This is a genomic window from Mycoplasma collis ATCC 35278, assembly GCF_000701825.1.
In the GTDB taxonomy this organism is placed as follows: Bacteria; Bacillota_I; Bacilli_A; order Mycoplasmatales; family Metamycoplasmataceae; genus Mesomycoplasma_A; species Mesomycoplasma_A collis.
Map to the genome: position 1 here is coordinate 1 of NZ_JNJY01000002.1, position 92,006 is coordinate 92,006.

Annotated in this window: 77 protein-coding genes, 5 tRNA genes and 1 pseudogene; 24 read left to right on the forward strand and 59 right to left on the reverse strand. The window is 22.2% G+C overall.

Annotated features, from left to right (window positions below; genetic code table 4):
- Positions 1–210: 210 nt before the first annotated feature.
- The 3 genes from T403_RS0100615 to T403_RS0100625 all read right to left on the reverse strand — a co-directional run bounded on the left by T403_RS0100615 (position 211) and on the right by T403_RS0100625 (position 4,706).
- Positions 211–903: an Mbov_0400 family ICE element protein gene (locus T403_RS0100615; RefSeq protein WP_033160892.1), complete on the reverse strand. Its 693-nt coding sequence runs from the start codon at positions 901–903 to the stop codon at positions 211–213.
- A gap of 93 nt (positions 904–996) precedes the next feature.
- A complete protein-coding gene (locus T403_RS0100620; protein ID WP_033160893.1) occupies positions 997–1,755 on the reverse strand; it encodes an Mbov_0400 family ICE element protein in 759 nt (252 codons plus the stop codon).
- 290 nt (positions 1,756–2,045) lie between these two features.
- Positions 2,046–4,706 carry an Eco57I restriction-modification methylase domain-containing protein gene (locus T403_RS0100625; RefSeq protein WP_051619017.1) on the reverse strand — a complete coding sequence of 887 codons (2,661 nt, stop codon included), beginning with the start codon at positions 4,704–4,706 and terminating at the stop codon, positions 2,046–2,048.
- A gap of 56 nt (positions 4,707–4,762) precedes the next feature.
- On the opposite strand from T403_RS0100625, the gene T403_RS0100630 reads away from it, so the two are divergent.
- Positions 4,763–5,230 (forward strand): hypothetical protein, encoded by a 468-nt coding sequence (locus T403_RS0100630; protein ID WP_033160894.1) that lies wholly within the window; start codon positions 4,763–4,765, stop codon positions 5,228–5,230.
- A 9-nt stretch (positions 5,231–5,239) separates the two neighbouring features.
- A complete protein-coding gene (locus T403_RS0100635) occupies positions 5,240–6,580 on the forward strand; it encodes a DEAD/DEAH box helicase family protein (protein WP_051619018.1) in 1,341 nt (446 codons plus the stop codon).
- On the opposite strand, the gene T403_RS0100640 is transcribed toward T403_RS0100635, so the two are convergent.
- The gene (locus T403_RS0100640; RefSeq protein ID WP_051619019.1) at positions 6,525–6,998 is read right to left on the reverse strand and encodes a hypothetical protein; all 474 of its coding nucleotides are present in this window, start codon (positions 6,996–6,998) and stop codon (positions 6,525–6,527) included. The two genes, T403_RS0100635 and T403_RS0100640, sit on opposite strands and share 56 nt — an antisense overlap.
- 79 nt (positions 6,999–7,077) lie before the next feature.
- On the opposite strand from T403_RS0100640, the gene T403_RS0100645 reads away from it, so the two are divergent.
- Both T403_RS0100645 and pyk read left to right on the forward strand, forming a co-directional pair.
- Positions 7,078–7,168, forward strand: a tRNA-Ser gene (locus tag T403_RS0100645).
- 105 nt (positions 7,169–7,273) lie between these two features.
- Positions 7,274–8,698, forward strand: a complete 1,425-nt coding sequence (gene pyk / locus T403_RS0100650) for a pyruvate kinase (RefSeq protein WP_033160895.1) — start codon at positions 7,274–7,276, stop codon at positions 8,696–8,698.
- Positions 8,699–8,752: 54 nt separating this feature from the next.
- Here pyk and T403_RS0100655 read toward each other — a convergent pair whose 3' ends face one another.
- Positions 8,753–9,937, reverse strand: a complete 1,185-nt coding sequence (locus tag T403_RS0100655) for a glycosyltransferase family 4 protein (protein ID WP_033160896.1) — start codon at positions 9,935–9,937, stop codon at positions 8,753–8,755.
- A gap of 212 nt (positions 9,938–10,149) precedes the next feature.
- On the opposite strand from T403_RS0100655, the gene T403_RS04590 reads away from it, so the two are divergent.
- On the forward strand, positions 10,150–11,847 hold the full coding sequence (locus T403_RS04590) for a sodium:solute symporter family transporter (RefSeq protein WP_033160897.1): 1,698 nt from the start codon (positions 10,150–10,152) through the stop codon (positions 11,845–11,847).
- Between the two features lie 84 nt (positions 11,848–11,931).
- Here the strand turns inward: T403_RS04590 and T403_RS04120 are convergent, their stop codons facing one another.
- The 8 genes from T403_RS04120 to rpsP form a co-directional block, all read right to left on the reverse strand.
- Positions 11,932–13,884 (reverse strand): DEAD/DEAH box helicase, encoded by a 1,953-nt coding sequence (locus tag T403_RS04120; protein ID WP_051619020.1) that lies wholly within the window; start codon positions 13,882–13,884, stop codon positions 11,932–11,934.
- A complete protein-coding gene (locus T403_RS04205; protein ID WP_051619021.1) occupies positions 13,872–14,297 on the reverse strand; it encodes a DEAD/DEAH box helicase family protein in 426 nt (141 codons plus the stop codon). Before T403_RS04205 ends, T403_RS04120 begins: the two co-directional genes overlap by 13 nt.
- Before the next feature lies 1 nt (position 14,298).
- Complete coding sequence (locus T403_RS04125) at positions 14,299–15,534, reverse strand: DNA methyltransferase (protein WP_051619022.1); 1,236 nt, start codon at positions 15,532–15,534, stop codon at positions 14,299–14,301.
- A gap of 121 nt (positions 15,535–15,655) precedes the next feature.
- Positions 15,656–16,033 (reverse strand): hypothetical protein, encoded by a 378-nt coding sequence (locus T403_RS0100675; RefSeq protein ID WP_033160898.1) that lies wholly within the window; start codon positions 16,031–16,033, stop codon positions 15,656–15,658.
- A gap of 216 nt (positions 16,034–16,249) precedes the next feature.
- The gene (locus tag T403_RS0100680) at positions 16,250–17,332 is read right to left on the reverse strand and encodes a M42 family metallopeptidase (protein WP_033160899.1); all 1,083 of its coding nucleotides are present in this window, start codon (positions 17,330–17,332) and stop codon (positions 16,250–16,252) included.
- Between the two features lie 50 nt (positions 17,333–17,382).
- On the reverse strand, positions 17,383–17,739 hold the full coding sequence (gene rplS / locus T403_RS0100685; RefSeq protein WP_033160900.1) for a 50S ribosomal protein L19: 357 nt from the start codon (positions 17,737–17,739) through the stop codon (positions 17,383–17,385).
- Complete coding sequence (gene trmD / locus T403_RS0100690) at positions 17,729–18,403, reverse strand: tRNA (guanosine(37)-N1)-methyltransferase TrmD (protein WP_033160901.1); 675 nt, start codon at positions 18,401–18,403, stop codon at positions 17,729–17,731. Before trmD ends, rplS begins: the two co-directional genes overlap by 11 nt.
- A gap of 36 nt (positions 18,404–18,439) precedes the next feature.
- Complete coding sequence (gene rpsP, locus T403_RS0100695) at positions 18,440–18,694, reverse strand: 30S ribosomal protein S16 (protein ID WP_033160902.1); 255 nt, start codon at positions 18,692–18,694, stop codon at positions 18,440–18,442.
- 196 nt (positions 18,695–18,890) lie between these two features.
- Between rpsP and T403_RS0100700 the strand changes: the two genes are divergently transcribed.
- Positions 18,891–18,965, forward strand: a tRNA-Trp gene (locus T403_RS0100700).
- A 9-nt stretch (positions 18,966–18,974) separates the two neighbouring features.
- Here T403_RS0100700 and T403_RS0100705 read toward each other — a convergent pair.
- Genes T403_RS0100705 through T403_RS0100735 form a run of 7 tightly spaced genes read right to left on the reverse strand, consistent with a single transcriptional unit; the run spans position 18,975 to position 23,643 of the window.
- Positions 18,975–19,724, reverse strand: a complete 750-nt coding sequence (locus T403_RS0100705; RefSeq protein ID WP_033160903.1) for a MurR/RpiR family transcriptional regulator — start codon at positions 19,722–19,724, stop codon at positions 18,975–18,977.
- Positions 19,714–20,160, reverse strand: a complete 447-nt coding sequence (locus T403_RS0100710; protein WP_033160904.1) for an iron-sulfur cluster assembly scaffold protein — start codon at positions 20,158–20,160, stop codon at positions 19,714–19,716. Before T403_RS0100710 ends, T403_RS0100705 begins: the two co-directional genes overlap by 11 nt.
- On the reverse strand, positions 20,147–21,307 hold the full coding sequence (locus tag T403_RS0100715; RefSeq protein WP_033160905.1) for an aminotransferase class V-fold PLP-dependent enzyme: 1,161 nt from the start codon (positions 21,305–21,307) through the stop codon (positions 20,147–20,149). The genes T403_RS0100710 and T403_RS0100715 overlap by 14 nt, the downstream gene beginning before the upstream one ends.
- Positions 21,300–22,031 (reverse strand): TlyA family RNA methyltransferase, encoded by a 732-nt coding sequence (locus T403_RS0100720; protein ID WP_033160906.1) that lies wholly within the window; start codon positions 22,029–22,031, stop codon positions 21,300–21,302. Before T403_RS0100720 ends, T403_RS0100715 begins: the two co-directional genes overlap by 8 nt.
- On the reverse strand, positions 22,028–22,399 hold the full coding sequence (locus T403_RS0100725) for a hypothetical protein (RefSeq protein ID WP_033160907.1): 372 nt from the start codon (positions 22,397–22,399) through the stop codon (positions 22,028–22,030). The genes T403_RS0100720 and T403_RS0100725 overlap by 4 nt, the downstream gene beginning before the upstream one ends.
- Before the next feature lie 49 nt (positions 22,400–22,448).
- A complete protein-coding gene (locus T403_RS0100730) occupies positions 22,449–22,892 on the reverse strand; it encodes a transcription antitermination factor NusB (protein WP_051619023.1) in 444 nt (147 codons plus the stop codon).
- Between the two features lie 10 nt (positions 22,893–22,902).
- Positions 22,903–23,643 (reverse strand): YebC/PmpR family DNA-binding transcriptional regulator, encoded by a 741-nt coding sequence (locus tag T403_RS0100735; protein ID WP_033160908.1) that lies wholly within the window; start codon positions 23,641–23,643, stop codon positions 22,903–22,905.
- A gap of 202 nt (positions 23,644–23,845) precedes the next feature.
- On the opposite strand from T403_RS0100735, the gene T403_RS0100740 reads away from it, so the two are divergent.
- Both T403_RS0100740 and T403_RS0100745 read left to right on the forward strand, forming a co-directional pair.
- Entirely contained in the window at positions 23,846–24,061 is a 216-nt protein-coding gene (locus tag T403_RS0100740; protein WP_033160909.1) for an MAG6790 family protein, read from the forward strand.
- Positions 24,062–24,124: 63 nt separating this feature from the next.
- Positions 24,125–24,979 (forward strand): deoxyribonuclease IV, encoded by an 855-nt coding sequence (locus T403_RS0100745; protein WP_033160910.1) that lies wholly within the window; start codon positions 24,125–24,127, stop codon positions 24,977–24,979.
- A 685-nt stretch (positions 24,980–25,664) separates the two neighbouring features.
- Here T403_RS0100745 and T403_RS0100750 read toward each other — a convergent pair.
- The 13 genes from T403_RS0100750 to T403_RS0100815 all read right to left on the reverse strand — a co-directional run bounded on the left by T403_RS0100750 (position 25,665) and on the right by T403_RS0100815 (position 43,308).
- A complete protein-coding gene (locus T403_RS0100750; RefSeq protein ID WP_033160911.1) occupies positions 25,665–26,171 on the reverse strand; it encodes a hypothetical protein in 507 nt (168 codons plus the stop codon).
- Between the two features lie 248 nt (positions 26,172–26,419).
- A complete protein-coding gene (locus T403_RS0100760) occupies positions 26,420–26,698 on the reverse strand; it encodes a hypothetical protein (protein WP_033160913.1) in 279 nt (92 codons plus the stop codon).
- Positions 26,699–27,340: 642 nt separating this feature from the next.
- Positions 27,341–28,729 carry an MSC_0618 family F1-like ATPase beta subunit gene (locus tag T403_RS0100765; RefSeq protein ID WP_033160914.1) on the reverse strand — a complete coding sequence of 463 codons (1,389 nt, stop codon included), beginning with the start codon at positions 28,727–28,729 and terminating at the stop codon, positions 27,341–27,343.
- Entirely contained in the window at positions 28,729–30,261 is a 1,533-nt protein-coding gene (locus T403_RS0100770) for an MSC_0619 family F1-like ATPase alpha subunit (protein WP_033160915.1), read from the reverse strand. Before T403_RS0100770 ends, T403_RS0100765 begins: the two co-directional genes overlap by 1 nt.
- Before the next feature lies 1 nt (position 30,262).
- Positions 30,263–32,431 (reverse strand): MSC_0620 family F1-like ATPase-associated subunit, encoded by a 2,169-nt coding sequence (locus T403_RS0100775; protein WP_033160916.1) that lies wholly within the window; start codon positions 32,429–32,431, stop codon positions 30,263–30,265.
- A gap of 2 nt (positions 32,432–32,433) precedes the next feature.
- Entirely contained in the window at positions 32,434–32,895 is a 462-nt protein-coding gene (locus tag T403_RS0100780; RefSeq protein WP_033160917.1) for an MSC_0621 family F1-like ATPase epsilon subunit, read from the reverse strand.
- The gene (locus T403_RS0100785; protein WP_033160918.1) at positions 32,888–33,796 is read right to left on the reverse strand and encodes an MSC_0622 family F1-like ATPase gamma subunit; all 909 of its coding nucleotides are present in this window, start codon (positions 33,794–33,796) and stop codon (positions 32,888–32,890) included. Before T403_RS0100785 ends, T403_RS0100780 begins: the two co-directional genes overlap by 8 nt.
- Entirely contained in the window at positions 33,796–34,311 is a 516-nt protein-coding gene (locus T403_RS0100790) for an MSC_0623 family F1-like ATPase-associated protein (protein ID WP_033160919.1), read from the reverse strand. The genes T403_RS0100785 and T403_RS0100790 overlap by 1 nt, the downstream gene beginning before the upstream one ends.
- Positions 34,312–34,314: 3 nt before the next feature.
- A complete protein-coding gene (locus T403_RS0100795) occupies positions 34,315–35,808 on the reverse strand; it encodes an MSC_0624 family F1-like ATPase-associated membrane protein (protein ID WP_033160920.1) in 1,494 nt (497 codons plus the stop codon).
- A 2-nt stretch (positions 35,809–35,810) separates the two neighbouring features.
- On the reverse strand, positions 35,811–38,240 hold the full coding sequence (gene mip, locus T403_RS04130; protein WP_036429421.1) for an Ig-specific serine endopeptidase MIP: 2,430 nt from the start codon (positions 38,238–38,240) through the stop codon (positions 35,811–35,813).
- 8 nt (positions 38,241–38,248) lie between these two features.
- Positions 38,249–40,597, reverse strand: a complete 2,349-nt coding sequence (locus T403_RS0100805) for a putative immunoglobulin-blocking virulence protein (protein ID WP_051619024.1) — start codon at positions 40,595–40,597, stop codon at positions 38,249–38,251.
- A gap of 259 nt (positions 40,598–40,856) precedes the next feature.
- The gene (locus T403_RS0100810) at positions 40,857–42,371 is read right to left on the reverse strand and encodes an amidohydrolase (protein WP_033160963.1); all 1,515 of its coding nucleotides are present in this window, start codon (positions 42,369–42,371) and stop codon (positions 40,857–40,859) included.
- Between the two features lie 130 nt (positions 42,372–42,501).
- On the reverse strand, positions 42,502–43,308 hold the full coding sequence (locus T403_RS0100815) for an MAG0110 family membrane protein (protein WP_033160921.1): 807 nt from the start codon (positions 43,306–43,308) through the stop codon (positions 42,502–42,504).
- A gap of 170 nt (positions 43,309–43,478) precedes the next feature.
- On the opposite strand from T403_RS0100815, the gene T403_RS0100820 reads away from it, so the two are divergent.
- From T403_RS0100820 to T403_RS0100835, 4 genes are all read left to right on the forward strand, one after another.
- The gene (locus T403_RS0100820) at positions 43,479–44,420 is read left to right on the forward strand and encodes an L-lactate dehydrogenase (RefSeq protein ID WP_033160922.1); all 942 of its coding nucleotides are present in this window, start codon (positions 43,479–43,481) and stop codon (positions 44,418–44,420) included.
- A gap of 73 nt (positions 44,421–44,493) precedes the next feature.
- The gene (locus T403_RS0100825; RefSeq protein WP_033160923.1) at positions 44,494–44,952 is read left to right on the forward strand and encodes a NanQ anomerase/TabA/YiaL family protein; all 459 of its coding nucleotides are present in this window, start codon (positions 44,494–44,496) and stop codon (positions 44,950–44,952) included.
- Between the two features lie 190 nt (positions 44,953–45,142).
- Positions 45,143–47,161, forward strand: coding sequence for an Mbov_0121 family peptidase domain-containing ABC transporter (locus T403_RS0100830; RefSeq protein WP_033160924.1), 2,019 nt, complete (start codon positions 45,143–45,145; stop codon positions 47,159–47,161).
- Entirely contained in the window at positions 47,145–47,540 is a 396-nt protein-coding gene (locus tag T403_RS0100835) for an MAG1140 family protein (RefSeq protein WP_033160925.1), read from the forward strand. Before T403_RS0100830 ends, T403_RS0100835 begins: the two co-directional genes overlap by 17 nt.
- On the opposite strand, the gene metG is transcribed toward T403_RS0100835, so the two are convergent.
- From metG to T403_RS0100850, 3 genes are read right to left on the reverse strand one after another with little or no spacing between them, the layout of a single operon-like run.
- Complete coding sequence (metG, locus tag T403_RS0100840; RefSeq protein WP_033160926.1) at positions 47,533–49,083, reverse strand: methionine--tRNA ligase; 1,551 nt, start codon at positions 49,081–49,083, stop codon at positions 47,533–47,535. The genes T403_RS0100835 and metG overlap by 8 nt on opposite strands.
- A 2-nt stretch (positions 49,084–49,085) precedes the next feature.
- The gene (locus T403_RS0100845; protein WP_033160927.1) at positions 49,086–49,862 is read right to left on the reverse strand and encodes a tRNA1(Val) (adenine(37)-N6)-methyltransferase; all 777 of its coding nucleotides are present in this window, start codon (positions 49,860–49,862) and stop codon (positions 49,086–49,088) included.
- Entirely contained in the window at positions 49,855–50,862 is a 1,008-nt protein-coding gene (locus T403_RS0100850; RefSeq protein WP_033160928.1) for a nicotinate phosphoribosyltransferase, read from the reverse strand. Before T403_RS0100850 ends, T403_RS0100845 begins: the two co-directional genes overlap by 8 nt.
- Before the next feature lie 135 nt (positions 50,863–50,997).
- Between T403_RS0100850 and asnA the strand changes: the two genes are divergently transcribed.
- The 3 genes from asnA to rnr all read left to right on the forward strand — a co-directional run bounded on the left by asnA (position 50,998) and on the right by rnr (position 54,391).
- Positions 50,998–51,981, forward strand: a complete 984-nt coding sequence (gene asnA, locus T403_RS0100855; protein ID WP_033160929.1) for an aspartate--ammonia ligase — start codon at positions 50,998–51,000, stop codon at positions 51,979–51,981.
- A gap of 106 nt (positions 51,982–52,087) precedes the next feature.
- Positions 52,088–52,318 carry a preprotein translocase subunit SecG gene (gene secG / locus T403_RS0100860; RefSeq protein ID WP_033160930.1) on the forward strand — a complete coding sequence of 77 codons (231 nt, stop codon included), beginning with the start codon at positions 52,088–52,090 and terminating at the stop codon, positions 52,316–52,318.
- A 3-nt stretch (positions 52,319–52,321) separates the two neighbouring features.
- Positions 52,322–54,391, forward strand: a complete 2,070-nt coding sequence (gene rnr, locus T403_RS0100865; protein WP_051619026.1) for a ribonuclease R — start codon at positions 52,322–52,324, stop codon at positions 54,389–54,391.
- Between the two features lie 60 nt (positions 54,392–54,451).
- Here rnr and T403_RS0100870 read toward each other — a convergent pair.
- The 14 genes from T403_RS0100870 to T403_RS0100935 all read right to left on the reverse strand — a co-directional run bounded on the left by T403_RS0100870 (position 54,452) and on the right by T403_RS0100935 (position 69,166).
- Positions 54,452–54,538 (reverse strand) — tRNA-Leu (locus T403_RS0100870).
- 52 nt (positions 54,539–54,590) lie between these two features.
- The gene (locus T403_RS0100875; RefSeq protein ID WP_033160931.1) at positions 54,591–55,250 is read right to left on the reverse strand and encodes a LemA family protein; all 660 of its coding nucleotides are present in this window, start codon (positions 55,248–55,250) and stop codon (positions 54,591–54,593) included.
- A 23-nt stretch (positions 55,251–55,273) separates the two neighbouring features.
- A complete protein-coding gene (locus T403_RS0100880; RefSeq protein ID WP_033160932.1) occupies positions 55,274–57,028 on the reverse strand; it encodes an MAG1210 family protein in 1,755 nt (584 codons plus the stop codon).
- Between the two features lie 197 nt (positions 57,029–57,225).
- Positions 57,226–59,349, reverse strand: coding sequence for an ATP-dependent Clp protease ATP-binding subunit (locus T403_RS0100885; RefSeq protein WP_051619027.1), 2,124 nt, complete (start codon positions 59,347–59,349; stop codon positions 57,226–57,228).
- Positions 59,350–59,484: 135 nt separating this feature from the next.
- A tRNA-Gln gene (locus tag T403_RS0100890) sits at positions 59,485–59,559 on the reverse strand.
- 3 nt (positions 59,560–59,562) lie between these two features.
- Positions 59,563–59,646, reverse strand: a tRNA-Tyr gene (locus tag T403_RS0100895).
- A 69-nt stretch (positions 59,647–59,715) separates the two neighbouring features.
- Positions 59,716–61,710 carry an NAD-dependent DNA ligase LigA gene (ligA, locus tag T403_RS0100900; RefSeq protein WP_033160933.1) on the reverse strand — a complete coding sequence of 665 codons (1,995 nt, stop codon included), beginning with the start codon at positions 61,708–61,710 and terminating at the stop codon, positions 59,716–59,718.
- A 2-nt stretch (positions 61,711–61,712) separates the two neighbouring features.
- Positions 61,713–62,654 (reverse strand): energy-coupling factor transporter transmembrane component T family protein, encoded by a 942-nt coding sequence (locus tag T403_RS0100905; protein ID WP_033160934.1) that lies wholly within the window; start codon positions 62,652–62,654, stop codon positions 61,713–61,715.
- Positions 62,654–63,559, reverse strand: a complete 906-nt coding sequence (locus T403_RS0100910; RefSeq protein ID WP_033160935.1) for an ATP-binding cassette domain-containing protein — start codon at positions 63,557–63,559, stop codon at positions 62,654–62,656. The genes T403_RS0100905 and T403_RS0100910 overlap by 1 nt, the downstream gene beginning before the upstream one ends.
- Positions 63,550–64,353: an energy-coupling factor transporter ATPase gene (locus tag T403_RS0100915; RefSeq protein ID WP_033160936.1), complete on the reverse strand. Its 804-nt coding sequence runs from the start codon at positions 64,351–64,353 to the stop codon at positions 63,550–63,552. The genes T403_RS0100910 and T403_RS0100915 overlap by 10 nt, the downstream gene beginning before the upstream one ends.
- 49 nt (positions 64,354–64,402) lie before the next feature.
- Positions 64,403–64,744, reverse strand: a complete 342-nt coding sequence (locus T403_RS0100920; RefSeq protein ID WP_051619028.1) for a YigZ family protein — start codon at positions 64,742–64,744, stop codon at positions 64,403–64,405.
- A 14-nt stretch (positions 64,745–64,758) separates the two neighbouring features.
- On the reverse strand, positions 64,759–65,190 hold the full coding sequence (gene smpB / locus T403_RS0100925; RefSeq protein WP_033160938.1) for an SsrA-binding protein: 432 nt from the start codon (positions 65,188–65,190) through the stop codon (positions 64,759–64,761).
- A gap of 1 nt (position 65,191) precedes the next feature.
- On the reverse strand, positions 65,192–66,187 hold the full coding sequence (locus tag T403_RS0100930) for an NAD(P)H-dependent glycerol-3-phosphate dehydrogenase (protein WP_033160939.1): 996 nt from the start codon (positions 66,185–66,187) through the stop codon (positions 65,192–65,194).
- Between the two features lie 81 nt (positions 66,188–66,268).
- Positions 66,269–69,166 (reverse strand): GH32 C-terminal domain-containing protein, encoded by a 2,898-nt coding sequence (locus tag T403_RS0100935; protein ID WP_033160940.1) that lies wholly within the window; start codon positions 69,164–69,166, stop codon positions 66,269–66,271.
- Between the two features lie 189 nt (positions 69,167–69,355).
- On the opposite strand from T403_RS0100935, the gene pepF reads away from it, so the two are divergent.
- Complete coding sequence (gene pepF, locus T403_RS0100940; protein WP_033160941.1) at positions 69,356–71,188, forward strand: oligoendopeptidase F; 1,833 nt, start codon at positions 69,356–69,358, stop codon at positions 71,186–71,188.
- Between the two features lie 44 nt (positions 71,189–71,232).
- Here the strand turns inward: pepF and T403_RS0100945 are convergent, their stop codons facing one another.
- Entirely contained in the window at positions 71,233–73,086 is a 1,854-nt protein-coding gene (locus T403_RS0100945; RefSeq protein WP_033160942.1) for a hypothetical protein, read from the reverse strand.
- 283 nt (positions 73,087–73,369) lie between these two features.
- Between T403_RS0100945 and T403_RS0100950 the strand changes: the two genes are divergently transcribed.
- The gene (locus tag T403_RS0100950; RefSeq protein WP_033160943.1) at positions 73,370–74,590 is read left to right on the forward strand and encodes a phosphoglycerate kinase; all 1,221 of its coding nucleotides are present in this window, start codon (positions 73,370–73,372) and stop codon (positions 74,588–74,590) included.
- Between the two features lie 61 nt (positions 74,591–74,651).
- Here the strand turns inward: T403_RS0100950 and T403_RS0100955 are convergent, their stop codons facing one another.
- The gene (locus T403_RS0100955; RefSeq protein ID WP_033160944.1) at positions 74,652–74,921 is read right to left on the reverse strand and encodes an HPr family phosphocarrier protein; all 270 of its coding nucleotides are present in this window, start codon (positions 74,919–74,921) and stop codon (positions 74,652–74,654) included.
- A gap of 96 nt (positions 74,922–75,017) precedes the next feature.
- Positions 75,018–76,535 (reverse strand): phospholipase D-like domain-containing protein, encoded by a 1,518-nt coding sequence (locus tag T403_RS0100960; RefSeq protein WP_033160945.1) that lies wholly within the window; start codon positions 76,533–76,535, stop codon positions 75,018–75,020.
- Between the two features lie 43 nt (positions 76,536–76,578).
- On the opposite strand from T403_RS0100960, the gene pheS reads away from it, so the two are divergent.
- The 5 genes from pheS to T403_RS0100985 all read left to right on the forward strand — a co-directional run bounded on the left by pheS (position 76,579) and on the right by T403_RS0100985 (position 84,426).
- Positions 76,579–77,526: a phenylalanine--tRNA ligase subunit alpha gene (gene pheS / locus T403_RS0100965; protein ID WP_033160946.1), complete on the forward strand. Its 948-nt coding sequence runs from the start codon at positions 76,579–76,581 to the stop codon at positions 77,524–77,526.
- Positions 77,526–79,682, forward strand: a complete 2,157-nt coding sequence (locus T403_RS0100970) for a phenylalanine--tRNA ligase subunit beta (protein ID WP_033160947.1) — start codon at positions 77,526–77,528, stop codon at positions 79,680–79,682. The genes pheS and T403_RS0100970 overlap by 1 nt, the downstream gene beginning before the upstream one ends.
- 57 nt (positions 79,683–79,739) lie before the next feature.
- Entirely contained in the window at positions 79,740–82,166 is a 2,427-nt protein-coding gene (locus T403_RS0100975) for a hypothetical protein (protein ID WP_033160948.1), read from the forward strand.
- Positions 82,167–82,351: 185 nt separating this feature from the next.
- The gene (locus T403_RS0100980) at positions 82,352–84,037 is read left to right on the forward strand and encodes a hypothetical protein (protein ID WP_033160949.1); all 1,686 of its coding nucleotides are present in this window, start codon (positions 82,352–82,354) and stop codon (positions 84,035–84,037) included.
- 71 nt (positions 84,038–84,108) lie between these two features.
- A complete protein-coding gene (locus T403_RS0100985) occupies positions 84,109–84,426 on the forward strand; it encodes a thioredoxin family protein (protein ID WP_033160950.1) in 318 nt (105 codons plus the stop codon).
- An 86-nt stretch (positions 84,427–84,512) separates the two neighbouring features.
- On the opposite strand, the gene fusA is transcribed toward T403_RS0100985, so the two are convergent.
- The 5 genes from fusA to T403_RS0101010 form a co-directional block, all read right to left on the reverse strand.
- Positions 84,513–86,600, reverse strand: coding sequence for an elongation factor G (fusA, locus tag T403_RS0100990; protein WP_033160951.1), 2,088 nt, complete (start codon positions 86,598–86,600; stop codon positions 84,513–84,515).
- Between the two features lie 2 nt (positions 86,601–86,602).
- A complete protein-coding gene (gene rpsG / locus T403_RS0100995) occupies positions 86,603–87,073 on the reverse strand; it encodes a 30S ribosomal protein S7 (RefSeq protein ID WP_033160952.1) in 471 nt (156 codons plus the stop codon).
- A 45-nt stretch (positions 87,074–87,118) separates the two neighbouring features.
- Positions 87,119–87,532 carry a 30S ribosomal protein S12 gene (gene rpsL, locus T403_RS0101000; protein WP_033160953.1) on the reverse strand — a complete coding sequence of 138 codons (414 nt, stop codon included), beginning with the start codon at positions 87,530–87,532 and terminating at the stop codon, positions 87,119–87,121.
- A 195-nt stretch (positions 87,533–87,727) separates the two neighbouring features.
- A complete protein-coding gene (locus tag T403_RS0101005; RefSeq protein ID WP_033160954.1) occupies positions 87,728–88,489 on the reverse strand; it encodes a phosphotransferase family protein in 762 nt (253 codons plus the stop codon).
- Complete coding sequence (locus tag T403_RS0101010) at positions 88,473–89,159, reverse strand: potassium channel family protein (RefSeq protein WP_033160955.1); 687 nt, start codon at positions 89,157–89,159, stop codon at positions 88,473–88,475. The genes T403_RS0101005 and T403_RS0101010 overlap by 17 nt, the downstream gene beginning before the upstream one ends.
- A 105-nt stretch (positions 89,160–89,264) precedes the next feature.
- Here T403_RS0101010 and T403_RS0101015 point away from each other — a divergent pair, with 105 nt between their 5' ends.
- Positions 89,265–90,869, forward strand: a complete 1,605-nt coding sequence (locus T403_RS0101015) for a TrkH family potassium uptake protein (RefSeq protein WP_084273827.1) — start codon at positions 89,265–89,267, stop codon at positions 90,867–90,869.
- Positions 90,870–90,875: 6 nt separating this feature from the next.
- On the forward strand, positions 90,876–91,565 hold the full coding sequence (gene plsY, locus T403_RS0101020) for a glycerol-3-phosphate 1-O-acyltransferase PlsY (RefSeq protein ID WP_033160956.1): 690 nt from the start codon (positions 90,876–90,878) through the stop codon (positions 91,563–91,565).
- Positions 91,566–91,818: 253 nt separating this feature from the next.
- On the opposite strand, the pseudogene T403_RS04465 reads toward plsY, so the two are convergent.
- Positions 91,819–92,006, reverse strand: a pseudogene (locus T403_RS04465) (IS30 family transposase); the annotation flags it as partial.

The window sequence follows — 92,006 nt, forward strand, 5'->3', positions numbered from 1 at the left end:
TTATAATATTTTCTTTTAATTCTTGCAAGTATTTTTTATCATTAAACTTTTCTCAATTAGCAGCTTTGTACATATCTTTCTCTATATAAAAAAATAACTTTTTTATCAATAATTTATTTAAATATATTTTAAATTAAAATCAATATGAAATATTTTATTAACTGAAAAAGTGCAAATAAATAATAAAAAAGCGGGTTTAATTCCGCTTTTTTACATCTCCATTTCATCTTCGTCTTTTTGTTGCTGTTCAAGCCTTTTATTTTCATAATATTGGTCTTTTTCACTGTATAGTAACTCTGTTTTTGCAGAAAGACGAATATTTTTTAATTCAATAAAAACTTCTTCTTCTTGATTTTGTATATTTAAAATTCACTTTTTAAAATTTAATTTATCTATTCTTTTAGTTCTATTAAATTCTGTTTCCATAAATTCAGGATGTGAATATAAAGTTTTTGCTTCAAAATCATTTTTAACTGGATTAAATTTTGTTCTAACTAAAGAAACGTATGGGGGAATTTGTCCCAAATTATGCATTAAATTTTCATAAATTTCATCAATTTGATTTCTTGTGAAATTTTCTGTATCCAAATATAAAACATCATTTGTATTAACTATTTTCTCTAATTCTTTTTCAGGAATTGAAAAAATTTGAGTAGTATCAACATAACTATCTCTACTTAATAAACCTTTTGCTGCTTTATTTATAAAAATTTCTCCATCATATTTATTTCTTAGTTTTCCACCTGCATTATATGCACTTCTAATTTTTAAATAATAATATCTTTGAAAGCGAACATCATAAAGAATAACTAATGGATGGTGTTCAATAGGCTCTTCATAACGATTAAATACAGTTGTATATTTTTGTTTTGTAAAAAATGGTTTCATCTTTTCTAATGGCATATTCTCTCCTCTAAAATTAATAATTAAATTATACCGTAATTAAAAATTAGAAATAAAAAATCAAAGCACATAAGCTTTGGTTTATTTTATTTTTTACATCTCCATTTCATCTTCTTCTTCTCGTTTTATTTGTTTGATTATTTCATTTTCATAATCTTCATCATCATAATATTCTTCAACATAATCATCTTCGATTATTTCATTTTCTTCATTTTTTCAAGTATGTTCATAATCATCTAATTCCGTTTTCACTTCAGCTCCTAGACTTTTTAAATCTGTTATAGTCGTTTCATTTTGGTTTAATTTTTCTAAAATATAATATTCTATTTTTAATTTCTTTTCGTTATCTGTAACGTGTTTTGTAACTTCATTAATATATTTTTTATGGCAATATTTTAAAGTGGGAGTTGGTTTGCTGTTTTGATCTAACTTAACTTCAATTCAAGAAACTAAAGGTTCGTTTTTTCTTAAATTACGCATTAACGATAATGAAATTTCTCTTATCTGATTTTTTGTAAAATGATTTGTAGTTAAAAAAATATTTGAATTTTTATTAACAATTTTTTCTAAATCGTTTTTTTTAATTGAATAAATTTGTGTAGTATCTACATAAGTATCAGTATTTAATAAACCTTTATTAGCTGCTGGAATAAAAATTTCACCTTCGTATTTATTCTTTTTATTTCCATTTTTATCATATGAACTTCTAGTTTTTATATAATGATATTCATTATAATAATCATCATAAAAAATAATAATAGATCTGTGTGATAATTGTTCTAAACTTCTATTAAAAACAACTGATCTATTTTTTGTATAAATTTGTTTGTATTTTGGTAAATTATCGCTCATATTTTCTCCATTAGAAAGTAATAATTAAATTATACTGCATTTAAAAATCGAAATAAAAAATCAAAAAAATTAGTCTTTGATTTATTTTATTTTTTTAGCTTAACTATATCTATTATTATAGATATAAAATAATACCTATTATTGAAATTATAGACACAATTACAAACGGAATTAATCAATATAATCTTTTTTTATTATTTATGTTTTTAATTTAATAAATTTATAAATATTATTTATTGTTTTTTTTAAATGTGATACAAAATAAAATAGAGAATAAAGAATAATATATTTTATTTTTCAAAAATAAAATTATCAATATTAGTTTCATTTTTTGGTTGAATATTTTTATAAATAAATTCCCTTATATTTTCTGGAATATTATATTTTTTCATTAAATGTTCATCAATTTCATTTATTGTTTTATCTCATCATGTCTCCTCAAAATTTTGATATGGAATAGCTTCTCAAGCAGTTCTTGTATGATGGGAATGTTTATTTTTAAATAATAAGGCTCTAAGAAATCTAGTCATTAAATATTTAGCATATTTTTTAGCTTTATCTAAATTATCAAAATCAAAATGCTCTAAAAAAGTTTTTGTTGCTATTTCTTTAGGTTTTGCAATTATTATATTGCTATAAGCCCCACCCAAATATTTTTCAGAAAAATTGCCTCAAGCCTCTGGAACAAAAACTTTGTATTTATTAAAAAAAGTGTTATCAATTTTAAAATTAATTTTATTTGTATATTTAATTTTTTTTGTTCTTTTATAAATTCCATAAACTTTAATATTATTTTGAATTGATGCATTATCAGAAAATTTATTTGTATTATTTAATTCATCAATTTCAAAAGCATTAGTTAAAATATTGTAATTATTTTGATTTTTTATTTTATTTTGAATAGATATAAAACCGACTGAATTTATAACAATAGACGATAATTCTTCAATTTCTTTTTGTTTTAGTATATCGCTTTTTTTAATTGGAAGTAATTTAATTTCTTTTTTATCTTTAGAAAAAATAATTAATTGTTTACCTTTTAAATTATTATCATAATTTTTTATTCACAAAATAAAATTAACTCATTGAGCACCTTTAATTCCTTTAAAAACATTTTCTTTATTATTGATAAAAACTATTTGCTTGTCTTTCTTAATTCTATCATTATTCATTTTTTCTAAATTATTACTGTTTTTAGGTTCTTGTCAACCAGTAGGAAAAATCAATGAAACAATTTTACCTATTTTTATAGACAATAAATAAAAATCAGTATATATTTGTTGCCTTGAGATACTTTGGTAAGGAGGATTACCTACAACAGCATCAAAAATAAAATTTTCATTTATATTTTCTTTTAAGTTAAAATTAGATTTTATTTCATTAAATAATTCCTTATAGTTGTTTTTATACTGATTTTTCATTTCTTCAACAATGTTTTCCTTTACTAAAATATTTGCTTTAACATTTTTATCAAAACCAATTAATGTTCTATTCACAATAGATGCTGTCATTTTTGTTCTACAAATAACAAAAATATTATTTTGGATTATTCTATTTCATAATTTTTTTTCATTTAAATTTGGATTTGCTTTTTTTTGAATATAAAAAATATTAAAAGCTACTCATAAAAGATATAAACCAGATTTTGCATTTATATCCAAAATTTTTGAATCAAGATTAAAAATTTTTTCATTTAAAAACATTTCATCTTTATAACCTTTTTCAAAATAAAAATTTAACTGTTTAGTAAATTCGATTAAATTTTCTTGATTATTTTCTTCATAGAAAACATAACCACCTAGTATTTTCCCTAAATGTTGATTAATTACTAATCATGGTGTTAAAACTGTTTCTTTGTCTGGGTTTTTAAATGTAGAAAATATTTTAATTAATTCGAAAATTCTTTTTATTACATCTAATTTATCTATTTCAACAAGTTTGTTATAAATTTTTTTTGCTGACAACTGAAAAATATCATTTTTAAAATATTCAATAAATTGATTAAACACTTTTTTTGTAACTTTTGGAGGCATAAATTCTTTTCAAGATTCATCATCGCATAACTGAGTAAAATTATCTATTGAAATATTATCTATTTTTTCAAAATCAAATGAATAAATAAAAAGCGGAATTCTTATTGCAATATTTCTCAAAATATCAATAGCATCTTTTTTTTCTTTATTTTTATTTCTTATTTCATTGTTTTTATTGTTATTTTCTTTTTTTTCTAAAAAATTATTCAATACATTAGTTCCATCAGATATTTTTTGATCGTTAATTTCAATATTATTTTTGTTCAAATTTTGATTTGATTTTATAATTTTTTTTAAATATTTAAATTTTTCAAGCTCTTCATCATTAAATGAAAAAGAGTTTTTGTCAAAAAGTTCCATACTATAAAAACCATTTTTTACAACTCTTTCAACGATAATATTTTTTACTTCTTTTATTAAATTTTCAGAATTATATTTAATCATTTTTGAGCCGTTATAATTTATAACTGGACAAAAGTTTAAAAATTCTTGTATTTTTAAATTTTTATTATAAGTATTATTTCTATCAGAACTAAATGCTTCATGTATTACATTCAAAACTCTTGTTGGTGCAAAATCAAAAACATAACATTTTTCTTTAGTTTTACCGCTAATAATAGTTGGATTTTGAACTCTAAAAATAGTTTGTAAATAACTTATTGCGGATGTGTTTGAAGAACCATATAACATTAAAACAGCCGTTCAAGCAGGAATGGTTACCCCAGTTGTTAATTTTCCACATGTTAATGTAATTGTTTTAGTTTGTTCTGGTTTTTTTCCTATTCCTTTTTGGACAAGATCTAATGCATTTTTATTTTCTTCTTCATCATCACCATTGCCCGCTATATTTATAATTTTATATTCTTGAAAATTAGGATGTAATTTTAATAAATTTGATAAAGCTTTCGCCTCTTTCACGCCGGGCAATGCTCATAATGTATGTCTAAAATTTTCTTTATATTTGGAATTCGTAAATGGAAATTAAAAATAGAATTGGGATTTTAGATAGAAAAATGCGGGTAATTTATGAAAATTGTGATGAAAAAAATTGATTTATTTGAACACAAAAGGCTTATCAATCAATTTATGGTTTTGAATTTCAAGGAGATAATTTATTTATTGCAAGAGTAAATTTATTTTTATCATTTAACGATTATTATTTTCAAAAATTTAAAAAATTTCCATCTTTAGGAAAACAGAAAAAAATAGCAAATATAATTTCATGGAATTTTTGACAAATGGATGGTTTGAAATACATAATTCCATTTTCTTGTGATAAAAAAAACAGTCAAATTAGCTTATTTAATGATAAAGATGAATACGAAAAATGTAATGCTTGTGTGAAAAAAAATAATAACAAACATATAGGAATTTATTCAAAAATAAAAAATTGAAATAGCAAAAAAAAATGCGTTTTTGAATTTGTTAAATTAATAAAATAGGAGAAAAAAATGAATAAAAATTTTGATAAAATTAATTTAGATACAACAGCCACTAATATTATTTATGTTATGAGATTTCCGGATTCTGAAAAACATGCAAAACTATTAAAAATTGGAAAAACATCAGCTTATAACATAGCCTTAGATACAAAAAATAATGATGAAATATTAAATAAATTAGCTAAAAAAAGAATAGATGAATATACAAAAACATCTGGTATAAAATATGAAATTTTACATACTGAAATTGCAATAAATTATAAAGATGATAAAGAAATTCATAAGATTTTACAAAATTCCGGAATTAAACAAATAAGATTGGAAAATTCTAGAGAATGATTTGAATGTTCATTTGATCAAGCATTAGAAGCAATAAATGCAGCTAAAAAAGGATATAAAAGTTTTAACAATACAAATTCAATTGAACATAAAAAAATTACTTTAAGATCTGAGCAAAAAGACGCTATAAATAGAGCTAAAAATTATTTTCTAAACAAAAATAAAACAAATTCATATTTTCTTTGAAATGCCAAAATGCGTTTTGGAAAAACAATTTGTACACTTCAATTAATTAAAGAAATAGAAATTTTTAAAAAAGTTTTAATTATTACACATAGACCAGTTTTAAATGAATCATGAGAAAATGAATTTAATCTTGTTTTTGAAAATAAAAATAAGTATGGATTTTTTAATAAAAAAACTTTTTCTAATAAAGCTTGAGAGGAAAAAAATACAAAAATTTATTTTGCTTCTATCCAAGATTTAAGAGGATCTAAATCAGTTGAGGGAAAGCATCAAAAAAATAAGTTTATTTTTGAAGAAAAATGAGATTTTTTAGTTGTAGATGAAGCGCATGAAGGCACTTTAACTGATAAAGGTAAAAAATTAATTAATACATTCCAAGAAAAATCACCTAGCTTAAAAATATTATATTTATCAGGAACGCCTTTTAATTTATTGGAAGTAAATAATTTTAATGATGATCAAATTTTTGCTTGAGATTATGTTTCAGAACAAAAAATGAAAAAAGAATGATATAAAAAGAATTTTGGAGATCATAATCCTTATGAGGAACTTCCATCTATGCAAATATTAACAATCGATCTGTCGGAAGCTTTAAAATTAGAGAATAAGTTTCAAGAAAAAAACGATATTACTTTTAATTTTAAAGAATTTTTTAGAACTTGAACTGGAAACATTGAAAAAGATGGTAATGAAAAAATAAATGAAAATAAAATTGGAACTTTTGTACACGAAAAAGAAATAATAAAATTTTTATATCATATATCTTCGCCTAATGATGTTCATAAATTTCCATTAATGAACCATCTAAAACATTATATCTACTAACGATATATGGAGCTTCTCCGCATGTTATTTCTAATTTTTTAGTTAAAATATAATCAGTTCAAGATTTATTTTGAAAATTAATTTTTTTTGTTGTTGGGACTCAACTTTCTCCTTTTACTCGATTAAAAACGTTTTTGTATCCGAATCATTTTTCATCAAGTTGATTGTTTTGTTCATTACAAACTCAAGGAGGGGTAAAAACTTCAGCTTTAAATTTTTTTCTAAAATTTTTATTTTCAAAATTTTTTAAATATCCTTTTTTTATAAAATTTATATTTTCTTTTTTAAATAAAGATATTTTAATTTCTTCTTTTTCTTTTTTTATTCCATTAGCCCAAATAATATTTGTTTGTTTTGTTTGATCGAGTAATAAAATTTTAATAATATCAATGTCAATATTTTCATCATTTTTTTTCATTTTCAAATTATATTATATTATTTTTTATTTCATTTTACATTTTCACTTTTTATAAAAATTAGTTATAATATTAAAATATGGAATAGTACCCAAGAGGCTGAAGGGGATACGTTGGAAACGTATTAGGAGTAGCAATATTCGCGCAGGTTCAAATCCTGTCTATTCCGCCATTTGATTTTTATCACCATAATCTTTGAAAAAAATTCAAGGATTTTTTTTTATTTTTAATTTAAAAATGTATAATTAAAAATAAAAAAATAAAGAGGTATTTTTAAATGAGTTTAATTGATAAAAGAACTAAAATTGTTGCGACAATTGGACCTTCGACCCAAGATTATAATTTATTAAAAAAAATTATAATAAATGGAGTTAGCGTAATAAGAGCAAATTTTTCACATGGAACATATGAAGAACAAAAAATGAAATTTGATAATGCTAAAAGAGCATCAGAAGAATTAAATGTTCCTATTTCTATAATGCTCGATACAAAAGGACCAGAAATTAGAATTGGTAAAATGGAAAATGGTTCAAGTTTGATCGAAAGTAATACAATTTTAAAAATTTTAACTGATCAAGAATCATATTTAAATTTTCATGGAAATTCACAAGTTGTAACTGTTTCATACGAAATGGAAAAAGACTTAAAAATTGGCGATAAAGTTTTATTTGATGATGGAAAATTATCATCAATAGTTGTTGAAATTGAACCTGGCGCTGTTTATGTTAAAACTGTTAACGCACATATATTAAAATCAAATAAAAGAATTAATTTACCAGGAGTAGAATTTACGCTTCCATTTTTATCAGAAAAAGATGTAAATGATGTTTTATTCGGGATTGAAAATAACGTTAATTACATTGCGGCTTCATTTGTTAATTCAGCTGATAATGTTAATCAATTAAGAGAATTATTAGCGATGAATAATGCATCACATATTCAAATAATTTCAAAAATAGAATCAAATGTAGCAATTAATAAAATTGATGAAATAATCGAAGCATCAGATGGAATAATGATTGCGAGAGGTGATTTAGGATTAGAAATTCCTTATCAAGATGTTCCTTATTATGAAAAACTTATAATAAGAAAATGTAGATTAGTAGGAAAACCAGTTATAGTAGCTACTCAAATGTTAGATTCGATGGAAAATTCTCCACATCCTACAAGAGCAGAAGTTACAGATGTTTATCTAGCTGTTGAATTAGGTTCTGACTCTACTATGCTTTCTGGAGAATCAGCACAAGGGAAATTTCCACTAGAATCTGTTCAAGTTATGTCTACAATTGCTGAAAGAGCAGAAAAAGAATTTCACAATAAATTATTTTACTCTGTACAATTAGCTAATATCGCTAAAATAAATCAAGGAAAAAGAGCAAGAATTGCACATAAAATTGCCCACTTAACAATGAATGATAATTATCGTTTTACTATTGTTTTATCAAGAACTGGAAAATTATTAAAAAAAGTTGCTATGTTTAGGCCTGATACTGCAATTATTGGAATTTTAAATGATGAAAAATTAATAGGTGCATTTGGAATAACTTCTTCTGTTTTTGTTTCAAAAAATTCAATTGAATTATTTTCAAAAATAAAAAGCAATCCACATTTTTCAAAACAAGCACTTGTACCTTTCGGGGCTAAGCCAGGTGATAAATTTTTAATTGTTGAAAATGAAAAAATAATTAAAGGTGTTTATTAAAATTTAAATAAAAAAATCATTTTAGAGCTAAAAAGCTTATAAAATGATTTTTTTTTATTTTTTATTTTTTAAAACTGTATCAATTGCATTTTCTCATTTGTTTATAAATGTTTCAACTGAAAAATGTTTTTTAGCAAATTCATATGCATTTTTACACATTTCTAAATATTTTTCATCATCCATTTTTAAAAAATTATTTATTAATTCAGTAGCTTGTTCAATAGTAGCATCTTTAGGAATTAAAAGTCCATTTTTACCATTATCTACATAAAATTTTGCTGCTAAATAAGTGTCTCTAGTTATTATCGGAACTCCATTAGCTAAACTTTCTATAGCGACAAAACAAGCCCCTTCTTCATTAGAAGTTATAAAGTTAAATTTATAATTATTAATAATTTTTGGTAAATTTTCTATTTTATATGAAGGCATTAATTTTATATTTTTTATATTTGAAATCAAATTCGAAGCAGGGCCATTACCATAAACAAAAATATCATCATTTATATATGAGCTAATTTCTTTTAATCATTTGATTCCTTTTTGAGGATCGATAATTCTACCACGTCAAATAATATTTTTTCTTTTTAAAATTTCATTTTCACTCGAAAAATTAAAATTTTGAAAATAAGGCAAAAAAATCTGGAATTCGTTTTTATTTTTTAAATTAAATTCTTTAGCATCTTCTTTAGAGTAAAAAACAAAATTTTTATAATAACTAATTTTTTCTATTTTGAATAATTTTGCAAAAAAATAAATTAACTTATTAATTATTTTTATTCTTGTTAATTCCGTTTTATAACCATATGGTGAAGAATGTTGAACAAAAAATGTTTTATTTCTTTCTTTTGTTAATCTATAAAATACAGTATTATCAATTATGATGTCAAAATTATATTTTTTATCATAAAATTTTGTTGATTTTTTACATTTAAAAAAAATTTGAAGACCTATTAAAATAGATTTGAAAAAGTTTTTTCCATTGAAGATACATTGACTATTACAAATGAAATCTTGATTGCGTTTATTTTGTATTGGTAATAAAATGCTATTACCTTCTTCTTTTCTTACAATTAATTTAGAATCCTTATTCTTTTTTTCATCTTCTAGTTCATGAAATATTTCGTAAATTTCATATTTATCTTTTGGTAAATATTTTGTTAATAAATATTGATAAGTTTCAATTCCACCAATATATTTTTGATTATGATATGAAACAATTAAAATTCTAATTTTTTGCATTAAATAATTATATAGCAAATAAAAAAATAAAAATTATGTTTTTTAATTAAATTTTTAAAAATTAAATAATGAAATTTTTTTTAAACTTTGAAACAAAAAAAAAAAAAAAAGGAAATAATTTTTAATTGAAAAATAACAACCATTTAATCTTTTTAAAATTTTTTTAGAAGATTAACTTCTAAATTATTTTTAAAAAAATTTTAAGGAGAAAAATGGAAAATTTAAGTGCAAAAAATGCATTTACATGGTTGGACTGAGTAGTTATGATTTTCTATATGTTAGGTGTTTTAGCTGTTCCTGCTTTTTTCTTTTGACAAAGTAGGAAAGATAAAAAATTTAACTCTTCAAAATATTTAACAGCAAAAAATATGAAAGTTCCGGCTATTGTAGTTGCTTTAAGTATTTGAGCAACTGCTTTAAGTAGTTTAACATTTTTAGGAACACCTGGACTTGCTTTTAAAACAGGATGAATGTGAGTTGCTGGGCAACTTACAATTTTAGCTATAACCCCTTATTTAGTTAAAATTATTGTTCCTTTTTATCGTAGAATAAAAGGTAGTACATCATATTTTTATTTACAACAAAGATTTAATTATTCTTTAAGAATAATCGGATCATTATCATTTATATTATTTCATATTTTTAGAATCGGGATTGTTATTTACATTCCGACATTAACTATTTCACTTTTTGTAGATATAAATATTTATCTATTATTATTTATAATTTCCTTTATTGTAATAGTTGGAACATTTTTAGGTGGTTTTAAAGGAGTATTATATACTGATGCTATTCAAGGTTTTGTTTTAATGTTAGGAATAATATTAATTATAATTTTTGGATTAGCTAAAACAGATTTTAATTCATCTACATTTAAATATCACACTTTATTTACTAAAGATCAATGAAAAATATCTGCTGCACAAGGTGGTATATTCTTTATTTTTGTATCTGGTTATATATCAACTATGTTTTCATATACAGCTTCCCAAGATATTGTACAAAGATATAAAACAGGAAAAACAATTGCAACAACATATAAATCTATTTATATTAATATTATTTTAGTTGCCATAACAATTTTACTTTTCTATGGAGCTGGAAGTGTTTTATACTCTTACTATTCATCACAAGGAGTAGATGTTGATCGTAAAGACGCTATTGATACAATTGTAGGTGTTGAAAAAGCTGCTAATAATTTATTGTTATCAAATTATATTATTAAAGTTTTACCAATGGGTATATCAGGGCTAGTTGTAGCAGCTATATTTGCAGCTAGTCAATCAACTGTTTCATCTTCGCTAAATTCTTTAGTTACAACATTTATTGATGACATTTTAGTTGTTTTTATAAAAATTAAAGAAAAAACTAAATTAATGCTCTCTTATATTCTTACAACAGCATTCGGAGTTTTAGGATTTCTAGTTACAATTTTAATCGCTGCTACAAAGCAACAAAATTTAATTGAATACTTTTTAGGAATAGTAGGACTTTTAGGAGCTCCTTTAGCTGGTATTTTCTTTTTAGCAATTATTACTAAAAGAACAAATTGAATCGGAGCTTTAACTGGTGTTATAACATCATTTATTGTAACATTACCAATTTGAATACTTGCTACTATAACTAAAACTTTTGAATTTCAAACTGGAGTTTATTTAACTATTATTAGTTTTACAATTGTTATTTTAATAAGTTATTTAGTATCAATAATTACTAATCATTTTTTCAAAATTAAACAAAATAATTTAACAAATTTAACTATTTGAACAAAAAGTGCAGAATTTAAAAAATTAATTAAATTAGAAAAAAAATTACTAAAAATTTCTAAGATAAATCAAGATGAAATTGATTATCAAAATATTTTAAATGAAATTGAAAAATTAGAAAAAATTGTTGAAGCTCAAAATTAATTTTGATAAAAAAAATAAAACCGGGTAATTGTTTACCTGGTTTTTTAATTTATTTTTTGAATGATAATTTAATTTTAAATTCTACTATAATTTGTTTAAAATTTCAAAAATATCATAAAGTTCATTGTTACCACTTATTAATTTTTCATCGATTTTAGGATTGCTACTTGCGCCTTCTACTTTTATCTTTTCTTTTTTAGACTCAATTTTACAAATAATTAATGAGATATCAGATTCATTTTTTAATAATGATTTTGATGAATTATTATTATAATTTTCAATATATTTTTTATATGCTTTTAAAATATTTTCTGTTTTTTTAGGATTTATATCTTTTTTGCCTTTTACCTCAAAATAAAGATAATGCTTTTTTTTATATAAAATTATAAAATCAGGATAAGAATTAAAGATTTTTCCTTCTAATAAGTATTCAAAACTTAAACCTTTATGGGGTAAATTTTTACTTCAGATAAAAAAATCTTTTTTTTCCAATGGAAAATTTTCTAATTCTGAAATAAAAATATTTTCATTTTCAGAAGTATAACTTAATTCTATTTTATTGTAAGTCTTAACAGCATCTATCATTGCTTTATAAGCATAATCATTAGCATAAACTTTTTGAGTTTTTTCTTTTAATAATACCTCTTCATAATTTTCGGGTAAAAAATTTGTTTTTTCTATTTCATATAATTCAGTTTTATTTTCAATATTTTTTAAAAAGGCATTATAAATATCTTCGAAGTTGGAAATATATTCTTTAAATATTGTATAAAGAAATAAATTAAAATTTTTAAATTCATTATTTTGTTTAAAAAATCAATTTTTAATATTCTCTACAATAAAAGAAGAAAAAATATTTTTATGTTTATTTAAAAACTTGATAACAAATAATTTTAAATCAATTTCATTATAAATTTTTGAAATAATATATTTAACAAATTCATTATTTTCTGATTTAATCATTTTATATTCATTAATTAAATATTTGTTATTATCATTTAAATTTTGATTAATTTTTTTATCTTTATTAAATTCGAGATTTTTATTTAAATTATTATCATTATCATTATTTGAATTTTGATAAAGATTGAAAAATTTTTTAATTTTTTGAAATATTTCAATCGCATTATCATTTAAAAAAATTTCAAATTTTTCTCATAATTTAAAATAATTAATAACTATTTTTTCTTTTTTATTTTTTATTAGCATTTCGCCACTAAAAAATTTTTCTTTTCTTAATTCTTTTTTAAGATTAAAAATAGTTTTATCTTTTATGTCTAATTTATTATCTGAATAAACAAAATATTTTAATCCTATAGAATTTTTTGAATAATTAGCTGTTGGATTTGGGTTTCTTTTTATCCTTCCCAAAGTTTGAATATTTAAAGTTTCAGAACAAACATTTCTCAATCTAATAAGCATACAAGCTCTTGGAATATTTCACCCAACACCTGGACCTACTTTGAAAATTATTGCATTAATATCTGAATTATTTTTGGATATTTCTTCAAGATTTAAATTTATTCTTGAATTAGAATCTATTTTTTGATCTGAAAAATATTTTGCTCATGTCAAATTATTTTGTTCTAAAATTTTTATTATTTTTTCAATATTTTCATCAAATTCTTCGCTATTATTTTTTGTTTTATCAGAAACTTGAATAAGCATTGCAGGTTGGATATTTTTTAATTCTTTTTCTAAAAAATATTGTTTTTTTACTTCATTAAATTCTTTACACGCAATGTTCAATAATTGAAATGAATCAATTTCACTTTTATTTGAAATTTTGATGTTTTTATTAAAAACTTCTTCATTTTTAATTAATTTTATATTATCGTTTTGTAAATCTTGTTCAGTGATTTTAATTAATTTTTCATTGCCTTTTGGAGTTGCTGTCATTTTTATAATAAAATCAGCATTTTCCAACATTAAATTTTCAAATGTTTTTTCATATGAATCTAATTTTATTGTGCCTCCATAGTGAGCTTCATCTCTAATATAAACTAATTTTAAATCTTCATTTTTTAATTGAAACACAAAATCTTCAATAATTTGTCTTTCTGTAAAAATTCTATCCTTTCCAAAAGAAGATTTACCAAAAATATAAACTTGATTTTTTTTGCATAAAATGAAAAATCTTTATCTTTGGGTAATTTATCCTTAGATTTAGTAGGCGATTCTTTAAGTATTATTTCAAATTTATTATTTAAATATTTTAAATAATCATCTAAATTATTTTTCATCTGTTTAGGCAAATCAGCAGATGATAATGTAGCAATAATAAAAACTAAATTATCATTATAATTTTCTGATATTAATTTATCTATAAAATTAGCCATCATAAAGGTTTTTCCGCTACCTGTTGGAGCTTGAAATTGGATTATTTTTTCTTCTTGATAATTTTTTACAATTTTTTCTACAGCTTGTAATTGTATATTTGATAATTGCATTTTATTTTCTAAGTGCCATTAATTTTTTCAAAGTTAATAAAATTTCAGTTTCGTTATAAAGCTGTAAATTTTTAATGCCGAAATTTTCAAGCATTAATTTAAATTTTTTAATAATATTTTCAATTGTGTCTTCATTTTCATTAATTGAAATATTAAAATATTCAATATTATAGACATCTAAATAAGTATTCAAAAAAGGTTTATTTTTTTCTATTCATTGAAAATTAGTTTTTTGATCAGTGCCTACACCTTTAATTATTTTATATAATCTTTCATATGTGATATCATAAGCTATATTATTTTCATTATTAGTTACTAAGGTAAATGTTCTATTTCCGCCATCTTCTCTATTTAGTTCTAAAATCGCATGTCCAGTTGTCCCAGAACCAACAAAAAAGTCTAAAATTTTTGCATTTTTATTAGGATGTAAATTTATTAAATATTTTATTAGTGTTGTATTTTTTGAGTATGGAAAAATTAAATTTAATTTTTTTAAATCTTTCGATCCTTTTGATGATGAAATATTCAATATATCATTTTCAAAATTTAAATTATTAATTTGATTAAAAATTAAATTATTAATATCTTCGCTTATAATGGATTTATAAGTGTTTAATTTTTCATTTTTTTCTTTTCTTTCGTAAACTTTATATAAATTTTTGATAAATTTTACACTTAATAAATTTATCTTTTTTTCCATAGTTTCTTTACTAAGTCTTCATCTCCCTAATTTACCATTAAACAAACTAGGTCTTATTATTTGATAATTTTTTTTCAGTAATTCATGATTATCTTTATAAATTTCCATACCTGAAAATTCATTAACTTGTTTCGGATCATAATCTAATAAAATTTTTATATCGTTAGTTTCAGGATTGAAATATATTGATTGACCCATATTTTTTCTTTTATACAAATAGCCATCAATACCTTTTTGTTCTAATGATTGATTTGAAATAGAATTAATGTTATAAAAAGTTTTGTTAATTTTAAATTTTTGAATATTTTTTGCATAAGTTAAAATATATTCATGATTTGATTCAAAAAATTTAGCATCATTTTGTGCATTTAATTTATTTCATATAATGTTTGCAATAAAATTTTCTTCACCAAAAATTTCATCCATTAAAATTCTTAAATAAGCTTGTTCATTATCATCAATTGAAATAAAAATAATTCCATCTTCAGTTAAAAGATCTCTAGCTATGAAAGTCTTTCATTCATCATATTTAGTCAACCATTTCTTGAAAAACGATCACGATATGAAAATGTACTTGCTGATATATTTTCTTTATCATTAGCAAGTGAATTGCCTTCTTCTTTAGTTTTTTCAGTATTATATGGAGGATCTATATAAATTATATTATATTTTGCATCCTCTCTCTCTCTCTCTCTCTCTCTTGGAGCACTAAAAGATTTTTTAATGCATCATAATTTTCACCAATTATTAATTGATTTTTATTATTAGTTAAAAAATTATCATTGATTGATAATTTTTCATCTTTCACTAAAAGTGAAATAATACTATTTTCACTTTCTGGCGCAGCATCAAATCTAAAACCTAATTTAATTCTTTGAATTAAAAGCTTATAAATTTGTTCTAATAAAAATTCATCACCTTCAAATTTTTTCAAAATGTTTTTTATAAGCGCCTCTTGATCATCATTTATATATTTGATACCGTTTTTATTTTTTAATTCTTCTAATTTTTCAAAGTAATTTTTTAAATTTTTCATATTTCCTCCATCTTAAAATATAATAATTAAATAATACTACAACCTGAATATTTAAATAAGTAATTAATTAAATTAAGTTATTTTTTGTTAGATAAAAAAAATAATTAAGTTTTAAAAACTGAATTTCAATATTTTTTACAGTATTTAATTTAATTTTTAATAAAAAAAATACCACTTTTAAATAAAAGTGATACTTCAAATAATTTTGTTTTTTAATTATTTTTTTCTAATGCTTTCTAGCATTTTAGCATCAAATACTTTATAAAATTCACTAATCAATTTTATACAATTTTTAATATCATTTAATGATGCTACACCAATTGGTGAATGTAAATATCTTTGAGGAATAGAAATAGAAATAGTAGGAACACCTCTTTTACCATATTGCAATTCAGCAGCATCAGTTCCACCACCTTGCGCAACATATTTATAGATAGGAACATCATGCTTTTTAGCTAAATCAAAAAATATTTTAACTAATTCAGTGTTGATAATTGTTTCAAAATCCATCATTGTTATTGCTACACCTTTACCAACAGCAGGAATTCCTTTCATTGCGTTAAGTGTATCATGTGATGCACCTGTATCAATTACAATAGCTACATCAGCATTAATTCAATTAGCTATAACTTTCGCTCCTCTTGTCCCCACTTCTTCTTGTGTTGTTCCAACAAAGTAAGGAATATTTGGTAATTGTTCATTTTTTAATGAATTTACCACAAAATCCAAAACAGTAACTCCTGCTCTATTATCCATAGCTTTTCCCGCGACTAAATCAGGATTAAATAATCTCATAGTTTCACCATGAACATAAATTCTATCCCCAGGTTCGATCCCTTGGCTTTGAGCTTGTTTTTTGTTTTTAAAACCAAAATCAACATACATATCTTTAATTGTTGGAGCTTTTAGTCTTTTTTCAGCTTCTAAAATATGAATAGAAGTATGGCCAAAAATTCCATAAAATTCTTTATTAGTTGAAGAAATTAATTTAGCTTTTGTTCCGATAAATACAAGAGGTCAAACTCCTCCAACTGCAGATACTAAAATTTGCCCATTATCATTAATATCTAAAACTCTAAAACCTACTTCATCAACATGAGCAGCTAATAAAATTTTAGGTCCTTTATTATGATTTTTTTTAGTTATGATTAGTGAATTTAGCCCATCTCTAGCAAATTCTACATTAGCATCTTTAGTATTTTTTTTAATAGCTTGAATTACATCTTCTTCAAAACCTGAAATACCATGGATTTCCATATATTCTTTAAGTCTTTTAAAAATTGCATTTTTATTTACCATTTTTTCTCCTTAATTTTAAATTTAATAAAAAAAATAAAACTTAAAAAGCTTTATTTTTTGTTTCTTATTTCTTTTAATCTAGCAGATTTACCTTTTCTATCTCTCATGTAGTATAATCTCGCTCTTCTTATTTTGTTTGAACGAACAACTTCAATTTTGTCAATTAATGGAGAGTGAAGAGGAAATGTTCTTTCAACACCAACATTATAAGAAATCTTTCTAACAGTAAACATCTCTCTTAATCCTGTACTGTTTTTAACAATAACAAGACCTTCAAAAACTTGAATTCTTTCTTTATTATTTTCTTTAATTTTAACGTGAACTCTAACATTATCACCTACTCTAAAGTTAGGTAAATTAGTTTTTAGTTGTTTTTCTTCAACAAGAGAAATTAATTTATTTTGCATTTTCTATCCTTTCTAATAGATCAGGTCTATTTTTTTTAGTTTTTTCTAATTGTTTTTCTTTTTTTCAGTTTTCAATATTTTTATGATTACCACTAAATAAAACTTCTGGAACTAATCAATTGTTATAGTTTCTCGGTCTTGTATATTGAGGAAAATCTAACAAATTTTGTTCAAATGATTCATTTTCATGTGATTCTTTTTTTATTACACCATCAATTAACCTAATAATTGAATCAGCAATTACCATAGATGGTAATTCACCTCCAGTTAAAACAAAATCACCTATTGATATTTCTTCATCAACTAAATAATCAATAATTCTCTCGTCAAAACCTTCATATCTTCCAGCAATAAAAGTAATTTCTTTCTCTTTTGAAAATTTTTTAGCCATATTTTGATTAAAAACTTTACCTTGAGGACTTAAAGCAATTTTTACTCCACCAACTGTTTTTAAAGCTAAATGAATTGGTTCTACTTGCAAAAGCATTCCATGACCGCCACCAAATATTTCATCATCTACTTTTTTATGCTTACTTTGTGAAAAATCTCTAATATCAATAATATTAATTTCTATTATTTTTTTTTCAATTGCTTTTGCGATAATTGATTCAGATTTAAAAGCTTCGAAATATTTAGGGAAAAGTGTTAAAAAATTTATTTTCATAAAAATATTTTTTCTTAGTTTTTTAGATAAATATTATTATTTTTGTTCAGCGAATGTTTTAAAAATTGCTTCTTTTTTAAGTAAATTTCTTACTACTTGAGTTGGAACAGCGCCTTGATTTAATCATTTTAAAACTAAATCTTTTTGAATTTTTAATTCTTTTGAATGTGGATTATAATGTCCTAAAATTTCAATAAATCTTCCATCTCTAGGAGCTCTAGCATCAGCAGCAACTATTTTATAAAAAGCGTTAAATTTATTTCCTAAACGTTTTAATCTTAGTTTTACCATATTTTTACCTTTCTTTTGATTTTATTTAATTTATAAATTTAAATTAAAAAAATAATAATAAAAATATTTTACATTAAAATAAAAAAAAATCAAGCATTTTTGCTTTACTAAATTAAAAAACAAAAAACTTGATTTTCAGATAATAAATTTTGAAAAATTAATAATATATTGTATAATAGAAAAGAATTACTTGTGTAGAGGTGTAGTTCAATGGTAGAACAACGGGCTTCAACCCCGTGTGTTATGGGTTCGAGTCCTGTCACCTCTGCCATTTTTTTTATTACTTTTCGAAAATAGTTATTAATAAATCTAAAATAAAAATGCAAGTAATTTTAAAATTATTTTGAAAAAAATCTATATCTTTAAAATTATTCTCATTTATATTGAAAAAGTTAATTATTTCAGAATTAGTATTAGTTTGAAAACCATTTTTACTTAAAATAATGCTTTTAATTTTTAAATGTTCTAATGAATTTAAAAATTCATTGTGAGAATTTTCAGGATCAATATCTATAAAAAGTAATAATTCATCATTATATTCATAATTATTTAACAAAAAATCATAACTATCAAAATAAACGATTTTTTTATTTCTTTTTTCAAAATATGTTTCAAAATCTTTAAATGAAAAATTAAAGTTTTTAGCTTTATAAATATAAATTTTAGAAGTCATTTTTAAAAATTTATAACTTTTTTCTAAAAAATTATTAGAAATATTTTTAAATATTTCATCTATGATCAAATTATATCTAGAATGTAAATAAAATGTAGGATTAAAAAAAGCGTCATTAATTTTTTTAGGCTCATTTTTTATTTGATTTAAAACATAATTTTTTAATTCTTTTAAATTAGCATAACCAATTTTTTTGGCATATTTGGATACTATTGATGATGAAGCTAAAATTGAATGATTTAATATTTCTTTTGCAGTTAATTTTACAAATAATTCAGGATTTTCTTCGATTCATTCTTCTAAAATTTGTTCGCTATGTGTTAATTTTGCATATAAATTTAAATGTTTAATTTTCATATTCCTCATTTTCAAGTTTTTTAGTAATTATTTTACTTATCATATTAGCGCATTCTAATCTATTTAAATGTGTTTTTACATTTTCAAAAATAAGAAGTTTATCTAAGATAATTTTATTTATTTCTACATTCTTTTTTTGGATTAAATTTTCATAATTGATTATTATATTTTTTATTTCATCAATATTTTTATCTTTTATTAAATCTAAAAATATATCGCTAGAAGCTAAAAATACAGCACATCCTATTGCTTCAAATTCTGCTTTTTCAACTTTTTTATTATTTGGGTTTATTTCTAAATTTAATCATATTTCATCAACGCAATTATTACTATGTAGATAAAGACTATTTTGTTTATCAATATTATTAATTTTATTACGTGGATTTAAATAATGATCCATAATGATTTTTCTTTTGTCGTCATTAGAGAAATTCAAAAAAATTACCTCCTTCTTTTAATGCTTTTATTAGAGTATCTATATCTTTTTTATTGTTATAAAAAGCAATAGATACTCTTACATAATTTTGTTCATTTTTTATAAATGGGATAAGCTTAGAACAAAAAGTCCCACTTCTTACATAAATATCTTTATGTCCTAAATAAGAAGCAATATCTTGAGCGGAACTATTTTTCATCGTAAATAATGTAATTAAATCACCTCTATTAGAATGAATTATCAAATCATCAATTTTCAGTAACTTATCATATAAATATTCAGCAACTTTTGTTGCTTTTTCTTTTATTTTTTTTAATGTTATTTCCTTTAATAAATCAAGTGAATATTCAAATTGTCAAATAGCTGCTAAATTTAATGTACCTGGTTCATATTGTTCAATACTATTTTTTTTATTTCATAAATTATTATTAAGATCAACAATTTTTTCAACCGAACCACCACCAAAAATATTAGGTTTTAATTTTTTTAAAAGATTTTTTTTAATAATTAAAAACCCTAAACCTGTTGGCCCGTACATTTTATTAGCGCTAAAAGCTATAACATCACATAATTTTAAAGATACTTTTTCACTAGAAATAGCTTGAGCAGCATCATTTACTAAAATAGCATTAAATTGTTTTGCTTTTTTATATAAAAATTTTAAATCAATTTTTTTATTAAAATTATTTGTTACTTGACTATAACAAATAATTTTTGTTTTTTCATTAATATCTTCAATTATTGTTTCTGAATAAATTATTTTAGCTTTTTTCTTTTTTGCAATTTCAATTCAAGGAATAATATTGGAGCTATGATTATAGTATGAAATAATAATTTCATCATTTTCTTCAATAAAAGGTTCGATCATTTGTGAAAAATTATTTAATGCTTGTGTAGTTCCTGAATTGAATATAACTTCATCGCTAGAACTATCGACTAGATCTGCAATTTTTTGTCTTACATCGTTAATTTTTTTTGCAATTCTAAGCCCTAATCTAGAATCGATAGTTCTATTGCTAATTGAAAAGTTTTCGTAAAATTCAACCCCCGCTTTTATAACTGAAGAAGGTTTTTGCATTAAAGCGGCATTATCTAAATAAGTTATTTTTTTTAACATTGGAAATAAATTTCGATAATTTTTATCCATTTTCAAACCTTTCAAATAATGATAAATATTCTTGATTTTTTGATTTATTGCCTAAAATTGGAGATTTTGTTAAGTTCATTAATTTAAAATTATAGTTTAAAGCAAAATTTTTAATTTTGTCAATTAAAAATGAATGATATTTTTCATCAACAAACCCACCCTTATCAACATATTTTGAAGAAGCTTCAAATTGTGGTTTAATCAATAAAAATATTTTTGTTTTTAAATTAGTTATATTACCAAGAACTTTAAATACTTCTTTTAAACTAATAAATGATACATCACAAACAACTATATCCATTATTTCATTAAACATTTCAAAGGTAATATTTTTTAAATTTGTTTTCTCCATTACAACAATTTTGTTGTTTATTCTTAGGGAATAATCTAACTGATTCGTTCCAGAATCTAAGGCATAAATTTTTTTAGCACCATATTCAAGAGCAACTTGACTAAAACCACCTGTTGAAGAACCTATATCTAAAACTATTTTATTTTCAAAATTTAAACCAAATTTTTTTATTGCTTCTAAAAGTTTAAAAGCACCTCGTGAAACTCACTTTTTTTTATCATAATTTACACTTATAACGCTATTGATATTTACTTTAGAATGAGGAAGTACATTAACTTCATTATCTACTTTCACTTTCCCTATTCTAATCAGTATTTCAGCGTTTTCATAACCTTTTTCAACAACTAAATCTAGTAATTTTTTTTCATTTAATAAAAAATTCCTAATATTTTTTGAATAAAAAAATTAAAATTTGAAGTTTGCTCAATTAAAACAATTGATAATTTATTAAAATGTTCTCTTGCTTTTTGTTCATATAAAAAATATTTACTTTTTGTTGAAGCGCTAAATGATTTTATTTTAAAAAAAATAAAATTTGATAATTCTATTTTAAGAATTTCGATCGCTTTTTTTTGAATTGATAATTCTTTTGAAAAAATTAACTCGCCTATAAACTCAAAAGTTTCTTCATTTAATTTAAAACAAAGAGAATGTTCAATTTTTTTTATATTATCTAAGGTTAAATTTAAATTAAATAAATTTTTAAATTTAAGACTAATAAAATGAACTTTTTTATTCACTAAAATAAATTTATATTTAATTCATGAATTTTGTTTTTTTAAATAATTTTTAATTTGTATCGTACTCTTGATTCCCTTTGAATAATTGACTAATTTTATCCAAAACAGCGTTAACAAATTTATAATCATTTTCTTTTTCTTCTAAAGTATAAAGTTTAGTTAATTCTACAAATTCATTTATTACGATTTTTTTATCTAAATATAAAAGTTCAAAAACTCCAAAAATTAATATTGACCTAATTATTGGTTTTGTATTTATTCAAGTTGCTTCTTTTCGTGCTAAAAATTTAATAATAAAACTTTTTAAAAAATTGTACCTTTTGCTAATAAAATTTATTGTTTTATATTCTTGTTTAGATAAATTAAATTTATTATTTACATCTTTTAAATTTACAATTAAATTTTGTAATTCATATTGATACAAAATGGAAATAATAAATCTTCTATATTCAGTTCTTGTTTTATTTTTAATTTTATTTTTTTTAACTTCCATAAATTAAAAATTATTCCTCTAAAACACCTAAATCAACATTATGAAATACTTCTTGAATATCATCATCTGATTCAAATTTTTCAACATGTTCTAAAATTTTTTCAGTTTTTTCTTTTTCTAAGTGAATATATTGATTAGGAATATAAGTAACTTCAGCTGTTTTATATTCTAAGTTAAATTCATTATCTAATGCTTTTTTAAGTTTTAAAAAATTGCTAGGCTCACAATAAATTTCATAAACCTCGTCATTAGCTTCGAAATTAGAAGCTCCATTTTCAAGAGCGAATAACATTAAACTTTCTTCATCAATTAATTTTTTATCAATTTCTAATAATCCTAATTGATCAAAAACATAAGGAATAGTTCCTTGCTTTCCTAATGTACCATTCGCCTTTTTAAATAATGATTGAATGTTTGAAGTTGTTCTATTAATATTATCAGTTAGCCCTATAACTAAAAAAGTTACTCCTCCTGTGATTGTTCCAGAGTAAATTAATTCTTTAAATGATGAACCTTCTTTAGAATTTCCTGTAGCTTTTGAAATTGCTTTATCAATGTTAGCTTTTGGCATAGATTTGGCTTTCGCTTTTGCTATTGCAAGTCTTAAAGTTGAATTAGACTCAGGATCTGGCCCTCCTTTTGCAGCTGCAACCATTATTTCCTTGGAGAATTTTGCAAAAATTTTACCCCTTATTGCATCTTGCGCCCCTTTTCTATGCTTTATATTCGCTCATTTAGAATGTCCTGCCATTTTAACCCCTTTATAATAAAATATTGTTAAAAATTATACTAAAAAATGCAAAATTTTATGTTTAAATAACTAATTTATGATAGAAAAAATAATAAAAACGATAAAAAAAATTTTTTAATTATTTTTAGAACAATTTTAAATAAAAAATATCATAATTTAATTATAATAAAAAAAAATAAATAAAATTTATTTAGGAGACTATATGTATCAATATAAAGCAATTTTAAAATCTTCAAAAAAAGTTATTGCTGAAGGACATAACTTAGAAGATGTAGAAAAAGAAATAATTAGATTTATTCGTGAACAAAAAAAAGGTCTTCACACTGAAGGAAATATTCCAATTGAAATTTATCACATTGAAAGAGATAAGAAAAAAGGAAATTATCATTCAAAAGAAAAATTAATTAAAGTTTATTAAATTATTATTTAAGCTATGTATAATACATAGCTATTTTTTTAAAATAAATGTATAATTTTTATTATGATTAAATTAGGTTCACATGTTTCATTTAAAAAACCCAAATATCTTTATGGAGCTATTGAAGAATCATTAAAAAATAATGCAAATTGTGCAATGATTTATTTAGGAGCGCCCCAAACAACTAAAAGAGCTAATGTTGATCAATTTATGTTGTTTGAATATTTAAGGGATTTTAAAGATAAAATAAAGCAAAAAGATATAGTTGTTCACGCTCCATATATAGTTAATCCTGCTAATCCTGAAAAAGCTGATTTTGCTAAAAAGTTTTTAATTGAAGAAATAGAAAGGATGAATTATTTAGGTTTAAAGTATTTAGTGCTTCACCCAGGCGCTTTTACAAGTTTTGAAAGAAAAATAGCAGTTGATCAATTAATTAGTTCGATAAATGAAATTTTAGAAAAAACTGAAAATGTTGAAATTATTATTGAAACAATGTCTGGAAAAGGAACAGAAATTGGCACTAATTTTGACGAATTAATTTACATTATGGAAAATATTAAAAGTGACAGAAAAGGTATTTGTCTTGATACTTGCCATATTTGAGATGCTGGTTATGATTTACACAAATATGATGAATTTGTCGAATTACTAAAAAATAAAGAAATTTTAAAATATTTAAAAGTTATTCATTTGAATGATTCCAAAAATGATTTAGCTTCTCATAAGGATCGTCACGCAAACATTGGCGAAGGTTTTATAAAAAAAGAAATTTTAAAAAAAATAGTGCATGATCCTATATTTGAAAATATTCCTATTATTTTAGAAACTCCTTGAAAAGATAATAAACCAATTTATGATGAAGAAATAGCTTATTTGTTAGATAAAAAAAATAAAAATAATAAAAAAAATTCTTAATTCCATTTATAAGTGCAACACATTTAAAATTTTTAAAAATTAATAAAATTTTAAATGAGGATAGCACTTTTTTTATACAAAAAAACCTCTCAAAAAAGGAGGGTATAATTAATAATAATTACACTAATATCTAGTTATATTAAAAAAATACAATATTTTAAAAAGTAAAAAAATAATAATTGAATAGATGTTACAAAAGTAAACAATAAGGTAAATTGCGAAAATTTTAGAGGTTAATGTTTCAATTGTTAACAGAGGTGTCAAAAAAATCCACATAATATATATAGTTATCTAGCCAATTATGCTAATTTCAAAACTAAAAAAGGAAATATAACAAATATTTTTTTAAATTAAACCTACTTTTAATTGAATTAAAATAATACTAATGTTAAAATACATAGTTTTCAAGCGTTTTTAAACTAAATAAAAAAACTAAATAATTAATAAAAAAATAAAAAATTAAATTAAATATATAGAAAAATGTTTTTTTAAATAATAAACAAATTTAAAAATTAGAAGACAATATCAATTAATATACCTAAAAAAATATTTTCATTATTTAAAAAAATGCAAAATAAAAACGCAAGCACAGATATGTTGCACTTGAGATTTTATTTTCAAAATTCGGTTATAATTAGTACAATTAAAAGTTTTTTTATTATAAAGTTATGTTAAAATTCGGATTTTATTCATTGCTATAGTCTTTTTGCATTTTTTCTAAAAATTCAACTTTTTGTTCAAGAGTTAAATTACTTAAATTGCTTGCATCAACATTGATTTTATATTTTTTATCGTATGCAAAAAATATTATATCTGATAGTGGTATCATATCCGGTTGAACTCTCACCATAAAATCAAAATCAAATAATTGAATATTCATTTTATTATTGTTTTCATTTATCGTTCTATAAAAACGAATTGTTTTTATTTTGGGACCCAATTTTTGTCCTCATTCATCATAAAAAATTAAAATGTTAAATTTTTCGAAAAATTTATCAATATCTAAATTTTTGAATTTTTCTTTTGAATAATGATTTTCATCAAAATATTTTATAAATTCATTTTTATCTTTAACAGTGAAAAAATTATTATTTCAAATTTTATCTAAAAATTCTTGCTTAAATTTATAGTTTTCATTATCACGGAGTTTTTTATTTCCAAAAGTAAATGTGTCTCAAATGAATAAATCCAATTGTCTTTTTTATAATAATTCTTAAATAAAGAATCTAGATTTTTTGTTGCTTTTTCATATCTTTTAGTATTTTTATGAAATCATTTTTCATCTTCATTCAATTCATTAAAATCCACACTCTTCCCTTTTTTTCAACTTCAATATTTTTTTTCTTTATTTTTATTTTCATTGGTTTTTTGATAACTACATGAAATAAATGATAATAATGGTATTGAAGTTAAAACTAAACACATAGTTTTTAATATTTTTTAATTTTTAACATAAGTCACCTCTAAAATATCATCAATTAAATTTGTTGTATTATTACCATATTTTTTAACACTTATTCTATATTTTTCAGATTCGTTAACATTAAAATCAATAACTTCAACATTACTATTAATTACAGTTATATTTTTAACAACTTTTCACTCATTTCTATTTCATTTTTCTAAAGCCAAATCATAATCAGTGAAAAATTTATTATTTTGCCTTTCATTATTAACTTTAATATTTAATTTTTCTCATTTAAATGAAATGCTTATCATTTTTTAATTTTTTCTTTTAAATCTTTATCATTTTCTTTTGAAAATCAATTAGATGGATTTATTCATTATCAAGAATTCTATTAGAATAATTAGCAATTTTAAAATTGAATTTGTTTTTTTAAAAAAAATTTGGTTTTCAATTTTTTTTCGCTAAATTCATCATCCAATGTCTCAACTACAATAGAATTAAATGATAATTTTTAGTTAGTTTTTTTAATATGAAAAATTAAATCACTTTTTTAATGTATTTTTATTTTCTACTTAATAATTAAGCAAAAGCTTAATTTGATAAGTATTATTTATTTTTTCTATAATTGAATTTTTATAATTTGATTCATTAACTAAAATTTCTTTTTTTCTAACAATTATTTTAGATAAATTTTCATCTTTTTTTGTATCTTTTTTTTATATAGTTTGTATTATTTTGAAGAAATGATAGTGTGTAACACTCAAACCGAACGATAAACAAAAAGTTTAGTAAATTTATTTTTGAATTTTGATTTCATATTTAAATTTTACTAGATTTAAAAAAACAATTAATATAAATTAATGATGAAAAATTGAAAAAATGTAAAAAAAGCACAAACAAAAATGTGTTGTACTTAAATCTTTATTTTAAAAAATATTAAAAATAATTTATTTTTATTTTAAATTTAATTCTTTATCAGTTTTTATTTTTAATCCTGAGCCGACGTAAGAAAAAATTTCAGGACTTTGGTTAATATATTCCCCATTAATAATTTTAATAACAGATTCAACTGTTTCATTTAATGGTACATAAACTCCAGGTGATTTAGTAAACTCTTGAGTTGTAAAGAAATTCTGACTAAAAAAGTTTTCAAGTTGTAAAGCTTTTTTAACAATAATTTTATTTTCTTCATCCAGTTCATTAAATCCTAAAATTAAAATAACATCTTCTAAATCTTTATAAGTTTTTAAAATCTTTTTAGCTTCTAGAATAGCGTTAAAATGTTTTTGGCCTATTATATTTACATCAACAGAATTAGAAAAACTTTCAAGCGGATCAAATGCAGGGAAAATATTTTTAGCACTTTGTTCACGAGAGAGCACTAATTTAGAATCTAAATAGTTAAAAATTCCAACTGCTGAAGGATCTGAAAGATCGTCCATTGGTAAAAAAACAGTTTGAAATGAAGTTATAGAACCATTTTTATTTTTAAATAATCTCTCTTGAATATTAGCGATATCACTATCTAGAGTAGCTTGATAACCACCGATTGAAGGTTTAATCCCTAATGATGCACTTACTTCATTTTTAGCTTGAATAAATCTATAAATATTATCTATAAATAATAAAACATTTTTTTTCTCATAATCTCTTAAATATTCAGCTGCTGTTATACCAATTGGGACAATTGACATTCTAGAACCTGCTGATTCATTCATCCTTGAAATATACATCACTGAATTTTTCATTAAGTTTGAATTTTCTAATTCATTAAAAAGCTCTATAGCTTCACGTGATCTTTCTCCTGATCCTATAAAAACATTATAGCTTTGATTTTGTGTATATTTTTTATTAATATTAAAAATAATTTCTTTCATTAAAACAGTTTTACCAACTCCAGCTCCTCCAAAAATTCCTAGTTTATAGCCAGAAATAATAGGAATGAAAAAGTCAATTGCTTTAATTCCAGTTTCAATTATTTGGGGTTTTTCATCAACAATTCTTTCTTTGTTAATTGTTGAATTCATTTCTACATATTTTAAATTACTATTACGATTAGGAAGTAATGGTTTACCAGAAAAATTGTAAATATTATTTGCAGAACTAGAGCCAACAGGCACTAAAAATGCTTTTTTAGTATTTGTTACTACATCTGACATTTGAATATTTTTAATTTGACTAATTATAGTTGCTTTAACAATATTTTTATTAATTATTCTTTCAACTGTTAAAAAAGTTTGATTTTCATGCATTGTTAAAACTGAATTAATTTTTGGTAATTCATTTTCAGAAAAATAAACTTCTACAACATCATTTTCAAATCTAATTATTTTTCCACTCATTAGCGATCTCCTGTGAGTTTTAATATTTTATTTCATTCATCATTGGTAAAGTTAACAAATTGATTATTTAGTTCAATTTCTCAGTTTAAATTAAGTTGATCACTATATTGCTTTAATGCATAAGCAAAAAAATCACGAGTTAGTTTTTCATCATAATTTTGACCTTCAATAATTTTTTTAAAACTACTTTTAGCCATTTCATTATGATCAATTAAAACATTAATAAATTTCATTGCTCTTTCATGATCTTTAACATTTTTAAATGTTTGTCATAAAACTAATTTTAAACTTAATAAAATAAGTCGATTAGAATATAATGAAAAACCTCTTTGATTGAAAATTTTTTCAATCATTCTTCCTTTAGCCAATAGATCTGATGTTTCTTTATTTAATTCATAGTCTAATGTTGCTAATTTTAAATTCTTTTTATAGGAATAATATATTTTTCCAATTTCACCTGCTATTTTTTTAATAACATAATTTTGAACACTACCTCCAGTTCTTGAAACTGAATATTCAATATCAATAGCTGGTAAATTATTAGAATTAAATAAATCACTGTTTGTAACAATTTGTCCATCTGTAATCGAAATAACATTTGAAGCTATTAAAGAAGTAATATCGCCATCTACAGTTTTTAAAATTGGAAGCGCTGTTATGGATTTACGATTTAAAAATAATCCAGCTCTTTCTAATAAAGAAGAATGAGAGAAAAATACATCACTAGGCATTGCTTCTTTTCCAACAGGTTTATCTGTTAATAATGCTATTTCTCTTATAATATTAGCGTGCTTAGTTAAATCATCAAATACAATTAATACATCATGAAAATGAGAGAGATTTTCTGCATGAGCCATACCAACATAAATTGATAAATATTGTTCATAAGCACTAATGGCTGGAGCATCTAAAATTATAGTATTAGCAAGAGCATTATTATCTTGTAAAATATGATAAATTCTTGATAAATCTTCTTTTTTTTGTCCAATAGCTACATAAATACACTTAGTTCCATTTTTAGCAGAATTAATTATTGCATTAAGTGCAATATGTGTTTTTCCAGTTTGTCTATCTCCAATAATTAATTCTCTTTGTCCTTTACCAATTGGTATTAATAAATCAATAGCAATAATCCCTGTATACAATTGTTCTTTTAAAATTTGTGTTTGCATTAAAGGAGAATTTTGCACAAAAATTTTGCTTTTTTGATTATAAAAATTTTCACTAATATTTTGATTTTTTGGAAAAACTTCTTGGTTGAAAATATTTATAATTTTTCCAAAAAAATCTTTAGATGTCATTATATAATCATTGCTATTAATTTCGATTAATTCATCACCGATTTCAATGTTTTGTAAATATTTTTTATCAGCTAATAAATAAGCTTTATTACGATTTGCACTAATAAGCATCATTTTAATATTTGTTTTATTAGAAATTGTAAAATTTTGTCTTTGCTTAAAATTGTAATTTCCAGTTACTTCAACAATATAATCAAAAATAGCACTTACAACTAATTTTTTTGCTTCCATCTTAAAAAATTCCTCCTATAAATTTTAAAATTATTAAAATTATTCCTAATATTGTTATGGATATTGAAGAAAAGATAAAAATAATATTTTGTTTATTTATTATTTTTTTACTATTATATTTTATTAATGATATTGCACTTAAAAAAAGTCCTATAATTGTAAAAAGAATTCCAAAAATAAAAATAAAATATTTTTCATTAGTTTTATCAATTTTTGTACTTTCTAAAGCATTAGTATAAAGTTCTAAAAATTCATTATTTAAATTTTTCAAATCTTCTTCATTAAGTTTTGAAGTTTCAATATTTGAAAGGTTTAATAATTTAGAAACTATTTTAAAATCTTTATTTATTTTCTCTAAATTATTCATATATTTTTCATATCATTTATTAGTATTAAAGGAATTAGAAATAACATGCTTTTTTTGTATCGCAATATTTTTATTTAAATTATTGAAAAGCTTATTTATTAAATTAACATCAAATTTTTGGTTAATTTCAAATAATTTTTCTAATTTTTCATTTAATTTATTTTCATTTTCTTTTTCAAGTAATTTTTTATAAAACATTACATCATTTTCAAAACCAAAAGTTAAAAGGTTAAAGAAATTAAGTCCATTTTCTTTTTCAAATTTAAACGCTTTAAGACTATTTATATAAAATTCTTTTCAGTCACTTTCAAATTTCCTTATTTCATTTTCAGAAATAATGTTTTGCTTTAAAAATTGTTTTTCATAATTAGCAAAAAAGAGTTTTTTAACTTCGGCAAATCTTTCAGTTGATGTTTCATTTTTATCATTTTCATAATAAAAATTATTAGCTGAATTTATAATCAAATTAAACAATTGATTTTTTAATGAGCCAGAAAAAATTTTTGAAAAATCCATTTCTTTTCCAATTTCTAACTTATCATAAATGTCTAAATAAATATTTTCTATAACATCAATGCTTTTTTTGAAAATAGTCTGATAATTAGTTGAAACATTAGTTTTATTAATTTTCCCTTTATATTTTCTATTTTTTAATGGATCACTAATATCTTTAATTTCAATTGTTAAATCTAGCAAATTACCATCACTAGATATTTCGTTTATTTCTGTAACTTCATATTTATACTTAGTTAGAATAGGATTATCAAAAAAGAAAAAATTTTCCGATTTATTTTCACCATTATATGAATTAAAACTATTTTTTAATTCTACAAATGATTTAGATAAATGTTCAGGATTAACAAAAGGAGTTAAAATTCTTAAACGTTCAACGTTTGTTAATATTTCTGTATCAATCACATCAGCTTTTAAACTAGGGTTGGTTTGTAAAATTTCTTCAAATTCTGGTGCAAGTTCACCTTTGTCTTCCGTTTCTTCTTTTTTCTCTTCTTCTTTTTCTTGTTCTTCATTTTCATCAATGAAATTTTGCTTTATATCAAATTCAATAAATCTTCTTTGATATTTGCTAGCGATATATTCGTTAAAATTATTTATTTCTGATTCTTGAAAAAAATTCGGAACAACAGTTGAAATTTCTTTACCATCATCCTGTTTTAATGTTTGGAACTTTAAGATTTCTTCTTCTTTTATAATTAAAATATCATCTTTATTGAAAACAATTTCAAAAAATTCTTGTATTAATTTATTACCATATCTTGTTAAAATAGTTTTAAATTCTTCATTTTTAATATTATTTTTTTTATCTACTTCAACATTAGTTTGTGAATCATTATTTTTGAAAAAGGGATTATAATCATAATTTTTATCATTATTTGATAATGAAATAACTTTTTTATATTCATTATCATTAAATTTAATATCTGAAAAATTATAATTATCTTTTTCAAAAATATTGTTGAAAAAAATTGTATTAAAACCATATTCAGACGGATTAGAAGCAATATTTTCTTTATTAGCTTTTAAAAAAAGTAAAAGATTTTCATAATAAAAAAGATTTGAAAAACGAACATTAAAATCAATTTTTTCTGTGTTATTTGTTTCTTCTAATTTTAATTTTTCAATTCTTTCAATAGCCCCATCAATTGCTTTTAAAAACATTTGTTTAATTTCATTTTTATAATCAAGTTCACCAACATCAACACTCAAACTTATAAATGGAATAATAGCAGGAATAACAGAAAGTGATGCAAATTTTACTAGATTTTTTTTAATCTTTTTAAACATATTTATTTCATCCTTTCTATTTTTAAATAGTTAGAAACTTCATATAAATAAATTTGTGACTTAATATTTTCCATTTTTATTAAATTATCAATTGAATTTTCTAATTTATTTAATAATAATAAATAATTTAATTCTTTTTTAAGGGTTTTAATTAAATCTTTTTTATTTGTATAATTGTTTACTTCACTATAGTTGTTTTTGATACTTGAATTAAAAATAATAACTTCATTGTTTTCATTTATTAAATCACATTTTTCTAAAAAAATGTAATTTTTCTTATTCAATTTGCTATCAACTATATTTATGAAAATATAATCAAAACTAGCAAGAGATGTATTATTTAAATTAAATCATTTTAATTCTTCATTGTTATACAAAAATAATTCTGAATTTCAAAAAACTTTTTTTTCATTATTTGCAAAATAAATAATTATTTTAGATAAAATATTTTTTTTGTTATTCATAATCGTTTTTTCCTTTTTCATAAAGGCTTAATTTATTATTGTTTTTGGTAATCATTAAAATTTCTTCTAATTCTTTTTCTCTTTTAATTTTGATAATTTGCCTTTTAATTAAAAAAAGTTTTTGTTCTAATTCTTTAATAATTTTATTGTATTTAACTAAGTTGTTTTTTGCATCATAAAATTTTGATTCAATAATAAGTGAATTAATAGAATTCTTTATATAAGTGTCGATTGAGTTCTTTATAAAAGTATTAACATTAGGATAAATACTATAGTCACTTATTTTTTTATTTATCGTTCTTATATCTTCGATTTTAAATTGTGTTATGTCAAAATCTTCTAAAGGTAAAATTGTAAAATAACCAGAATGATTTTTATTTGAATTTAAAATAAAATTAACTTTTGAATAATTATTTTTTAAATATAAATATTTAATAGTAGTTGTTAAAAAAACAGATAAATTTTTATCAGATGTTTCGAAAATTTTAAGTATATTTAAATTATTTTTTTCTAAAAATAATTTTGCTTCATTGTTTAAAGCGATAAAATCAATATTTTTTGTTTTTATATTTTCTAGAATAATTTTTTCATATCTAGAATATGAATCAACATTATATTTTTGCTTTTCTTTCAAATATATTCAAAGTTCACGTTGTTTATTCATTTTTTTATTTCAAAAAAACAAATTATTTTTTCTTCTTTTAACAAATTCATTGTCAATATTGTATAAGTCAGAAATTTTTTGAATTGATTCTTTATTAAAAAAAGCATTTCTCGCAAAAAAACTTAATTGATTATTTAATTTTAATATTGTAATAAGTAAAATATTTTTTTCGCTATTAGCTTTTTTAAAAATTTTTTCTAAATTTTCTTGCTTTTTAATAATTTTTTTTATGTGCATTATAGGCTTGCCTTATTTATTAATTTATAATTAAAAATTAATTTAAAAGTATTTGAAAATGGAGAAAAAATCAAAATCATATTAGGAAAAATTTCTATTTTAAATTTTTGATTTATTAAAATAATTATTTCTTTATTTAAATTGCTATAAAAAATTGAATTTGTTGTTAGTTGCTGAGGAGTTTTAAAATTTATAAAATCTTTCGTTGCATTAGGAACTGAACTTATAGCAGGAACTAATAATTCATTTGTTAGTTTATCTAATGTAAATATGATATTAAATTTATCAAATGAAATACTAAATTTTTTTTCAATTGCCATTTCATATTGGGATTTAAATTTTTTATAAACTTCACTTTCAAAACCAATATCAGATTTGAATAAAACAGTAGAAATAAAACGATTATAAGAAATAAAATCAGAATCTTTTTTTGCCTCTTCAAAATCTTTATTTAATGAATAAGTATTAAGTTCAATTTCATTCTTTTTTTTAGAATTAAAAAATTTTATTTTCATTTTTTACACCATTTTTTTACTTTCTGTTTTTATATTTTTTTTATTTTTAAAAATTTTTATTTTAATGATTAAAAGTTCAATTGAAATTGCAATTAAATAAATAATTCATAATAAAATAATACTAATAATCATGATTTCGCTAAAGCTAAAATATTCGCTTATCGTTTCTAAAATAAAGTTATTGCTTTCATTAATAATAATGAAATTTAAATTCTCAATAGCAATAATCAATAAAATATTTATCAAAAAAATATTAGTAATAAATATCGGGATATTAGAATTAAATTTATCTTTTCAAAAATAAATGAAAATTAATATTAATGAAAAAAAACTACTTAATAAATAAATAAAATTAAACCTATTTATCTCGCTATTATTTAAAATCAATATTATAAAAGTTATAGTTCATAATGTTATTTGAAATACAATGTATAAGATTGTTTTACTTAAAAAAGTATTTATGATTTTTTTAAAATAAATTTTTATAAAGATAAATAAAAAAATTAATAATAAAGCTAAAAATAGATAAATAAAAATATTTAAAAAATTAAAATTATCATTTGCTTCATAAATTGAATTATTATTTTTTGTTTTTATTAAATTAATAATAAAGTTAAAAAAGAAAGCAAAAATTATTGTGGTTAAAACTATTGTTATATTTTTAAAATATTTTTTAGGTAATTGTTTAGTAATAGTTAAATATATTTTATCTATATTGATAAATATAGAAATCATTGTTAAAAGAAGAGAAAAAACAAAAATTAAAAAGTTATTAAAAAAATTGTTTGTATAAAAAAGTCGACTAATAAAAACATAAATTTTATTATTAACAAATATTTCCTTTGCTATATTTTCTGAATTTAAATCGTTATTTTTAATAAAAATAAAAATTAAAATAAAGTAAAATAAAAATAAAATTAATTCACTTGCAACACTAATTATAACCATTCATTTTTTTACAGCTGATAAAGGATTTATTTTTAAATTTAAATATCAAGAATAAAATTTAAAAATTGAATTGTATAAAATATATAGAAATAAAAGGATATTAGTATAAAGTGTTTTGTTTAAAGAATTAATAGTAATTTCAGATTTTTCAAAATCTTTTGGATTATATAAAACAAAAATTAAAATAAAACTTGTAAAAGTAAAAAATATATAGCCCAAAAACCAAATTTTATATTTTTTTATTGTTTCTTTATAATTGTTTAAATTAAGAAAATTTTTAATAAAGGAAGAATAAAAAATAAATAATAAAACCGTTGTTTTTAATAAAATAATTAAGTTAATTAACTGATTTTTATAAATACTAAAATCAAATAATACATTTTTAAATTCTAAATTAATAAAAATAGCTTTATCAGAAAAAGAAAAAATAAAGAAAGTACCTAAAAATAAAAATATTATTAATAAATATTTAAAAAATAAATAATAAAAATTTTTATTATTTATTAATTTAAAAAATAAATTATTTTGTTTAAAATGTATATTCGACATTTTTATTGTTTATCTTTCTTTTCATTGTTAAATTTAAATTTATCATCAATTTTATCTAAACCGTTAGGGAATAAATTTGTTTTAAAATCAGAGTTTTTATAAAGTTCTTTCAAAGCTTCACGATAAGAGGATTTTTGGTCTTTTCCTCCTCCATAAATAAGATCATATTGAGGAAGATTATATGTTCCAAATAAACCATCATAATTATAACCGTTTGATCTAAAAGCTGTAGCTAATCCTGTTTTCGCTGTTTGATTTGCACTTGTATGATAAATTCCCACTAATTCATTATTTTGATTTCTAACAGATGATCCTGATGCTCCTCCAAATGGCGAATATTGTCTAATCACATAATTAAGTCCAGATGCTAAATAAGAATTACCATCATTGTGTTCATATAAAAAATTCCTATTTTTAGGAACAGAAATAAATAAATCGCTAATTCCTGGTTTATCGATAAAAGATCTATAACCAATATTATATGATAAATTATTGTTAGAATTTTTCTTTTTATTTTCAGCATCTTTACTTAAACTATTTTCATCTTCTTGACTTTGCTCATATAATCTATAATCCGCATTAGTTCATAATGAATAGCTTGCTTTTTCTTTTTCTAATTGTGCTGAATCTTTATACTGATCTAAAAAGTAATCTTCATCAGCTCTTGGATATCCAACTACAAATAAATTATCATGATTTTCATTATAATTTTGATTTTGCTCATTTGTATAAATTTTATCTTGAATTTGACTATAATCTTCTAAATAAGTTTTTGCTAAAAATTTAATGTGTTTATCTTTATTATTATAATAATCATTAGTAACTAATTTGGCTAATTCATAAAAATCTTTAGCGAATTTTCCTTCTCCTACTTCATTAGTATTTAATTTACTAAAATCGATTTCGATAACAGCAAATTCAGCTGATTCTTGAATTTCACTCTGCACTGTAATATTATCAGTATTTACATCAATAGAACTACTAAAATTATTAATTTTCATTTTTAATTCATCAATATCGTTTGTAATATTTGCAATATTTCAATTTTTTAATGAATTATCAATATTTTCTATTTTTTCTCTTATTAATTTTTGTTTTTTATCTTCATTATTTTCTATATTTTGAGAAGATAAATAATTATTTAAATTAGATATAATCAAATTTAAAACTTTTTTATATTTTAAAATATTTAAAATTTTAGTTTTTTGTTCAGTTTCTAAATATTCACCATAATTAGCATTTAAATAATCTTTTGCTTCATAAACAACTTTTACTGCTTTTTCATTTGTTGTGCTATTTTTAATTTCAAATCCTTTACGATAAAACGAATCATCTTGCTCGACAATTTTATATTTAGTAAATAAATTAGCCCTTTCTGGTTTAAGTCATCTTAAAAAAATTGAAGATGTACTTTCATTGAATTTTTTAGCTACGTGTAAATTAGTTGCAAAATATCATTTAGTAGGGTATTTTGAACTATCTTTAGGAATTTCATAATCTAAAATTCACATTGTTCCAGTTTCTTGAGATGAAGTATTTGGATCATTTGTATCTTTATTTGAAATAGTAATACTTAAAGTTTGAAGTGCTGCTGTTTTATATTCTTCTGAAACAAGCATTCTTGCTAGTCCTGAAAGTTTATGATTATCCCTATTTCTTGCATCTACTCAGGAAGGACCTACAACTATTCCGCTTCCCTCTTTAATTTTTAATCCTTTAAAATTCCCTGCATCATCATAATTAGGAACGCTAAAACCTTTTAGATATAAATCATCTCAGTTATCAATATTTAATTTATCTGCTTTTTGATTAAATTCTTCTTTTTTAGCATCAGTAATTGTTGTATTTTTCCTAATCTCTTTAAGATCAACTTGGCCATTAGCTGTTAATTGATTTTTTAAAACGTTTAAATATTTAGGTGAACTTAATTTATATCTATCTTTTAAAGAAGCATCTTTTCATTTTTTTAATTCTTCTGAATTTAAACTTACAGAATCGGTTATATTTGATTGGATAACCCCACTACTTCCCGCATTTATAAAATTCTTTTTAAAGTCGCTAACTTCTAATTGTTTGTTTACATTAGAATTTTTATCTCTATAAACAATTGTTAATTTTCCAGTTAAATTGGAAATAGAATTACCATTTGCATCTTGATCATAAATAATATTAACTATTTGTATTGATTCTGAACTAGCTTTAACATTAGCGACTTTTATATCTCCTGCATATAATTCAGCTTTATCTACAACTTGTCCAAAATCATTTGTAAATGAAAAATTTATTTTTTCAGTAATTGGATTTGGATTAATGTTTATTGGATTAGGGTTAGGCAAACTTGGTTCAGGATTAGTTTGATTATTTGAACATGCAATAATGCTAAAAGGCGTTATTGTTAATAAATTTGTAAGTAAAAGTAATTTTTTTTTCATTTTATCACCTATGTAGTTTCTAATTCTTTATCTTCAACAGTAACGCTAAAGCCATTTAAACTATTTTTAACATTTATATCATCAACAACAATTTTTTTCTGAATACTTTCTGCATATTCTAGAAAAACATTTAAATTACTTATTCCTTCTGAAGTTAAAGTTACATTTTCGCTATTAGTAATTTTAAGTTTATTTGTTATATTACCATTGCTAAATAAAATTTTTGTTTTTGGCATTTGAGGTTGTTCTGTTACTAAAACAGAAGCAAAATTAGATTGATTTAATTCTGCAATTGATATTTCAAATGCTGAATTATCATTATATAAAACTAATCTTCTTAATTTCCTTGATTTAGCATTCGATGTTTTTTGTTCATCATGGAATTTTAATCCTTTTAATGATTTAAGTTTTTTCACTCTTGATAAATCTAAACCTTGTGGGTAACTATTATTTTGTTCATCATGATCAGGTTTAAGTCCTGGACCAAAACCTCCTTGAAAAACTTTTTCATTATTTCTAACTCAATAAGCTAATCTTAAACCGTCATTAATTCTTTTATAAGGATCAGATTCATTTTCTTTATAATCATCATTTTCGAAAGCTAATGAATCAAAAACAATTCTTGAAGCGATGTTTGGATTATTTCCAAATGAAGAAGAAGCATTATAATCAATTGTGTTAACTCAAGCTACATTTCTTAAAGCTAATGGATTAATACTATAATCATCATCTAATGCTTTTCCCGGGGTTCCAACTGTAAATATTCCAAGTTCATCAATTTCTTTATTTTCTAACGCTATTAATGAAGAAGTATTTGTGGTGATAAAAAATAATTCTAATTGTGGCAATTTATCAGGAAGAGCCTCTAAAATTTCTTTAAATTTTTGATTAGCATCATTTTTACCCATATTTTTAATTTGATATGAAGTAATTTCTTTATTATCGGCTTTTAATTCTTGAATTAGTTTTAATGTTTTTTGATAACCACTTGGATTAGAAGCATCAATTATTACTCTTATTCCTTCATTTCTAAATTGATCTGATTTTTTATCTCTTGTTAATTTTTGAATTTGAATTCCATCACTATTTGAAACATTATATTTTTGATATTCTGCAGATTGGGTAACATCAGTATCAGTTCATCCAGGGATTTTACCGCTAGAAATAGAATCGGGAGATCTTCCATAATAATCTGAATAACCAAAAGCTCTTTTTTCACTATTATCACGTGCGTAAGTTGTTTGTGTTGCATTTATAATCGGTGTTTTAGTGAAAGAATCTAATGCACCATTTTCATCAATATAAACATTAGAATTATCTTGATCAATGACATAACCTTCACGTAATTCTTTTTCTGTTTTTTCAGTTAATTTATTAAATTTACTTTGATCTAATTTAACAATAACTCTTAAATAAAAAGCTTCCTTAGCTCCTTTAACATTTCCTTCGTAGCAGCCAGGTCCATAATAACAAGCGCCTGGATTATTTTTTTTATGTTCTTCAAGTTTTTTTAGTTTTTCATCTCTTTTTTGTCTTAATTTTTCAACATCAGCCATCGTAAAGCCATCAACAAGAAAGTGTTGTAAATTAGGTCCATCAATTAATCTTTTATATTTTTCTACAATAGAAGTATAAAAATTTGTAGCATTTCCACCTACTGCATCTTCTAATGAATAAGTCGGAGTATCTTCTGTTTGAATACTTTCTAGAATTGATGGGACTAAATTGGTTTTTAAATCTTTTACAGCGTTAGTAATATTTTTTTGTCTAATTTCTTCAGTAACTTCAATACTAATTAAATCAGGTGTAGTTATTGCAATATATTCAATCCTATTATTTAATTTATTTGTTTTATCATATTCTGAAATTTTTCTTTCAGGTTGTGGTTTAACAATTGCATTTATATTTAAGCCTTCAAATTCCAATTGTTGTTTTACTTCTCCAGGTTTAAGTTCTATATCGTTAAAATCAATATCTACTGGCGGTGTTTTAGGCTCTTCTTTTTTAATAGGAGGTAATTCTGGCTTTTCTTTTTCAATAGGTGTTATTTCCTCAATTTTTTGTTTTTCTAATTCAACATTAATTATTTCTTTTTGTCTATCATCTGGTAAATTTTTTAAATTAATATCTGTAATACTATCTTTTATTTTTTGATTAGCATCATTAAAATCTTTATTAATTTTTAAATCAATAGGTTTAAAATTTCGAAAATTATCTTGTTTTAAATCTAAAAAAAGATTTTTTGAATTAATAGATGTAAATGAATAATATGTAAAAGATGATAAAGTAACTACAGTTGCTATTGTAGTTACAATAATAAGAGCATTTCTATTTTTTTTAACTTTTAATATTTTCATTTTTAACCTCTATATAAATATATAAAATAATAAATATTTGATAATTATTAACCATAAAAATTATTAATGAATATATTATTATTTTTATATATTATTTATTAATATTTTAAAAGTTTAACACAAAAAAAAAAAAAAGATATTTATTTGAAATTTATTTTTTTAATCGTATATTTTTGCTAAAAAATGACTTTTTAAAATTATTATGATATAATTATAGGTTAATGATAAAAATCTTTAATTATAGTTATAGTTTTTATTTTTAAACTTTTTTTCCTCTAAAAAATGTTGCAATAACTTTTGCATCACTTATATCTTTTTTATTAATTTTAAAAATATTTTTTTCTAAAATAATGAAATTAGCATAATAATTTTTTTCTATCTTTCCAACTTTATTATCAATTTTCATATATTTTGCAGTGCCTAGTGTGTATGCTTCTAGAGCTTGATATAATTTTATTCTATGTTCCTTTATTGGATGATTTATTGCTCAAAAAATGTTTTTTCATGGATTTAGATCACAAACTTTTCAATCAGTTCCAAATGATATATTTAATTTATTTTTAAACATTTTTTTATATGGAGAAATTTCTAAGTTATTTTCTAAATTCATATCTTTATTTAAAAAACAAGGTTGTAGTGATAAATAAATATTATTTTTTTTAATTAAATTTATAAGCTCATCATTCATAACATCACTATGAATTAGCCCATTTCTATTGATATTATTTTTATCAGATTTTGCATAATTTTTTACTACAATTTCACTTGTTAAATCCCCAATAGAATGAGAAACAACACTTAAATTATGTGAATTAATTTTTTTTACAAAATTACTAAAGTTATCTTTATCAATAAACAAGTGATCAATTTTATTTTCATTTTTTAAGTTAATTGTATTATTTGTAAAAACACCATCAGCAAAAACCTTTATTGCTCTTAATTTATGATTATTTTTCTTGAGTTTAACTGAAGGTAATTTTACTAAAAAATCATCTAATCATTTATCTTCAGTTAATCATAACTGATGAGCAACTTCAAGTGATAATTTATTTTTATTATTAATCTCTTCAAAAGTTTTTAAATCTTTTTTTCAATTATCATTTCTTAAATCGCAAGTAAAAATACCTGTTATTCCCAAATTATTAGCTAATTTTATTGACTTTAAAAAATCTTTTTTATATTGAATATTTCTTTCTTCTGAAATTAAATCATCAACTTTGTAACAAATTTTTTCTTTTAAAAAACCTGTTGGCATTTTATTATCATCTAATTCAATATAGCTTTTTTCATATTTGGCATTTTTATAATAAATACCTAATCTTTTTAATGCATGAGTATTAGCAAATGCTGAATGATATGATTTTCTTCATAAAAATATTGAAATATTTGGAAAATGTTCATCAAGTAAATCTTTAGAAAAAATGGTTTTCTCTTCAAATTGAGTTTCATGTCAATCATACCCAATCAAAACATCATCCTCTTTAAAATTATGTTTTTTTTGAAATTTTAAAATTTGTTCAATTAATTCTTTATGATTTTTAACTTGTGATAAATCTAAATATGAATCATATTTAGCTGCAAAATAAAAATGCACATGACTATCCATCAAACCAGGTAAAACTAATTTTTTATTTAAATCAATTATTGTTTTAAGTTTATAACTTAAAACTTCTTCATTTGTACCTACAAAAAATATTTTTTGCCCTTTAACAATAAAAGCTTGTTTAAAATTATTTTTTTCAATTCAAATTTTTCCATTAATATATGCTTTCATAATTAAATTATAAACTTTACAAATAAATTTAATTGTTATTTTTATTTTCAAAATACAAACTTTACTAAGTTTACAATTTATATATTATTAAAAAAATAAAATAAAAAAACTTGCATATTAGCAAGTTATTTTAATTTTTTTGTGTTAATCTTAGCATATTAATAAATATTTTAATAAACATCATTAAAATTCACAACCCTCAATAAATAGAGTGTTTAAGCATTTGTCTTTTTTTCTCTTCGATCGACATATCTTGTTGAAGAATGAAATTAGCTTGATTTGATATTTGTTGAAACCCAAATCCTATATATATTCAAGCAATTAAAATACTTATTACAGAAATTATTGTAAAAATAGTATTATAAGAAATAAAATAACTAATTAGTGCCATAATTATAATTACTATTGAACCCAAAATTGCAAAAGGCATTAATTTAGAAAAATCAATAACATTAAAATATCCTAAAAATCCAAAAATAGCAATAGAAATAGTAGGAACTAATAAAGCAATAAATAATCTAGTTACAAAATTTAAACCATTTTCTGATATAAGTGAATAATGATAAGAAAAAATTATAAACATTGGAATTAGAAAAGTATGTACTAATATAAAAGCAAAATAAGCTAATATTATATTTATAAGTTTTTTACGAATTCTAACCCTTGATATATATGTCAATAAAGCTATTTCAAATACAAAAGTTATAATGAGAAAGAAAATAGTTGTAATACTACTTGAAAATAATCTTCCAATTAATGATGTATAAGCATTGAAAATAGGACTAGTTGCTAAAATGATAAAGTTAAATAAAAATGTAATTGTTAAACCTAATGAAAATCATCCAAGTGAATAAGCTAACATTCTGTTTTTCAAAAGTTTTTCTTCTTTTGAAAAAGTTTGTTTAAATGATTTTGCTCAAAAATTTACTGAATTCATATTTGCATTATATCACTTTATAAAATTTAAACTTCAAAAAAATAAAAAAAAGAAAAAATAAATTTAATTTTTTAAATTTAAAAGAACTAAATAATTTATTAATTTGAAAACTTTTAATAAAAGTGAAATAATTTTTTTGATTTTTAATAAAAAAATTGAAAGGAATTATTATGAAATCAACAAAAATTATTTTAATAGGAACAGGCGCTGTTGGAACAGCTTTTGTATACTCTAGCATTAATCAAGGATTAGCTGCAGAATATGGACTAATTGACCAATTTGAAGGCCCAAGAGATGGGAATGTTTTAGACTTTGAAGATGTTATTTTTCCATCTGTTAGACCATACAAAGTTTATGCAGCTGATTACAAAGATGTAAAAGATGCTGATTTTATTGTTATAACTGCAGGTAGACCACAAAAACCAGGTGAAACTAGATTGGAAATGGTTAAAGATAACGCTGAAGTTATGAGAAATATAGCAAGACAAGTTAAAGCAAATGGGTTTAAAGGAATTACTATTATTGCTTCAAATCCAGTTGATATTATTACTTGAGTTTATATTAAAGAAACAGGATTCGATCCTAAAAAAGTTATTGGTTCTGGAACAATTCTAGATACTTCAAGATTAAGATTTTTATTATCACAAAGAACTGGAGTTTCCACAGATAGTGTTGAGGCATATGTTTTAGGAGAACACGGAGATTCTTCATTAGTAAACTTTTCAGGGTTTAGAATTGCAGGATTGCCATTTTCAAAATTTGAAAACGTTGCAAAAATAAATGCTGAAAACTACGAGCAAGAAGTGGAATATCCAGTTTCTAGAAAAGCTTATAAAATTATTGAAAGAAAAAGAGCTACATTTTGAGGAATTGGAGCTTGTTTAGCTAAAATAGTTAGATCAATTCAAGCAGATGCAAAAATAGTTTTACCAGTTGGTGTATTACTAAAAGGTGAATATGGTTATAACGACGTTGTTGCAGGTGTACCAGCTATTTTAGGTGCTGAAGGAATTGAAAGAGTTCTTGAAATTGATTTAAATTCTAAAGAAAAAGCTAAATTTGACAATTCTATTGATGTAATTAAAAAATCAATTGATATTGTTAAATGATAAAATAATATTAAGTAAAAATACCGTTTTTGGTATTTTTCTTTTATGATTAATTGTTAATTTATAAAGGAGTTATATGATTTTAGATAAATTAAGTAATTTAGAACGTTATAAAAACATCCATCCTAATTTAGATAAAGCAATTAACTGAATTAAAAATAATTCACTTGAAACAATTAAAGAAGGAAAAACTTTAATTGATGGTGATGAATTATTCGTAGTAAAAGCTCCTCTTGAAGGATATTCTTTAGAAAATGGTTTATATGAAATACATCATAAATATGCTGATTTACATATAGTGGTTGATCCAAAAGAAACTATTTATTATGCTCAAAAAGAAGAACTAAATTCTGTTTATAAAGAATATGATCCTAATATCGAAATGAAGTTATTTCATTTAACAACCCAAAGAATATCAATGAAATTAAACAGTAATGAATTTGTATTCTTTTTTCCTCTAGAAGCTCATGGACCAAAAATAGTAGAAGCTAATAGAAATGTTTCTAAACTTATTTTTAAGATAAAAATGAACTAATTTTAAAATAAATTTATTTTTAGTACTCTTACATTTTAAAATTAAAATGTGGGAGTATTTTTATATATAGTTTTTTTAAAAAATACATATTTTAATTTTGTTTTTTTATATTAAAAAATTTTTTTAAAATTTATTTTTCTTATATTATTTTTTTTATTGATCTTTTTTTAAAAAAAATCTATTAAATAATATGAAGATCAAAAAACAAAATGATGTAAAGGATTGTGGCTTAGTTGTTTTTCAATCACTTTTTTATCATTACAATAAAAAATGAATTCCAATTTCAGAATTAAAAAAAACAGCTTTTTTTGATAATGATGGAATAGTTATCAAAAATTTACAACATTTAGCAATTAAATGAGGCATAGAACTTGAAGCTTATAATATAGATTTTGAAACTTTAAAAAATGAAAAATTAGAACAACCAGTAATTTTACTAATTAACGAAAAAGATGTTAATCATTATATAATTTTAAAAAGCAAAGATAAAAATTTTTTTTATATAGCAGATCCGTTGATTGGAAATAGAAAAATTAAAATAGATGATTTTGAAAAAATGTTTATTAACATAATAATTTTTCCAAATAAAATATTCAATCCAAATGTTAAATTTCAAAAAAATTGAATTTTTAATTTTATAAATGAAAAAGAGCATTATTTTTTATTTTTTTCAATTTTTATTGTTTCAATTTTGCATTTTGCAAGTGCTTTTTTTTTAAAAAATGTAGTCGAAAAAATTTTGCCTTTTAATGATAAAAACCTTTTAATAAAAATTACAATACTTTTTAGCTGGATTTTTATTTTTAAATTTATTCAAAATTTAATAAAAAATATTTACATTAAAAAATTACAAGATAGTATTGAAAATAAAATTTTAGAAAATTTTTTGTTTTCATTAAAAAACTCACAAAATTCTCAATTAATAAAATTAGAAATATCTGATTATATAAAAAGATTTTCATTGATTTCTAATTTTTCATCTTATTGTTCAAAATTTTTATATATATTTTTCGGAGACTTAATTAGTTTTATTTTTTCTACAATAATTTTATTTTATATTAATAAATATCTTTTTTTATTAACCTTTTCTGTTGGAATAATTTTTATTTTAGCAAGTTATTTTTATAAGAAATTTATAAACTCAAAATATAATGATTTGAGTAAAAAAAGTAGTGAATTAAATTCAAGTTTGTTTGATATTGTAAAAAATATAGGGAAACTAAAAAATAATGATGTATATAAATTATTAAATTTTAACTTAAAAAATAAAATTGAAAATTTTAAGAAACAAGAGAATTTTGTTTGAAAAGTAAGTTATTTTTTCCAAAATTTTAAAAATTTAATTACCGAATTTTTACCAATAATTAGTATTTTTATTTCTAGTTTGTTTGTTTTAAATAAACAAATAGAAATTGGCACAATGCTTTTATTTATAACATTTATTTCCAATTTTTTAAATCCATTAAATAATTTAACTGATTTAATTCTTTCTTATCCTATTTTTATTAATGATTATGAAATGTTAAAATTTATTTTATTTTTACCTAAAGAAAACAATGGTGAAAATAATTTAGAAAAAATCAACTTTTTAAAATTAGAAAATATTGATTATAAATACAACAATATAAAAACAAGTCTAAAAATAAATAAATTAGAAATACATGATAATTGTGTTGTTATAGGAAATAACGGAAGTGGAAAAAGTACTTTATTGAAAATTTTAAATTTAGATTTAGAAATAGAAAAAGGTTTAAAATTTAATAATTTAGATTTAGAATTTTTAGATAAAAATGAATTAAGGAAAAAAATTTTATATATTTCTAATTCAATTCCTTCAATTAATGTTTCTGTTATTGATTTTATAACAGAAAAAAATCCAAATAAATATAAAACATTTTTTCAAAACATTCAGTATTATAAAATGGCTGAATTATTAGAAAAGTGAAATATTAACTTAAATCAAATGATTAAAGATGATTGAAGTAATTTTTCACTAGGACAAAAACAAATAATTTTTTTACTTAAACTATTTAATCAAAAATATGATTTGATTTTATTAGATGAAGCTTTTGAAAATATTTCAAATGAAAATTTTGAAATATTAAAATTTTTAATAAACGATTTTCAAAATGATGCAATTTTTATCGAAGTATCCCATTCCAAAAAACTATTGAAAGATTCAAGAATTATAAATGTCAAAAAATTATAACTTTAAAATTTTAATTTTTTTCATTTTTCTTACAACAATCGTTTTTATTTTAGTTTTATTTTTTTTGTATAAATTGGAACATAAAAAAATTGTTTTTGTCGAAATTAAAATAAACGAAAAAAAAGAATTAAATTTTGAAATTAATTCAGAAATTTATTATAAAATCAACAGAAACACTCCTATTATTATTGATAAAAAATTTTCAAAAAATAATGAGGATATTTTTTTAAAAATTAGAGAAATAAAAAATATTGAAAGTGATATTTTTAATGTTTCACTGTTAAAATTTAAAAATTTAAAAATCCAGCCTAATACAAAAATAACAGGCGGGATTTTAATAGAAAAAACAAGTAATATTTTCGAATTTATTTTTAAATAATTCTTTCAAATAAAACATTTCCTTTTTTAATTTTTATTTTGTCAAATATATTTCAATTTCCAATGTTTTTTAAAGTAATTTCATCAATTTGTAGCTGTGATTTTATTTCTTTTATTTTATTAGTGAAAATAATACTTAAAAATACACTTAAAGCATAAATTCCATTTAATAAAGTATTTAAAATAACTTCCAATCTTTCTAAATTATTTTTTAATGTTCATGGCATTGTTAAATCAATATAACCGTTTAATTGTTTAGAAAGTTCAAAAACCTCTTTAAAAGCTTTTGAAATTAAAAATTCATCCATTTCATTAATAAATTTATTTTTTGTATTTAAAATACTTTCGAATATTGTATTTTCAGCTTGTGTTAATAAATTTTCTTTAAATTTTACATTTCTTTCGCTAAATGACTGTTCGATCATAGCCAATGTTCTAGAAAATAAATTACCATAATTATTTGAAAGTTGTGAATTGTATACACTTTTTAAATGTTCTTCATCAAATTTAGAATCAGATGTTATTGATAATTGTGTACTTAAATAAAATTTAACAACTTCAGGTCCATATTTTTTTAATAAATCAATTGGATCTATAACATTATTTAAGCTTTTAGACATTTTTCTTCCTTGTGCATCATTTATCAAACCATGCACAATTATTTTGCTAGGTTGTGGAATGTCTAAAGCTTTTAAGAATATTGGTCAATATATACAATGAAACCTTGAGATTTCTTTACCAAGTAAGTGAACTTTTTCATCACCATTTTCCCAAAATTTTAAATAATCATCATTGTTTGTTAAGCCATAATTTAGTGCACTAATATAATTAAATAAAGCGTCTAATCAAACATAAATTACGTGTTTTTTATCAGATGGAACCTTAATTCCTCAATCAAATGAAATTCTAGTTACAGATAAATCTTCTAATTTTTTTTCAATAAAATTATTTAACAATTCTGTAATTATTTGTTTTGGAAAAATTAAATCATTTTTTTCTTTTCAATAATCAATTAACCATTTTTCAAATTTTGACATTTTGAAAAAATATGTCTCTTCTTCTATTTCTACTAATTCATCTTGACTTGTAGGATGAAAATATTTACCATTTTTTTCTAATGCTTGATTAGTTGTTAAAAATTCTTCTGAACTTATAGAATATAAACCTTTATATTTAGATTTAAAAATAACTTTTTGTTCCAATAATTTTTCAAAAATATTTGCGACTATTTTTTTGTGTTTTTCATTGGTTGTACGAGAAAAATAATCATAATCAATTTCAGCTAAATTTCATAAATCAACAAATTTTTGTACTTGTTGATCTACATATTTTTTCGTTTCCATATTAGCTTCTAAAGCTTTTTTTTGTATTTTTTGACCATGTTCATCAGAACCTGTTAAAAATCTAGCTTCATAGCCATTTAAGGTTTTGTAATTTCTAATAACTCATGCTAAAGTATTAGTGTATAAATGACCTATATGAAGGTTGCCTGAAGTATAAAAAATTGGGCTTGTAATAAAAAAAGTCTTTTTTTTAATTTGCATAACTATTCCTTAATTTTTATTGGTTTATATAATTTTTTCACTTTTTTAGTATAAGTGTGTAAATTTTTATTTAAAGGGTGTAAATAAATATTTGGTTCGTAATGAGTTCCTCAACCTGAAAAAAATCTAGATTCAATTAAAAACAAAATCGCTTTTTCATTAACTCGTGGATGAATCATTTGAATTCTTTTAGGTTCAAATTTATATTTTTTTAATAAATAAATACAATCTACTAATCTTTCTACAGGTAAAACTAATGATAAATAGCCTTTTTGCTCAATTATTTTAGCACTTCCTGAAATTATTTGTTCAAGATTTAATTTTATTTCGTGGGTTGCTATCAACATCTCTTGTGAAACATTATTTTTTTTTAAATTTGTTTCTATTTTATAAAAAGGAGGATTACAAATTATTGAATCATATTTTTTTAATTGATTTTTAGCATGATTTTTATAAAAATCATTAAAATCTTCATTAATTAAAAAAATATTATTTTTTTTATTTAATTCAATATTTTTTTTAGCTAATTTAATTGCTTTTGTTTGAATTTCAACTGCATCTATTTTTAAATTAGGATTTCTTTCAGAAACAAAAATAGCTAATGCACCATTATTAGTACCTATTTCTAACATATTTTTTATTTTGCGATTTAAGCTAACAAAATTACCTAGTAAAATTGTATCTACTGAATAATTAAACATGCTTTTATTTTGATATATATATAAATCACTATCATAGCCTAAACTATTTTTTATAATTTTATCTTTAGTTTTATTCATTTTTTAATTCAATTAATTTAGGGTTATAAGAATATTTTCTACCTACTTTTGCAAATTCTTTACCATTTACTTTAGTAGCATCAGCGCTAAAAGTATTATTAATTTTTAACATATACTCACCAACCCCGTATGAATCAACTGGGGCATTTGCTTTTTCAAATTCAGCTATTTTATCAGGATTAAATCCAGAAGAGACAATAATTTTTACATGTTTACCATCATTTTCATCCAGTGCTTTTCTTAATCTTTTAATTTGATTTATAGTAACTCCATATTCATTTTCAGATTCTTTGAACATTTTATCTTTGACAGCTTTAGAAGTATCAACTCTTACTCCATATAAAATTTTTCCAAAATGTTTTAAAACTTTTAATGATTCAACAATAACATCATTAGAAAAATCAACTAAAGCAATTAAGGGATCTTCAGGAAATAAATCATAATAATATTGCATTACTTTTACTAAATCACCTTCAAAGTTTTGAATTAATGCATGTGGAATGCTTCCAAAAACTCTCGCACTATCTCCTCTTGCACCTGCGTCAGTTGAATGAGAATCAATTCCCGCTAATTCAACAGCTATTCCATCATTTTCTTGGTTTAAATAATGATCAAAACGATCGCCCATGAAAATAATTTCTTTACCTTTAGCCGCATCAATACATCTTTTAGCATTTGTTGCAATCGAAGTATTTCTTGCTAAAATTCCATCAATAACCCCTTCATAAACACCAAAATATTTATATTTTCCTTCAAGTTCTAAAACAACTTCTTTTTCATTTATAATAGTTCCTTCTGGTAAATATTTAATAGTATATTTATCAGTTTCTGTATTTTCTTTTAAAAGTTTTAAAACTTCATTCATTCCACCTAAAATTGAATCATTATGTCTTTGAAAAAATTGTAAAGTCATAACTGAATCTTTATTAAATTTTTCAATTATTTTTTTAGTTTTAAAAAAATAATTAGCTGCATAATAGCTTAATTTTTTTTTAGTCATATTACTCCCAATATAATTATTTTTGTTTATATAATTTTACTAAAATTCAATTAAAAAAATAAGCTTAAAAATATTTTGTGTTAAAATTTTTATATTTAAATTTTATATAAATTATGTTAAGTCAAAGAAGGAAAAATGTACAAATCAAAATTAAATATCAAACAAACTCAAAAAGCTATTCAAAATTTAAAAAAGATTTTCCAAGAAAATATAATGGAAAAATTAAATTTAACAAGAGTAACGGCACCACTTTTTTTAGCTAAAGAAACTGGGTTAAATGACGGGCTAAATGGTGAAAAAGCAGTAAGTTTTTATTCTAAAAACTCTGATGTTGAGCTTGAAATAGTTCACTCATTAGCAAAATGAAAAAGAAACGCTTTAAAAGAATATTATTTTAAAGAGTATGAAGGAATTTATGCTGATATGAACGCTGTAAGAAGAGAAGAAGAATTTGATGAAATTCATTCTTTATATGTTGATCAATGAGATTGAGAAAAAATTATTAATAAAAATGATCGTAACTTAGTTTTTTTAAAAAACACTGTTAATAAAATTTATGAAGCCCTGAAAAATACTAAAAAAGAAATAGTTAAACAATATCCTCAACTTACTGATGATTTGGCAGATAAAGTTTTTTTCATTTCTGCACAAGAATTAGAAAATATGTATCCTGATTTAAATATAAATGAAAGAGAAAGTGCTATTGCTAAAGATAAAAAAGCTGTTTTTATTTATCAAATTGGACACAAATTAAAATCAGGTTTAATTCATTCTTTAAGAGCTTTTGATTATGATGATTGAAATTTAAATGGTGATCTAATTGTTTATTCAAATGTTTTAAATAAAGCAATTGAATTATCTTCAATGGGAATTAGAGTGGATGAAAATTCAATTTTAAGTCAAAGTAAATTTAATTCAAAAGAAGAATTAGCAAATTTTTCACCTTATCATAAAAATATTTTAGAAAAAAAACTTCCTTATACAATTGGTGGTGGAATAGGTCAATCAAGAGTTTCTATGTTTATTTTAGAGAAAAAACATATTGGTGAAGTGCAATCAAGTTTTTGACCAAAAGATTACAAAGAAAAAATGAAAAAAGAAGGAATTGAAATTTTATAATTTAATAACTAACAACAAATTTTTTTTATTAATAAATCAATTTGTTGTTTTTTATATTAATTTATTTATAATTAATTAATATATTTAATTATTTAAAGGGAGAAAAATGAGTGTTTTTTTAATTGTCATTTTAGTTTTAGTATCAGTTGTAATAATTATTGTTTCCCTTTTAATGTCACCTGATTCTAAAGGTTTTTCAGGTGCTTTAGTAGGTTCATCTGACTTGGAATTATTTAAAATTTCTAAAGAAAAAGGGTTTAAAAAAATAATAAAATGAGTTATGTTTTTTTTCGGATTTTTATTATTGGTTTTAACTCTAATTAGCAGGTTGTTTTAAAATATGCAATCATTTGATTTAAAAATTATTAAAAATAAATTATCAAATAAAAAATATAAATATTTTGATTTAGTAAGGGAACTAAAAATTCCAAAAAATAAAAATCTTGAATTTTCTAGGTTTTTAAGAAAAGCTTTAAGTAATAATGAAATTTTTATTTCTAGAGATGATGAATATTTTATTTTAGAAAAAGTTAAAGATTTTAACGGAAAAATTAGAGTTAATTTTAAAGGTTATGGCTTTGTTGAAAAAGATGAAGAATCTTATTTTATTCCTAAAAAATATTTAAATCACGCTTTAAATAATGATGAAGTTTCAGCTAGTATATTTATAGAAAATGCAATTGAAAAAAAATACATTGCGGTTGTTAATAAAATAATTACTAGGGCTAATGAATATTTTTATGGCTACATTGAAAAAAATGACATTTATTTTGATTTTGTTTCTTTAGACAAAAAAATAAATGGTAAATTTAAATGGAATAAAAAATACTTATTTGAAGAAAATGATGTTGTTAAAATTAAAGTAATAGAAACAATAAATAATTTTTATAAAATTGCTTTAGTAGAAAAATTAGGAAAACTTAATGAAAAATTTGTTGATATGGAAATTGCTATTGATTCATCAAATTTATCAAATAGTTTTTCAAAAGAAATAGAAACATATGCAAAAACTCTTCCTAGCGAAGTTAATTTAAATGATTTAAAAAATCGAATTGATTTAAGAAATGAAACCATTGTTACAATTGACGGTGAAAAAACAAAAGATTTTGATGATGCTATAAGTATTAAAAAAACTGAGAATAATACTTTTATTTTAGGCGTTCATATAGCTGATGTAAGTCATTATGTAAAAGATGGTGATCAAATTGATTTAGAAGCTAAAAAAAGAGGTGTATCTGTTTATTTACCACACAAAGTTATTCCCATGCTTCCTTTTGAACTTTCTAATGGTATTTGTTCATTAAATCCTAATGTTGATAGATTAACTATTACTATGGAGTGTGAAATCGATCAAAATGGAAATAATTTATGAGTTAAAATTTATCCTTCAATTATTAATTCTAAAGCTAGATTAACTTATGAAAAAGTTAATCAATATTATTCCAAAAATTACAATTTTAATTTTGAAATTGATGAATTATTGAATAATGCTGATGAATTATCACAAATTATTAGATATAAAAAAAATCATGAAGGATATATTGATTTTGCAGTTCAAGAGCCAGAATTAATTTTAGATGATCGAGGTAAAACAGCCGATATTTTAATTAAAAATTCTGGTAAAAGCGAGGCTATGATTGAAGATTTTATGGTTAGAGCTAATGAGAATGTTGCAGAATTTTTATTTAATAAAAATATTCCAAATATTTATAGAATTCACGAAGCTCCTTCAGATGAAAAAATTAATCAATTAAATAATGTTTTACAAGTTTTAGATATTAATGTAAAAGTTGATTCATCAGATGATCCAGTTGATTTTGCAAATAGCATTAATAAAATTAAAAATTATAAATTTGATAATTTTATCAAAATTAATTTTTTAAGAACAATGCATAAAGCAATTTATTCAGAAAAAAATATTGGTCATTTTGGACTTGCATCTAAATTTTACAGTCATTTTACAAGCCCTATAAGAAGATATCCTGATCTTATTTTGCATCGAATTATTAGAGAAATAATTTTTGATAAAAACAAAGATAAAAGTAATTATTTTAAAGAAATTTTACCTTCAGTAGCAGCGGCTAATTCTGTTAGCGAGCAAAAAGCAATTGAACTTGAGAGAAATGTTTTTGCTATGAAATCTGCTGAATTTTATGACAATAAAAAAGAAGAAATTTTTAAGGCACAAATTGTGAGTATTAAAAAGTTTGGTTTTTTTGTAGAATTAGAAACTTCTTCAAGTGCCCTTGTTCATATTTCTACATTACCTGGTGAAAATTACCAAGTTGATGAAAATGAACTTATATTAAAAAATGAAATAAATTTATTTAAAGTTGGTCAATATGTTTTTATAAAAATCGAATCAATCGATAAATATAATGGAAAAATTAATGCTATTTTAGCGCTATAAAAAAAATAAACCCCCTTTACCCGGAGGGGTTTATTTTTTTGGAGTTCCTATGAAAAACAATGGTGCTCAGAACGGGACTTGAACCCGTATGCTATCTCTAGCACTAGAACCTCAATCTAGCGTGTCTACCTATTTCACCATCTGAGCTTATTAAATAAAATATAACTATCTACTTAAATTATATTTTATTTTTTAATTTTTAAAAGAAATGAACTTTTTCTTTAACTTCTTTTGAAGCGATAAAAGGTATTCTAGTGGTATACCCTCTTTTAAATGCAACTATTCTTTTTGCATATCATTCATTAATATCGCTGTTTCATTTAAATACAGTATCATTGTAAAGTTCACGAGCTGCTGTAATTTCTTTTTGAAGGTAATTGTTTTGCTCTAAAGCGTCTGAAATCACATATTGTGATTTTAATTCTGGATATGCTTCAAATGTTAGTCTCATTTGATTAGCTAAACCATCTAAGTTTGTTGAAACAACATTACGATCACTGCTTTGTGCTCCAGTTCTTAATTTAGCAATGTTTAACATTACTTCTTTATCTAGATTAACAGATTTTTCCACAAGCCTTGCTGCATTTTCTAAAATATGAAATCTTTGTTCTTGGTAATTATCAATTTGTGATGCATTATATTGAATTTTTTGTTGTAACTGCTTTAAATGAGCTTCGGCTTTCATTTTTTTAAATAAAAAAACTAAACCTGGAATAATAAATAAAACTCATAAAACAATATCAAAAAATATTAATGTTCTTTTAGAAACTTCAACAGGTAATTGTTTATTAACAACATGAACACTTCTTCCTTCATTGTTAATAGTAGTTTGATCTAATTCGTTTAATTCGTTTGCCATGTTTCTCCTTAATATTAAATTTACTATTTATTATTTATAATTTTAACAATAAAATTATTTAAAGCAAAAACTTTTTTTACTAAATTTTTATTATTCATTTCATTTTTTAAGCTTTCTAATCTTAATTTATATTTTTCTTTATTTTCTTGACTGTGTCTTGTTCCATTTAACTCGATTGATGCATTATCTTTAGTAGGAATATAATCATATCATTTAACAGGAACACTATGAATATCACCTTCACTATCCATTACTGGAACATATTCTATTTTTTCAATCGCTTTAAAACCATGCGATGTAACATTTATTTGATCACTATATTCATCATTACTTTGTATAAAATTAGTTTTTAAAATTAAAGGGGTATTTGATTTAGTGTTTTTAAATATTGATCTTTGAATTTTATTAGCAATACTTTCATGCTCATATTCACTATAAAAATTATTAAATTTAGTATTGTAAATATAATCTTTTGTTTTAATTTGTTGATATAAAGGAATTGTGAAAAGTGGTGCAAAACTAAAATATAAAGCTCTAAAATATTCGTTATTATAATTATAAAATCTTGTTTTAATTTTATTTACATTATAATCATGGAAAAAATCCGGATCTAAATGAAAATCAATTTTATCCAAGTGCTCAGCTTGAATTATATTTCATTTTTCTATTTTATGAAAATTAAAATCATCTCCATATCCTACATTATCATCTAATAATAATTTAGTCATTTTTTGTTGAGCTAAAGGAGTGAATAATAATCTATATTGAGTTTCATTATCTCTATCTCATGCTTGAAAAATTGATTCAAATTCCTCATTACCTATCATAGTAAATGAAGGGTTGTTTTCAATATGTTTTTTTAAAGATTTTTTTGCTTTTTTAAAAAATGATTTTGGATTTTCAGCAATATCTAAATGTGCAAATTTAGCTTTTTTTGTAAAAGATAAATCAGGAGCTGCGTTAGATGCAAACATAATATATTTATTTCTAGAATAAAATGGAGCAGGTCTAACTAAAGTGGCTGTTAAATGTTCAACTACAGTTCTATTTTTTTTACGAACACTAACTGATATTCATCCTTCATATACTTTATCACGAATTGTTTGTTCTAATTCTTCAACAACTAAAAATGGATTACCGTGTATTTCTCCTGTGTAGGTTCCTAATACTGTTCTATTATCCTGTGAAAAATCATCAAATCGAAAATCAAATTTTTCTTTTATATAACCTAATTTTTCAGCAGAGAAATAATCATCAAATTTTAAAAAATTAAATGATTTTTTAAATAGATCAAAAGGTATATCAACATTTAATAAACTATTTAAATAATTTGTTTGATTAATTAAGTAGTTTTCTAATTCTTTTATCTCTAAAGATAATTTAGCATCAAGTGTTTTACTTTTATTCAAAAGTATAAAAAATCAAATTTCTAATCCTATAAATAAAATTAAAGCTAAAATAGATAAAACTAATGAAAGTGTAGAAACTATTATATTAGATGCGTAAAACATAATAAAAATAATCGGAACTACAATTAAAATTAAAAAAACCATCATAGTTTTTTTTAAGATATTAATTTTAGAGTTTGTTTTTTCAAATTGAATTCTTTTTTTATCTAAAATATTATTTTTTTTAATGTTATCTTCAACATCAATTTTAGATTCTTTTATAATTTCGTTAAATTTATTTTCAACATTTTTATAATGCAAATTTTCATATTTATTTTTAAATTCATCTACTCAATCATGAATTGCGTTATTTTTAATTTTATTTTCCATTTTTCTCCTTTTTTATTTGTTTTAAAATTATAATATTTTATTAAAAAAAAATAATAAATTTAACTAATAAAATAGTAAAAATTATTTAGAAAAAATGAAAAATATTTAAGTAAATAAAAATTTATAATTAATAAAATAAAAAAAAATAATTTTAAATTGATTTATAGATTAAAAAATTTATAAAAAAAATACGAGATTTAATTCTCGTATAAAAAATCTATTTTTTTGTTTTTAATAACTAATTTAATCTTATCATTGTTTTTAATTAAATCTTTAATTATTTTATCAGCTATAAATGTTTCAATTTCTTTTTTTATAAAATTTTTAAAAGGCCTTGCTCCAAAATTTTTATAATCATTGCTTTTTAAAACAAAAGTAATAATTTCTTTTTCTCAATTTAAAATTATATTTTTTTGAATTTTAATTCTATTTGCTAATTTTACTAATTCTAACTCAATAATTTCTTTTAATGCATCATCATTTAAAGAATTAAATTTAATAATTTCATCCACTCTATTTAAAAATTCAGGTCTAAACTCTTTTAACAATTCATTTCTTAAATCATTTTGATTTAAATTAGGTTTATTTAAAATTTTATCTGATGCAACATTAGTTGTTAAAATGATAATTGTATTTCTAAAATTAACTTTTTTAGCTTTAGAATCTGTTAAAAATCCATTATCTAATATTTGTAATAAAATATTTAAAACATCCTTATGAGCTTTTTCAATTTCATCAAATAAAATAATTGAATACGGTTTTTGTCTAATTTTTTCAGTTAATTGTCCACCTTGTTCATAACCTATATAACCTGGAGGAGAGCCGATTAGCTTAGAAACTGAATGTTTTTCCATATATTCTGACATATCAAGTCTAATAAGATCGTTTTCAGAATCAAAAAGATAATAAGCAAGTGTCTTAGCGAGTTCTGTTTTTCCAACCCCAGTTGGTCCAGCGAATATAAATGATGCAATTGGTTTGTTAGGATCGTTTATATTTGCTTTAGATCTTAAAATTGCATCATAAATTAATTTTATAGCTTGATCTTGTCCTTTAATTTTATTTTCTAAGTTTTGTTTTAAATTTAATATTTTATTTTTTTCTTGTTCTATTAATTTAGTTACGGGAATTTTAGTTCATTTTGCAACAACTTTAGCTATTTGTTCACTATCAATTTTTTGATTTAAAAAATTTTTATTTGTAGCTAAAATTTTTTCTAAATTTAAACTTTCTTTTTCCAATTTAGGAATTTTGTCATATAAAATTTCTGATGCTTTTTTATAATCTCCTGCATCTAAATTTTGCTTATAAAGATTTTTAAAATTATCTATTTCTCTTTTTATTGAAACTAATTTTTCATTAGCATTTTTATTTGTATTAAATAATTGTTCATTTTTTAAAATTTCATCTTTTAAATTTGTGATCTTTGAACTAATTTTTTCAATTTTATTTTTATTTTCTATTATATTTTCACTTGAAAGCGATATTCTTTCCATTTCTAGTTTTGCTAATTGTTGTTGTAATTTTTCTAAAATTTCAGGCTTATAATTCATTTCAACTTTAATATTTGAACAAGCTTCATCAATTAAATCAATTGCTTTATCAGGTAAAAATCTTTCATTAATATATCTTGAAGATAAATTTGCAGCCGCTACTATTGCTTCATCTAAAATTTTTACACCATGAAAATTTTCAATTCTTTCTTTTAATCCTCTTAAAATAGTTATAGTATCATCAATACTTGGTTCATTAACACTAATTTTTTGCATTCTTCTTTCAAGTGCTGAATCTTTTTCAATATATTTTTTATATTCATCATGTGTGGTTGCGCCTATTAATTTTATTTCCCCTCTTGCCATAAGCGGCTTTAAAATATTTGCAATATCCATTGAGCTATCATTTGTTTTTCCTGAACCTATAACTAAATGAATTTCATCAATAAAAATTAAAATATCGCCATTCGATTCTTTTACTTGTTTCAATAATTTTTTTAATCTTTCTTCAAATTGTCCAAAATATGAAGCTCCCGCAATTATCGAAGAAAGATTAATTTCTCATATTTGTTTATTTTTTAAATTTTCTGGTACTTGTTTTTGGATAATTTTTTGCGCAAGTCCTTCAACAATTGCAGTTTTTCCTACTCCTGGTTCTCCTACTAAAATTGGATTGTTTTTATTTTTTCTAGATAAAATTGTAATTATTCTTCTTATTTCCTCATCCCGATTAATTACAGGATCTAATTTATTTTCCGCCGCTAATTTTGTTAAATTTTTCCCAAATTGTTCTAATGGATTTTTTTCTTCGTTAAATTGAATATTCATTTTTCCCCTCGCTATTTTTATCTATTGCATTTTAATTATAACATATTTTTAGCACTTAAACATATAGAGTGCCAAAAATTAAAAAATAAAAAAAGCAGAAATAATTCTGTCTTTTTGTTACATATAAAAATGATATGGCTGCCCCAGTTAGATTCGAACTAACGCATCGCGGCACCAAAAACCGCTGCCTTACCGCTTGGCCATGGGGCAAAATGGTGGGGGGGGAGGGATTCGAACCCCCGAACCGTTAGGAAGTGGGTTACAGCCACCCGCGTTTGGCCGCTTCGCTACCCCCCCAGTAATAAATGCTTTTATATTATACATTATTTTTTAAAAACAAAAAATTTTTTTGTATAAATATAAATTCTAATTTAATTTTTTATTAAATTCTTCTTCATTTATTATTTTTATATTTAATTTTTTTGCTTTTTCTAATTTGGAACCAGGATTTTCACCTGTTAGAAGGATTGTAGTACTAGCATTTACACTTGAGCTAACTTGACCACCATTTGCTTCTATTATACTTTTATAATAATTTCTTGGATTTGTCAAAATTCCAGTTATAACGAAAATTTCATTTTTAAAAATTTCACTAACTAATAAATTAGCTGATGAAAAATTAAAATCAATTGTTTTCATTTGATTTAAAAATTCAATGTTATTTTGAATAGATAAAAAATTCTTTATTTCTTCAACAATTATAGGACCAATATTTTTAACATTAATTAATTTATCATAATCATAATTTATAAATTCATCAATTGTTTTTACTTTTTCAACTAAAAGTTTGGTATTTCTTAAACCGATATTTTTTATTCCTAAAGCATAAATAAATTTCTCAAAAGTTGTGTTTTTACAATTTTCAATACTTTTTAAAAGTTTTTGACTTGATTTATTTCTAAATCCTATATCATTCAGTTCTTTTAATTTATCTTTTAAGAAAAAAATGTCATAAATAGAAGTAATAATTTTATTTTTATATAAATTTTCTATCGTTTTTAAACTTAAAGTATCAATATTAATCGCTTCTTTAGAGAAAAAATGTAATGTTTTTCTTAAAATAATAGCTTGACAATCTGAGTTTAAACAAAACTGTTCTTTTTCTGTGTTTTTTAAAGGTTGATTACAAAATGGACAATTTTCTAAAATTTTAATATTTGATTTATCAAAATGTTTAACTGATTCAATAATTTGAGGAATAATTTCACCAGCTTTTTTTATTTTAACTTCTTCATTTAAATTTATTTTCAAATTAAGGATGTTTTGATAGTTATGTAAATAAGTTTTTGATACTTTAGTTCCATTTAATAATACTGGTTTTAACTTAGCAACGTACGCTAATTTACCTGTTCTTCCGATTTGATATTCAATATCTAATAATTTAGTGACTGCTATTTCATCGTAAAACTTATAGGCAATAGCTCCTTTTGGAAACTTAGAAGTTTGACCACTTAAATTAAATAAATTAAAATCATTAATTTTAATTACGCAACCGTCAATTTGAAAATTAAGATTATTTTTAACTTGTTCTATATATTCAATTTGTTTAAAAATATCATTTAAATTATCAATTTTTTTACCTAATTCAATAGTAGGAATATTTAAATTTTTTAAAAATTTAATTCCTTGTTCGTAAGTTTTTAAATTATGTTTTTCAGGATCGATTATTTGATAAAAAAAGGAACTTAAAAAACTAATATTATTATTTAAATCTTTTTTTCTTCTTAAAATTCCTGATGCTGCATTTCTAGGATTTGAAAAATTGTTTTCTTGGTTGTTATCTAAAGAATTTAATTTTTTAAAATCTTTTTTAAATAAAAAAATTTCACCTCTAATTTCTAAAGGTAAAGTATAATCAATAGTTTGTTTAATGAAATTTGAAGACATTTTCAAAACATTTTCAGTAACATCTTCACCTTCAATTCCATTACCTCTTGTAAGCGCTTTAACTAATTTACCATCATTATAATAAATAGCAATAGATAAACCATCAATTTTAGGTTCTAAGTAGAATTCTACATTTTGATTATTATTAATTAAAATAGCATCATTTATAAATTTTTGCAATTCTTCAAATGAATATGCTTTATTAAGAGATAGCATTTTTTTACTATGTTTATATTTTTGAAACACACTGAAATTTAATGGAGCTACTTTTTGAGTTGGCGAATTTTCATTTTCTTCTTGAGTGAATAAATAAAAGTAATTATGTTCTAATTTTTCCAATAATTTAAGTTTTTTATCATATTCAAAATCAGAAATATCAGATTGACTTTTTTCAAAATATAAACTATTGTAATGATTAATTTCTGTTCTTAATTTATTTATTTGTTCATAAATCTTTTTTTCTTTTTCATTCATAATTAAACTATCCTTTGTGAAGATAATAATCATCAATCAGGAAGTGATATAACATTATAGTCTATTAAGAAAAATAAAACAATTAAACCGATAAAAGAAAGTAGGAAAATTATATCGTATCATTTTAGTTTTAAATTACGATATCTTGTTCTTTTTGCATATGGAATATAACCTCTAACTTCCATTGCATTAGCTAAATCTTCAGCTCTAGAAAAAGATAAAACAAAAAGCGGAATGGTTAATGATACCATTGATTTAATTTTATCTTTTATTTTGCCATTTTTAAAATCTACTCCTCTAGATGCTTGAGCTTTTAAAATTCTGTTAGTTTCTAATAAAAGAGTAGGAATAAATCTAATAGCAATAGAAATAATCATTGCAATAACTGAAGTATTAACTTTTAATAATTTTAAAGGCGAAATCAAATCTTCAATTGCTTTAGTTAATAAAATTGGTTTAGTTGTATAAATTAATAATGTTGTAATAATAAGCATTGTATAAATTCTAAAAGCTAGTGAAAATGCTTTAATAAATTCACCGATTCTATAATTAAAATTAATTTTATCAAATTGAATTATTTTAGTTGAAAGTCAATTTGCAATTGTTATTTTATCTAAATTATTAAATCCTTGAGATGATGGATTTAAATTATTTATATAATCTTCTCCTAAATAATCAATTGAATAATTTATAAAACTATAAAAAATCGACATAAAAATAAAAATAAATAAAGGGATTTTCATTAATTTTAATAAACTAATAGGTTTTTTTGTTACTAATAAATAAATAATTATTATTGGAAGAACTAATAAACTTAATGTAAATAAGTGGCTAACAATAAAGAAAAATGCAACAAAAAAAATGTTAAATAACAATTTAACTCTTGCATCTAATTTATGTAAAAATGTATTTTTATTAACATATTTTCCAACAGATATAGTCATTATTTCTCTTTTCTATAATTATTAATTCAATTCGCTAATTCTTTTTGCTTAGTAACTTTTGGAACTTTTAAACCTTTTTCTTTTAATTTTTCAACAAAGGATAAGAGTTTTGTAGGTTCCATTCTATTTTCTTTTAAAAACTGATTATCACTTAAAACATTATAAGTTTCATCATCTTTAATAATTTTACCTTTTTTAAAAACTAATGTTCTTTTTGTTCAACTAAGAGCATTATCAAGATCATGTGTTGCTATTACAATTGTTTTACCTTGTTTGTGTAAATTATCAAAAATTTCAAGCGTCTCATCAATTCCAGCAGGATCAAGTCCAGCAGTTGGCTCGTCAAAAAAAATGATATCAGGATCCATGGCTAAAATCCCTGCTATAGCTATTCTTCTTTTTTGGCCTCCAGATAAATCAAAAGGTGATTGTTCTAAAAAACTTTCATCCAATCCTACTTGTTTAATTACTTTTTTAGCTCTTTCTTTTGCTTCAGCTTTTGGAACACCCATTGATAGTGCGCCGAAAATTATATCTTTTTCAATAGTTTGTTCAAAAAGTTGATATTCAGCAAATTGAAATACAACACCAACTCTTTTTCTTATTTCTTTTATTTTTTTAATTTTTCTTTGAAAAAATAATTTTTTTTTTATTTTTAAATAATTTTCAACATTTTTATTAAGTTTTTTATTAAAACTTGAGTAAACAAATTCAATATGGCCAAAATCAGGAATAATTAAACCATTCATATGCTCAATAAAAGTAGTTTTACCACTACCAGTTTGACCAATTATTGAAATAAATTCCCCTTGCGAAATAACAGTTGAAACATTATCTAACGCGTTAAATTTACTTGGTAAATCTCTATCATATATTTTAACTAAATCATATACTTTTATTTGCATATAGCATCAATTAACTCCTGTTCATTATATGTAGGTTCAATTCCTTCAATCATTGATGATAATTTATAAATAAAAGGTGAATCTATTTTTGCAATTTTAATAATTTCTTTGTTTTTTAAAATTTCTTTTGGTGAGCCCTGAGCTAAAACTTTTCCTTTAGCCATTACAATAAGCTCATCAGCTAAAATAGCTTCATCCATATTATGGGTAATTGAAATCAAAGTTTTTTCCCTTGTTTGTTTTATTTCATTGATAATTTTCAAAACATCGCTTTTACCTTTAGGATCTAACATAGAAGTTACTTCATCAAAAATAATAATTTTAGGATCTAAAGCAAGAATAGAAGCAATGGCAACTCTTTGCTTCATACCTCCTGAAAGATTTTGAGGTTCACGCTCTAAATGTTCAAACATATCAATTTTTTTTGCTAATTTATGAATAATTTCTTTCATTTTAGCAGGTTCAACCGATCTATTTTCTAATCCAAAAGCAATATCATCTTCAACGGTCGCTCCTACAAATTGATTATCTGGGTTTTGAAAAATTATTCCAATATATTTTCTAATTTCAGAAAGTGTTTTTTTAGTAATTAAAATTCCAGCAATATAAACTTCACCTTTTAATGGTTTATATATCCCTGTTAAAATTTTAGATAAAGTTGATTTTCCAGAGCCATTGTGGCCTAAAATAGCAATATATTTACCTTCAGGAAAGTTTAAATTTATATTATCTAGTGCTAATTTTCCATCTGGAGAACTGCTATAAGAAAATGAAACATTTTGAAGTTTAATCATAATTTAAAAATTATACATTATTTTATTTTTTTAATTAGCTAATAATTAACTAATTTAAAATTAAATTAGCTGCTTTAACATATGATCTAAGTAATTTACCTGCTCCTAACTTTATTCCACCAAAATATCTTACAACTACAATTAAACCATTAGTTATTTTTTTCATTTCTAATAATTTTAATAAAGGCATTCCAGCTGTCCCTTTAGGTTCTTTATCATCAAAAAAACCTTTATTTTTTTCATCAATAATATATGCATAACAAATATGTTTTGCTTTTTTATGAACGGTTTTTAATTCTATTAAATTTTTAGTTAATTCATCTTTTGATTTAATATTAAAAAAATAAGGTAAAAACTTTGATTTATTAATTGTAAAAATAATTGTTTCCATTTTATTTAAGTTAATTAAATATATTTTTTAATTTCTTTTTTTACTTGATTTTTTTTCTCAGTTTCCCTTTTATCAACTTTAGTTTTAGTTTTTGCAAGTGCTAGTGTTAATTTTATTTTATTTTTATTATTGAAATAAACATCTAAAGGAATTAAAACATAATTTTGTAATTTTTGTTTTTGCATTATTCTTAATAATTGATTTTTATGCATTAACAATTTACGAGTTCTAGTTTCTTCACCTTTAACACTCATATATAAAGAAATATGGCAATTATTTAAAAATAATTCGTTTTTTTTAAAACTTGCAAATGAATTTTTTAAATTTATTTTTCTAGCTCTAATTGATTTAACTTCTCAGCCTAATAAAACAATTCCAACTTCATGTTTTTCATAAACTTCATATTGAAAATTAGCTATTTTATTTTTAGCGATTATTAATGACATTTTATTCTTCCTTAAGAAATCTATTTCAGATTTTTTCTATCATTTTGGAAATCGGATGATTATTATAAATAATTTCATATAATCCAAAAACAATCGGAAGACTTAAATTATGTTTTTCAGCTAATGATTTAATAGCTAAAATTCCCTCTAAGCCTTCTACAGTCATTTTATTATCTTTTAATTGTAAATTTTCACTTACAAATTTATAACCAAATGTATAGTTACGTGATAAATCACTTAGAGCTGTAACAATTAAATCACCCATCCCAGTAAGTCCTAATAATGTTTGATTGTCACCACCTAAAAAAGTATTTACAATTTTAGCCTCACTAAAACCTCTAGTTAAAAGTGCTGCTATTGTATTAATTCCATAACCTAAAGCATTCATCATTCCTGATGCAATAGCTAAAATATTTTTATAAACACTTCCAATTTCTGCACCTATTTCATCTTTTTGTAAATAAGTTTTAAAATATTTATTATTAAAAAAAGGTTGAATTTTTTTACTTTGCTCTAAATCATCGCTAACCAAAGCAACTACAGTTAATTGTTCATTAACTATTTCTTCTGCATGTGAAGGACCTAATAAAGAAACTACAGAAATAATATTATCATTGTTTTTTGCCGCTAATTTTAAACCTTTTTGTAAAGAATAATGCGAATTTGGATAAAAACCTTTTGAACAATTAATAATTATTACTTTTGAATTTAATTTATCTAAAATGGTTTTATGAACTTTATCAACTATTTTAGAAGGTAGTGCAATAACGATGTAATCACTTTGATCTAGTGCTAATTCTAAATCTGTTGTAGTTTTAAAATTTGGAAATTTTATATTTTCAGGAAAATATTTTAAGTTTTTTCCTTGTGATAAATCTGATAATTCATTTTGATCAATTCCATAGATAATTATATTTTCAAAACCAGAATCATAAATAACTTTCGCCATAGCACTAGCCATAGCTCCTGAACCTATAATTGTAAATTTGTTATTCATTATTCTCCTTTAATAATTTTTTAATAAATAAAAAATAATTCTTTTTATATGTAAAAATATAAAAAAAGAATTATTTTTTTCTTAATTATTATCTTGTTTTTCACAATCGCAATCAATATTGTGATTTTCTAAATCTTCTAAATTAACATAAAAATGACAATCTTCATGTTCTTCATGTATTTCATCAATGATAGAGGCCATTTCTGGCTCTTCATTTTCAAATGTATCATAAACAATTAATTGTTCATTATTATCAACATTTTCATTGGCTACAATATCGTTATTTTCAATATCAAAATAATCTTCAACTTCTTCAGCGAGATCTTCTTGTATTAGTTCATTTATTGGTTCATTATTATCAAAATAAATTTCTTGTTCTTCATTTTCATGTTCAACAAATAAAGGTTCTTGTTCAATTACTTCAACATTATCTTCAACAACACTATCTACAATAATTTCTTCTTCAATAATATCATCAACAATAACTGGTTCTTCAACAATTAGTTCTTGTAACATTGGTTCTTGTTCAATAACTTCTTTTGTTTCAAAAACATCATATTCTTCTTTTGTTAATAAAAGATTTTCATGTTCATGTTTAAAATATTCTAATTCTTTATTTTTGTTAATAAATTTTACACAATGCGCTACATAAACAAAAGATTCATTAATTCATTTTCATAAACCAACTCTGTTCATTTGTTCTTTTTTAGCTCTCATAATTTTATGAACAAGCAATCCTGTAGAACGATCTATTAATCTTTCTCTTGTAAATGAATCTAAAGGATATTCAAATTCTTTTTTGTTATAAAAATTATTTTCTGTTAATAAATAAACTTTATTTTCTGTTACAACAACAGTATTTTTAGCGATAGGATTGTCTAATGTTTTTTGAATAGCATCTTTTAATTCATTTGTTTCTGTTAAAGTTAATAATTCGCTTTCATCTAAAATAGTAACTCAACTTTTATCCATCACTTCTTTTACATTCGGATATAAAACTGACTCTTTAGTGCTATTTACTAAATTTCTTAAAACATATGAATTTAAATTTGGTCTATAAATAAATGGTTTATTTCTTAATTTAGCTAATTCAATTAATTCTAAATATTTTGCTTGTGATTCGCTACTTAATAATGATTCTGAAGAAGCTAAAACAAAAGCATCAAAATTAATATTTTCCATATATTCTAAATTAACAACTGTTTTATCACTATCTAAAACAAAATCATATCATGAGTGTCTTTTATCATCATTAGTTGATAAGTAAAATGGACTAACATTTAAATCATTTAATTTATTTAAAATAGTTTCTGATTTTTCATTTTTTCCAATTGTAGTTAATAATTTAACATTATTATTTTTAACAGTTGCTAATCTTTCAACAACATTATATGTGCTTCCAATAGCTTTTAGCTCATCATTTACAATAATTTCACCAGAAACTAAAGCAGTTTTATTTTTTCTTCATTTTACATTAATAGGATTTAATTCAAATGCTGCTCCACCTTTAAGGTTTGTAAATCTTGCTTTTAATAATCCTGAAATATAATATTTAGAAGTAAAAGTATATTCACCGTGATTTACGAAAATTTCAATAATAGAATTATCTAGAAAAATTTCTAAAAAGTGAATTCTTGATATTTTTTTAGTTCATTTAGTTCCAAATTCATTTCCAATATTAAATGAAGATTTTGATTTATCAAGAATAAATTCACCTTTTTCCCATTTAATTATAAATTTATCACCTTGATCATTGTAAAATTCTAATTCAAAATCTTTTTCTTCATATTTTTCATTAAAGTTATTGATTATAATGTTTTGAAGTCTATTTTCAAAAACCATTTCATTTTCAATTGGATTATAAATCTTTCTTAATGAATAAATATTTGGATGTACTTTTTGTAAAATAGTATTATCTTTAAAACTTAAAACTCTTGGTAATGATAAATTATTCATTCATCCATTTTCAATAGCTACATTATCGCTTGCATTAGTGTTTGAAATTAATGAAAGCATAATAAGTTCAGAATTATTTTCAAAAATTCTGCTTCCATAAAAATCAAAGCCATCATCAACTTTTTGAATTTTTTCAACATTAAATCTAAGTTTTTGGAGGTTAAATTCACCAATTACAAAATATGATGAATTAAGATTTGCGTTTTTATTATCTTTAGAATTATTTTCTGCAACAGTTGATAATAAAAATACATCTTTATCTTCTAATTTAAAATAAATTGGAGATACAAAGAAATAAGATTCTCAAAATAAAAGGCTGTCACCAAAATCAATTTCACCAATATATTCAAAATCACGATCTGGGTAAGTTGATTTATAAACAGCTAATCCTGCTTGAGAATTGTAATTTTGAACTCCTAAAATAATGTAAAATTCTCCATTTATGTAATAACATTTTGGATTCCTTGAAACTGGAGTTTGTTTATAACGATCCATTTTAAATAAAACTTTTTTAGTTTCTTTTTTAATTTCAGAAGTATTAGGATCGAATTCAGCGACAATTGTATAAGTCATTGTATTTTCAGGATCGAATTCAACATCACTAGCAACAAAACCAGTATAATATCTATAAAACTTATCATTATAAAATAAATCGCTACCAGCTAGAATTGAATCTTTTTCTTCGTAAAGAGTAGAATCATTAGTAATACCAATATCTTTATAATTTAAAAAATCTTTTGTGATAAATGAAGAAATTTCATTTATTTTAGTTGTTCCATAATATTTATTTGATTCATATGAAATATTAAAATTATCATCATTTTTAATTAGGTTGCTTGGAAGACTCATTATTCCTGAGAATGCTGAAAGATGTAATTTATTGTTAAAAAAATTACTTTCTTTTCTATCGTGTCATTGTTTTAAATTCGCAACATTATCTTCAGTTTGATTAATTGTGTTTTCTTCTAGAAGCTCTTTAATCTCTATGTCTTTTTTGTGTTTTTTTCTAAATTTAAATAGCATAAATTATCGTCCTTTAAGATTATTTTTTAATGTAGTAAAAATATAATGTTTAAATTATACTTTATTTTAAAAAAAAAGTAATTTTTTTAACAAATTTAAGATTATTTTTAAAATATATTTTCATTTTATTTTTTTTATTAATTAATAAATTATAATAAATAGAAAATTATTATAAAAAAGAAAGGAAAAATGAAAAAATTTAATAGTTATAATCAAATTCCGAAAAAATATCGTTTTGATTTAGAATCATTATTAGAAAATCAAACTATTGAAAAGTTAATAAATGACTTTGAAAAATATACAAATTTTTTAATTGAAAATAAAGATCAACAATTCGATTCAGTCGACAAGTATATTGAATATAAAAATAAATATCGTGAATTTGGTATTTACTTTAATAAAGTTTATAATTATTTATCAAATAAAAAATCAGTGAATATTATTGATGATATAAATAATAAACATTATGCAATTTTTATGAATAAAGTAAATGATTTTGAGCAAAAAATGGGTTCAGAAATTAATTTATTTTTCAAAAATATTGATAAAATTTTAAGTTGAAAAGAAGATTCGAAAGTTGCAATTTACAAAAAACACATCGATGATTTAATTGAAAGACATAAATATAAACTTAGTGATGAAATTGAAAAATTTATTGTTAATTCAAAACAAGGAAAAATTGCTTTGGATGAAACTTTTTCTATTTTATACAATAGTGAAACTAAATTTAAAGATATAGTTGATTCAAAAGGTAAAAAATACAAATTAAACCCAAGTAACTATAGACAATATTTATTAAATAAAGATGAAAATATTCGAAAACAAGCTTATAAAAATTATTTAAATGCCTATTTAGAACACAAATCATCTTTTGCTTCATTATTAATTCAACATTTAAAATTTGATTCAAATCAAGCTAAAAATCGAAATTTCAATTCTTTAGTAGAATCAAAATTATTTGAAGATCGTATTAGTATTGAAATGTTAGAAAATTTATATTCAACAACTAAAAAAAATATTAATGTTTATAGAAAATATTTTAAATTAAATACTAAGTTTTTTAAATTAAAATATAAAAAAGAATTTAAACCTTGAAATACTAGATTACCTTTAGTAAAAGTGCAACAAAACTATGAAGTAGAACAAGCACAAGAGCTATTTTTAGAATCAATAAAACCTTTAGGTGAAACTTATTATAATAAGGTTAAAAAAGCATTAACTGAAAGATGGGTAGATTATTATCACGTTCCTAACAAAAGAGGAGGCGCATATTCAATTGGCTCTAGTTATGGCCTGGATAAAAAATTTATATTAATGAATTTTGATAATACTTATGGAGCTGTATCAACATTAGCTCATGAATTCGGTCACTCAATGCATTCATGATACAGTGATGAAAATCAACCTTATGAATTATCTAGTTATCCAATAATATTAGCTGAAATTGCTTCTATTTTTAATGAATTAATGCTTTTAGATCATATTTCTAAACAAAGTGATAATGATTATTTAAAATTTGATTTAATTAAAAAATCAATTGATGATTTTTATAACACTGTTATTAAACAAACTTTTTGATCTAATTATGAATTTGAAGTTTATAAAGCATTAGATCAAAATTTACCAATCAATTCATATCAAGCCCTTGAAGAAATTTATGTAAAAGTTTATAAAGAATATGCAAGCGACCCTAAAAAAGTTAAAATTGGCAATCTTGAAAATGTTTTAGGTGTAACTGTTCCGCATTTTTACTATGATTTTTATGTTTATAAATATGCTTTTGGTTATATAGTAGCTAATATTTTCTTTAAGAAATATAAAGAAAATGGAAAAGGTGAGTTAGCTAATTATATCAATAAATTTTTATCTGCTGGCGGAAGTAAATGGCCACTTGAGATTTTAAAAGATGCAGGAATTGATTTAGAAAAAAAATCTGTTTTCCAATTAGCATTCGATCTTTTTGCTGAAAAAATAAAAGAATTTGAAATTTTAGGTAATAAAATTTTTAAAATTAAAAAATAAAAAAATATTAAAAAAAAACACCGTTTGGTGTTTTTATTTTTTCATTAAACAAATAATAAGATAATAAATATTATGAATAATAAGATTAATACAGCTACAAATCCTCATAGAACAAATCATAATACTAAATTGGTTCTAGTTCAAATTGTTTCAATTAAGTTTCTTTTGGTTTCTATAATTTCATCATAAACAACATTTTCATCATCTAAACCAGAAGCATTTGTTCCTGGAACAACTTCAACACAATCTCTATTGATAATGTTAATTTGATCCGCCATTTGAACATGTAAATTATCTCTAGCATTTAAGTCACTTAAATCAATAACTTCTACAGGAATATATTCATTTGTAACTCTGTTTCAAAGCATTAAATTACCATCATCAATAATTCTTTCTTTTTGATTGTAAGCTAATACTTTTCCTGAAACAACTAATTCATCTTTAGAAGAATCGACAACTAATTCTTTTTCATCTAGTATATCATCTTTGTATACATCGATAATTGATGGATCTTTATCAATATCTCAATCAGTTGGACATAAATCACATAATTTCTCTTCAATTAATAATACAGGTGATTCATCCATTACTCTTTGTTTTCTAGAATTGTATTCTCATAATGCTATATCAGCATCAATAATTTTACATTCTTTACATCACAATTCATGTTCATCTCATTCAACATGATTAATATGTTCTTCTGCAATAGGCTGTGAGTCTTTTTGACACTCTTCACATAAATTATTATGATCATGAACTTCAATTGCACTAATTTCTTTATTTAAGTTAGCGATTTCATCATCCATATTTAAACAATTATTTAGATCGTGACAAGTCATTTGTTGACCTAAAGCATCTTGTCAATTATTATTTTCTGAATCTGTTAAATAATTTTCACTATATTCTCAATCATATAATCCTTGTGTATCAAGGGGTACTTCATCATTAGTTCATAATTCATTACATCTTTGACAATCTTCCATTTCATGAATTGGTTCATATTCAGGTAATTTTCCGGAAATAATATCATCAGCAATATCGTAAACATCTTCAACTTCTTGTTCTGGTTCAACATATAATATTTCTTCATCTTCAGGAAGATCTTCAGCTATAATACATCCCTCACAAGGAATAACATTGTCAATTAAACTATTTTGATAATCAATTAATTTACAATCTTGACATTCTTCAAGAGGCTCTTCAATTGGTTCTTCTATTTCGATATAATCATCTTTTACAACTTCATCATAAATATATGTTGGCTCTTCAATAATTTCTTCTACAACTTCATCAATTGCTTCATCATTATCGAGAATGTTGTATTTGTGCATATGAGTATCAGTTAAATGATAAACAGAGGTATCACCTATACACAATTCACATGTATCATCTAAATTTTTATGATGAATATCTATTTCATCAAGATCGGCAACATAACCTTCTTCAATAACAAACTCTCTTGTTGCTCTTCTTGCGATAATTTCTTCTTTAATAGCTTGAACATCATCAATATTAAATGTAGAAGTTTTTAAAGCAAATTCGCTAGTTTTATCTTCATTATCATCAGGAGTTAAATTAGGAAACTTTGGAAGAGTTTCGATTATGTCTAAAACTGGTTCTTCAACAGCCTCAGAACTAACCTCTTCATTTTTATTATGGTATTCGATTTTTTCTTCAACCATCCCTAATTCATTAACTCTTGTTTTAACTGTACCAATATAACGTTTTTTATCTCTCAATCACATTGTTGCATCTATTCTTAAAGATTTTAAATGCTCAATTGCTTCATTTCAAGAATTAAAAAATAAAACAGCTTCTTCTTTTTCTCTTTTAAAGCTATATTTGGTTTCACCAGTGATTTTATCTACTTTTTTTATACAATAAAACTTTGTTATCATATTTACTCCTATTTTGCTCCTATTTTTTATAGCTCAGAAAATAAAAAAATTTTACAAAAAATAAAAAAATTTTTCTTTTTTGCTTAATATTTTTGAATTGCAAAAGCAATAATTTAATTTTACACTATTTTTTTAAATAAATAATACTTTTTATTATACATTTTTTTTGTAAAAATAAAGAACTTTTTAAATAAAAATTAATTAATTTAAAATTATGTTATAAAATTAAATATAATTTATTTTAAATTAAAATTGAATTTAATAAAATTAACGAAAGGAAAAAATGGAATTAAATCAGTTAAATAAAAAATTTAAAATCGATGATTTACAACTTGAAGGTAAAAAAGTTTTGATTAGAGTTGATTTTAATGTGCCAATTATAGAAGGTAAAATAACTTCTACAAAAAGAATAGAAGCTTCATTAAAAACTATTAAAAAAGTTATCGATTCTAATGGTAAAGCAATTATTTTTTCACACTTAGGAAGAGTAAAAAGTGAAAAAGATAAATTAACTAAAACATTAGCGCCTGTTTCTGAAGAATTAAGCAAGTTATTAAATCAAAATGTTATTTTTGTAAATCAAACAAGAGGACAAGAATTAGAAGAAAAAATTGCACAAATGAACAATGGTGATGTTTTATTAGTTGAAAATACAAGATTTGAAGATTTAAATGATAAAGCTGAATCAAAAAATAATGAAGAATTAGCAAGATATTGAGCTTCACTTGGAGATGTTTTCATTAACGATGCTTTTGGTACAGCTCATAGATCACATGCATCTAATGTTGGTATTTCTAATAATATTTCAATTGCAGCTATGGGTTATTTAATGGAAAAAGAAATTAAGGCATTAAGTAAAGTTTTATTTAATCCTCAAAGACCTTTTGTAGCAATAATAGGTGGTGCAAAAATTTCAGATAAAATTAATATCATTTCAAGCTTATTAGAAAAAGCTGATAAGGTTTTAGTTGGTGGAGGGATGGCATTTACCTTTAGACATGCTTTAGGTTTTGATGTTGGTGATTCATTATTAGATTTATCCAAAGTAGATTTAGCAAAAGAACTATTAAATAAATATGGTAAAAAATTAATTTTACCAGTTGATAATGCAGTTGGTGTTGGATTTAAAAATCAGCCAAGAGTTGAAAATGGAAGCAATAGACCTTTTGATATTAAAATTCATGAAATGGGAATGGATATTGGTAAATATACAATCGCATTATTTAAAGAAGAATTAAAAAGAGCGAAAACTATTTTATGAAATGGACCATTAGGAATTACTGAATTAGATAATTTTAAACATGGAACAGAAGAAATTGCTAAAGCAATTTCAAATATAAGAGGTGGATATAAATTAGTTGGTGGTGGCGATTCTATTGCTGCTGTTGAAAAATTAGGTTATGAAAATGCATTTAACCACATTTCTACAGGTGGTGGTGCTTCTATTGAATTTTTAGAAGGAAAAATTTTACCTGGAATTAATGCTATTCATGATAAAAGTTAATTAAAAAGAAATTAAAAAAAATGTAACAATCTGTTACATTTTTTATTTTATTTTTTTTGATTTAAATTAGATTATTTTCAATCATCGAAGCTTTTATAGCATCAAGCGCTTGTTGTTCATCATCACCAGAAATTTCAATAGTAATTTGACTACCAGTTTTTACACCTAATGACATAATATTCATAATTGATTTAGCATTAGCTGTTCCTGGTTTTGTTAAATTAATAATTTTAATATCAGATGAAAATTTAGATGAAATTTGTGCAATTTTAGATGCTGGTCTAGCATGTAAACCTAATGGATCTATAATTGTTACAGTAAATGAAAGCATTTTTCTCCTTTTGTTTATTTTCTTTCTATAACCTAAATTATAATAAAAATATTATAAAGTATTTTACCATATTTAACAAAATACTTAGTTTTTTAACTAAAGTAGAGGTTTGAATATTCAAACAAAAATTTTGTTTAATTTTCGTTTTTTTTGTCCTCTTTGCTTGAAAAAAGGTACTACAACATTAATTTCTTTTAAATAATTAATGTGTTTTAAATATTTTTCAATCACTTTCCCAGTGATTAAAACATTAATTTCATATTGTGAATATAAACTTCTTATATCGAGATTCATAGTTCCAATATAACCAATCATTTCATCAATTATTAATGTTTTACTATGGGCAAATGAATTTTTATAAATATAAATTTCAGCGCCTAATTTTTGTAATTCTAAACAATAGTGAAGTGTAAAAGGTTTAACATAATTTTTATCAAATTTACCTGGAACATAAATTTGCACTTTTTTATTAGAAATTAATACTTCTTTAAGGGCGATAAAAATTCTTTCTGTCGGAATAAAATAAGGGCTAAAAATTTTAATTTCTTTTTTAGCGCTATAAATAAGTTGAATTAAATGTGATTCTAATAATGAGATATCAATATTAGGTCCACCTTGGAATAATGCCCCTAAATTGTCATAACTATGTTTAGTAACTTGAAGTTTATTTTTTTTTATTTTTTCTTGAGGATTTTTATTTCATAAGTTTCAATCATCTATAAATGCGTTAGTTATATCTTCAACAAGCGGTCCAGTTAATCTTAAATTGGTATCAAATCAGATCCCATAATATGCACTAAAGTTAGAGTATTCATCAGCTATATTATTTCCGCCAATATAAGCAATTTCCGAATCGATGATGAAGATTTTTTTATGAATACGATAAAAACTTCTAGCTGAAATAAATGGAAATTTTAATTTATTATAAGTAATAATTTTTATATTTGAATTTAGTAATAATTTTTTATCTTTTTTTAAAACTCCATACGATCCTAAACCATCTAAAATAAGATTAACATCAATTCCTTCAGAAGCTTTTTTTATTAATAAATCTTTCAATCTTTGTCAAATAAAGCTTTTTTTAACAATAAATATTTCTATATAAATACTTTTTTTAGCTTTTTCAATATCATCAAACATTTTTTCGTAAAAATCAAAGCCATTAAAAAAGAAATCAAAATCAAAGTTTTTTGGGCTATTTCCAAAAATAGAATCGACTTGATCAAAAAATAATTTTCTATCTAAAAATTTTTTATTTTCATTTTCATATTTATAATTAGTAAAGTTTTTTTTCTGTTGTCAATATTGAATTTGAGAAATTCGTTTTTTATATTTTCTTCCAAAAATAACATACAAACTTTGACCTAAAAAAGGGAAAAAAATAATAAAAAGAATTCAAGATATTTTAGCATCAATATGTCTTTCTTGATTTAAAAGATAAATTATTGATAAAATATTTAAAATATAAAAAATAATAAAAGTTATTATAATTTCTATGTTTGCAGAGTTTTTAATTACTCTATAACATAAATAACCCATAACAGAAAAAATAGATGCTAAAAATAGCAAAAAAAAAGCATTAAAAATTTTATAAAAATATTTATTTTTAATCATTTGGTAAAATTATAGCAAAAAAGTTAAAAAATAAGGAGTTAAAATGGAATTTGATAAAATCAAAACATTTGAAGATTTAAAATTAGCTAAAAACAAATTTTATGGAAAAGATGGGGAAATTTTCAAACTTACTCAGCAACTAAAATTAGCTAAAAATGATGAAAAAGCTAAAATTGGAAAAAAAATTAAAGATCTTAAAGAATTTGCAGAAAAGCAATTTCAAGAAATAACAAAAAATATTGAAATCGAAAATATTAAAAGAAAAATGGATAGCGAATGAATAGATGTAAATGAACCATTGTTTAATAATTCTTCACTTCATCCTATAACATTGATAATTCAAAAAATTAGAGAATGATTTGTTCAAAATGGTTATTTCGAAGTTAAGGACATTGAATTTGTTTCTGATGAATATAATTTTGAAAGATTAAACATTCCTAAAGATCACCCAGCTAGAGAAATGCAAGATTCACTTTATTTTAATGAAAAAATTTTATTAAGAACACATAACACTGGAATAAGTGCTAAAGTTTTAGAGATGAATAAAAATAAAAGTTTTAGTCAATTCTCAATTGGAAAAGTTTATCGAAATGATGAAGATGATCAAACTCATTCACATCAATTTACTCAACTAGATTTTGTTAGCGTGGGTTATGTTAATTTTCCAAATTTAATTTGAACTCTTAAGTCTTTTTTATCATATGTTCTAGAACAAGAAGTTGAAATTCGACTCAGACCTTCTTATTTTCCTTTCACCGAACCTTCTGTTGAGGTTGATGTATTTTATCAAAATAATTGAATAGAAATTCTTGGCGCTGGTATTTTACACCAAAATGTAATGAAAATGGCAGGTTATACTAATGATATGAGTGCGTTTGCTGCAGGAGTTGGAATTGAAAGATTAGCAATGATTAAATATAAAATTAATGATATAAGAGAATTATATAAAAACGATTTAAGATTTTTAAATCAATTTAGAAAGGATAAATAATGATTTTTTCTTTTAAAAGATTAATGAAAATGACTAATCTAGCTAATAATATTAAAATTGATGATGTCGTTAAAGCTATAAATAGTATTGGTTTTGAAGTTGAAAATTATTGAAAATTTAATCATATCGAAAATATGAAATTCGGTCATATAATAAAAACATACAAAAATCCAAATGCTGATAAATTAACTGTTTGTGAAATTGAATTTAATGATAAAAATAGGATCATTCAAACAAATGCAACAAATGTAAAAGTTGATGATTATGTAATGGCTTTTGTTCCTGGAAGCAAAAATAATGAAATAGTTTTTGGTGAAAAAAAACTTAAAGGTATTATTTCTGAAGGGATGCTTGTTTCATTAAATGAATTAGGTTTTGATCCTAATTTAGTTTGAGATGAATTTAAAGATGGGATTTTTACTTTTAAAAAAGTTGATCTTACTTTAGATCCATTAGAATTTTTTGAACTTAATGATTATTTAATTGATGTAACTATTTTATCAAATAGATCTGATGCTAATTCATATTACATCATGGCTAAAGAGCTTTGTGCTTTTTTTAATAATGAATTTCAAGAAATTCCATTTAAAAAACCGCATTTTAAATCTGATTTTATAATTGAAAATAATTTAGGTTATTTATCTGGGATGGAATCCAAAGTAGATTCAAATTTCAACCTTTCTATTCAAGATAGTTTTTTAATTTTAAAATCTAATATAAAATTAATTTCTTCTTATGTTGATTTAAGTAATTTAATTTATCTTTTATCAGGAATGCCAAATCATGGCTATGATAAAGAAAAAATTAAAGCACCAATAAAAGCAAAAATATTTTCAAAAAATATAAAAGTTTTAGGAGATAAAAATATTGACTTTAATGATGCAATCGGAATTATAGATGGTAATAATAATGTTGTATCTATAGCAGGTATTATAGGATCAGAAGGTTATGGAATTAATGAAAATAGCAAAAATATAATTTTTGAAGTTGGTAAATTTCCTATTGGTGAAATTAGAAAAACACAAAGACAATTAAAACTAGATACTAATGCTTATAAACAATCATCAAAAAATATTTCTATTGGAACAATGGAATTAGCTTTTAAATTTTTAAGTAATTATTTACCTAATTTTTCAGAAGTTATAAATTTCCCTAAAGTTGAAAAAAAAGTCATTGATTTTGATAGAAATAAAATCAAACAAATTGTAGGTTTTGATATTTTTAGTGATTCAAAATTTGATAAAGTAAAAAATTCCTTAGAAATATTAGATTTTGTTTTTGATAAAGGTAAAATTTTAATTCCAAATTATAGAAATGATATCGAAAATATAAATGATATAATTGAAGAAATCTTAAGATTTTATGGTTATTCTAGCATAAAAGCAGAGCAACCTATAATTCAAAGTTCTATAGTAAATGAAATTAATTTTTTAGAAAATGAAATAATGGCAAATGGCTTTCAAGAGGTTAGAACTTATACTTTAACATCAAAAGAAAAAAATATTTTTAACCCATTTAAATTTACTAAAAATTTTACATTAAAAACTTTCATTTCAAAAGAAAGAGAACAAGTTAGAAATTCATTAGCAATATCACTAGCAGAAATAATTAATTATAATAATAAAAGAAAAATTAATGATATTTCAATTTTTGAAATTGGAATGATTAGTGATCTTAAAAATATTTTAGCATTCGCTTCAACTAATAAAACATTTAATGAATTAAAGCAGATAGTTTTAAATTTATTTGGTAATCATTTAATTTTCAAAAGAACTAATGAGATTATTTTTAATAATAATGTAAGTGCTTACATATATTTTGAAAATGAAATTATTGGTTGAATTGGAAAAATTTCCCCATTTGTTATTAATGTTGATGCATTTTTTGTTGAAATAAATTTAGATAAAATTTCTTATGAAAAAAATTTAGAATATAAAAGTTACGATTCAAACCCGCTTAAAACAAGAGATATAACTTTTTCATTAAAAGAAAAAGAATCGATTAATGAAAAAATAGATTATTTATATGCTAATTTTGAAAATATTTATAAAGTAAAAATTATTGATATATTTATTAAAAATAATGAAAGAAAAATTACAATAAATGTAGTTTGTGATGAAGATACCTCAAAAAAAATTGATGATTTTTATAATTAATCATTATAATATTTAAGTTAATTCATTTTAATGATAATTTAAAGTAGGAGCTAAAAAATGAAAAATATTAAAAAGAAAAAGAAAAAAATATTTTTATGAGCAGGGCCATTAATGCCATTAACTGCTATTATTCCAGCTAGTTTGTTTTTTGCATTTTATAATAAAGATAACGTAAATTCTAATAAATCTGTTAATTTACTTTTAAATAAAAAGGAAAACACTATTAACAAAGCTAAAAGCAATGTAAATAATGACAATTTAACAAAAAATGAAGATAAACTAAATAAAACAAATACTTTAAATAAAGACAAAAATAAAGATAAAACAAACGGAATTGAAGCTTATAAAGTTGAAAATATAAATGAAATTAAAGATAATGAAATATTAATTGATGAAGAATTAAATAATTTAAAAAACATCGAACAAATTAATAAAATTGAAAATATTATTAACAATTTAAAACAAAAAATAACATTAGATGATTTAGAACAATTAAAAGAAAAATTAAAAAATTTAATTTCATTAGAGCTAAATGAACATGAAATTAATAAGATAAATAATAAAATTGAAAAAACTCAATTAAATATTAATGAAGATATATTGGATAAAGTTTTAACAATAACTGAAAAAATTGAAGAAATAAACAAAAATATAATTGATGAAAATATTAAAACTATTTTTAATGATATTTCTAGCAAAATTAAAGAAATTGAAAATTTTTCAATTTATGAATTATTGCTAAAAATTGAAAATTTAAACGAAATTGATCAAGAAGAATTAAAAAATATAAAGCAAAAATATAAAATAGAAAAAGAAATATTAGATAGAAAAACAGAATTTAATAACTTTAAAGAATATTTAAAGAATAATGAAGAAAAATTAGATCAATTAATAACAAAATATAAAGAAATATCAGAAAAAAAAGAACAAATTAGTGAATATGAATTATTCAATTCACTTTTAAAAGAATTAAATAATTTTAATTTTTCATTTAATAATCAAAATATTGATATCGAAGATAGTGTTAATAAATTAAATAATTTTAATAATAATTTAAAAAATGCTATAAATGATAAAGAAGAATTAACAGAACTTTCTAGTTTAATTGTTAAAAAAATAACGCAAAGTATTGATGAAATTAGCGAAATCTATAATGCAGAAGAAATTCTACCTAATTTTAAAAATGAAATTGAAGATATTTATTACAACTTAAAAACTGATTCATTTGAAATTAAAAATACAAAACCCAATTCATTAAAATATGAAATTTTAGAGTTTGATAAAGATAATGATAATCAATATGTTTTTAAAATAAAAATTTCAAATAAAAAAGCTTTATCTAAAATAAATAAAATATATAAAAAACAATTTAATAATTTTGTTACTAAACAATTAGTTGAAGAAAAATTAACAGAAAAATTAAACAATATCTCTATTAATATTAAAAACAATGATGAAATAAAAGATAAACCTTTTATAACAGATTATAAAACAAGTAATTTTAATGAATTATTCAACATTGAAAATAATAATTTTAGTTCTATAAAAATAAATGAAAAAGAATATAATATAAATAATTTAAAAATTAGTTTTAAATTATTAGAAAATGGACTTTCCGAAGATGAAACTAAAAAAATAAGAAAAGCAAAAGCGAGAATAACTTTATCTTCCGAACATGAAATAAATTTAGAAGTGGAAAAAGAAATAACTTGAAATTATAAAACTAATGAAGATTATTTAAATCAAGTTTTAAATCAAGAAAATCAAATAATTGAAAAAATAAATAAATTTATTGAACAAAAAGAATTTTTAGCTTTTCAAATTAAAGATATTTATTCATCTTCCCAATTAGATTTATTTGATAAAACAATTAATGTGGAAAAAGAAGAACTTTTAAATTTTAATGATTTATTAGGTGAGGCAAAGATTAAATTTACTTTAAAAAGAGGTAATAAAACTAAAACATTTGAATATCAGATTAAAACTCCTTATGTACCTAAATTTGAATTAAATAATTACGATAATGTTGATAAATTAAAAAAAGAATGAAGCGCAAAAGCTACAAGCGAATATTATAAAAATTATTTTGTTTATTCTGAAATTTATAGTGCTGATGAAGTTTTAAAACCTTTAGGTAACAAAAATTATTGATTAGCTAAAAATGATGATCCTAATCCTAATATAATAATTTATAGAAAAGATGAAAAACCTAAATTTATTTATCAATTTGAGTTTATTTTTTGATATAGTAGTGATTATTATAAAGATGGTGCTTTTGAAATACATTACCAAGATAAAAAAGATGGTAACTGAATAAAATTAAATTCCATACCAAAAGCTCAAGATTATTCAAATAACAGTTATAAAAAAGTTGTTGTAGATATTAAAAAAGATATATATGCTGTTAAATTAGTGTGACCAAACAGAAATATAACATATCCTTCTTTATATAATTTTATGCCATCAGTAAAAAGCAAAAAATAGTAAAATAAAAGAAATTAATTAAAAATAGTTTAATTTTTTAAATAAAATGGGCATTTTTATGTTTTTTTTAATTAATTTTATTAAATAAATATAATTATTAATATAATAAAAAAACTTTTAACAAAACAAAACTAAGATAATAAAAAAAATAATTTATTAAATATTTATTATTTTTAGGAGAAAATATGAAAAAGAAAAAAATATTATTAGCTTCAGGTCTTTTATTGTTATCTACCTCATTAGTTGGTGGTATTACTGCCGGAGTATTATTGTCAAATAAAAACCAAACACTTATTCCTTCAACAAATTTAAAAAGCGAAGATAAAATAGTTGAACGTGACATAAAAAAAATTGAAAATTTACAAGATGATAGTAAAAAAACAGGTAAAAACAATAATAAGACAAAAGCAGAATTAAATGAAAATGATAAAAGTGAATTAAAAAAAATAATTCAAAGTGGTGATAAAGATAAATACGATTTAAAAGTAAAAGAAATAGAAGAAAAAATTAAAAAATTAAATCTTGCTAAAAAAATCACACCTACTTTAAAAGAATTAGAAAAGAAATTATTTTATTATCAGATAAATGTTGATTCTTTTGAATTTGAACATAGTGAAAATTTTAAATATAAAGTTATATCTATCGAAAATAACGAACAAGAAATAATGAATTTAAAAATTCAAATTAGTGATGATACAAATAATAAACTCGAATATTTAGTTAAATTTGATGATTTTATTTCAAAATCAAAAATTGCAGAAGAAGTTAAAAATCTTTTAGCTTCTCAAGAAATTACAATTAAAAATGATCAACAATTAAAAGATAGACTTGATACTAATGGATATACTCTTGAAGATTTTGATTTCGACAGTAATTTAACTCAAATTGAGATTGAAGATAATGTTTTAGAGTTAAATAATTATGAGATCAAAATAAAAGAAGAAAGTTTTGATGAAAATCAATTAACAAAAAAAAGAAAACTAACTTTCGTTTTAAAAGTAGAAACTGAAAATAATTTAGTGTATGAACAAAATGTTTCAAATGAATGAAGTTATAAAAGTAATGATGATTATTTAAATGAAATTAAAAATAAAAATACATTAATAACAGAAGAGTTACACAAAATAATCAATGAAAAAAAACTTTTACCATATCAAATTGATGCAAAAAATATAGCTAAATTAAATTTAGAAAAAATATTAGATAAAACAATTAAATGAAGTTTTTCAAATATATCCAATGTGGAAGATTATAATGGAACACTTGAACTAGAGTTAAATTATAATCGTGGTAATAAAAATAAAAAATATATTTATGATATCGAAACTAAAGCATTTGTTGAAAAATTAGAAGATTGAGGAAAGAAAACTAAAAGAGAAAAATCATGAGAAACCTCGGCTTCTAGTGAATGATATAGTTCTTGAAAATTTTGAAAAGGGGAAAATGGGATTTATAAAAGCAAATTGGTTTTCACTTATCAACAAGATAGTTATTGAAATTCTAAAGATGAGGATGAAAGTCCTTGATTAGAAATAAAATCAAAAGATGAAAATCCAAAATTTGTTTATGATTTATTATTATGATTTTATAAAGATGCAGAATATTTTATAGAAAATAGTTATGTGATTGAATATAAATCACATAATGATGCTCAATGAAAAGAAATTGAAGCTGATAAAATTGAACTTGAAGAAGTAGAAAGTGATAAGCGTTTTAAACAAATAAAAGCTTTAATTAAAGATAAAGTATATGCTGTTAAAATTTCTTTTCCAAGTTCAAAAAGAAATAATTTAAAAAATCGTCATGTTTATGCTGTTAATTTTAATGTTCAAAAAACAAAACAACAAACAGAAGAACAAATAGAAAGTTAAATTAATATTTTATTTTTTTACTAAAATATATTAAAATAAAGATAAAAAGTATTTAAAAAAATAGGAGAATTATGTTTGTAAAAGATACTACAAAAATAGAATTAGCGGATGCAATAACAAATGGAAAAGGAGTACAACTTTTAAATTTTCACTCTTTAACTTGTGGACCATGTATAATGATGAGTTCAGTTTTAAAAGATGTGGCAGATAAATTAAAAGTTGAAGTTTATAAAGTTGATGTAGCAAAAGATCGTGAATTCGCTTATGAATACATGGTTACAGGAACACCTACAACTTTTGTTTTTAAAGATGGAAAATTAATTACATCATTAGTTGGTTTTCAAGCTTTTGAACAAATAAAAGCAGTTTTAGAACCTCACTTAAAATAATGTAAATTATTTTATTTTTTTAAAAATGAAATAAACAAAAATTGAAATAAAAAAAATTCCTAACATTAGGAATTTTTTTTTAGTTATTAATCTTCGTCATTTTTAATAGCTCTTTTTTTAACAATAACATCAGCTATTTGTTTTGGTGTTGTTTCATAGTGATCAAATTGCATTTGGTAAGTTCCTCTTCCGGAAGTCATAGATCTTAATTGAGTTGAATATCCAAACATTTCAGATAATGGCACATCAGCTCTAATAATATTAGCACCATCACTTCTTGTTTCTTGTTCTTTAACTTGACCTCTTCTTCTTGAAAGATCACCCATTACATCTCCAGAATAATCAGCAGGAACAACTACCGAAACATCCATAATTGGCTCTAATAAAACAGTACCAATTTTATCTTTAGCTAAAGTTAAAGCTTTAGAAGCAGCGATTTTATAAGCTAATTCTGAAGAATCGACATCATGGTAAGAACCATCGAATAAAGTAGCTTTAATATCCATCATTGGATAACCAGCTAAAATTCCAGCTGCCATTTTTTCTTCTAATCCTTTTTGAATAGATTTAATATATTCTTTAGGAATTTTTCCACCAACAATTTTATCTACAAATTCAAAACCTAAATCAGGATTTGGCTCAAATTTAATTCAAACATGTCCATATTGTCCTTTACCACCAGATTGTTTAATGTGTTTTCCTTCAACTTCTGCAGATTTGGTAATAGTTTCACGATATGATACTTGTGGCGCACCTACTGATGCTTCTACTCCAAATTCTCTTTTTAATCTATCAACAATGATATCAAGGTGTAATTCACCCATTCCAGCGATAATAGTTTGTCCAGTTTCATTGTCTGTTCAAGTTCTAAAAGTTGGATCTTCGTTAGCTAATTTTTGAAGTCCAATTGATAATTTTTCAGTCGCAGCTTTAGAAGCTGGTTCTAGAGCTTGTGAAATAACTGGTTCAGGGAAAACCATTTTTTCTAAAACAAAACGCTTAGATTTTTCAGAAACTAATGTATCTCCAGTTACAGTATCTTTAAGCCCTACAGCAGCTGCTATATCACCAGTTCTAACTTCATCAATTTCTTCTCTTGAATTAGCATGCATTTCTAAAATTCTACCAATTCTTTCTTTTTTATCTTTTGTAGAATTGTAGATATATGAACTTTTTTGTAAAACTCCTGAATAAACTCTAAAGAATGTTAAAGTTCCAACAAAAGGATCGTTCATAATTTTAAATGCTAAAGCAGAAAATTCAAATTCATCTCTAGCTGGTACTTCAATAGTTTCATCATTGTAATATGCTTTAATAGCAGGTACATCAATTGGTGAAGGTAAATAATCGATAATAGCGTCAATCATTTTTTTAACACCTTTATTTTTAAATGATGTTCCACAAACAACAGGGAAAAATTCTGAAGTTAAAGTTGCTTTTCTGATTGCAGCTTTTAATGTTTCGCTATCAACTTCTAAATTTTCAAGCGCCATCATCATAATGTTTTCGTCAAAATCAGCTACAGCTTCAATTAATTGAGTTCTCATTAATTTAGCTTTATCTAATAATTCAGCAGGAATAGCAATTTCTTTTTCTTCTTCCTCTTTATTACCATCGTATTCATAAGCTTTCATTTCAACAAGATCAATTAAACCTTTATAATCAGTTTCAGCTCCAATATTTAATTGAATGGCAACAGCATTGCCACCTAATCTTTCTTTAACTGATTTAATTGAAGCTTCAAAATCAGCTCCTGCTTTATCCATTTTATTTACATAAACAATTCTTGGAACTTTATAGTTAGTAGCTTGTCTTCAAACAGTTTCAGTTTGTGGCTCTACCCCTGATTGGGCATCTAAAACTGCAACAGCCCCATCTAATACTCTAAGTGATCTTTCTACCTCAACAGTAAAGTCAACGTGTCCAGGAGTATCAATTATATTAATTCTTTTACCTTTTCAAAAAGCAGTTGTAGCTGCTGAGGTAATAGTAATACCTCTCTCTTTTTCCTGTTCCATTCAGTCCATTTGGCTAACTCCATCATGAGTTTCACCAATTTTATGAATTTTCCCAGTATGAAATAAAATTCTTTCTGTAGTTGTAGTTTTACCTGCATCAATATGGGCCATAATCCCAATATTTCTATAATCTTTTAACTCGTGTTTTCTCGCCATGATTATCATCTAAAATGAGCAAAGGCTTTATTTGCTTCTGCCATTTTATGTGTATCCTCTTTCTTCTTAATAGCTCCACCAGTATTATTTGATGCATCAATAATTTCATTAGCTAATCTTAAGTCCATTGTTTTTTCTGATCTTAATCTTGAATAGTTGATTAATCATCTTAATGATAAAGTTTGTTTTCTTCTTGTTGATACATCCATTGGTACTTGATAATTAGTTCCACCTACTCTTCTTGATCTAACTTCAAGTTGTGGTGTGATATTTTCAATTGCTTTTTGGAAAACTTCTAATGGATCATTACCTGTTTTTTCTTTAACAATATCAAATGCTGAATATAAAATAGATTGTGCGGTAGATTTTTTACCATCTAACATAATAGCATTAACCAATTTTGTAACAAGTTTTGAATTAAAAATTGGATCAGCTAAAACATCACGAAAATAATTACGTTTTTTTCTTGACATATTTCTCCTTCAATAATTTTTAAATTTTTATTTAGTTATGAAATTTTATTTTTTAGGTTTTTTAGTTCCGTATTTAGATCTACCTTGATTTCTCTTGTTAACTCCAGCAGCATCTTGAGTTCCTCTAACGATGTGATATCTAACCCCTGGTAAATCTTTTACTTTTCCACCTCTAATTAAAACAACAGAGTGTTCTTGTAAATTATGTCCTTCACCTGGAATATATGCAGTAACTTCCATTCTGTTAGATAATTTTACCCTTGCGTATTTTCTAAGCGCTGAGTTAGGTTTTTTAGGTGTCATAGTTGCAACCCTTGTACATACTCCACGTTTAAAAGGTGCTGGAATTTTTGTTTCTCTTTTATCTAAAGAGTTAAAACCACGATTTAAAGCAGGGGCTTTAGTTTTTCTAATTTTCTTTTTACGCCCTTGTCTTACTAATTGTGAAATTGTTGGCATTTTTTTCCTTTCTTTTATTAAAATTTTATTTATTAAAAAATAAATTATGTTTAATATTATATAACAACTTAGCCTTGTGTATCATAAAAAAAATATTTTTTTTATTTTTTGCCTATTTATAGGGGAGAAATGGACTTTAAAATTTTTATAAAATTAACAAAAAAAATCCTAAATTAAAAAATTAGGACTTATTTTTTACATTTCAAATATTTTTTTTACGCTTTTTCACTCTTTTTGTCTTTCTTCTAAATATTGACTAATAGTTTTGATTTTTTCAATATATTCACTATCATCAAAAGGTTTTATTTCTTGTGCATTACATCATAAAACAATTAAATAATTAACTAATATTTTATGTTGTAAAACATATTCATAATCATAATCATCGTATTCATCTAAAAAAATTGTCTCAAGTTCGTCATTTAATCTAGAAGATTCAATAAAATAAGCAAGTTCAAAATGTTTATCACCTTTAGTTGCATATTCTCAATCTACTAATCAAATTTTATTTTTTTTATCTTGGATAATATTTTGTGGTCATAAATCATTATGTAAAGGTGTATTTTTATCCATATTTTTTAGAATTAAATTAATTTTTCGATAGTATTCGTTAATAACCGGAATATTTAAATTTTTATTTCTAATTATTTTTTGATACTCTTTGACTCTGGCGGCATGATTAGAGCTTGGAAAATTTAATTTTGATTTATGAATTTTTTTCATGATTCTAGCAATTTTTTTAACATTTTCTTTATTAATTTCTAAATGTTTGCCTTCAATTCATTCAAATCTAATTTCATCAGTGCTATTCATAATTAATTTAGGAATAAATTTAAAATCTTTCAATAAATCATAATCTATTTTATGATTAAATTTGTTGTACTTTTTTTCTTGAATAAAAGTATTATTTTCTTTAAAAGAAACATTAGTGGAGCCTACATTAATTTTTGTTTTCATTTTTTTCTTGTGATATCATTTCAAAAACTCTTGTTACGTTTTCGATCTTTCCAATAATAGTCACTAAATCTCCTTCTAATAATATAAAATTACCACCTGGTAAAAAACTTTGATTATTTCTTTTTACCATAACAATAATTACATTATATTTGGCAAAATTTAAATTTTTCAATGATAAATTAGTAAATTTTTTTACAGCTAAAACTGCTGAACCTGCTACATAGCCATCACCTAATTCTTCAAATTTTTCAGTAAATTTAATAAAACTTTTATTTGTAGCTAAAAGAGCAGTTCTAACTCCTGCTTCTTCTTCCGGAGCAATAATAACATCTACACCAATTTGTTTTAAAACTCTAGCATGTCCTCTTGTAGATGCTCTTGCAATAATATTTTTTGCTTTTAATTCTAATAAAGTAGCAATAATCTCAATATTATCAGTTAATGCTACAATAAAAGTTTCAATATTATTTATTCCAATAGTTTTTAAAACTTCTGGATCAGAAGCATCAGCAACATATGAAGTAACTACAAATTCTTTGATACCTAATAAATTTTTTTCTTCTTTATCAATTGCAATTATTTGTTTTTTTAATTTATGAAGCTGTTCAATAATAGCTCTACCATATCTTCCAATTCCAATTACACATATATTTGTATTATTACCAAACATTACATTTCCTTTATTTTTTATGTTAAATTATAAATTAAATATTTTAATTATAAAAAAATAATTTTTATTATTTTTAAAAAATAATATAATTAAAAATAGATTATTATGAAGAAATTCAAGGTAAATAAGGAAAAAATCAAAAATTTGTGAATAGTAAGATTTTTTTATAAATATAAAATAAAATTGTCTAATTTTTTATGAACTATTGTTAGAACAATTGGAAAAATTAGATTTTTATTTTTAGTTTATTTTTTAATTATTTTAATAGCAACTTTATTTTTATATTCACCATTAGCTCAAAAAGATAGACTAAATTTTTTAGATACATTTTTTACTTCAATTTCTGCGTTTAGCGTTACTGGATTGCAAATAAATAATATTGATGATAATTTTAATGTTTTTGGCCAAATAATTATCGCTTTATTAATAATAATAGGTGGCGTTGGTTTTTTTGCTCTTAAAATTTATTTTTTTAATTTTTTACTCAAAAGAAGTCCGACAATTTTTGAAAATGAACTTTTATCTATTGAAAGAGGTGCTAAAAATAAGCAAACTCTTAAAGGAACAGTAGTTGTTTCAATTACTTTAATTTTTTCATTAATATTAATTTCATCTTTTATATTTACAATGATTTTATATTTTCAAAAACCTACATTTGATATAAAAAATAATTCTTATCATAATTTTTCACTTTCACTTCGTTATGGTGTTTTTCATGCTATTTCTTCAATTAATAATGCTGGTTTTGGAATAATTAATGAAAATTCACTAGCACCTTATTATGATAACTATTTCTTGCAAATTTTAACTTTATTTTTATTTATTATAGGTGGGATTGGTTATCCAGTTATTTATGATTTATATTTGTGATATAAAAATAAAATTAAAAAAGATGAAAATAATGCTTTTAAATTTAGTTTATTTACTAAAATTTCCCTTTTTACTTACTTTTTCTTAGCTTTAATTGGAATTATTTTTGTTTTATATTTTGAAATTTCAAGCATTGATTCAAATTCTTTTTGAAACAAAAGTCATTCAGATGTAAATTATTATCATTATATTAATAATAACAATGTTAAATCACCATATAACTATGGTAATAAAACACAAAAAGTATGAGCTCTTATTTTTATGGTTTTTTCTTCTCGTAATGCAGGAATTAGTACTTTTGATCTTTATGATTTAACCGATTCAAGTTTACTTATAGTTTCGATTTTAATGTTTATAGGAGCTTCCCCTTCTTCTACTGGGGGAGGGATAAGAACTACAACCTTTGCCTTAATTTTTATCACTATCTTTTCAAGAATGGTAGGTAAAGAACAAACTAATGTATTTAAAAAGAAAATTAAAGATTCAACAGTAATGCAAGCGATAATAATCTTTTGTTCTGCGATAATTTTATTCTTTATATCTTTAATTATTATAATAACTTCTTTAGATACTCATGGCGGACATATTCAAACTAATATTGAAGCAGGAAAAAGACATTATAATATATTGAGAGTTATTTTTGAAATCTCATCAGCTTTTGGAACGACTGGATTTTCAATTGGTATAATTAATAAATTAAATGCATTAAGTAAAATAATTTTTATGATTTTAATGTTCATTGGACAAATAGGAATTTTTTCTACTATTTTAATTTGGGGTTATCATAATACCAAAATAAGAAAAATTAATTATGTAGAAGATGATATTTTAATAGGTTAGGATGGTATGATTTTAAATATAATTTTAATAAATTTATTTGGACTAATTGTAGGATATTTAATTGGTTCGATTAATATAGCAATAATTATAACGAAAATAAAATATAAAACAGATATAAGAAAACACGGATCTAATAATGCAGGTTCAACTAATGCACTTAGAATATATGGCTATAAAGTAGCTTTAATTATTTTTATTTTTGATATTTTAAAAAGTTTTTTACCCTTAATGTTTTTTTCATTAATTCAACAAAATAGCTTAAATAGCTTAAATATCTTTATCAATATAATTCCGCAAATTGTAGCACTAGGTGCTGTAATAGGACATATTTTTCCTTTATATTTTAAATTTAAAGGAGGAAAAGGGGCTGCTAGCTTACTTGGAGCTTTTTTTGGAATAAATCTAATTGTTGTTTTTATTGGAATAATAATATTTTTATTAATAGTATATATTAGTAAATATGTTTCATTAGGTTCGATAATTGCTCCGTTTATTTTAATTCTTATTTCATTTATTCCTTGAATTATTTTAGGTGAATTAGGATTTTTAAATTGAAGATTAAATAGTAATTATTACTGAATAAATACTATAATTTTATTTGTTAGTTATTTATTTGTTTTATTTTCTCATAAACAAAATATTAAAAGATTAATAAATAAAACAGAATCAAAATTAAAATTTAAAAAAAGAACATAGAAACTTTTTTATTGCTTTAATTTTATTAGTTAAATAACTATAATTAAAAGCAAATAGTTAAATATAAAAAACCTATAACAAATTTAAAAATAGATAATTTGTTATAGGTTCCTAAAATAAACATTCAAGCGCAACACTTTTGTGTTTGTGCTTTTATTTTACAATTTTTTATTAAATAAACAAAATATTTATAAAAAAAGCAATAAAAAAACACACCCTTTTACGGCTTTTTAAATAAAAAAACATATTTTTATTAAATAAATAAATTATTTTCTTCTTTTATCAATTGATTTTTTGCACTTTCTCAGTTAAATATTTCTCTAGGCATATTATTAATATTGTCTTCTAATTTTTGAATTTCTTTATCATTTAAAGAAGAGAAATCAAATCCTTTTTTATAAAGTCGCCTAACTATTCCATTTACATGTTCATTAGAACCTC